We start from the raw sequence: 114,177 nt of genomic DNA, 5'->3' as shown, positions 1-114,177 counted from the left end.
AGGTCGCTATCAGGAGCACGATTCCGATGCCATCCGATTGACCATCCCGGCACCCGCCTTGCGGCTGGTCTGCTGCTGGCGACTTGGAGCGTGGCCTTCATCCAGGCTCATCTGGCGTTTCGACGGACCGACGACGCGAATGCGACCTTTCTCGCGCTTGTCGACAAGGGGAGCATTGGCCCGAAAGCAGCGATGGCGGGCACGCCTTACGCCTGAGCGATCGTGGCGCATCCATCCGACGGTTGCGCCGTATTTCGACCCTCTTGGACCATCGTCCTATAGCGGCATCGGTCGTTGATCCTCTAGAACTCGACTGACGGATATATTTCACCGGATATAACGCTGCTGGAAAGGCGCGGTATTCACCTTGGGAGGATAAGGTGAACGGACAGTCTGCCACTCATCACGCGGATGTCGTTCAGGCAGCCATAGCCACCAGCGATGCGGCGCGCTCGGCGTTGGTCGCCTCGTGGCGACGCTCTCTCACGTTGCATGGTCTTGATCCCGCCGAGCGCAAGTCGCCGCGTCGCCTGACTGAAGGCGAGTTGAGCCAGGCGCGGCAGCGCATGGAGCCATTGCTCCGCGCCGCTGATGCCAGCCTAGACCGGCTTTATCTGGCCGTCGGTGGCATCGGCTGCTGCGTGTTGCTTGCCGATCGCGAAGGCATACCGGTCGAACGCCGCGGTGCTGTCGCGGATGACGACACATTCGACGAATGGGGGCTTTGGACAGGCACCGTATGGAGTGAGGACTCCGAAGGTACCAACGGCATTGGCACCTGTCTGGCCGACCAGCGCGCGCTCACCATTCATCGCGACCAGCACTTCTTCTCGCGCAACACGTTGCTGAGCTGCACCACCGCGCCGATCTACGATCATGAAGGCAATCTGGCGGCCGCGCTCGATATCTCGTCGTGCCGGTCGGACCTGACGGAAGGTTTCGTGAACCTGATCGCCATGGCGGTGGGCGATGCGGCGCGCCGTATCGAGGCCGAGAACTTCCGCCTGGCGTTTTCCAACGCTCGCATCTTGCTGGCGCCGGTAGCCGAGCGCAGCGCCGGTGCCCTGATCGCTGTCGATGAGGACGACCTTGTGATCGGCGCGACGCGCTCGGCGCGCCTGGCGCTGGGCGTCACCCAACAGACACTGGCCAAGGGACTGCCCGCGGCGGACATCGTGGGCCGCTCGGCCGGGGCCGCCGAGGATCTCGACGATGCGGAGCGCGGCGTGATCCAGCGTGCCATTGCGCGCGCCGAAGGCAATGTTTCGGCGGCTGCCACCAGTCTTGGAATTTCACGGGCGACCTTGCATCGCAAGCTCGCTCGCTTTGGCATCCGCCGTCCGCACTGAGCTTTCGGGCTCCAGGCTGTCGCAGATTTGCGACAGTTGGCGACGGCGAATGATGGGCTTGGGCTGACAAACCTCACCACGTCCGCAAAATCCCCTCAGCGACGCGCCGCATCCCGTGGCGCTGCTTCCTGGGAGGAACGCATGAACAAAGTTGAATTTTCGCGCACGGCCAAGGTGCCCTTCGCCAAGCGCTATGACAATTACATCGGCGGCAAATGGGTCGCCCCGCTTTCCGGAAGATATTTCGAGAACATATCGCCGGTGACCGGCCGGCCGCTGGGCGAAGTCGCGCGCTCTGATGCCAAGGACATCGAAGCGGCACTCGACGCCGCGCACAAGGCCAAGGATGCCTGGGGCAAGACGAGCGCAGCCGCACGCGCTTTGATCCTCAATCGCATCGCCGACCGCATGGAGGAAAATCTCGACCTGCTGGCGCTGGCCGAAACCTGGGACAATGGCAAGCCGATCCGCGAAACCACCGCCGCCGACCTGCCGCTGGCCATCGATCATTTCCGATATTTCGCCGGTGCCGTACGCGCCCAGGAAGGCGGTATTTCGGAGATAGACCACGATACCGTCGCTTACCATTTCCATGAACCTCTCGGCGTTGTCGGTCAGATCATTCCCTGGAACTTTCCGCTTCTGATGGCGGTGTGGAAACTTGCCCCTGCGCTTGCCGCCGGCAATTGCGTTGTCATCAAGCCGGCCGAACAGACACCAGCCACGATCATGCTGTGGGCGGACCTCGTTGGGGACCTGCTGCCGGAAGGCGTCCTCAACATCGTCAACGGCTTCGGCCTCGAGGCCGGCAAGCCTCTCGCTTCGTCGAACCGCATCGCCAAGATCGCCTTCACCGGCGAGACCACGACGGGCCGGCTGATCTCGCAATATGCCAGCCAGAATCTCATCCCGGTGACGCTGGAACTCGGCGGCAAGTCGCCCAACATCTTCTTCCAGGACGTGACATCAGAGGATGACGATTTCTTCGACAAGGCGATCGAAGGCTTTGTCATGTTCGCGCTCAACCAAGGCGAAGTCTGCACTTGCCCCAGCCGGGCGCTGGTGCATGAAAAGATCTATGACAAGTTCATGGAACGTGCGCTGAAGCGCGTCGAAGCAATCGTGCAGGGCGACCCGCTCGACCCCGCGACCATGATCGGCGCCCAGGCCTCGAGCGAACAGCTGGAAAAGATCCTGAGCTACTTCGACATTGGCCGCAAGGAAGGCGCAGAGGTGCTGACCGGCGGTGAGCAGAACCACCTGCCGGGCGATCTCGCCGGCGGCTACTACGTCAAGCCGACCGTGTTCAAGGGGCACAACAAGATGCGCGTCTTCCAGGAGGAAATTTTTGGGCCGGTGGTCTCGGTCACGACCTTCAAGGATGACGACGAGGCACTATCCATCGCCAACGACACGCTTTACGGCCTCGGCGCCGGCATCTGGAGCCGCGATGCCAACCGCTGCTATCGCTTTGGCCGCGCCATTCAAGCCGGGCGTGTCTGGACCAATTGCTACCATGCCTATCCGGCGCATGCTGCGTTTGGCGGCTACAAGCAGTCGGGCATCGGACGTGAAAACCACAAGATGATGCTCGACCATTATCAGCAGACCAAGAACATGCTGGTCAGCTACAGCCCAAAGAAGCTTGGGTTCTTCTGACGTCCTCCCAGGGCTACGCATGATCCGGGGCGGCGCCATATCCTCCGGCCGGGTCATGCGTATCGCAAACGGGGCGTGGCGGTTCCGCCGCGCCCCGTTAGTCTGGACAAGGAGAAATGCCATGCTCGACAAGGTCTCGCTTGGGAAAGTTTCAGCCACGCCGGAAGCGACGACATTCCTGGCTGAGATCATCGCCGATCATGGCCCGGTCCTGTTTCATCAGTCGGGGGGCTGCTGTGACGGTTCCTCGCCGATGTGCTACCCGCGAGACGACTTCATTGTCGGTGACAATGATGTGCTTCTGGGCGAGATTGGCGAGACGCCGGTCTATATCAGCGCCTCGCAATATGAGGTGTGGAAACACACCGATCTCATCATCGATGTCGTAGCGGGCAGGGGCGGTATGTTCTCGCTCGACAACGGGCGCGAGCGGCGGTTCCTCACGCGCTCCACGATCTGTGCCGTGCCGTCGGCCTAACCACCCCGACTACGGGGATTGACCGGTTCGCGTGACCGGGGCAGTAAACGACGATGCTCAATCTTCTTCTCGTCGTTGTGGGCGGCGGCATCGGCGCCGGTATACGTCACCTGACAAACTTGGGTGCCCTGCGCCTTGTCGGTCCGAATTTCCCTTGGGGCACGATGGTAATCAACATCGTCGGCTCCTTCGCCATGGGCCTGTTCATCGCAATGCTGGTGCGGCGCGGCGGATCGAGCGAACTTAGGCTGTTCGTGGCCACCGGCATTTTGGGCGGTTTCACCACCTTTTCCGCCTTCTCACTGGATTTCGCGACTTTGTGGGAACGCGGATCGGCACTGCCGGCTCTCGGTTACGCGCTTGCCAGCGTCATTGGGGCGATCATTGCACTGTTTGTGGGTCTTTGGCTCGCAAGAAGCCTGCCTTAGTGCTATTGCCGCGACAATGGCGCCGCGCATCCCTGGGGACGCGCCGGTGGCGCTATGGAAAATTTGATCTTGCGCACGATCCCCTTCGAAAACCGATTCCGTTTTCGTGTCATGCGCCTGAAACGGGTAAAGCGAGACTATGGCAGGCGTTGAACAGATTACAGTGGAGGCCGGCGAAGCGGGCATGCGGCTCGATCGTTGGTTCAAGACCCACTTTCCGGGCCTTGGGTTCGGACACTTGCAAAAGCTGCTGCGCTCCGGTCAGATCCGCGTCGACGGTGGCCGGGTAAAGGCCGATACGCGCGTCGAGCCGGGCCAGGTGGTCCGCGTTCCGCCGCTCGAAGTTGACAAGAAGGGCGAAAGCGCGCTCACCGGCCACTCGATCCGCAATCAGGGCGATGCCGATGTTCTGGCAAAGATGCTGATCCACGAGGATCCGAAGGTCTTCGTCTTCAACAAGCCAGCCGGGCTGGCCGTCCAGGGCGGCTCGGGTGTCACCCGCAATGTCGATGATATGCTGGAAGCCTGGCGCAACCAGAAGGGCGAGAAGCCGCGCCTTGTCCATCGGCTCGATCGCGACACTTCGGGCGTGCTGGTCGTGGCGCGCACCCGGCTCGCCGCGATGAAGCTCGCCGAGGCGTTTCGCGCGCGCGAAACCAAGAAGACCTATTGGGCGCTGGTCAAAGGCGTGCCGCCGAAGCGCGAGGACAAGATCTCGACCTGGCTGATCAAGGAGCCAACGCCCGACGGTGACCGCGTGCGCGTCGCCAAGCATGGTGAAAAGGGCGCCGACCACGCTGTTTCCTATTATCGCATCATCGAGCAAGCCGCACAGACCATGACCTGGCTGGAAATGGAACCCTACACCGGCCGCACGCACCAGCTTCGCGTCCACGCGGCCTACATCGGCTGCCCGATCATCGGTGATCCAAAATATTTCGAGGCCGACACCAACTGGGATTTTCCAGGTGGCATGCAGAACCGCCTGCACCTGCACGCGCGACGCATCGTCATTCCGCATCCCGACAAGGGTTTCATCGATGTCACCGCGCCGATGCCGCCGCATATGCGCCAGAGCTGGAACCTGATCGGCTTCGACGACGCCAGCGCGGAGGAGTGAGCTTGGGCGGCGCCACCGATACAATCGACCGGCGCGACTCGGTCGATATGGCCGCCGCGGCGATCATGGTCGGCCTGACCTTTTCCTGGGGGCTGAACTATGTCGCCGCCAAGATTTCCTATGCCGGCTACGATCCCGTCTTCCTGTCGATTGCGCGGTCGGTAATCGGTGGGTTTTGTGTTGTCCTCTGGTGCCGCTGGCGCGGCATTGCGCTGTTCACGCGCGATGGGACGCTCCTTGCCGGTATTGCCGTCGGCGTGCTCTTCGGCATCGAGTTCCTTTGCCTTTATGTCGGCCTGGAGCATACGACCGTTGCGCGCAACACGTTGCTGGTCAACACGATGCCGTTCTGGATGCTGCTCGGCGGCCACTTCCTGCTTGGCGAGCAGATAACATTGCGCAAATTCCTCGGTCTGCTGCTGGCCTTTGCCGGCCTTGCCGCGGTCTTTTCCGACAAGCTCGGCGGCGGCGGAGACATGCTGTTCGGCGACCTGCTGAGCCTTGGCTCCGGCTTTTTCTGGGCGGCCACGAGCATCCTGATCAAGCGGTCCAGACTGGTCGAGGCGAGCGCCGAAAAGCTCCTGCTCTATCAGCTCGCCGGTGCGGCAATCGTTGGCGTGCTGGTCATGCCATTGGCGGGTTCGCCCATTCGCGATCCCGCTTTGGTGTCGACATTGGCCCTGCTGTTCCAGGCCATCTACATTGTTGCCTTCACCTACGTGCTCTGGTTCTGGCTGTTGCGTCGTTACCCGGCGGCCGGCCTGTCGAGTTTTACCTTCCTGTCGCCGGTTTTCGGTGTGCTGTGCGGGGCCATGTTCTTGAACGAGCCGTTGACCGTGCGCATCTTCCTGGCGCTTGGCCTGATTGCCGCCGGCCTGATCATCGTCAACCGACCGCCGCGCAAAATGACGCCGGTGTAAGAGAGACCTTTATGCGTGATATCCTCAATGACCTCGAGGCAGGAAAGCTGCTCTCCGATCCAGATCCGGTGCGGCGCGCCCAGATTCAGATGAAGACGCCGCTGCCGAAGCGCTTCTACAAGACCGTCTCTGTCGCCCCGATGGACGGCGGCTTTGCTGTGCATCTCGACGGCAAGCCAGTGCGCACGCCCGGCAAGGCGCTGCTCGTATTGCCGAGCGAGCCGGCGGCAAATCTTGTTGCCGATGAATTCAACGCGCAGGACGAGGTCATCAATCCGGTGTCGATGCCGGTGATGCGCCTTGTCAATACCGCGATTGACGGCGTCGCCAGCGACCCGCAGGCGGTGCTGGAGGACATCCTGCGTTTTGCCTCGTCGGATCTGCTTTGCTATCGGGCTGACGCCCCGCAAGGGTTGGTTGACCGGCAGAACCAGCATTGGGATCCGGTCATCGACTGGGCACGCGCAACGCTTGGCGCGCGCTTCAATCTTGCCGAAGGCATCATCCATGTCGAGCAGCCGCGCGAAAGCATCGCCGTACTCGGTGTTCACCTTGCCCAACGTGCCGATCCGCTGCGGCTGGCCGCCATCCATGTCATGACATCGCTGACCGGTTCGGCGCTGCTGGCGCTGGCGGTCGATTTTGGCGAACTCGACGCGGAGGCGGCGTGGGCGGCCGGCCATGTCGACGAGGACTGGCAGGTCGAGCAATGGGGCCAGGATGCGGAGGCCGTTGCGCGGCGTTCGGCGCGCAAACGTGACATGATGGCTGCGGTCGGCCTGCTTGAAGCACTCAAAAGCTGACCGTGATACCGCTCGCTTCCGTTCATCCCGCACTGCACATTAGACCAAAGTCATAATCCCAAAGGCGCTCTGCCGTTGGTGGGAGCTTTCTGTCATTTTTTCCGTGATGGCTGCCTTGAGTCCGCGTTCGGAGGAGAACACGGACATTGGTGTGCGGCATCGAGGACAGACGGGATCTCACGGGAGGAAAACTCATGGCAATCGCATCGACCGCCGGCGGTACAAGCCGCGGCATGACGCGGGAGGAGAAGAAGGTCATCTTCGCTTCTTCGCTCGGCACCGTTTTCGAATGGTACGATTTCTATCTATACGGCTCACTGGCGGTGTTCATTGGGTCGACCTTTTTCAGCCCCACCATTCCCGAAGCGACGCGCAACATCTTCGCGCTGTTGGCCTTCGCCGCCGGATTCCTGGTCCGCCCGTTCGGCGCACTGCTGTTCGGCCGCATCGGCGACCTGGTTGGCCGCAAATACACCTTCCTCGTCACCATGACGATCATGGGCCTGTCGACCTTCCTGGTCGGCTTGTTGCCTGGCTACGCAACCCTGGGCATCGCGGCTCCCGTGATCCTGATCCTCCTGCGCATGCTGCAGGGCCTGGCGCTCGGCGGCGAATATGGCGGCGCGGCCACCTATGTGGCCGAGCACGCCCCCGATGATCGCCGCGGTTTCTACACATCGTGGATCCAGACGACTGCGACGCTCGGTCTGTTCCTGTCGCTGATCGTTATCCTCATCGTGCAGGGATCACTGAGCAAGGAAAGCTACGCCGCCTGGGGTTGGCGCATTCCTTTCATCGTCTCCTTCCTGCTGCTGGCAGTTTCGATCTGGATCCGGCTGTCGCTCTCCGAGTCTCCGACCTTCCAGAAGATGAAGGACGAAGGGAAGGGCTCCAAGGCGCCGCTCTCCGAAGCCTTTGGCCGGTGGAAGAATGCCAAGATCGCGATCCTGGCACTGCTTGGCCTCACCGCCGGTCAGGCCGTGGTCTGGTACAATGGCCAGTTCTACGCACTGTTCTTCCTGCAGAACGTGCTCAAGGTCGAGGCGCAGTCGGTCAACATCATGATCGCCATCGCGCTTGCCATCGGCTCGATCTTCTTCGTCGTGTTCGGCTGGCTCTCCGACAAGATCGGCCGCAAGCCGATCATCATGGCCGGTCTTGCCTTGGCGATCGTCTGCACTTTCCCCTTGTTCAAGGCTCTGACCTGGGCCGCCAATCCCGCACTTGCCAAGGCTCAGCAAAACACGAGGGCAACGGTGACGGCGGCACCGGGCGACTGCAAGTTCCAGTTCAATCCGGTCGGCACCGCCAAGTTCACAACGTCCTGTGACATCGCGACCTCGTTCCTGACCAGGAACTCGGTGCCGTATGACGTTGTGTCGACGGCTGCTGCAGGAACGGCCGCCTCGGTGAAGATCGGTAATGAAACTGTGAATTCCTACGATGCCATCGCCGCTGGCGATCAGGCGAAAGCGAAGGATGCGGCCTTTGCCAAGGCCGTGAACATGTCTCTGCAGGACGGCGGCTACCCGCTGAAGCGCGGCGCGATCAAGGTTCCCGACCAGAAGCTGGAAGCTTTCATTGCCGCCAATCCGGAATTGAAGCTCGATGCCGCTGCGATCCGCGCCGGCGACAAGGCGACGGTTCCGGTCGACCAGGCGGTCGCGGACAAGCTTCTGACCAAGGAGGAAGCGGCAGGCGCGCCCGAAATCAATGTCTACAACATACCGGGTGGCGGCGCCTTCGCCATGTTTGCCGACCCGGCAGCGATCAACTGGCCGATGACCATCGGCATCCTGTTCATCCTGGTCCTGTTCGTGACCATGGTCTACGGTCCGATCGCGGCCATCCTGGTCGAGATGTTCCCGACCCGTATCCGCTATACCGGCATGTCGTTGCCCTATCACATCGGCAATGGCTGGTTCGGCGGATTGCTGCCGGCAACCGTGTTCGCGCTGAGCGCCTACAAGGGCGATATCTACTACGGCCTCTGGTATCCGGTGATCATTGCGGCCATGTCACTCATCATCGGCATGATCTTTGTCAGGGATACGCTCGGAACCGACCTTGATACAAAGCAGTAGGCGAGGTTTCGATGCTCAATAAGAGAGCCCGGCGCGATCGCTCGCGCCGGGCTCTTTTCATTGCGGAGCTCCCGAACAGTCAGCTCCTTTGCGGATTCTCTTCCTCGACTGCCGCCTCGTGGTACCAACCGTCAAAATCGGCTTGCGTGGTGCGCAACGATGCGAGCTCTGCCGCGAATTTGGCCTTTGCGCCTAAATTTAAGGCAGACTTTCGTCCTGCCAGGGGGAACGGCAAAATTGTGGCCGTAGGGCGTGATGCTGTGACTTCCATAATCAATGTCCCTCCTTTTCAAGGAGCCTGTCGATTCATCTTTCCACTAAGATAGGTTCTGCGATTCCTTTAGGCAATATGCCTATGAAAAGATCAGTGTTTGCCTGATTATTGTGCAGATTGTGCCCTTGATCGATCCGGGCGCAAACGTCAGGCGGCCGAGCAAATTTCCAGCTCCAGGGCGACCATTTTGCCGCACCCATTGGCGCAAGAGTGGCACACGATTTGCATTTTATTTATCGGCAGGTCGGCTCGGCCCGGCCATGCGTTGATACCGTCGGTTTGCGGTGTCCAAGCAACGAGAGGCTAGAATGACGAAATACAAGCTCGAGTACATTTGGCTCGACGGTTACACACCGGTCCCCAACCTTCGCGGCAAGACGCAGGTCAAGGAATTCGCTGAATTCCCGACACTCGAGCAACTGCCGCTGTGGGGTTTCGATGGTTCCTCGACCATGCAGGCAGAGGGGCGCAGCTCCGATTGCGTGCTGAAGCCTGTGGCGCTCTATCCCGATCCGGCCCGCGCCAACGGCATTCTGGTAATGTGCGAGGTCATGATGCCCGACGGCGTCACGCCGCATGACTCGAACAGCCGCGCGACCATTCTCGACGACGAGGGCGCCTGGTTCGGCTTCGAGCAGGAATATTTCTTCTACAAGGATGGCCGCCCGCTTGGCTTTCCGGACAGCGGCTATCCCGCGCCGCAGGGCCCGTACTATACCGGCGTCGGCTACAAGAACGTCGGCGATGTCGCGCGCCAGATCGTCGAAGAGCATCTCGATCTCTGCCTCGCCGCCGGCATCAACCATGAAGGCATCAACGCCGAGGTGGCCAAGGGACAGTGGGAATTCCAGATTTTCGGCAAGGGCTCCAAGAAGGCCGCCGACCAGATCTGGATGGCGCGCTATCTGCTTCTGCGTCTGACCGAGAAATATGGCATCGACATCGAATTCCACTGCAAGCCGCTCGGCGACACGGACTGGAACGGCTCGGGCATGCATTGCAACTTCTCGACCAAGTACATGCGCGAAGTCGGCGGCAAGGCCTATTTCGAGGCGCTGATGGCGCAATTCGACAAGAATCTCATGGACCATATCGCGGTCTATGGCCCGGACAACGACAAGCGTCTGACCGGCAAGCACGAAACCGCGCCGTGGAACAAGTTCAGCTACGGCGTAGCAGACCGTGGCGCCTCGATCCGCGTGCCGCACTCCTTCATCAAGAATGACTACAAGGGCTACCTGGAAGACCGTCGTCCGAATTCGCAGGGCGACCCCTACCAGATCGCCTCGCAGGTCCTGAAGACGATTTCGCAGGTTTCGACCGACGCATCGGTTTCCGCCGCTGCCTGATTACTGCCGGCGAGGACGAAGAGTTCCTCGCCGCAGACCCCGATAGTGAAAAGCCTCGGCCGCAACGCCGGGGCTTTTCTTTGGATGCTCGCAAGATGTGGTTCTGCCGGCCGCTTCTAGCCGGGGATGGTGCCGCGCGCCTTTAGTCCCGCCACGACATTTGCATGAGGCAGGGCGGGGGTCCGATTGCCGTCACGGCCGATCATGTCACTGTTGGCGACGAGCGCATTGAGCACTGCCTCCTCGGTCGCCTGTACGACGGCGGCGTAAAGGTCGTCCATCCGTCCCCAGGGGATGAAATCCATGTGGCTGTAGCTCTCCTCGGTGGCTTGGCCCTTGGGAAAACGGCCGTTGAGTGCGTCGGGGTTGGCGGTCGAGAAGGCGAGAAAAATATCACCGGAGAAATGCGAGCCGGTGGTGCCGGTGCGTGCCAAGCCGAGCGGCACGCGTCGGGCCAGGGCCTTGCACTGACCAGGCAGCAGCGGCGCATCGGTGGCGATGACGCCGATGCAGGAGCCGGCGCCCGTCGGCCCGCCCCGGAAATAGGATTCCATCGGATTGTCATCGCTCAACAGGTTGCCGAGCGGCACGCCGGCGATGTTGAGCTCATGGCGCGAGCCGAAATTGGCCTGCAGGAAAACGCCGACCGTGTAGCTGCGGTGGCCGTAGTCAACGATCCGCGAAGCCGTTCCAGAGCCGCCCTTGAAGGCATAGCAGTTCATGCCCGTGCCGCCGCCGACCGAGCCTTCGTCGATGGCGCCGGCCGCCGCCGCATCGATCGCCGCCATGGCATGATCGACTGTGACATGCGAGCCGTTGATGTCGTTGAGATAGCCGTCCCATGTCTCCGCCACGACCGGCAGCAGCCACTGGTTTGCAATGGCGGGCTTGTGGCTCGCCACCCAGTCTATGACGCCGCGATGGCAGGGGCCAACCGCATGGGTGTTGGTGATCAGGATGGGAAGGCTGAGGCTGCCGGCCTCCTCGATCCAGGACGCGCCGGTCATCTCGCCATTGCCGTTGAATGAATGATAGCCGGCGGCGCAGGCCACGCCGACGCCGTCGTGGCCAAGCGGCAGGATGGCCGTCACGCCGGTGCGGACCGGTCCGTGGCCGACGCTTAGCTTCCCGTCCCCCTTGATGATCGTCGAATAGCCGACCAGCACGCCGTTCACGTCGGTGATGGCGTTGGCTGTCCCTGGCATGCCTTGCAGCGGTATGCCAAGCGCGCGGGCCCTTGGCTTGCCGGTTGGCGTCGTGTTGACGGGCGCTCCCAGGTTCATATTCAGTTTTACTCCGTTGATATGATGGCTTCAGCGCAGCCCGCAGCCCGTCGCAAGCTCGGCGTAGCTGGTCAGGATTGCCAGCGCCGAGGCTTGATCGACCGCCGGTACGACGTTCACGAGATGCAGTCCCAATCCGTCCTCAAGCACGACCAGGCTGCGTGCGACCGTTTCGCTGCTTGCCTGAAGTTTGAAGATACCGGTGGCCGCGCCCGCTTCGAGAATGCCGACATAGATCGACACCTGCCGCTCGAACAGCGTGATGTGACGCGCCGCGTAGCTTGCGTCCGACCGTGAATAGGCGCCGAGTTCGAGCAGGAGGCGGCAGAGCTGGTCGTCGGCATCGGTGGGCAGTCCGCTTTCGATCATCGCCTTAAGGCGCGACCGGGGATCGGCGAGCGCCGCGACCGACGCCGCGCGTATCGTGCAGAACCGCTCGACCGCCTTCCTCTGCACATCGTCCAGCAGATCCTTCAAGCCCGGATAGTAGTAGAGCAGCGCGCTGGAACTCATCCCGGCCTCGTTGGCGACGTCGCGCAGCGTGACGTCGGCGAGCCCGCGCCTGGCGATTATCGATTCGGCGGCCGCGACCAAAGTCAGGCGGCGGTCGGTCTGTGTTTTGGGTCGGCCCATTTCTATTTCCTGAATTTAGTTCAATTTAAAGCTGGCGCACAAAAACTTGCAAGCACCGATACCCCATATTCGTTGACGATTTCAATTCGTGCCGGTAGGTTTCGCTGCGGAGGATAATTTTTATCTCATTAAAAAAAGGGGAGGACTATGTCTACAAACGAAGCCACAACCGCGTCCGCCAACAAGGCCGCAACAAGTGCGAAGGGGCTTGATCGAGCCCTTAATGCTCTTGGGACGCTCATGATCGTATTGTCGGCGGTGACGCCGGCATCTTCCGTCTTCATCATCGTTCCTGGTGTCATTGCGCTCGCGGGTACCGGATCATTTCTCAGTTTCGTCATTGCCGCCGTCATCGGGCTGTTCATGGCGTTCGTCTATGCCGAGCTGTCATCGGCCTATCCGATGGCCGGCGGTGAATACACCATGATCGGCCGAACGCTGGGCCGGTTCTGGGGATTTGTCACGCTGGTCCTGGTGTTCGTTTCGATCGTGCTGATCGTCGCTGTCATCGCCCTTGGCGTCGGCACCTACCTTGGCGTCCTCATTCCCAATCTGAGCCCACAGTTGGTCGGCGTCGTGACGATCGCGCTCGCGGGTACCGTCGCGGCAATGCGCATCAAGCTCAACGCCTTCGTCACCGGCATCTTCCTTGGCATTGAAATGCTGGCGCTGCTGATCCTCATGTGGCTGGGCTTCACCCATATCGAGCGGCCGCTTTCCAGCCTGTTCACGACGCCGCAATTGCTCGATCCCACCACCAACGCCCTGGTTCCGGCATCGGCGGGCATCGTGATGGCCGCGACCGCCGTCGCGCTGTTCGCTTACAATGGTTATGGCGCCGCCGCCTATTTCGGCGAAGAGACGCAGGACGCCAAACACAATATCGGCAAGGTCGTGCTGTGGGCTTTGGTCATCACCGTTGCCGCGGAACTCATCCCGCTGACGGCGGTGCTGTTGGGATCGCCGGATCTCGGGGCCTTGCTCGCCGCGCCGCAGAAGATCGAGTACTTCCTCGAGGCGCGTGGTGGTCACGCGCTGACCGTCGTGATCAGCCTCGCCATCGCTATTGCCATCTTCAATGCGGTGATCGCCATCATCCTGCAGGCGGCCCGGCTGCTGTTCAGTTCTGGCCGCGACAGGACCTGGTTCGGTCCCATCAACGCCGCGGTCGCTGCCGTTCACGGCAGCTACGCCTCGCCGTGGATCGCCACCATCGTCGTGTCGATCCTGGCTGCCGTCGCCTGCTTCATCGACATCAACCTGCTGCTGGTCGTCAGTGGCACGTCGCTGGTGGTGATCTATGCCTTGCTGTGCGTGGCGGTCTTCGTCGGCCGCCGCAGCGGCACCACCGATGGCGGGCACTATCGCATGCCGCTGTTCCCGGTTCCGGCCATCCTCGCCTTCCTGGCCCTGATCTATGTCGCCTACCAGAACTATCTCGACGTTGCCTTCGGCCGTCCGAGCCTGATTGCAACAGGCCTGATCATGGTTGTGGCGGCCATCTACTACCTGCTGGTGCTGGCTAGGCGAAAGGACTGGAACCTGCACGGCCCCGACGAACTTGCCGGATAGGACTCAGTCCCTCCTTGGGTCTGTCCGAGCAGGAACCCCGGCTATCGCCGGGGTTCTTTTTGGGTAGCGGCTGGCCAAACAGCCATCCGGAAAACATACCCAGAAAAAGTCAGGTTGATAGAACTGGTGCATGCTCGGACGAACGCGGTTCGCCTTGTCATCATTCTTGGCGCAATATACCCCGAAAACCTAGCAAATCCGCCTGTTTTTGGGGCTTTTGGTGGTGCTGCCCTTCGCACAAGAGGCTGTTTCGGCTCTGAAATCGACGTGCCGATCTCACAGTCCGTCGCGTTGACAGATCTCAACGTAGCGTGCGTATTCGCAGCTCTTGGGGTTACGCCATAGCAGTGTTGTCGAAACGGGGCGGGGGCTTCGTTAACGATAGCATGGCATGGGCGCCGGACGAGCGGACACTGCAGCCTGAGGCAGTGCGCCGCTCGCTCTTGGCTTGTTTTCAGGCCAAAGGCTCCCTTCGGCTGTTCCCCGACCTCTGCGAATGTCCGGCGCCTGACAGAACACAGTCGCTGTGTGCCTGATGCACGATGGCAGCAAAAAGCCCTTGAAAGGCTCAAGAAAAACCTTTCAAGGGCTCTGTTTCAGGCTGACGCTCAGACCGAGTAGTACATGTCGTACTCGACCGGATGCGGGGTCATTTCGAAACGCATCACCTCGGCCATCTTCAGTTCGATGTAGCTGTCGATCTGGTCGTCATCGAACACGCCGCCGGCCTTCAGGAAGCCGCGATCCTTGTCGAGGCTCTGTAGCGCCTCACGCAGCGAGCCGCAGACGGTCGGGATCTTCTTCAGTTCCTTCGGCGGCAGATCGTAGAGATCCTTGTCCATCGGCTGTCCCGGGTGGATCTTGTTCTTGATGCCGTCGAGGCCGGCCATCAGCATCGCGGCGAAAGCGAGGTAAGGGTTCGCGCCCGGATCGGGGAAGCGGACCTCGACGCGCTTGGACTTCGGCGACGAGCCGAACGGAATGCGGCAGGAGGCCGAACGGTTGCGTGCCGAATAGGCCAGCAGCACCGGCGCTTCATAGCCGGGCACCAGCCGCTTGTAGGAGTTGGTCAGCGGGTTGGTGAAGGCGTTGATCGCCTTGGCGTGCTTGATGATGCCGCCGATGTAGAAAAGGCAGCTCTCCGAGAGGCCGGCATACTCATTGCCTGCGAAGGTCGGCTTGCCGCCCTTCCAGATCGACTGGTGCACGTGCATGCCAGAGCCATTGTCGCCGAAGATCGGCTTCGGCATGAAAGTGGCCGTCTTGCCGTACGCATTGGCGACCTGGTGCACGACGTACTTGTAGATCAGCATCTTGTCGGCGTTGCGGACCAGCGTGTCGAACTTGATGCCGAGTTCGTGCTGGGCGGCCGCGACCTCGTGGTGATGCTTTTCAACGCGCACGCCCATTTCCGCGAGCACGGTCAGCATTTCCGAACGCATGTCCTGCGCGGAATCGATCGGCGGCACAGGGAAATAGCCGCCCTTGACGCGCGGCCGGTGGCCGAGGTTGCCGGTCTCGTAGTCGGTGTCGTCGTTGGACGGCAGTTCGGTGGAGTCGAGCTGGAAGCCGGTATTGTAGGGGTCGGCCTTGTACTTGACGTCGTCGAACACGAAGAACTCGGCTTCAGGACCAACATAGATGGTGTCGCCGATGCCTTCGGCCTTCATGTAGGCTTCGGCCTTCTTGGCGGTGCCGCGCGGATCGCGATTGTAGGATTCGCCCGAGACCGGATCGAGGATGTCGCACAGGATGACCATGGTCGACTGGGCGAAGAAGGGATCCATGTGCACGGTGTCGGGATCTGGCATCAGCACCATGTCGGACTCGTTGATGGCCTTCCAGCCGGCAATCGACGAGCCGTCGAACATGACGCCATCGGCGAACATGTCTTCCTCGACTTCGATGACATCCATCGTCACGTGCTGCAGTTTGCCCTTCGGGTCGGTGAAGCGCAGGTCGACGAACTTAACGTCGTTGTCCTTGATCTGCTTCATGATGTCCTTGGCTGTCGTCATGTCATTTTTCCCTGTGTGATGACGCTTTGTAGAGTTGCTCTGAAATCAGAAACGTCAGACGGCGTCCATCCCCGTTTCACCGGTACGGATGCGCACGACCTCCTCGATGTTGGAGACGAAGATCTTGCCGTCGCCGATGCGGCCGGTTTGTGCAGCCTTGCGGATCGCTTCGATCGCGCCTTCGACCGCATCATCGCCGAGCACGACCTCGATTTTTACCTTGGGCAGAAAATCGACGACATATTCGGCACCACGGTAAAGTTCGGTGTGCCCCTTCTGGCGGCCAAAACCCTTGGCTTCCGTCACGGTAATGCCTTGCAGTCCGGCCTCCTGAAGCGCTTCCTTCACTTCGTCCAGCTTGAATGGCTTGATGATCGCTTCGATCTTTTTCATGTAAAAAGTGGCCTCCACTGCCAAAAACGGGTTGTGAATACCCCGCTTGCGCCTGCTTCAAGCACGAACTGTGCCAATTTCAGTCTATTCCAACCGGTAACACGTGATTCCAACGCCACGCCACACCGGGATGCATATTCACGTCATTCGTTGCATCGGTTGCGTCATGTGCACCCAAAACCCATACATTGCCAACAGGCTCGTCCGCACACAAATTAGGCAAAGCGCACACTTTCTGGGCAAATTGGTCGTCGTGAAGGCGCCCCCGATAACTCGTTTGCACGCCTGCGGTCTCTTGATCGTTTGCGTCGAATTGAAAACTGGACAATGCTTGATTGAAGCGCGGACGGCAATCCATGAGCAATGAACTTCTATCTCCGTCAGAGATGGCCGAGGCCGACCGGTTGGCGATCGCCGACGGTCCCTATGATGGCATCGGCCTTATGCGCAATGCCGGCGCCGCGGTTGCGGACGTCGTGCTCGCGCGCTATCCGGCGGCGACGCGTGCACATGTGCTGTGCGGCCCCGGCAACAATGGCGGCGATGGCTACGTCGTGGCGCGGTTGCTGGCGAATAGCGGGGTCGATACGAAGATCTGGGCAAGCGGCAGGCCGAGACCGGGAACCGACGCGGCCTTCGCGGCCGCCGAATGTTCGGTCGAGGCGTTTCCACTATCCGAATTCCACGCCGAGGCCGGTTCGATCGTCGTCGACGCGCTCTATGGGGCAGGGCTGTCCAAGCCATTGTCGGGCGACGCCGCCAGGGCGGTCGATGTTGCGGCGGCCTTGCATCTACCGGTTGTCGCCGTCGATCTGCCTTCCGGAGTCTCTGGCGACAACGGTGACAGCCTTGGCAAGGCGTTTCGCGCAGAAATCACCGTGACGTTCGTGCGCAAGAAGCCCGGCCATTTGCTGTTGCCGGGACGCGAGGCGTGCGGCGAGGTCGTGCTCGCCGATATCGGCGTCGCCGACGATGTGGTCGCTCGCCTTGATGTGCGGACTTTCGAGAACGGACCCTCCTTATGGCGGCATGAATTTCCCGTGCCGGCCATCGACGCCCACAAATACAAACGCGGCCATGCCGGTGTGTTTTCCGGCGGGCCGTCGGCGACAGGCGCGGCAAGGCTGTCGGCGCTTTCAGCAGCCAGAAGCGGTGCAGGCGCCGTGACCGTCCTTTCTCCAGCGGATGCCATGCAGGTCAACGCCGCGCACCTGACATCGGTGATGCTTCGCAAGGTCGACACCGTCGCCGATGTGAGCGAATTCATCGATGAACGCCGGCCATCATCATTCGTTCTCGGCCCGGGTTTCGGCGTCGGTGAAAAGGCGCGCGACTTTGTGCTGGCAATATTGGGCGGCTCGCTGCAGGGCACGGCAGTCGATGGGCTCGTGCTCGACGCCGATGGCATCACGTCCTTCCGGGACACACCCGACCCATTGTTCAACGCCGCTCATCAGCCGAGTGCTCCGGCCTTGGTGATGACCCCGCATGAGGGCGAGTTCGGCCGGCTGTTTCCCGATATTGCCGGGAATAAAAGCCTGTCCAAACTAGCCAAGGCGCGCGCCGCCGCGCACCGCGCCAATGCTGTGGTCGTCTACAAGGGCGCAGACACCGTGATCGCGGCACCTGACGGCAAGGCGGCGATCAATTCCAATGGCGCGCCCTGGCTCGCAACCGCGGGTTCGGGAGATGTGCTGTCGGGCATTATCGCCGGGCTCGTGGCGCAAGGCATGCCGTCTTTTGAAGCGGCTTGCGCCGGCGTCTGGATTCATGCCGAGGCCGGCAGCCGCTTTGGGGCTGGGCTCATCGCCGAGGATTTGCCGTTGGCGTTGGCGCCGGTGCTGCGCGAGATTGTTGAAGGTTGCGGCCGCCGCTGAACGGCATGCCGCTCGCGGCGCGACATGGCATGCCGCCGGTGGCCGCTCAGCCGCCTGGCGGGAGACCCTTCTCCGCGATAAGTCGTGTCAGGGCATCACGCGCTTGCTCTTCGCTGACGCCACGCGTGCCGTGGATTGCGCTTGGCGTCGCGATGGGCGCCTCCAGAAGCTGGACGCCACGGTTGATCGGCCCATCCTTGAAGGCCCAGTTCGGCCTGAATATTATAGCGGACGGGACGTTCAGCGCGGCCGCGGCATGGGCAAGGCCACCATCGACGCCAAGAAACAGCGTTGAAGCCGCGATCTGGCACATGGCGTCGGTGATACGCGATTTAATGGTGAAATCGAAGGCTTGCGGCAGCGCGGCCTTGATGGCGGCGGCGGCGGAATGTTCGCGTGAGGCGCCGGCGATCCAGATCGACCAGCCGCGAAGGGAATAATCCCTGCCGATGGATATGAAGCGCTCGATTGGCCATGTTCGCCGGTCATCGAGGCCGGACGTGTAGAATGTCAGCACCGGCTTTGACACGTCGACATTGTTGCGCTGGCGCCAGTCGGCCATTTGCCCGGGCGGGATAACGAGTTGGGGGGCGGGCCATCCCTCGAGCGGAGCGGGCTCGCTGGCAAGCGTCGCAATCTCGCAAATTTCTTCGTAGAAGCGCAGGTGCTGCCTGCCCAGCGTCAGCATTTGCCTCAGCCAGTCGGCCGGAAAACGGTTGACCAAGCCAAACTGGAACTCGCGCGGATAGCCTATGCGCTCCGGTATGCCGGCCATCCACGGCGCGAGCGCTGCCTTGGTGGCGCTGGTCAGGAGATAGGCGGTCCGATAGTTTTCGGGGCGGAGTTGTTGGGCAAGACGATAGCGGTCCATAAAACCAAGCCGCCTTGGTCTCTTGTCCAGTCCCCAGCCTTTCCTGACACCCGGCATCAGGCTGGCCAGGGGCGCGGCCACGGACGACGTGACCACGTCAATGGGACGATTGGGACATCTCTGGGCAATAAGCTGAATCGCGGAATGGCTGCGCACGAAATCGCCCACCGCCGGAAAGCTGACAACGAGGATGGGGTCCAATACGCGATACCTCTAAGTCGAATATGCCTTGGCGGCGAACAAGCCGCATATCCCTCCAGCGATTCTAGAGCGGGATGTTGTCGTGCTTTTTCCAGGGGTTCTGCATGTCCTTGTTGCGCAGCATTCTAAGCGCACGGGCAACGCGGCGTCGGGTTGAGTGCGGCATGATCACCTCGTCGATATAGCCGCGCTCCGCGGCGACGAAAGGCGACAGGAAACGGTCCTCGTAAGTCTTTGTATGCGCGGCGATCTTCTCCGCGTCGCCGATATCCTTGCGATAGATGATTTCGACCGCGCCCCTGGCACCCATCACCGCGATCTGCGCCGTCGGCCAGGCGTAGTTCATGTCGCCGCGCAGATGCTTTGACGCCATCACGTCGTAGGCGCCGCCATAGGCCTTGCGCGTGATGACCGTGATCTTAGGCACCGTCGCTTCGGCATAGGCGAACAACAGTTTCGCGCCATGCTTGATCAGGCCGCCATATTCCTGCGCCGTGCCGGGCAGGAAGCCGGGAACATCGACGAAGGTCACGATTGGGATCGAGAAACAATCGCAGAAGCGAACGAAGCGCGCCGCCTTGCGGCTGGCATCCGAATCGAGAACTCCGGCCAGCACCATCGGCTGGTTGGCGACGAAGCCGACGGTTCGGCCTTCGACGCGGCCGAACCCGGTGACGATGTTCTTGGCAAAACTCTGCTGGATCTCGAAGAAGTCGCCCTCATCGGCGGTTTTCAGGATCAGTTCCTTGATGTCATAGGGCTTGTTGGCATTGTCGGGGATCAGACGGTCGAGCGACAGGTCGTGATCGGTGACCGACTGGTAGCATTCGATCTCGGGAATCTCCGACGTGTTGGAAGCCGGAAGTAGGTCGATCAGCCGGCGCATCTGCAGCAGCGCCTCGACATCATTGTCGTAGGCCCCATCGGCGATCGACGACTTCGTCGTGTGAACCGAGGCGCCGCCAAGGCTTTCCGCGGTAACGGTTTCGTTGGTGACGGTCTTCACCACGTCAGGCCCGGTGACGAACATGTAGGAGGTGTCGCGCACCATGAAGATGAAGTCGGTCATCGCCGGCGAATAAACGTCACCGCCCGCGCAGGGGCCCATGATGACGGAAATCTGCGGAATGACGCCGGAGGCGAGAACGTTTCGTTGGAAAATCTCGGCATAGCCACCCAGCGCCGCCACGCCTTCCTGGATGCGTGCGCCGCCGGCATCGTAGAGACCGATGATCGGCGCGCGGTTGCGCAGTGCCATCTCCTGCACCTTGATCACCTTCTCCGCGTGGGCCTCCGACAAGGAGCCGCCGAACACGGTAAAATCCTTGGCGAAGACGTAGACGGGGCGGCCATTGATCGTGCCCCAGCCGGTGACGACGCCGTCGCCCGCGATCTTCGTCTTCTCCATGCCGAAATCCGTCGAACGGTGCTCGACATACATGTCGAATTCCTCGAACGATCCTTCGTCGAGAAAGATGTCGATGCGCTCGCGGGCCGTAAGCTTGCCTTTCTTGTGCTGGGCGTCGATTCGGGCCTGGCCGCCCCCGGCGCGGGCCATGTCACGGCGGCGCTCGAGTTCCTTCAGCACGTCCTTCATTGATTGGTCCCCAGGTGGAAAGCTGCATTTCGTGGTAATGATGCCCGCGGGGGAGCGCAAGCGTCGCTTTCACTCCACTTTTGTTGCGCTGCAGCATGGCGCCCCTTGCATTTGGCGGCGAACTGGGCCATATGCGGCGTCATAGGCGCTTGGGCCGGGACTATCCGGCCTTCTCGAAGAATGAGACTGGTTGCGTCTGTTTTCCCTCTTTCCGGTATATCGGCGCCTCTTTCCGATACATCACAAAGTGGCGAAAAAGCCCCGTGGCATGATGCCTGCGGGCACGACAGCGCAGCCGCGCGGACAACACGTCCGCCGCCTTGTCGTTCCATGATAATATGTTCGACGGCAGGTTGCGCCCTGCCGCCATTGATGTTTGCGGCCATGAGCCGCGTGAAAGAAGAAGAATTTTGACCAACGAAAACACAGCGGAACTGAACGGTTTCGCCGCACTTGGAATTACGGGCGCGCTGCTCAAGGCCACCCATGCCGCCGGCTTCAGCGAGCCGAAGCCGATTCAGACGCAGGCTATCCCGCCGCAGCTGGAAGGCCGTGACATTTTCGGTATCGCCCAGACTGGCTCCGGCAAGACCGCGGCGTTCGCGCTGCCGATCCTGTCGAAGATCATCGCGCTTGGCACCAAGCGCCGGCCGAAGACCGCCCGTGCGTTGATCCTGGCGCCGACTCGCGAACTGGCCGTGCAGATCGAAGACACCATCAAGATCCTCGCCAAGGGCCAGCATGTGTCGACCGCGCTTGTGCTGGGCGGTGTCTCGCGCTTCAGCCAGGTCAAGAAGGTTGCTCCCGGCGTTGACATCCTCATCGCCACGCCCGGCCGGTTGACCGATCTGGTACGCGAGGGCGACCTCGTGCTCGCAGACACCAAATGGCTGGTGCTGGACGAAGGCGACCGCATGCTCGACATGGGGTTCATCAACGACGTCAAGCGCATCGCCAAGGCGACCGCGCCTGATCGCCAGACGGCGCTGTTCTCGGCCACCATGCCGGACGAGATCGCGGAACTGGCCAAGGGCCTGCTGAAGAATCCGGTTCGTATCGAGGTGTCGCCGCAAAGCACCGCGGCCGTCGAGATCGTGCAGGGCGTTGTCTTCGCCCGCACCAAGCAGAAGCGTCAGGTGTTGTCGACGATGCTCGCCGACGAGGCCATGAAGTCCGTCATCATCTTTTCGCGCACCAAGCACGGTGCCGACAGGGTGACCAAGGACCTCGAGCGCGACGGCTTCAAGGCTGCCGTCATCCACGGCAACAAGTCGCAGAATGCCCGTCAGAAGGCGCTCAATGATTTCCGTGAAGGCTCGGTGCGCATTCTGGTTGCAACAGACATCGCGGCACGCGGCATCGACGTGCCCGGCATCAGCCATGTCGTGAATTTCGACCTGCCGGATGAAGCGGAAAGCTATGTCCACCGCATCGGCCGTACCGGCCGTAACGGCATGGACGGCATTGCGATCACGCTTTGCGATCCTTCGGAAAACAGCAAGCTTCGCCAGGTCGAGCGCATCATCCGCACCAAGCTGCCGATCGTTGCCGACCATCTCGGCAGCCCCGATCCGCAGCGCAATCCGGCCGAGAAGAACGAGCGCTTCGAGCCCGCCAATGATCGCAACGGCAATGGCCGTCGCGATGGCAGGCGGCCGGGCGGCGAAAACAAGGGCAATGGCTTCGGCAAGAAGCGCTTTGGCGACAAGCCGGCTTTCGCAGGCGAACGCAAGCCGGAAGGCGCCAAGCCGCCCTTCAAGGGCAACAACAAGCGCCGCTTCGGCGGCAAGCGGCCCGCCGCGCGGGCTGCTTGATCAAGCAGCCAAGGTGGGGCCAGCCGATCTGGCCTGACCGCGGGTGACTGAAAAGCAAGGGCGGCTGGAGCGATGCTTCAGCCGCCCTTTGCATGTCCTGGAAGCGTATCCGCAGCGCGGACCTACCTGGCGACAGCCTCGATCCAGACGGCGATCCGTTGCGCCAGGAAAGCGGTGGTGGACGGCGACAGCGCGTCGCCGGCCAGGACGTGGTTGTCGGGATCGCCAGTGCTTTCGATGGGCACCAGCTCATGCGGTCCGCCCCAGCGCCCGGCGATCTCGCGGGTGCGGTCGGGTCGCACCACCTTGTCCAGATCCGAGAAAATGAACAAAGCCGGGATGGTTGCCTTCTCGACCGGCGCGCCATAAGCGAGTTCGGTCAATGCGGCCATCGGCAGCGTGGCAGTGATCGGATATCTGGTGGTCCAGAATTTTTCGTGCAGCGCATTGCGCGGCACGAAACTACGCTCCTTGCCCGCGACGAGTTCGGCGATCTGCTTGCCCCACGGCATGGTCAGGATCTCCGCGCCGGAAGCCTGGACGCCGAAGTTCGGCGAAATGAACGCGATAGCCGCCACACCGTCAGAAGCGCCCGGCTGGGTGGCTGCCCATGCCGCCAGCGAGCCGCCGGTCGAAGTGCTGATGACGATCACCTTGTCGCCGATCGCCCGGCCGATGGCGAGCGCTTCCTCATAATCATTGATCCAGGCGTTGACGCTGCCCTGAGCCATCGCGTCGCCGTCCTCGCCATGGCCGGTGAGGCGGGTATAGAAAAGATTGGCGTCGAGCTGTTCGGCCACCTCGTCCGGCAGTGGGCGGATCTCGCCTTTCGATGCCGAAAACCCGTGGATATAGACGATCGACAGCGGCGTCTTGGCGTGGACCATAGGATCCGCCCAGACGATCTCTTTCTCCAGACCGTCGCGAATGCCAGGCACCGTGGCTTCTTTCCTTGCGATGTAGGCCTGAGGGTCTTCACCGATCGATGATGGATCGAAACGAAGCGTCGTATCGACGGCAACGCGCGGCCCAAGCACGAAGGCCAGTGCAAGGACGGCGGCAAGGCCCAGCACAGCAAGCACGATCCGTCGCCCCATCAGAGACTCCACACAACAACCTCAAACCTATGGCCGCCTTTGCAAACAGGCAACGGGCAGCTTGCCGGCTAAACGGATCGCCATTTCCTTGGTGACGAGGCCTATTGGCTCGGCGGCTTGCGATCGAAATTCAGCGGCCGCGCGTGCCAGTGCGTCGTCGCGTTGATGAACCAACGGCAGAACGGCCGTGGCAGCAGCCCGAGGAATTTCAGCCCCCAGCTCAAGCGACGCGGGAAGGTGACCTCGAAGCCGCCGGACTTGATGCCGCGGGCCATGCGGCGCGAGGCGCGGTTGACCGGCATAAGACCGGGCATCGGCAGCAGGTTCTTTTCGGTGAGCGGCGTGTCGACAAATCCCGGGTTCATCACCTGGATGCGGATGTTCATCTTGTCGAAATCGTATTTCAGCGACTCGGCAAGGATGTTGATCGCGGCCTTTGTCCCGCCGTAGGCGGCCGTGGTTGGCCAGCCGAAATAGGCCGTGACCGAACCGACGAGGACGATGTGGCCGCGTGCGCGCACACGCATATGCTCGATGAGCGGCACCAGGCCATTGATGATACCAAAATAATTGACCTCGAAGGATTTGCGAAAATTGCGGACCGTCAGGTTCTCACCCGGCGTCGCGAGGTAGTTTCCGGCATTGAAGATGGCCAACACGATTGGCCCGAGTTCCCTTTCGATCGCGGCGACGGTTCTCGCCATCCGTGGCTCGTCGGTCACGTCACAGGGATAGGCAACGACGCGACCAGGCATCTGTGCCGTCTCGACTATGAGCGTATCGATGGGGTCCTCGTCGAGCGCGGTCACAGCCACCACGTAACCCTGTGCGGCAAGGTCCTTGGCCAGTGAACGGCCTATCCCGCTGCTGCCGCCGGTGATCCAGGCAACGCCGTCCTTGGGATTGGCCCTATAGAGTGTCATGCTACGCCCTGCAAAACTGATCCGTAGTGCTCTAGCGCATCGTCCCGGAAATCGGAATCGATTTTCCGACAGCTCCATGAATGGCAGCGGTCTGGCGTATTTGGTGCGCTCACGCGGGCGCGCGGCGGCCCAACGGCGGAGAAGCCTCCGAAATGCGAGTGTGCCAGGCAAAATCTTGCCTTGAAACCAAAGCCTCGGGTTTCTAGGGTTTCGCCGCACGCATAAAGGAATCCAAATGCCTCGTTCTGTGATTGACGCGATCGGCAACACGCCTCTCATCCGCCTCAACAAAGCCTCGGAAGAAACCGGCTGCGAAATCCTCGGCAAGGCTGAATTCATGAATCCCGGACAATCGGTCAAGGACCGTGCCGGCCTTTTCATCATCCGTGACGCCGAACAGCGTGGTGTGCTCAAGCCCGGCGGGGTTATCGTCGAGGGCACGGCGGGCAACACCGGCATTGGGCTTACACTCGTTGCCAAGGCGCTTGGCTACCGCACGGTGATCGTCATCCCCGACACCCAGAGCCAGGAGAAGAAGGACACGATCAAGCTGCTCGGCGCCGAACTGATCGAGGTGCCCGCCGTGCCCTACAAGAACCCCAACAACTACGTGAAGCTGTCGGGCCGGCTGGCCGAGCAACTGGCGAAGTCGGAGCCGAATGGGGCCATCTGGGCCAATCAGTTCGACAATGTCGCCAATCGCAATGGCCATATCCGCACAACGGCGGAAGAGATCTGGAACCAGACCGGCGGCAAGGTCGACGGTTTCGTGTCGGCGGTCGGCTCCGGCGGCACGCTGGCCGGAGTTGCCCTCGGGCTCAAAGCCAAAAGCAAGAATGTGAAGATCGCGCTGGCCGATCCGTTGGGTGCCTCGCTCTACAGTTTCTACACCAGCGGCGAATTGAAGTCCGAGGGCAGTTCGATCACGGAAGGCATAGGGCAGGGGCGCATCACCGCAAACCTTGAAGGGTTCACGCCGGACTTCTCGTTCCAGATCCCGGACGAAGACGCTCTGCCGATCGTCTTCGACCTGATCCAGGAGGAAGGCCTCTGTGTCGGCGGGTCGACCGGCATCAACATCGCCGGTGCGATCCGGTTGGCCAAGGAGTTAGGCCCGGGCCATACCATCGTGACCATCCTGTGCGACTACGGCACGCGCTACCAGTCGAAGCTGTTCAACCCGGAGTTCCTGCGTGAAAAGCACCTGCCGGTGCCAGGCTGGATGGAACAGCGTAGCACCATATCGGTGCCGTTCGAGAAGGTCGCGTGATGGCGTACAGGACGGAAGCGCTGTTTCGCGACGACGCCTATCTGCGGACGGCTGAGGCGAAAGTCGTCGCCATCAATGAGCGCGGCGGCATCATCCTCGACCGGACAATCTTCTACGCAACGTCAGGCGGCCAGCCGGGCGACACTGGTTACCTCGAGCGCTCCGATGGCAGCCGTATCGCAATTGCCGCGACCATCACCGGCGAAACCAAGGAAGAGATCATCCATCTGCCGGCACCGGAACAGGCCGTGCCTGATATCGGTGAGCAGGTGAAGCTTGCCATCGACTGGGAGCGCCGGCATCTTCTCATGCGCATGCACGCGGCCTGCCATCTGCTCACCGTCGTCTGTCCGTTTCCGATTACTGGCGCCTCCGTCGCCGAGGACGATAGCCGGGTCGACTTCGACATCCCGGATGTGAGCTACACCAAGGAAGACGTAACGGCCGGGTTGATGGAACTCGTGCGCGCCGACCATCCGATCTTCACCCGGCTGATCAGCGACGAGGAACTGGCCGCCAATCCGGGCCTGGTCAAATCCAAGAATGTCCGGCCGCCGGTTGGCACGGGCAAGATCCGCCTCGTCTGCATTGGCGACAACGCCTCGGTCGACAGCCAGCCTTGCGGCGGCACCCATGTGAAGAGCACCGGCGAAGTCGGCGAGATTCATATCGGCAAGATCGAGAAGAAGGGCCGTGAAAACCGGCGCTTCCGCATCCGCTTTGGTCCGATGCCTGCTGCCTAGACCATGGTCCCGAAACATGGAAACCGGTTTCGGTAAAAGATCATGGTCAAACGGTAAGATAGGCAAGCATCGTCCAGCCTGGCAGGAGACATACAATGGCCGAAGACAGTCCTTTCACAGTCGACGCCGACTGGTTGCAGCAGCGGCTTGGTGAACCTGGTGTGGTGATCGTCGATGCATCCTGGTACCTGCCGGCGCAAAAGCGCGATGCACGGGCCGAATATGACGCAGCGCATATACCCGGCGCGCGCTTCCTCGATCAGGACGCGGTGTCTGAGCCCGATTCTAGCTTGCCACACACGCTGCCGTCGCCAAGGCATTTCGCGCGGTATGTTGGATCGATGGGCGTGTCGGCGGACGATACCATCATTGTCTATGACGGTCCGGGCTTCTTCTCGGCGCCAAGGGCGTGGTGGATGTTCCGGACGATGGGCGTTGTCCAGACGTACATTCTGGACGGCGGCCTTGATGGCTGGCAAGCCGCCGGCCGGCCGGTCACGGCCGAAGTGACCAAGATCGCACCGAGCGTATTCCATGCCGATTTCGACGCCAGTCGCGTCGCCACGCTCGCCGACATGCGCCGGATCGTCGATAGCGGCGAAAGTCAGATCGCCGATGCTCGTGGACCGGGCCGCTTTTCCGGCTCGGAGCCCGAGCCGCGCGCCGGCGTTCGTTCAGGCCATATGCCGGGCGCCCGCAATCTGCCCTATTCGGCGCTTTCGGAAAATGGCAAGCTGCTGCCCGGGGACCGGCTACGCAAGGCGATCGAGGACGCCGGCATCGATCTGTCGAAGCCCGTTGTCACCTCTTGCGGATCGGGCATCACGGCTGCGGTGATCACGCTCGCCCTGGAGTCGCTTGGCCATACGCGGAACAGGCTTTATGACGGCTCATGGACGGAATGGGGCGGGCTCTCCGACACACCCGTGGTCACGGGCAAGGAATGACGGCGATGGAAAACGGAACGCTGGATGATATCGATGTCACGGTGACGTTTCTAGAAATGCACGTGCCTCCGGCCTATTCTCCGCCGGTCCCTTACAATCGCCAGATCGCCCTGCTGAGGACCAAGGACATTCCGCTGCATTTCTATCGCTATCTGATGGATCGCGTGGGCCGGAAATGGCACTGGGTCAACGTGCTCAGGCTGAGCGACGATGAGCTTTCAGCCGGCATCCATCGCGAGGACCGCGACATAAGGGTGCTTTATCTGGATGGCGCGCCGGCTGGCTTCTTCGATCTCAAGCCACATCTACCGGAAGAGGTGGAACTCGCTTATTTCGGCATGATGGAGCATGCGACCGGGCAGGGGATCGGCCGTTGGTTTCTGGGGGCGGCGATCGCCGCCGCTTGGTCATACGGGCCAAAGCGTGTGACGGTCCAGACCTGTACGCTCGATCACCCGGCGGCTCTCCCGCTCTATCAGAAGCTCGGTTTTGCCCCGGTGGCGCAAAAGAAGGAGGTGGTGCACCCACTGCCTTTCCTCGAGCGCTCGGCCAGCGTCATGCGGCCGTGATATTCGGACAAACCTGAACCACCCGTTCATCGGCGCTTCAGGCTGCCTTTGGCATGTTGCCGGCATCAACGATTGGCGATGCCGAAGGAGATAAAGACATGCTGACACGCCGTACACTTGCCGCCGCGCTGATCGCGGCGATTGCCATGCCGAGCCTTGCCGCCGCCCAGGCCACCACGCCTTCGGCCGCGACAATTGAGCGTAAGCTTGAGGCTGCGCCGCGCGTAAAACTGCGGCCGGACGAACGCGTCACCATCCGCGAATTCAAGCGGCGGCCCGACCTGCGGCGCATGGCCCGCTCGATCGACATCCAGTCGATCAATTTCGCCTTCGGCTCGGCAGCCATTTCGCCGTCGCAATACGGCAAGATCGAGAACATAGCCGACGCGCTTCAACGCATCCTGCGCCGCGATCCCGGTGCCCGCGTGCTGATCGAAGGGCATACCGATGCAGTCGGCTCGTTCCAGTCCAACCAGATCCTGTCGGAACAGCGCGCGGCCTCGCTGAAGCGCACGCTGGTGCGTGAGTTCGGCGTGCCTGGCTATGCGCTTGAGACAGTCGGCTATGGCGAAGAATTCCTGCTCGTGCAGACCCAGAACGAGAACTGGCAAAATCGCCGGGTAACGTTGCGCCGGTTCGATGATTTCATCCGATAGCTCGGCACCCTGACGGGGCTTTTCCCGGAACCGCATCGAAGGAGCCCTGCTTGAATGAGCCGGGCTCTTTTCACATCGCTGGCCATTCGAGCTAATGGCCGGAGGGACTGGCGATACGGTCAGAATGGAAGGCGCGGCCCACTGGGTCGGCACGGTGCTGATTCCGGCGATCGCGGCACAGTTTGACATGTGCGGGAGGTCACCGGCTGGTGCGCGGCGCCGACGCGTTGATGGATTGGAAATCGGCTGACGCCCAAAAGCCCTGACGTGCTTGGCGGGAATCGGGTGGGAAGCGTCGTTGGGTGCGCATAATTTCCCGTTCAACGACACCGGAGATTCCAGCATGCCCATCCAGTTCAAAGCCTTGCCGACCTAAGATGTCAGAGCCTTGCAGCACGGCGCACCCGATGCTTACGGCCGTATCCCTGAACGCAATATTTCCGACGGCGACGGCGTGCCCTGCCGCCATTGCCTCAAAAACGTGGAAGCGGGCGAGCCGTATCTCGTCGTGGCCTATCGCCCATTCCCGGACCTCCAGCCCTATGCTGAAACCGGTCCGATCTTCCTGCATGCGCGAGAGTGCGAGCGGGCGGTTGAAGTCGAGTCATTGCCGGAAATCCTCGCAAGCAGCGACTATATCGTGCGCGGTTATGGCAGCAATGACCGCATCGTCTATGGTAGTGGCGGCGTGATCGCGACAGATGCCATCGCGGCCCGGGCTGAGATACTGTTCGAGCGCGATGACATCGCCTACGTCCACGTCCGCTCGGCGCGCAACAATTGCTATCAATGCAGGATCGAGCGCGGTTGAACGAACCAACAGCACCGCCAGCCCACCTTGTCGTATTGCTGTAACACTGAAGCGCTAGATGTTGCGTGTCGATAAGATTTGCCGACCGCGGATGGACCGGCGGTAAGTCTCGACAATCGAGGAAGCGGGGCTTTGGCTCCGCTTTTTTGTTGCTTGCTTCATCCGCACAAAGAAAAAGCCCGTCGGATTGACCGACGGGCTGAGACTGGTTGCCTGGAGGGCTTAGTTGAATTTGTATTTCGCGCCAATCCGGACCGTGTGAAAGGATGGCGTGGATGTGAGAAAATCGTCAGGCGCACCGATTTCTGAAGAAAAATCCTTCTTGGCGAACTGCGAATAGCGGTACTCGAGACCGACCGTCACGTTGTTGGACAAGGCCGTTTCCAGACCGCCGCCAACCGAGAAGCCGCTCGAACCCCATTTGAGGAGGTCGCCAACCGGCGCTGAGGCGTTCAAGTCGAAATGCTGCCAGCTGTAGCCGCCGAGCACATACGCCAAAGTCGATTCGCTGACCTTCTTGCCGACGCGACCCAGCACATCGAAACCGTAATCGGTATCGAGATTTATCGATCCGCCGCCGAGATCCAGCTTCGACGTCATGCCGGAGTAGCGGGCATCGACCATGACGCCTGCAACCCAGCTGCCAAAGTCATGATCGTAGCCGACATTCAATTCGCCGAACACGCCTTCGCCGCCTAGTCCGTTGGCTTTCAGATCGCCGAACGGCGGAACATCGATCTGATGAACGGACGCGCCAGCGCCACCCGAGCCACCGATGTAGAAGCCGGTCCAGTTGTAAGTAGGCGCTTCAAAAGCAGCAGCACCGCCATTCTGGGCGCCAAAACGATAGGCGGCCGCAACCTGGAAAGTATGCCTCGACGTGTCGAGATTGAGGGCGCCGTCCGGCACGTTCAAACCAGCTTCGGACAGCAGATCGTCCTTGGTGCCGAAGCGCGTATAGCGATACTCGGTTTTGATCGTCCAGTTGCTGCTGACAGCTGTTTCCAAGCCGGCACCGAGGAAATAGCCGCTCTGGCTCCAATCGAAGCCAAAACCAGCATTCGTGTCGAGCTTGTACTTCTGCCACGAGTAACCGCCGAGCACATAGCCCAGCGTGTTCGGCGTGAGGAGATAGCCGGCTCGCAGGCCAGCATCGAAGCCGTAAGTCTCTTGGATGGAAGCGTTGAACCCGCCAGCGTCCAGCGTTGTTTCGATGTTGCCGACATGGGCGTCCAGCAGTCCGCCAAGCAGGAAGCGCGGAGAAACCATATAATCGTAGCCAACGGTTGCTTCACCGTAGACACCTTCGCCACCAATTCCGTTCAACGATATTGGTGCAAAATCACTGCCAAGTTCGTGAACATTAGCTCCGGCACCAAGGCCAAAGCCTACATAGACACCGCTCCAATTAAAGCCAGCCGATTCAACAGGTTTAATAATGTCGGCCGCTTGAGCACCAGACACAAGTGCGGCAACCGAGACAGCGCAAAGCAGGATAGATTTCGCAGATGTGCGAAATAGCATAGTCAAACCCCCAATTAACAACCCAGGCGTGTCCTATCGGGAGGTGTATTATTTAGCTATGATAAAATTGCCACAGTTATAGGCAAAGTGCCAATCGATCAGGCTTGTGCACGGAAAAGCAGGCCCCGCCATTCGCCGGCTAAGAAAAAACCCGCCGGAGTGCCCGGCGGGTTTGACAGGAGGAGGCTCGTTCTATCTGGAATCAGGCAGCCAGAACGGCCTTCGGCTCGACCAGTTCATAGCCGAGAGCTTCTGCCACGGCGCGATTCGTGATCTTGCCCTTGTGGACATTGAGCCCATTGCGCAGGTGATGGTCGTCGACCAGTGCCTTCAGGCCCTTGTCGGCCAGTTGCAAACCGTAGTGCAGCGTCGCGTTGTTGAGCGCATGCGCCGAGGTGACGGGTACGGCGCCAGGCATGTTGGCAACGCAGTAATGGATGACGCCATCGACCTCGTAGGTCGGGTCGGCATGGGTGGTCGCGTGCGAGGTTTCGAAGCAGCCGCCCTGGTCGATGGCGACGTCAACGAGTACCGAGCCCTTCTTCATGCCCGAGAGCATTTCGCGTGTGACGAGTTTGGGTGCCGCAGCGCCAGGGATCAGCACGGCACCAACGACGATGTCGGCCGAGAAGCACTCTTCCTCGAGCGCCTCGACGGTCGAGTAGCGGGTGTGCACTCGGCCCGCAAAGAGGTCGTCGAGTTGACGCAGGCGCGGGATCGAGCGGTCGATGATGGTGACGTCGGCGCCAAGACCGGCCGCCATCCTTGCGGCATGCAGGCCGACAACGCCGCCGCCAAGCACGGTGACCTTGCCTGGCAACACGCCGGGCACGCCGCCGAGCAGCACGCCGCGGCCGCCATTGGCCTTCTGCAGTGCCGTTGCGCCGGCCTGAATCGACAGGCGACCGGCGACTTCCGACATCGGCGCGAGCAGCGGCAGGCCGCCGCGATCATCGGTCACCGTTTCGTAGGCGATCGCCGTGACGCCGGAAGCCAGCAAGCCCTTGGTCTGCTCCGGATCCGGAGCCAGGTGAAGATAGGTGTAGAGGATCTGGCCATCGCGGAGCTGAACCCATTCGTTGGGCTGCGGCTCCTTGACCTTGACGATCATGTCCGACTTGGCAAACACGTCGGAGGCAGTCTTGGCGATGGTGGCGCCCGCGGCGCGATAGGCGTTGTCGTCGGCGCCAATGCCGGCGCCAGCGCCGGTCTCGACCAGAACTTCATGGCCGTGGGCGACATATTCCCGAACCGAGCCCGGCGTCAGGCCGACGCGGTATTCGTGGTTCTTGATTTCCCGAGGACAACCGACACGCATTTTCTTCTCCTGATCAGACCCGTTCCGGGCTCGCTCCCTGAATTGGCTGAGTGAACCATGAATCGTAGTGCAAGTGTTTGCGAATGCGCTTGCCCCGGAAGGGGCGCTTCGTTAATCCTTGCGTTCAATCGCTGGATGATCGTAGGAATCGCTAAGAATGCCGCTCGACAGGATCGATATCGCTATTCTTGAGACGTTGCAGAAGGATGGGCGGATCCCGAACGCGGCACTTGCCGAGAAGGTCGGCCTGTCACAATCGGCCTGTTCGCGGCGGCTGGACAATCTGGAGAAGTCCGGAACCATCCGAGGCTATCACGCCCGGCTCTCCAACGCAGCCCTTGGTCACCAGATGACGGCGATCGTCCATATATCGCTGTCTGGCCAGTTCGAAAAGACATTGTCGGATTTCGAGGCGGCGATAAAGCGCTGCCCGAACGTGCTCTCCTGCCACCTGATGTCGGGTGAATACGACTATATCCTTCGCATAGCGGCGAAGGACCTCGTCGACTACGAGCGCATCCACAAGGAGTGGCTGTCGGCCATGCCGCATGTGACGAAGATCAACTCATCCTTTGCGCTGCGCGAGATCGTCGATCGGACGGCCGTGGGCATGAAGCCGGAACTGGCCTAACGCCAAAGGCAGACCCGGACGTCCTTCCCGATATAGCAAGCGCCTGTGCGGCGAAGGTCTCCCCAATCTCCGGGTTCACCGTGAGTCGCGCGAATGTCCGAGTTCCCATAACCGCTCCAAACATCGCCATCCTTGTAGACAACCGCCCAGTAATCGGCGGACATCTCGCCGGCCCCGCTATGCGTATCAGGATAGTCGATACCCGCAAAAACCTGCCGCGGCCCCTGGATGTTAAAATCGCCACCCCTCTCGATTTGATAGGAGCATGTCCCGGATATGCGGGTCTGGCCGTTAATGACAAGCAGGCAGCGGCCCCACTTGTAACCGCTTGGCAAACGATGCTGAGGTTGCGCATGCAAAGAAGAACAGCAAAGCGTGATGGAAAAGGCAGCCGCTATTGTTCGTCGGTTCATCTTGTCGCCCAATCCAGGAGCGACCGTCCAGCGTTGGATCCGCCCAGAGCGCTTGTCGAAAGGGGTCTCCGCAACATGGTCGGCCTAAAGTCATGCCATTATCGACCAAGGCGGATTGTTGTCACGTGACATTTGGCGCTGCTGCGCGGCGGAATTATGGATTTTCGTCCGGAATAGGTACCTAGGTCTCGGTAACAACCCGATCCATCGGAATGTCGTGCGGCTGCGGATAGATGGTGGCAATGCGCTGCAGTTCGTAGCCGACGCCGATGACAAGTGGCTTCAACGGCATTGCGGCCAGCGTGCGGTCGAAAAAGCCGCCGCCATAGCCCAAGCGGTAGTTTGCCGGATCAATGCCGACGATTGGAGAGATGACGATATGCGGCAGCACGGGATCGCCTTCGGCCGGGATCGGAATGTTCCAGATACCTTTTTCCAGCCGGTCGCCCGCTTTGTAGGCGCGGAAAATGAGCGGCTGTCCTTTCTCGATGACAATGGGCAGTGCCGTGCGGCCGCCACGTGCATTGATCGATGCCATCCAGGGCCGCAGGTCTGGTTCGCCTCGAAACGGCCAGTAGAGGCTCACCATGCGGCCCGCGATCTCGCCAATGACAGCATCGAGGCCTTTGGCAATGCGTTGCGACATGGCGGTTCGCGCATCCGCCGGCACTTCGAGACGCGCCACGATCAGTCGCTCGCGCTCGGCCTTGCGCCAGCGCCTGACGTCGACCCAGTCCTTGGCGTCGTCATGATCGTTGGCCATGCCTTGCTCCCGTAGTCTCGTCTCGGAGAGGCTATACCCGGCGTGAGCCGTCCGTAACGTGCATTCACGACATGAGAGGGCGAAACTCCGGGCGGTCCTAATGCAGGGCAGCCCTGCACGCCACGACATTGTTGCGGTGCACAAAGGCCATTACATAAATCTCGGATAAACTGGGGTGAATGAGATGAGTGAAGCCAGTCATCACGTCGTTGTTGTCGGCGCGGGTTTCGGAGGCCTCGAATTCACGCGCGCGCTTGCAGGCGCGCCAGTTCGCATCACCATGATCGACAAGCGCAACCATCATCTTTTCCAGCCCCTGCTGTACCAGGTGGCGACGACGGCGTTGGCCACCTCCGAGATTGCCTGGCCAGTCCGCCATCTTCTGCGCAAACGCAAGGATGTGACGACACTGCTCGCCAACGTCGTGGGAGTCGATCGAGCGGGCAAACTGGTGTTGCTCGATGACGGCAGCGAGGTGGCCTACGATACGCTGCTGCTCGCCACCGGCGCCCGCCATGCCTATTTCGGCCATGATGAGTGGGAACCCTTCGCGCCCGGCCTCAAGACGCTGGAGGACGCCACCACCGTTCGACGGCGTATTCTTCTGGCCTTCGAACAGGCTGAACGCGAGACCGACGCCCAAAAGCGTCAGGCGCTGCTCACGCTTGCCATCGTCGGCGGCGGACCGACCGGTGTTGAACTCGCCGGTACAATCGCCGAACTCGCGCATGAAACGTTGCGTGGCGAATTCCGCAACATCGATACCCGAGACGCCCGCGTGGTGCTTATCGAGGCCGGCGACCGCATCCTCGCCAATTTCGCGCCGGAACTCTCGGATTATGCCCGCAAGGCACTCGAACGGCTTGGCGTGACGGTCGAACTCGGCCAGGCGGTAACACGTTGCGATGCGGAAGGGGTCGTCTTCGGCAAGACGCATCTGCCGGCCAGGACGATCCTGTGGGCAGCGGGGGTCGCGGCTTCGCCCGCCGCCGAGTGGCTTGGAGCGGCGGCGGACCGGGCGGGCAGGGTGCTTGTCGAGCCTGACCTGACGGTGCCCGGCAGCCCGGAGATTTTCGTCATTGGTGACGCGGCGCATGTCCTGCGCCCGGACGGCAGGCTAGTGCCAGGCGTTGCACCCGCCGCCAAGCAGCAAGGCCGCCATGTCGCCACCACCATCAAGGCCCGGCTCGAAGGCGACATAAGCCAAAGGCCATTCCGCTATAGGCACGATGGCGACCTGGCGACGATCGGCAAGCGATCGGCCGCGATTGATCTCGGCTGGATAAAGCTCACCGGCTGGCCGGCCTGGTGGCTGTGGGGCATTGCGCACGTCTATTTCCTGATAGGGTTTCGCAACCGGCTTGCGGTGTCGCTTAGCTGGCTATGGATATATGCGACGGGTCAACGTAGCGCGCGCCTGATCACGCAGGGTGACGACGACAAGGGCTGACTTCGCCTCCTTCGCCGTCTCCCTAGACCTTCATCGGCGCGTCATGTCTTGCTGATCGACTGCGCGTGATTCTTCTTGATGGACTCAAGAGGATTTCGGCGCGAAGCTTTGCTTTGGGCAGGACTTGTCATGTCGAAGAAGGAGAAAACAATGTCCCAACTGCTCCACTCCGTCTCGCGCCGTGGTTTTCTCGCCGGCGCTGCTGCCACAGGAGCGCTGGTCATGCTTCATCCGTTCTCAGCCCGCGCCCAAGGCAACCAGGCGCATCTGCGGATCATGGAAACGACGGACATCCATGTGAATGTGCTGCCCTACGATTATTACGCCGACAAAGCGAACGACACGATGGGGCTGTCGCGCACGGCGTCGCTGATCGACGCGGTGCGCAAGGAAGCCACCAATGCGATGCTGATCGACAATGGCGACCTTCTCCAAGGCAATCCGATGGGCGACTACATCGCCTATGAGAAGGGAATGAAGGAGGGCGACCTTCACCCGATCATGAAGGGCATGAACCTGCTCGGCTACGAATGCTCGACGCTCGGCAACCACGAATTCAATTACGGCCTGTCGTTCATGGACAAGGCGCTTGCCGGCGCCAATTTTCCGTTCGTGTGCGCCAACCTGATCCGCGGCACCACGCTTGCCTCCAACCCGCGCGACGACAAGCTCTACCTCAAGCCCTATGTCATCCTGGAGAAGAAGATCAGGGATGGTTCGGGTGCCGAGCAACCGATCAAGATCGGCGTCATTGGCTTCGTGCCGCCGCAGATCATGGTCTGGGATCTGAAGAACCTCGAAGGCAACGTCAATACGCGCGACATCGTCGAGGCGGCCAGGGCATGGGTGCCGCAGATGAAGGAAGAGGGAGCCGATATCGTGATCGCGCTCTCCCACTCCGGCATCGACGTGAAGCAGGGCGACATGATGGAGAATGCCTCGTTCTTCGTGGCCGGCGTCGACGGCATCGACGCCGTTTTTACCGGCCACCAGCATCTTGTCTTCCCGGGCAAGAAGTATTTTCTGGCGCTCGAGGGCGTCGATACGGAACGAGGCACTCTGCAGGGCAAGCCGGCGGTCATGGGCGGCTTCTGGGGCTCGCATATGGGCCTGATCGACCTGATGCTGGAGCGCGACGGGTCAAAATGGCGGGTCGTCTCGGCGACTTCCGAGGCGCGGCCGATTTTCGAGCGCGTCGACAACAAGAACAAGCCGACGGTCGACGACGACAAGCGCATCATCGCCGCGCTCGAACAGGATCATCAGGCGACGCTTGCCTATGTACGCCGCCCCGTCGGCAAGACATCGGCCCCGCTCTATTCCTATTTCTCGCTGGTCGCCGACGATCCCTCGGTGCAGGTCGTCAGCCAGGCGCAGACCTGGTATCTCAAGGACATCCTCAAGAACACCCAGTGGAAGGATGTGCCGCTGCTGTCGGCGGCGGCACCCTTCAAGGCGGGTGGGCGCAATGGCGCCGACTATTACACCGACGTTCCAGTCGGCGACATCGCCATCAAGAACGTCGCCGACCTCTACCTCTATCCGAACACTGTTCGTGCCGTCGAAATCACGGGAGCGCAGGTCAGGGAGTGGCTGGAAATGTCGGCCGGCATCTTCAACAGGATCGAGCCGGGCAAGAGCGACCAGCCACTCATCAACACTGAATTCCCGTCCTACAACTTCGATGTCATCGATGGCGTCACCTACAGGATCGATTTGTCGCAGCCGCCGAAGTATGACGCCAAGGGCGGCGTGGCGAATGCCGGTTCCAATCGCATTGTTGACCTCATGTTCGACGGCAAACCGATTGATCCCGCACAGAAATTCGTCGTTGCAACCAACAACTACCGGGCCGGCGGTGGTGGCAACTTCCCCGACATCAATGCCTCGAAGATCATCTACGAGGCGCCGGACACGAACCGCGATGTGATCGTTCGCTATATTGTCAGCCAGGGCACGATAAACCCGACGGCGGACGATAACTGGTCATTTGCCCCGCTGCCAGGAACCAGCGTGGTTTTCGAGACCGGCGCCAAGGCGAAGAATTTCATCGCCGAGGTCAAGACGCTGAGGATTGAGCCCGCCGGCGAAGGCGAGGGGGGATTTGCAAGGTATCGTATCCTTCTCTGAGAAACGGCTTGCGAATGCGAGGTGATTTAAATCTACGACGCCCGGCGGCGTGGATTGGTTTGTTCACGCTGTCGATGAGAGCCGCCGCCTTACCGGCCTGCCGCAGCCTGCGTCGGGATTCGTCTTTTTGAGAGCGATGGCGGGGCAAATTCATGTCGGCAGTTCGAGCCGTTCCTGCTCTTTGCGCCACAATGCAAGAAGACGGCCCCAACGGGGCCGTCTGAACGGGCACTAAAACCGACCGGTTAGTTCGCAGGCATGGGTGCCACGGGAACGGTCGTGTCGGGCGAGGTCGGAACCGGTGGCGGCGATGGTTCTGTCGATGTGCCGGGCGCGGCGCTCGGCGCGTTCGGCGAAGTCACTCCCGCGGGGGAACCGATGGCGGAAGTGGGTGTGCTGTCGATGACCTCAGGCGTCGGTGCCTGGCTGGTACTAAGACTTAGAGGATTATCGACGGGTGGCGATATCTCGCGTGCTGCGGCGGCAGCGGATATCCCGGCCATCAGGATTAGCGTAGCGATTACAGATCGTTTCAAGGAAGCCTCCTATGTCAAAGAGGCGCTCAGCGTTGATGTGCTATGTGGCGCGGGCGCCAGTGCGGAAAAACGGCGACCTCGTGACCGCGGTTGCATCACATTCAAATGAGCAGACAGCGATCGGCCAGGTATGGTTGAACCCAGGTTTGGATTCTGGAAAGGTACTTCTGGGAAGGTCTTTGGATACTATGCCTTGTAGATCACCTGGCGGACATCGATGTAGCTGGCGCGAAAGCCAGCCTCGCAATAGTGCAGATAGAATTCCCAGAGTTTCTTGAATCGATCGTCGAAACCCAGCGGGACGATCTTTTCCCAGGATGCCCAGAAGCGGTGGCGCCACTCGGCGAGCGTACGGGCGTAGTCGTCTGGAAACACATGCTCGCGCAGATGGGCGAGGCCATGCTTGGCACCAAGTGCTTTCAGTATGGACGGCGTCGGTAGCATGCCGCCCGGGAAAACATAGCGCTGGATGAAGTCCGGACGGGCCCGATAGGTGTCGTAGGCCTTCTCGTTGATGGTGATGATCTGCAGACCGGCGGTGCCGCCAGGCCGCAGGCAATCCTTCATCTTGCTGAAGAATACCGGCCAGTATTTTTCACCGACGGCTTCGAACATCTCGATCGAGGCTATGCGGTCGTATTTCCCGGTCTCGTCGCGATAGTCCTGCAGCTTGATATCGACCTTGTCGGCGAGCCCTGCCTTCTGGATGCGTGCCTTGGCGAAGTCATGCTGCTCGCGGCTGATCGTCAGCCCTGTCACGCGGCATCCGATCTCGCGTGCGGCGAATTCGGCAAAGCCGCCCCAGCCGCACCCGATCTCCAGCACGTGGTCCTTCGGTCCGATGCCGGTGTCCTTGGCCAGAGCACGATATTTGGCGGCCTGAGCGCTTTCCAGATCATTGGCGCCGCTCGTATAGAGCGCCGAGGAATAGGTCATGCTCGGGTCGAGCCATTCCTTGTAGAAGGCGTTGCCGAGATCGTAGTGCGCCGAGATATTGCGCTTCGAGCCTGTCCGGGTGTTTTCGTTGAACCAGTGGCGGATGCGCTGGACGGCGTTGATCAGCCAGCTGGCGCCGCCCGCTATGCGCTCGCCGGTCTCTGAATTGACCACGAACAGCTCCAGGAAACTCGTCACGTCGGGACTTTCCCAATCGCCGTCCATGTAGGACTCGGCGACGCCGATCGTGCCGCCGGTAAAGGCGCGGCCAGGCAAGCGCCAGTTCTTCAACACCAGTTCCGCATCGGGACCGGGACCCTTGCCGCCAACCAGAACAGCGCGACCATCCGGCATTCTCACCTTCAGCGAACCGCGCGGCAGGTTCATCGCCGCCGACAGCACCATTTTTGCCTTGGCAGGCAAGCCCTTTACGATTTCGGCGAAATTGAACTCATCGAGCCTGATCGCCTCGCCCAACCCAACGCCGGTGTTTTCCCTGTTAGCCATTTCACGTTCCTGGACTTCTGCGGAACCGGCTGTAGTAGCTGCCAAGCTCCTCACTCTCTCGCAGTTCATTCGCCAGGCTCGAACGCCGCTCCCTGGTCCCGGTAACTGATCGATTCGGGAGCGGGCGGGCTCGAACGAAAACGCGCACCCTTTAACCAGAGCTTCAGCGCTTCCCAGTGAATTCCCGCCATAATCTTCCACGTCATCAGCGGGAACTTCAAGAGGCAAGTCGCCAGCTGCGGTGTGCCAAGCGGTCGACCTTCGCCGGCAAAGGTCGCCGACAGCAATGGTTCACCCTTCTCCGTCTCGTGGATACGCAGGCGCACCACCTTTCCGGGGGGCAGTATGTGGAAGTGATAACGGGCTCCCATGTCGATGAAAGGTGAAACGTGGAAGATCTTTGTCCGGGTCTGGCGCACACCGGCAGGGCTGAGGTCGCCGGGTTCGATCGGAGCGACGTAACTGTGTCGCTCTCCGAATGTATTGCGCACGGCATAGATCATGGCGATCAGCGCACCGGCATCGTCGTAGCAGAAATAGACCGAGATTGGATTGAAGACGTAGCCGAGGATGCGCGGATAGGCGAGCAACAGGATCCGGGCGGCAGGCTTGGCAAGTCCGGCGCCGGCAAGCAGCCGGTCGGCGAAGTCGCGCAATGTCTCGCCATCCCGCTCGACATGGTCGCTCTCATGGAATGAGGACAAGCCGCGCCGATTGACCCTCAGCAACCAAGTCATGCCGTTCATCTCGGTCAGGCGGTCGATGTCGACGAGCAGCGAGAAAACCGAATAGACGAAGCGATGACCGAATGGTTTCAATCGCGCATGCATGACGTCGCCAGGATAGAGCACGCCGGCCGCCTGTGGGGGCGGCCCGTTCTCTGTCATCGTCGTTACGCGTTCCCTGGCCATTGTCTCAGCCTAATCCCTATTCGGCCGCGAGTGCGAGTCCCGGCAGGGCATTTTGGGGACGCCACGGAACCGATGCGCCAAGCGCGATCGCCGCGTCGAGCCCAGACCGAAGCCCGTCTTCATGAAAGCCATGGCCTGTCCAGGCGCCAGCGAAATAAGTGCCGCGCACACCCTGGATGTCGTCGAGCCGCGCCTGCGCCGACAGGGCGCGTGCATCATACTGTGGGTGGTCGAAGACCCATTCGCCAAACACCAGTCCTTTCCGAGGCTCGACGACCGGGTTGAGTGAGACGAACAACGGCTTGCTCTCGTCGATGCCCTGCAGGCGATTCATCCAATATGTGACGGAAACCTCGGGTTCGTCACGTTCGCAGGAAGAACGCAGATAGTTCCATGCCGACCAGGCAGCGCGGCGCTTCGGCATCAGGCGAGGATCGCGGTGCAGGATCACGCGGTTCGGGCGGTAAGGAATGGCCGAGAGGATCGATTCCTCGACGCTGGACGCGTCGCCCAGCATGGCAAGCGCCTGGTCGCTGTGGGCGGCGATGATCACATTGTCGAAGCGGTCCGGCGCCTGGTCTCCGGCCCATACAGTGATGCCGAAGGCGTCGCGGACCATGGTCCTGGCCGGCGCTGCCAGCCGCAATCTGGTACCAAGCGGCGCCAGCAGTTTTTCCAGATAGTTCCGCGAGCCACCGCTCACCGTGCGCCACATGGGGCGCTCGCTGTGGATCAGGCGGTGGTTTTCGAAGAAGGAGATAAAACTTGCCGCCGGATAGTCGAGCATCTTGGCGCGGGGAGTCGACCAGATGGCCGCCGCCATCGGCATCAGATAATTGTCGCGAAACACGTTGGAGAAACGCTTTCTCTCCAGATAATCGCCGATGGTCAGGTGGCCGAGCGAACCGCTGTCGCGATCGACAACGCATTCCTTGTTGAAGCGCAGGATCTCACGCAGCATCCAAAGAAAGCCGGGTGAGAAGACATTGCGCTTCTGGGCAAAGATCGTGCGCAGTGTCGAACCGGACCATTCGAGTTTGCCGCCGTCGAGCGACAGGGAAAAACCCATGTCGCTTTCATGCGTGGCCACGCCAAGGTGCGAGAACAACGCCGTAAGGTCCGGGTAGGCGAGTTCATTATAGACGATAAAGCCGGTATCGACCGAGACCGGAGTGCCGTCGTAGTCGATGTCCACCGTGGCCGTGTGCCCTCCAGGCCGGCCCGATGCTTCAAACAAGGTGACATCAGCCGTCGAATTGAGCGCCCACGCTGCCGCGGCGCCGGAGATTCCCGACCCGATAACCGCTATCTTCTTTCTGGCGCCGTCCTGGCCCCGGTTGATAGGCACGATGTTCATCTTGTCCCCTTGCGTCGATTTTCTGGTCCCAGGGCGTTGGCTCGCTCTGTTGCTGGTCAATGAGTTACGGGGCAATCGACGTCGAGTTTCATCCTGACGCCAGACAAAGTGTCTTTCGGCGCGTCGGAAGCCGTCTTGCCATGGCAAGTCCGAGAAAAACGCTTTCGAGAAGATCCTGGGGAGGGCGCTTGCCAATCCGCGAATGGCTATGGATGCGGCCAATCACATACGCTAGCTTTAGCCATGCGTTATGTAATCGTCATTTGCGCCATTACGTTCTTCCTCATCTGGGACGGTCTCTACAATCATGGCCGCTATCTCGACACGACCGTTCGGGAATTGTCGCGCGTCGTGCGCTATGTCACCGGCAAGGCTTGAACGTCCCAGCGGCTCGCCGGCGCGGCATCCTTGCCTGTTGACGAAACAGTTTTGCTGACCCAAAAGACGCCCGCATAGCGATCGGGGAGTCTGGGTTGATCCGGCATATCGTTTTCTTCAGTGCGCGGCGCAAAGATGATGTGGAGGCTGTTCGCAACGGCCTGCTGGCGCTGGGCAAAATCCCTCATTCCAGCCTCTTCGAGGTCACCCTCAACACGAAAGTCGATCCGATGTCGGACGAGATCGATGTGGTTGTCTACGCCGAATTCGAAGATGAGGCGGCGCTTGCCGCTTACAAGGCGCATCCAGTCTACGCCAGGACGACCAGCGAGGTGAAACCACTGCGCGAATTGCGTTATTCCGCCGACGTCGTTGCTCTGACCTGAGCGAAATCCTGCGTCAGTCGGCGCCTTTGCCGGCGCCCCGAGACATAGCCCGATAGCACATGTAGGCCCCGTGGCAGATTGGCGGCGCTTCGCCAGGCTTCCAGTTCGGCCAGCGCGATGCCGAAGCGGCCCTGTGCAAGCGCCTTCATGATACCGCGTATCGTCAGATAGCTGAGGATCGGGCCATAATCGGCCGCCCGATAGTCCGGGCAGCGCGCAACAAGGTTGTCCAGCCCCTCGATATAACCGGCGTGGTCATGTGAGATTGAGTTTACGGTTCGATATTTGAGTACGTCCGTCGCTCCGCCGAAGACGATTCTGTGATCCTTCCCCAGCCGTGCCAGGAATTCCCGATCCTGATGGCGCATCAGGTCGGGATCGTAGCCACCGATCGCTGCAAACGCGCCGCGGCGGACGGTGACGGTCGAATTCGTCAGAGGGATGCAGTGGCTGAGCAGCAGCTGCCGCAGCGTTTCTCCGTCCGGCGTAAACAGCGGCAATTCGTGCAGGCGCTCGCGCCCGTTCGAAACATCGCTAAAGCCATCGATGGTACAGGCGATGTCCGGATGTGCGTCGAAGTGGGCGATCAACCTGCTCATCCGATCCGGACCAAAGGCGTCATCGGAATCGAGAAAGGCGATCAGCGGGGCGGTGGTCAGGGCCGCGCCCTCGTTGCGGGCGCGGTTCGCGCCGGCTCGCACCGGCAAGCGTCGCCAGATCAGTCGCGGGTCGCTGAGCGAGGCCAGATAGTCGGCCGTGCCATCGTCCGAGCCGTCGTCAACGACAGCGAGTTCGATATCCAGCCTGGGGTCGGAAAGAACGGACGCCAAGGTTCTTGGAAGGCTCTCACGACGATTTCTGGCCGGAACGACAACTGCCAGCCTGGGCGCGACCAGGCTGTCACGTTCGATCGGCAACGAGGTTGGAGAGACGGTCACAGGGGAAGCTCATGTTTGGTGGAGTATTGTGGCGCAACGCGGTCAAACACGAATCGATCCTGTAAAGAGTATTTTGATGTGGATGAATTGATCGCAGGAGAATGCAGGTGCCAGTTGGCGCGCCCGAGTCACGCGATGCCGCGCACCCTATCGTCGCCAAGCCTTTGCGTGTAAACTCTTTTTGGGTCTATCCCAAACAGGTGGGTGTGGCGGCTTTCTTTACCCGCATATTCTTGGAAACGCGAAAGCAGACTTCCGCCGCCAACGCGGCTGCCGATGACATCCAGCCGAAAGGGGCCGACCTATTCGGTCTGAACAGAAGATGAATCGGTCATGTCGATGCCGTCCCACTTGGGCGCGTTCCAGACCAGCAGGGCAATCACCGTCATGGAAAGAATCGCCGCTGCGATGAACTAATCCTTCTCATAGGAGTCACGTAGGCCGGTTCTCGACAACGGCAAGCATCCTGCCGCCTTGGGGCCGGGATTCGCACGGTCGCCGGATCAAGCTCTTGAACCCCTTTCCGGAATGATGCACATCGCGCCCATGACCGAAGAAAATGCAGCCAAGCATCCGCTCGACCATCTCGTGCTGCCAACCGTCAGCCTGGATGTGGCGCGAACACGGCTGACTTCACTTGGGTTCGTCGTGGCTCCCAACGGCATCCATCCCTTCGGCACCGAAAACTGCTGCGTCTTCCTTGCCGATGGTACCTATCTCGAACCGCTGGCAGTGGGGAACATGCAGGCCGCGACACTGGCGATCGCGCAAGGCAATGTCTTCGTCGCACGCGACCGCATTTATCGCGATAGGCGCGGCGAGGATGGATTTTCCGCCGTGGTCCTGGGCACGGACAGCGCGGATGCGGATCATGCCCGCTTTGTCGAGGCTGGCGTATCGGGGGGAAATGTACTGAATTTCTCGCGTGCGTTCGTGGACAGGTCCGGCAAGAGCGACATGGCATCGTTCAGGCTCGCTTTCGCGTCCGCCAGCGAGGCGACCGATGCATTCCTGTTCGCCTGTGAGCGGATCAATGCACCGAATACCGATCGCACCGCGCTGCAGGCGCATGCCAATGGTGCGGCCGGCATCTTGGAAGTCGCGGCAGTCAGCGACAGTCCCGCTGAACAGGGCTGTTTGATTTCGATCGCGACCGGCGTCGGCGGGGAAAACTCTTTCAACCTGCCGAACGCGAGATTGACCGTACTGACACCCGCGGAATTCGAAGGCCGCCTTGGTGTGCCGTCCGGCGCGCCGTCAAAGCTGCGCTTCGCCGCAATCGTCTTTTCGGTGCGGAATGTCGAGATTGCCAGGACGCTGCTTGCAGCCAATGGCATCGCACACGACATACGCGGCAGTGACATCGTCGTGCAGCCAGCGCCAGGGCAGGGCGCGGCGTTTATTTTCCGGGAGATCCGATGAGCAAGCCCAATCCGTCCGTAACCGTCGGCAACGTAACTTTCGCCAACAACGCACCGCTCTCGTTGATAGCCGGGCCCTGCCAGTTCGAATCGCGTCAGCATGCCTTCGATATGGCGGGCGCGCTGAAGGAACTGACGGGCAAGCTCGGGATCGGCCTTGTCTACAAGACCAGCTACGACAAGGCCAACCGCACCTCACTGTCGGCGACGCGCGGCGCCGGGATGGAGGCAGCGCTTCCGGTCTTCGACGAACTGCGCAAGGAATTTTCGCTACCTGTCCTGACCGATGTTCACACGGAGGAACAGTGTACGATTGTCGCGCCGCATGTCGACATTCTGCAGATACCGGCCTTTCTCAGCCGCCAAACCGACATGTTGGTCGCCGCCGCCAGGACCGGTAAGGTTATCAATGTGAAGAAAGGCCAGTTCCTCGCTCCTTGGGACATGAAGAACGTCGTCGCCAAGATCACCGGCTCCGGCAATGCCAACGTGCTGACCACCGAGCGCGGCGCGTCCTTCGGTTACAACACGCTGGTATCCGACATGCGCGCTCTGCCGATCATGGCCGAGATCGGCGCGCCGGTGATTTTCGATGCCACGCATTCGGTGCAGCAGCCGGGCGGCCAGGGCGGCTCCTCGGGTGGCGAGCGTCGTTTTGTCGAGACGCTGGCCCGAGCGGCGGTTGCGGTCGGCGTCGCCGGTGTCTTCATCGAGACCCATCAGGATCCCGATAACTCGACCTCTTCCGATGGGCCGAACATGGTACCACTCAAGGATATGCCGGCTTTGCTTGAACGGCTGATGGCGTTCGATCGCATCGCCAAGGGCTGAAACCGCCTGCGCTTGTGGCAATAACACTCCGGTTGTACGCTTGCCTGGCAAATGAGCGTCCTGGCAGGAGAAAAGCCATGTCCGTCGCCCGCGTTACCGAAATCACCTCATCGTCGAAGAAGAGTTTTCAGGAAGCCATCGAGAAGGGAATCGCGCGCGCTTCCAAGACATTGAAGAACGTCGAAGGCGCCTGGATTCAGGATCAGAAGATCGTTGTCGAGGACGGCAAGATCGCCGCCTACAGGGTCAACATGAAGGTCACGTTCATCCTCGCGGAGTGACCGGCGGTCGCCGCAAAACTCGGGAACTTTCGCCGGCGCCCCTCATTGTCAAAGTACCGATCAATGACAAAGAGGAGCACATCATGACAACCCAGACAGGCCACACGGAAGCCATTGCCGCTTCGCGCGTCATCGGTACATCCGTGTACAACACCGAAGGCAAGAGCATCGGCAGCATCGAGGACATCATGCTCGACAAGACGTCGAATGGAATCATGTTCGCGGTAATCGGTTTTGGCGGCTTTCTCGGCATCGGCGAAAAATACCACGCCGTACCATGGTCAAGTCTCGGCTACGACAAGGCCAAGCAAGGCTATGTCGTGCCGTTCTCGAAGGAGCAGTTGGAGGCGGCGCCCGCCTATTCGATCAATGAACTGGCCGGAGCGGATGGCGAGAACGCACGTGATGCGTCCTACGAATACTACAAAGTCACGCCTTACTGGCACTGACGCCTGATCTCGCCAAAGCCCCGTCTCTGGAAGACGGGGCTTTTCCATGGGGCGGGCGATGATGAAGCCGGGGCGGATCATTATCCTGACCTGGGCGTGCACCTCACACGACAGGGCTGGTGTGTTTCAAACCAGCGCTTTACGGATCTTGTCCGCGTCATCAGCGAGAACTTCGGGCTTCTCCATGACGCCGGTATGCGGCTTTAATGCGATGCCTTCGAAGCGTGGGATGACGTGGATGTGGAGATGATAGACAGTCTGCCCCGAAGCCGGCTCGTTGAACTGCAGGATGGTGACGCCATCGGCCTCGAAAGCCTTTCTGACCGCCAGCGCCACTTTTTGAACAGCCTTGAGCAGTGGGCCCAGCGCTGCAGGGTCGGCATCGAGGAGGTTGCGTGACGGCGCCTTGGGGACAACTAGTGTATGCCCAGGCCCTTGCGGCATCACATCCATGAAGGCCACCACGGATTGATCTTCGTAGACGCGGTGCGACGGGATTTCGCCGCGCAGGATCTTGGCAAAGATGTTTTGTGGGTCGTAGGGGGTCTCGGCCATGGCGTGCTCCGGATTGAGGCTCTGCGCCCGGTGTAGCGAAGCCTCCTGTGAGCGGCAAGACGATCAGGCGAGATCGACCGCACCCGCTTCGACAAGAGCGCGATGGAACCGCCGTTTCGGCACCGAAGTTGGGTCGAAATAGACAGCCGGGTCGTTTCTTAGCAAGGCGGCACGGGTGGCGAAGACAGGATCGAGCTGCACCTTGGCGGCCAGCAGCGCGAGCGTCGACAGATAGGTCACGTCGAGTACTGGCGGTGATGGAACATCCAGCGGCAATACGCAGTTGACGGCCTCGACCGCATAGAATGTCTTGTGCAGCGCCGGATCGGAGGGCGCTTTGCCGCTAAGCGGGGCGGTGAAAGACGGCTGATGGTCGCCGAAACGGACGATGATCGCCGGTTTGCCGTCCAGTCTTTCACGAAGGCCCCTGCGGAACGCCTCGTAGGCGTCGACGCTGTCGGCAAGCCGGACGATATATTCGCCAAAATCCGTGTTGCCCGTGGAAGCGGCGGCGCGTTGCCGGAGCTCAGCGCGATGTTCGGCGCCAAATATGCGGTTGCCGTGGCTGCCGTGGTTCATCAGCGTCATGACCGATAGGAAGAACGGCTTATCGTCATTCCGATTTGCCAACAGATCGAGCGCGTGGGAGTAGAGCTGTTCATCATGATGTTCGCGCTCCCAGCGCGCCCTGTCGAAGGGCGCCTGCAGGGCATCCGCAAAACTGATATTCCGCAATCCGAGCGACCGGTAGAAACGCTCGCAATTCAGCAGCTTCGGACCGCTGCAGCTTATCAGGGAAACATCATACCCGATGCCGTTCAGAAAAGATGGCAGTGAGTGATGGATCCGCCCGGGCATGCGATGGAATACGAAGCCGCTGTCACTGCCGAACGACAGCGATGACAGGCCGGTCAGCACTGAAAATTCGGTCTGTATCGTACCGCCGCCGAACACATCGACATGAAGCCGGCCCGAGAGGCCGTCTTGCGGTGCAAAGAAGTTTTCGAACCGGGTTTCGAGTGGCAACCCCAGGCATCTGGGATCAAATGTCGATTCATGCAGGATCAGGATGATGCTGGGCTCTTTTTCACCTTGCGCGCGCTTTTCCTGTGTCGGCGCGAGGAGCGGCAATGCCTCCTGGTCAATGTCTATGAAAACCGGTCGGGGCGAGAGCCCGACTTTGAACCACGAGGCCACAAATGCCGAGAGATGGGCACGATCCCGGGTCAGCACCCGGAAATTAAAGCGTGCCGATCCGCCACTTGACCACAATACCGCGAAGTAAATCAGGGTTGCCGCTCCCAGCAGCTGAACGCGGACCTCGAATGGATTGACCGACTCCTCGATCGCGATTGCAATCACGCAACCCATTGCGAGTACCGCGATCATGGCGGAAGTCGTGGTGACGATCAGACGTGTGTGGTCTGCCAGCAGCCCACGGATGCTGCTTCCGACGAGGTAAAGAAGATCTCCGGCGAGAAGGTTGAAGCTGAGATAGCGATACTTAACCTTGGAAGCGATGCCGATCGTTGCGGTCAACGCCAGCGTCATCCAGAGCGCGGCGCTCTTTTGCGGAATCAGAAGATGGATGATGCTGAAAAGAAAAAAGAATGTTGCAAGGCCCAGATGCCAAGTCGATGGTTTCCGTTCCAACCATGCGATCAGCATGATGCCAAATACAAGCCCAATCAAACCGAGCCATTGGTCGGTTTCCCAAAATGCCAAACTCTGCATATCCCCCGAAGCACCCCGACCTCGCTCCCCGGTCATATATTTAGCCGACTTTATCGGGGTGGTAAACAGGACAGAGCCAAGCAGACTGGGAGCTGCAGGCGCGACATCTAGCCATCGGGGGCGACCTTTTTTCCCCCTGACGGAGGTCACTCTTCGCCGGACGGATCCGATTTGCGAAACGGGGTGTGCTCTTCAAGGTACTCGCCCATGCGTTCCACCTCGCGCCGCTCACGCTTGAGATAGTCGGCCACGGCATTGCGCAATCCGGGGTGCGCGATGTAGTGCGCCGAGTGCATGGTCACCGGCCGGTAGCCACGCGCAAGCTTGTGTTCGCCCTGCGCGCCCGCTTCGACCACCTTCAGCTTGCGGTCGATGGCGAAATCGATCGCCTGATGATAGCAGACCTCGAAATGCAGGAAGGGGTGATCCTCGACACAGCCCCAGTTGCGGCCATAAAGCGCTTCGGAACCGATGAAGTTGATCGCGCCGGCAACGTAGCGGCCATTGCGCCTGGCCATCACCAGCAGGATGTCGTCAGCCATGCGCTCGCCGATCAGCGAGAAGAACTCGCGATTGAGATAGGGGCGCCCCCATTTGCGGCTGCCGGTGTCCATGTAAAAGGCGAAGAAGTCGTCCCAGGCCTTCTCGGTCAGATCCTTGCCAGTCAGCCAGTCGATGGAGATGCCGGGTGCGAGCGCTTCGCGCCGCTCCTTCTTCATGGCCTTGCGCTTGCGCGAGGCAAGCGTGGCGAGGAAGTCGTCGTAGGTTGAAAACCCTTCGTTGAAGAAATGAAACTGCTGATCGGTGCGGTGCAGGAAGCCCGCAGCCTCCAGCGTGGCGACGTCGGACTCCTGCGCGAAGGTGACATGCGCCGAGGAGACGCCGAGCTTTTCCGTTACCGCTTTCAACCCCGCGGCCAGACCTGCCTTGACTGTATTGGTGTCCTCGCCCTTGCTCACCAGCAGGCGAGGGCCGGTCACGGGTGTGAACGGCACCGCGCATTGCAGTTTGGGATAATAACGGCCACCGGCCCGCTCGAACGCATCGGACCAGCCATGATCGAATACGTATTCGCCCTGGCTATGCGATTTCAGATAGCAGGGGGCAGCGCCGAGCAACTTGCCCTGGGTGGTTTCGAGCCTGAGATGATGACCCTGCCAGCCCGTGCGCCGGGTAGCGCAGCCGGAGTCCTCAAGCGCGCTCAAAAAAGCAAATGAAACAAGCGGGTTATAGGCATTGGCTGGATCACCACGCGTGGCGCCGCCGAAACGGTTCCATTCCTCGCGGGTGAAGGCGCCGATACCCGCGGCGACGCGGATCGCATAATCCGCGTTCGCCGTTTGCCCGTCGCCGTCTTCGCCTTGATCCATGAGGCTTATTTAAGCTCCATACGAGCCGCTACAAGTCACGTTTCAGGCAAGCTGGCGTCATGCCACTTTGGCAAGGTCGGGCTCGAACCCTTCGAACGTCATCTGGTCGGCATATTTGACGGTCAGGTCGATCGCGGGCTGGTCATGCACCGTCCAGGTGATCACCGGCATGTTGAGCTTTTCGCGAACAAAGCTGACGAAGGGATTCGGCAGGTCGCCGGCAGCGTAGGACGTGAAGACAATATCATGCGCCAGCATGGCAAAATGGGCCTCGATAAGTCCGGTGTCCTTGCCATAGGCGGTCAATCCGCCGGGAATGCCCGGCGCATGTTTTGGGAAATCGCGGATCAGCCAGTGGTCAAACGACATGATCGCCGCCTTGCCCTCGTAGCGCTTCAGTATCTTGCCGACTCTCGCAACGAGACCTTCATCCCGGCCGGGAATACCCTTCAGTTCGATGACCATAGGCACGCGGCCATCGACCAGGTCGAGTGCTTCCCGCAGCGTCGGCACATGGTCCGCCGTGCCCCCGACCTTGAGCGCCGCCAGTTCAGCGGCTGTGCGTTGCCAGACGAAGCCATCCTGGCCAGTCAGCCTCCGCAGATCATCGTCATGAATGACGACGGGAACGCCGTCCGAAGACAGATGGACATCACACTCGATGGCATAGCCGCGCTCGGCCGCGGCGGCAAAGGCGGTAAGCGTGTTCTCCCAGCGAGTCTTGTTCATGTCATGGAAGCCGCGATGGGCGACGGGCCGGGCGATGAGCCAGGATAGGTCTGTCATGGTTCTTCCCAGGCTCATTCGACTTCGAAGATCGCTTCGATTTCCACTGCGGCATTAAGCGGCAGGGAAGCCGTGCCGACCGCGGAGCGGGCATGCTTGCCGCGCTCGCCGAGCGCCGCGACGAGAAAATCGGAGGCGCCATTGGCAACCAGATGCTGCTCTACAAAATCCGCCGTCGACGCGACAAAGACGGTTATCTTGACCAGCCGCTGGATCTTTTCGAGGTCGCCAAGCGCGGCCTTGGCCTGCGCCAATATGTTGATGGCGCAGTATTTTGCCGCCTCTTTGCCGGTCGCCGTGTCGACGTCGCGGCCAAGCAGGCCGCTGGCCTGGAGCTTGCCGTCCTTGAGCGGCAACTGCCCGGCGGTGAACAGCAGATTGCCTGTCTGGCAGTAGGGCACGTAGTTGGCCGCAGGTGCCGCCGCGACGGGAAGTGTCACGCCCAGATCGCTTAGCCGCTTTTCGATTGTTTCGCTCATGGTATTTCCCTATTGCTTGATCTCGCGGCTTTGGCCGGGGCCGAAATTGCTATTTTTGCCTCGCTTCCGCCACGACTTTTTTTAAGCTGGACCATCTTTCCCCGCGGGCTGCCATCAGCCACGATGATCGGAGCACCTCATGCGCGCAACGCGCCGCCTCGTATTCCCCGCCGTCTTGCTGTCGGCGGCTTTCTCGATGGGGCCCGCTTTCGCCGCACCGGCACTGCAAGCGCATCGTGCCGTCTACGATCTTTCACTGAACAAGGCGTCCGACCGCTCCGGTATCACCGGCATTACCGGCCGCATGGTCTATGAGTTCAACGGCTCGGCTTGTGAAGGCTATACGGTGAAATTTCGTTTCGTGACCCAGATCGTCACCAACGACAACACAAGGCTGACCGACCAGCAGACGACCACCTTCGAGGATGCCGAAGGCAAGACTTTCTCATTCGTGACGAAATCCTTCGTCGACCAGAACCTCGACAAGGAGGTCCGGGGCACCGCGACCAAGGACACGAAAGGACTGAAGGTCGATATCGACAAGCCTGAAAAAAGCAGCCTGGAGCTAGCGGCCACCCAATTTCCGACCCAGCATCTGGTCGAGCTGATCGGAAAGGCGGAGAAAGGCGAGAACTTCTACGAAACCAATTTGTTCGACGGTTCGGAGGATGCCAACAAGGTGATGACCACCACCGTCATCGTCGGCAAGAAGACCGATGCCGACAAGACCGATCCGGAAGCGCCGGCCTTGGCGAAACTCGCAACCGACAAATATTGGCCCGTCGACATCGCCTACTTCGACGATAGCGCCAAGACTGGCGAGGAAGTGCCGGAATACCGCATCAGCTTCAAGCTGCATGAAAACGGCATCACGCGCGATCTGGTCATGGACTATGGCGATTTCTCGATGACCGGGAAGCTGGTGAATCTGTCCTTGTTCGACCAAGCCAAACCCTGCCCGGCGAAATAGTCGAAACCACACGCCTGTCTGATTAACCACGGCGCGGGGTTGCCGTGGCTCATGACTTGAACACGCCGCAATTGCCTCTCACCTTTCTTTCGTATCGCAGATTGTGCGCGATCTCCGAGGGGGAAGCAGGTTGAGCAGGATCGATGTGTTCGTGGCGCCGAGACCCAATACGGCGCTGATCAAGACCATGACGTCCGTCAATCGGATATTCATGTTGCGCGGCGTTCCCGGATTTCGCGACCTGTTGCCGTTCAATCGCCTGGCCGGACTGCGTGGCATCGCCAATGTCCGTCATCTCGATTTCCCCGACGGTGAACAGCGTCGACTGAAAGCCGTCTCTGGGCCGGGCAAGGCGACCTTCATCACGCCCAATCATCCTGAATTCTTCACGGACTGGATGATCGACAAGGAAATCGTGTCGCGGGTCAGCCCGCTCGCCGCATCCTGGGCCACGAATGGCGTCGTCAACGGTCTTGGCCGTATGATGCAGAAGTTCTGGCTGGCCAACAATCTGATCGCGCAGATACCCGGCAACAGCGCCGCGGCCAAGGAACACTCCGTCGAATGGGCGCTAAAGGGCCACGGTGTGTTGCTTCATCCCGAAGGCGGCGTCGGCTGGCACGGTAATTTTGTAGCGCCGCTGTTGCCAGGAGCCGTCGAAATGGGGCTGGAGGCGCTAAAGCGCGGCCGGGAAACGGATCCGCATTTCAAAACCTGGATTGCGCCCGTTGTCTGGAAACTGACCTTCACGAAAGATGTGTACTCGGCGCTGGCGCGGGAATGCAGCTATGTCGAGCGAAGCCTGGGGATCGAGCGCATCGCCGATAAGCTACCGGAGCGCATCCATCATATCTACGCGGTGCTGCTTACGCGTGACGCGTCCGCTTACGACGTCCAGTCTGATCCGAACGCGTTCTACGCCGAACGCCAGCGCGAACTGCTGCTCGAATTGAGACGCCGGCTCGCGAAGGAGATATCCATCGATGCTAATTCCCTTGACCCCTCTGAACTTCTACGCCGGTCGCGCCGCTGGCTGAAGGAAAGCGCGGGTGAAGGGCAGAAACAGGCCCGCAGGCTGATGGAGACAATTCAGCGGCTGCAGCGCGTCGGGCCATGGGCATGGGCCAATCCGCTGACGACGCAGGAGGAGATGGCGGAACATCTGAAACGTATCCGCAACGACTATTGCAAGGGCACGTTGCGCGACACGCTGAACCATTTCGCGCCGCAGCCGGCCGGACCGCGCTGTGCGCATATCCGTGTGCCCGAGCCCCTGGGATTGCATGCTTACGATGGTTCGATCGACGATGCTGTCGTTGAGCTGCGTCGGCGGATGCAGGAAGCCGTGACCGCGATGGTGAGCGAGCTTGAGGCTGCCGGCGGCTTCATTTCCTACCCGAATCCCTTCTATCATTGCTAGTTCATGCGACTGGCCATGCTTTCATCTGGCGAGACGAGGAGTGCGGCAAGCTTCATGGCTGTCTATGTCGACGCGGCGATCTGGAAATGGGCCGGTCATCGCTGGTGTCATCTGATGGCCGACGATACCGACGAGTTGCACCGCTTTGCCTTACAACTCGGCGTCAAGCGCTCATCCTATCAAGGGCCGCCGAAGACATCGGCCCCACACTACGACATAACCGGCTTCGAGCGGGACCGCGCCGTAAGGCTTGGCGCGATCGAATGCAGCCGCGAGGAGATCGTCGAGATCTTCAGGCGGGTGAGGGTACCCAACGGGAAGGGGCGTCGGCCATGACGTTGACCGCATTTCTGGCCTACTGCGCGGCAATCACGCTGGCCGCGGCCACACCAGGTCCGGCAATGTTCGCGGTCATCACCAGCGGCGTATCGCGCGGGTTTGTCCGGGCATTCATGGCGGGAATTGGCGTCGCGGCCGGGGATGCCGTGCTGGTCACCCTGGCGTTGCTCGGACTGGTGGCGCTGGCCCAGACTTTCGAATGGGTTTTTCACCTGCTGAAATATGCTGGCGCCGCCTATCTGGTTTTTCTCGGCGTCAGGATGTGGCGCGCGGCGGCCACTCAATCGGCCGAATCGCGGACATCGCAGGCGAAATTGTCCCGATCGTTTTTTCTTGGCGCCTCCATTGCGCTCGGCAACCCGAAGGCGATCCTGTTTCACGCCTCGATCATGCCGCTGATACTGAACCTCGACACCTTGACCTTCGCCGATGGCCTTGCGGTTGTCGCCGTGGTGATCAGCGTCAATATCCTCACCATGGGCCTATACGCGGCATTGGCGGGGCGGGCATCGAGTTGGTTCAAGACGCCCGGGCGCATGCGGCTGATGAACAGGTTTGCCGGCAGCGCCATGATCGGCACCGGAGCGCTGATTGCCGCACGCTAGGCATCAAAGCGCCGCCCCGCTTGCGTTTGTCGCGCTTCCCCTCTATATGCGCGCTCATTCCACACACGGACTTTGGTGTCTGCCCGGGAGAAATCCGGCTGAGACCTCCGGTGGCGTTAGAGGACATTGTCCAAAAATGCCTGTGTCCGTGGAGGCTAACCGGAAAAGGAACTAAGAATGGCTCTGCCTGATTTCAGCATGCGCCAGCTTTTGGAAGCTGGCATTCACTTCGGCCACCAGACCCACCGCTGGAACCCGAAGATGGCGCCCTACATCTATGGCGCTCGCAACAACATCCACATCATCGACCTGTCGCAGACGGTGCCTTTGCTGCACCAGGCGCTGAAGCAGGTTTCCGACACTGTCGCCAAGGGTGGCCGCGTGCTGTTCGTCGGCACCAAGCGCCAGGCTTCGGACATCGTTGCCGATGCCGCCCAGCGTTCGGCCCAGTACTATGTCAACTCGCGTTGGCTCGGCGGCATGCTGACCAACTGGAAGACGATTTCGAACTCGATCCAGCGCCTGCGCAAGCTCGACGAGATGCTGGCCGGCGAGGCACAGGGCCTCACCAAGAAGGAACGCCTGAACCTCGATCGCGAACGCGAGAAGCTGGACAAGGCGCTCGGCGGCATCAAGGACATGGGTTCGACGCCGGACCTGATGTTCGTGATCGACACCAACAAGGAAGCGATCGCCATCCTCGAGGCGAAGCGTCTCGGCATTCCGGTCGTCGCCATCATCGATTCGAACTGCGATCCGGACAAGATCGACTTCCCGATCCCCGGCAATGATGACGCGGCTCGCGCCATCCAGCTCTATTGCGACCTGATCGCCAAGGCCGCCATCGACGGCATCGCCCGTCAGCAGGGCGCGCTTGGTGTCGACATCGGCGCTTCGGTCGAGGCTCCGGTCGAACCGGCACTTGATCCGGCTCCGTCGGGCGAGGCCCCGCAGGCTTAAACGGAGAGGGCCGGTCCCGGCCTTCATCTTTCTAATATTTTGGCACGCTAAACGGACGCATCATCGAGATTCGGTGGTGCGTCGGTGCATTTAAAACAAAGAGGCGACAATGAGCATTTCGGCTGCACAGGTCAAAGAACTCCGCGACTTGACCGGCGCGGGCATGATGGACTGCAAGGCGGCGTTGACCGAGACCAACGGCAACATGGAAGAGGCCGTCGACTGGCTGCGCAAGAAGGGCATTTCCAAGGCTGACAAGAAGGCCGGCCGCACCGCCGCCGAAGGCCTGATCGGCGTCGACAATGGCGTGCGTGAGGCCGCAGTGGTCGAGGTCAACTCCGAGACCGACTTTGTTGCCCGTAACGCGGCTTTCCAGGAAATCGTCGCCAACGTCGCCAAAGTCGCGCTCGCCTACGGCACGACCGAGGCTGTCGCTGGCGCCAAGTACCCGGGTTCGGACAAGTCGGTTACCGACACCATCAAGGACGCTGTCGGCACGATCGGCGAGAACATGGGCTTCCGCCGCTCGGCCAAGCTCACCGTCGCGCAGGGCGCGGTCGCAACCTATGTGCACAACGCGGTTGCTGATGGTCTCGGCAAGCTCGGCGTTCTGGTTGCCATCGAAACCACCGGCAATGCGCAGGCTGCAAATGCCTTCGCTCGTCAGGTCGCCATGCACGTCGCCGCCACCAATCCCTTGGCGCTGACCGCGGAGCAGATCGATCCGGCGGCGGTCGAGCGCGAGAAGGCGATCTTCGCCGACCAGGCGCGCCAGACCGGCAAGCCGGAAGCGATCATCGAGAAAATGGTCGAAGGCCGTCTGCGCAAGTTCTACGAGGAAGTCGTGCTCTTGAAGCAGGCCTTCGTGCTCAATCCCGACATCACTGTCGAGCAGGCGCTGAAGGATGCCGAGAAGGAAATCGGCGCTCCGGCCAAGATCACCGCCTATCTGCGCTTCGCCCTGGGCGAGGGCATCGAGAAGGAAGAGACCGATTTCGCGGCGGAAGTCGCGGCCGCGGTGAAGAAGTAAGCTCAGCTATCTTCTGGTGAAATTGATCGGCCGGGCGTCCACTGTGACGCCCGGCCGATTTCGTTTGCGGTGTCGATGGACGCCCCGGGCTTGGGCGCCATCGCGGCCCGGCGTTGGAAGTAAAGCAACAACCCGGTTCCCCGATCACCGTTCGCGGCAGGATCTGGAAGAGGCGACCGGCAGCGAAATCCGCGCGGACCAGCGGCTCGAACACATGGGCGAGCCCCACCCCTGCCAGTGCAAGGTCCATTGCCGCGAGCGACCCCCCCGTGACGATTGCGGTGCCGCGCGTCTCGACCACCACTAACGCTTTCGTTCTAGGTAGGCCCGGCGGTACAGTGAGCCGTAACGAACCAGCCGGTAGCCGATGCAATTGTGGTTCGCCGAGCGCCGACAGCTTCGTCTCGGTGCCGTTGCCGGCGACAAGCCCTCCGGCTATGCGTCCCGAGTTGTGGTCGAAGGCGAAGCCACCGGCATCGGCGGCAGTTGCTCAAGGAAGCCAGGAATTTTGCACAGGGGCGCGGCGTGACATCGCCGCGCCCTTCGTGTATCGGGTCAACCCGTCATGACAGCACCGCCCGGCGAAGCGGAGCAGTTTTCGCCTCCAGATTTGCCGCCCACATGCGAGGAACCAGATGACGGCGAAGCCCCTCTACCGACGTGTCTTGTTGAAAGCGTCGGGCGAAGCACTTATGGGCGAACAGCATTTCGGGATCGACGTGTCGGTTGTCGATCGCATCGCATCCGATATCGCCGAGGCCCGCGCATTGGGTATCGAGGTCGGAGTCGTCATCGGTGGTGGTAACATCTTTCGCGGCGTGGCGGTTGCCTCCAAGGGGGGAGACCGGGTGACCGGCGACCACATGGGCATGCTGGCTACCGTCATCAACTCGCTGGCATTGCGCACCTCGCTGAACAAGATCGGCGTCGACGCCGTGGTGCTTTCCGCGATCGCCATGCCCGAGCTTTGCGAGAGCTTTTCGCAGCGGCAGGCCACCGCCTACATGAACCAGGGCAAGGTCGTTATCTTTGCCGGCGGCACGGGCAACCCGTTCTTCACCACTGATTCGGCAGCGGCACTTCGCGCCGCGGAAATCGGCGCCGACGCCCTGTTCAAGGGCACTCAGGTCGATGGTGTCTATTCGGCCGACCCCAAGAAAGATCCCGATGCGACGCGTTTCGAGCGCATCAGCCATGCGGAAGTCATAAAACGCGGGCTTTCCATCATGGATACAGCAGCGATTGCACTTGCGCGCGAAAACAACATTCCGATAATCGTCTATTCAATCCACGAAAAAGGTGGTTTTGGCGATATTCTGAGGGGTGGCGGCCGCTGTACGGTCGTCGCGGACAGTTGATCCGGAGCGGATTGCGAAAAGGCGGGACCGGTTTCGCAACGATGCTTGAACACGGGGTTCTCCCCTGAAGCAGTGAACCCGGGACAGCCGGGTCGAGGAGACTATGATGAGTGGTGAGTACGAAGACCTCAAGCGGCGCATGGATGGGGCGATCGCCGCTTTCAAGCACGACCTTGCTTCGCTGCGGACCGGCCGCGCGTCGAGCAACCTGCTCGATGCCATCCAGGTGCAGGCCTACGGCACATCGATGCCCATCAACCAGGTGGCCAACGTCTCGGTGCCTGAGCCGCGCATGATTTCGGTGTCGGTGTGGGACAAGTCGATGGTCAGCGCCGTGGACCGCGCCATCCGCGAATCCAATCTCGGCTTCAATCCGATCGTCGACGGCACGAATCTAAGGATTCCGCTTCCCGAGCTCAATGAGCAGCGCCGCAAGGAACTGGTCAAGATCTCGCACGGCTATGCCGAGAACGCCCGTGTCGCCGTGCGCCATGTGCGCCGCGACGGCATGGATTTCTTGAAGAAGGCGGAGAAGGACGGCGATATCAGCGAGGACGATCAGCGCAAGCGGTCGGACCAGGTCCAGAAACTCACTGACGAGACGATCAGCAATATCGACCATCTGCTTTCCGATAAGGAAGCTGAAATCATGCAGGTTTAGGGTCCGGCCGTCGGCTGGCCCGAAAGCGAAGATATGGCAACGCCCGCGCATGTCGCGATCATCATGGATGGAAATGGACGCTGGGCCAAGGCGCGCGGCCTGCCGCGGCTTGCCGGGCATCGCGCCGGCGTCGAGGCGCTGCGCAAGGCGGTGCGGGCAGCGCCTGGCCTCGGCATATCCTTCCTGACGGTTTACGCTTTTTCGTCCGAGAACTGGTCGCGGCCGAAGTCCGAAGTCAGCGACCTGATGGGCCTGCTGAAGCTCTTCATCCGCCGTGATCTCGCCGAGCTGCATCAGAGCGGCGTGCGGGTGCGGATCATCGGTGACAGGGCAGGGCTGCAGGCCGACATCAGGGGGCTTCTCGAAGAGGCCGAATCGCTGACGCTTCGCAACACTTCGCTGACCCTGGTCATCGCCTTCAACTATGGCGGGCGCGACGAGATCGTACGTGCCGCCCGCAAGCTCGCACAGGCAGCCGCGCGCGGCGAAATCGACAGCGAGGCGATCACGGCCGAGAGCTTTGCCGGCGCTCTCGACACGCAAGGCATTCCCGATCCGGAACTGGTTATCCGCACCAGCGGGGAGCTACGGCTTTCGAACTTCCTTCTTTGGCAGGCTGCCTACAGCGAACTCGTCTTCCTGCCTTGCTACTGGCCCGATTTCAGCCGCGAGAACCTGGTGGAGGCCTTGCGGGAATTTGCCGGCCGCGAACGCCGCTTCGGCGGATTGGAGCCGCGGGACGTTGCGTCGCGACCGGCCGCCGGATGAGCAATCTTCGGCTTCGTGTCATTTCGGCGGTGGTGCTCGCCATCGTCGCGCTTGGCCTGACCTGGCTTGGCGGTCTGCCGTTCCGACTGCTTTCCGCTGCGATTTCTGCCGTGATCTTCTACGAATGGACGCGCATGTCCCGCCCATCTGGGGTGAATGGGCTGGGTCTCCTGCCGGAAGCGCTGGTCCTGGTCTTCGTCGGCGCCCTGATCTTTGCCCTGCCTGCATCCTTGATGCTCTCACTCGTCGCGGTTCTGGTCGCCGTCACAGCTGTCGCATCAAGGGCGCGAAACGCCGGGCAATGGGATGTGTCCGGCCTTGCCTACGCGACTGTCGCCGGCCTTTGCCTGGCGCTGCTGCGCGACGACGACCATTCGGGTCTCGTGGCGATCCTGTTCCTCTTCGCGGTCGTCTGGGCGACCGACATTTTTGCTTATTTCGTCGGACGCGCGGTCGGCGGCCCGAAGCTGGCGCCATCGATTTCGCCCGGCAAGACGCGCAGCGGCGCTGTTGGCGGCGCTGCCGGCGGCGTCATCGCGGGGCTCATACTGGCCGCCGTCGCCGGTGCCAGCAACTTGGCGCTGCTTGGCCTTGTGGCGCTTGTGCTTTCGATCGTGGCGCAGGCCGGCGATCTATTCGAATCATGGGTCAAGCGCCGGCACGGCTGCAAGGATTCAGGCACCCTCATACCAGGCCATGGCGGCGTCATGGACCGGGTCGACGGGCTTGTCGCGGCGGCGTTCGCCCTATACGTCATTGGCTGGATTTCGGCCACCGCCGAGCATCCTGCACACGGGCTGTTTCCGGCTTGATCGATACCGTTCCAAGATTAGGCGCACAAGCGTCATGGATTCGCCTCGATTGATGTGACAGTCGCGGCGCGGCCTGCGCTGCGGAAGAATTTGAGGGGATGACTTGAACGAGGTTCTTCACGCGGTTTTCAGCACGGAGGGGTTTCTCCTCGGCACGCTCGTGCCCTTCCTGTTTGTTTTGACGGTCGTGGTGTTCGTCCATGAGATGGGCCACTATCTCGTCGGCCGCTGGTGCGGCATTGGCGTGAAAGCCTTTTCGATAGGCTTCGGCCCCGAGATATTCGGTTTCAATGACCGTCATGGCACGCGATGGAAGCTTTGTGCCATCCCGCTCGGCGGCTACGTCAAATTCGTAGGCGACATGACGGCCACGTCGAGCCAGCCGAGTTCCGATGAGATCGAGGCGCTGTCCGACGAAGAGCGCAAGGTGGCGTTCCATACACAGCCGATCTGGAAGCGCGCGGCGACCGTGGTCGCCGGTCCGCTGTTCAATTTCCTCCTGACCATCGTGGTTTTCGCCGTGCTGTTCGCGGCCTACGGCCGCTATGTCTCGGAGCCCATGGTGGCCGAGGTCACGGCGGATAGTCCGGCCGCGAAGGCCGGAATTCTTCCCGGCGACCGATTCGTCAGCGTCGACGGAAGCAAGGTCGAGACCTTCGCCGACGTTCAGCGTCTGGTTTCAGGGCGCGCCGGTGATTCGATCACCTTCGTCATGCTGCGCGATGGCAAGGACGTCACCGTGACGGCGACGCCACGGCTGATGGAGCAGGACGACGCGCTGGGCAACAAGGTCAAGCTTGCCGTGATCGGCGTCGTCAACAACAAGGAACTCGGGCAACCCCGGCTGGTCACCTACAGCCCCGCCGGGGCGCTGACGGCGGCGGTCGAGGAAACCGGCCACATCATACAGCGCACGGGCCAGTTCCTGCAGCGTTTCGTCGTCGGGCGGGAAGACAAATGCCAGCTTGGCGGTCCGGTGAAGATCGCCGACATGGCAGGCAAGGCGGCAAAGCTCGGCTTCGAATGGCTCGTGCAACTGGTCGCGCTGCTCTCTGTCGGCATAGGTATTTTAAACCTTTTGCCGATTCCCCCCCTCGACGGCGGCCATCTCTTGTTCTACGGCGTGGAGGCGGTCATACGACGGCCGGTGTCGGAGCGGATGATGGAAATGGCCTATCGGGCCGGCATGATTCTCGTGCTGTGCTTCATGGGGTTCGTTTTCTGGAACGATCTGTTTGGGTGCTGAAATCATGAAGAAATTTGGCTTTGACACAGCCGATGTTGAGACGCCGTTTACCATGCGTGGGGATATGCGTGACGCGAAAGCCACGCAACAGGGTTAAGTAAATACAAATTAACCAGAAGCCTTGCGTGTAGGGAAAATCCGGTTAATACGGTAGGGGAAATGACCGCACGTCCGGTTTTCTCGCCGTGGGGACTTCGAGAAAAAGGTTATAAAGCCCGATGAAGGCAGCATCCAAGTTTCTGAGCGCCGCGTCCGCGGTTGCCATGTCAGCGGCCCTGGTCGTGCCTGGCGCGCTCACTGTTCAGTTTGTTGCCACATCCGCCGCGGAAGCGGCTGTTGTCAGCAGGGTTGAGGTCAGCGGCAATCAGCGCATCGACGCCGAGACCATCCGCAACTACATCACGATCAAGCCGGGCAAGCCGTTCTCCAGCGCCGATATCGACGCAGCGGTGAAGGCTCTCTTCGGCACCGGGCTGTTCTCAGACGTGCAGATCAACCAGGTAGGTTCGACTCTGGTCATCAAGGTTGCCGAGTATCAGGTCGTCAACCAGGTCCTGTTCCAGGGCAACAAGAAGATCAAGGACAACGCGCTTCAGGCCGCCGTGCAGATGAAGTCGCGCGGCACGTTCTCGCAGGCGACCCTTGATTCCGACGTGGAGGCGATCAAGACCGCCTACAAGCGCATTGGCCGCGACGATGCTACCGTGACGACGCAAGTCATGCAGCTCGGCGACAACCGCGTGAATGTTGTTTTCAAAATCAACGAAGGCGACCGTACCCAGATCGCCGCGATCAATTTCGTCGGCAACAGCGCCTATTCGAGCCGCCGCCTGTCGGACGTGATCAACACCAAGCGCTCGACCTGGCTTTCCTTCGTGTTGCGTGATGACGTCTATGACGAAGACAAGCTGCGCGCCGACCAGGAGCTGCTGCGCCGCTTCTACTACAATCATGGCTATGCCGATTTCCAGGTCGTCTCGGCGGTAGGTGAGCTCGACAGCGCGACCAACAAGTACACGGTCACAATCACCGTGCAGGAAGGCGACCGCTACAATTTCGGCGACATCAGTGTCGAAAGCACGATCCCGGAAGTCGACGGCAAGGCGCTGCAGTCGGTGGTCGAGACGCAGAAGGGCGATGTATACAACGCCAAGAAGGTCGAGGACTCGATCATCGCGCTGACCGAAAAGGTCGCGGGTTCGGGTTATGCCTTCGCCCAGGTGACGCCGCGCGGCGATCGCAACTTCGAAAACCACACCATCTCGGTTGTCTACACGATCGACCAGGGCACCAAGGCCTATGTCGAGCGCATCGAAATCCGGGGCAACGATCGTACGCGCGATTACGTCATTCGCCGCGAGTTCGACGTCAGCGAAGGCGATGCCTTCAACCAGGTTCTGATCCAGCGTGCGAAGAAGCGCCTTGAGGCCCTTGGCTACTTTGAGAAGGTCGACATCTCGACGGTGCCGGGCTCGCAGCCCGATCAGGTCGTGCTCGTCGTCGACGTCGTCGAAAAGTCGACCGGCGAATTCTCGGTGGGCGCGGGCTATTCGACCGGTGGCGACACGCCCGGCCCGACCGTCGAAGGTTCGATCACCGAGCGCAACTTCCTCGGCCGTGGCCAGTTCATCAAGATCTCCGCGGGCGGCGGCAAGAACTCGCGCGACTACGGTCTGTCGTTCACGGAGCCATATTTCCTCGGACGCCGCATCGCTGCCGGTTTCGATATTTACCAGCAGACCCGGAACTATACCAACTACAACGCGGTGACGACCGGTGCGACGGTGCGTTTCGGACTGCCGATCACCAACAGCATCACGACGCAGTTGGCGTATAACATTGCGCAGGAAAAATACTCGTACGCCGATGGGTGTCTGAACTCGAGTGGCCAATACGTACCTGGTGATCCGTGCACCATCTCTGCGGCGATCATTCAGGGTATTAATGAGAGCCCGTGGCTCAAGTCTTCGGTCAGTCTCGGTCTTGTCTACAACACGATCGACGACATGAAGCTCCCGCATGATGGCCTTTATGCAAACAGTTCCGTTGAAGTGGCCGGGCTTGGCGGCGACGCCAAGTTTGTCAAGTTGACTGCGCGCGGTAGCATTTACCACACGCTTTCCGAGCAACTGGACGTAGTGGGCCTGCTTTCGGGCGGAGCTGGATATGTCGAGGGCTATAGCAACGGCGGCTTGCGCATCTTCGATCAGTTCCAGAGCAGCGATCGTATGATTCGTGGTTTTGCTTACGGTGGCATTGGCCCTGCGGATGCTGCTACAGGCGACCATCTCGGCGGTACGACATACTTCAATGCATCGGCGGAAGCGCAGTTCCCGATGCCTGTCATTCCGGAAAGCTTTGGTCTGCGTGGCGCGGTCTTTGCTGATGCTGCGTCGCTCTATGGTAGCAAGATCAATCTGGCAGGGCTTAATCAGGTTTCGGTGGGTTCGGAAATCCGTGCTTCGGTTGGTGTCGGTCTGATGTGGGCATCGCCGTTTGGCCCGATCCGCATCGACTATGCGATCCCGATCAAGAAGCAGCCGACCGACGACGTGCAGGAATTCAACTTCGGCATAGCGACCCGTTTCTGATCAGCGGGCAAGAGTGCTTCCGGACCGTTTGGGTCCGGAAGAAAGTGTCCCGACCTAGCTGGATATAGCTTCTGGAATGACCGATCCGGTGTTCTTCGCGCCCTCACGCCGGTATACGGCGGGCGAAGTCGCGAATCTGACCGGCTCCGTGCTTGTCGATTCCGGCCACTCTAATATTGTGATCGAGGCTTTGGCGCCCGCGAGCGAAGGCGGGAAGAATGCGCTCGTCTTCGTCGACGGCAGGCGCAACATAGCGCTGATGCCGTCCCTGCGCGCCGCGGCGGTCCTGTGCCCAGCCGAATTGGCGGGCAAGGCCCCAGCTGGCATTGCTGTTCTCACCCATCCGCGCCCGCAGCAGGCTTTTGCGTTTGTTGGGCGTCTGCTTTTCCCGACAGCCGCGACGCCGGGCCCGATGACCAGCGAAACCGGCGTTTCGCCACACGCGCATGTCGATCCAACTGCCCATGTCGAGGCCGGTGCGATCATCGAGGCTGGGGCGGTCGTTGGACCTCGAGCCTCCATCGGCAGAGGTACCGTCATCGCTCCCAACGCCGTGATAGGTCCATCCTGCCAGATCGGCCGCGACGGCTATGTCGGCCCTGGCGCCAGCATCCAGTATGCGCTGATCGGCAATCGCGTGATCATCCATGGTGGGGCGAGGATCGGTCAGGATGGTTTTGGCTTCGTTGCCGGCGCCAAGGGGCCTGAACGGGTCCCCCAGATTGGCCGTGTGATCATCCAGGACGATGTTGAGATCGGTTCGAACAGCACGGTCGATCGCGGTGCGATGTCCGATACCGTGATCGGCCAGGGCAGCAAGATCGACAATCTGGTGCAGATCGCCCATAACGTCCGCATTGGTCGCAACTGCATCGTGGCTGGGCTTTCAGGTATCTCGGGCTCCGTGACCGTTGGTGACAACGTCACCATGGGCGGCGGTGTCGGCCTTGCGGATCACTTGACCATCGGGACAGGCGCCAAACTTGCCGCAAGAAGCGGGTTCATGAGCAATGTTCCCGCTGGCGAGATTTGGGGAGGCTATCCCGCGCAACCGATGGCGGAAGCCATGCGGGAAATAGCCGCGCTACGGAAACTGGCCAGAACGCGCAAACAGGGTGACGGGGGCAATGGCTGACATAGTGGCGGGAACGACGCTCGAGGCGGTCGACATAATGGGGCTGATGAAGCTCCTGCCGCACCGGTATCCGTTCCTGATGATAGACCGTATCATCGACATCGACGGCGATGAATCCGCCATCGGCATCAAGAACGTGACCATAAACGAGCCGCATTTCCAAGGTCATTTTCCAGGCCAGCCGGTAATGCCAGGCGTGCTGATTGTCGAGGCCATGGCGCAGACGGCAGGCGCCATCTGCATCCGCAGCCTTGGAACAGAAACGCCGTCCCTGGTCTATCTGATGACCGTCGACAACGCCAAGTTCCGCAAACCGGTCGTTCCCGGCGACCAGTTGAAAATCCATGTGAAGAAAATCAAGAAACGCGGCAACCTCCTCAAATTCGCCTGCGAAGCTCTCGTCAACGGCACCAAGGCCGCCGAAGCTGAAATCTCGGCGATGATGGTGACGAGCGACTGACGATCGAAATGCTTATGAAAATCCAGACATTCATCCATCCTTCCTCGGTCGTCGAGGCTGGTGCTCAAATCGGCGAGGGCGCCCGCATCGGGCCGTTCTGCCACATCGGCGCGGACGCGGTTATCGGCGACGGCGTCGAACTGGTCAGCCATGTCTCGGTCATGGGCGCGACCACCATCGGCGCCGGCACCAAGGTCTACCCCATGGCGATTCTGGGCGCTCCGCCGCAGAACACCAAGCACAAGGGCGGTCGCACCACGCTTGTCATCGGCAACAATTGCACGATCCGCGAGGGCGTCACCATGCATCTTGGCACGGATTCCAGCCGTGGCGAGACGACGGTCGGAGACAATGGCAATTTCCTCGCCTATGCCCACATCGCCCATGATTGCGTCGTCGGCAACAACGCCACATTTGCCAATGGCGCCACTTTGGGCGGCCACTGCGAGGTCGGCAACAATGTCTATATTGGCGGCCTGACCGCCGTTCATCAGTTCGTGCGCGTCGGCGACAATGCCTTCCTCGGCGGTTGCTCGGCGATCGTGGGCGATGTCATTCCTTACGCCATAGCGGTGGGTAATCGCGCCAGCCTGCGCGGATTGAACATCATCGGGTTGAAGCGCTCCGGCCTGCCGCGTTCCGAGATCCATCTGCTGCGCAAGGCATACCGGACGATCTTCGACCGCAGCCGCACCGTCGGTGAGAACATTGAATTCGCCAAGGCTGAATTCGGCTCGTCCCCGACAGCCATGAAGATCATCGATTTCATCTCCAGCCGCGGCAAGCGGCACTACGCCGTGCCGTCGCTCAAGGGTGGCGATGGCGACGATGCCGATGACGAAGACTAAGGTCGCCGGAACGGGTCTTGAACTCGCGCCCGGCGACAAGGTCGGTATCATTGCCGGTGGCGGCAGCCTCCCGGTCGAGGTCGCTGCAGGTCTCGCAGGGCAGGGACACCCACCCTTCGTCATCCTTATGGAAGGCGAGGTCGATCGCGAGAGCGAGTTCCGCCCCTATGAGCAGGAAAGCCTTGCGCTTGAGGATGTCGGCTCTCTTGTACCCCTGCTGAAACGCCATGGGATCACTCATCTGGTTCTTGCCGGCGAGATCAAGCGCAGGCCGAGGCTTATCAATCTGCGGCCGAGCCTCGGTCTGGTCGCCGTGATTCCGTTGGTTGTCATGGCGCTGGCACGCGGTGACGACGGCCTGTTGAAGATCTTGGCGCGAGGTCTTGAGGCGCGCGGAATCAAGGTTGTGGGCGCCCATGAAATCATACCGGACCTTGTCGCCACCGATGGCGAGTTGACGAAGAGTGTGCCGTCGAAATCGGATTGGCGTGACATAGAAGCCGGCCGGGCGGCGGCAAAGGCCATCGGCGCGCTGGATATCGGTCAGGCCGCTGTCGCGGTTGGCGGCCGTGTGATCGCGCTGGAGGGTATCGAGGGCACCGCTGGTCTCCTCCTTCGCGCGAAGGAACTGCGGAGCCATGGCCGTATCGCCGGAAAGAGCCGGGGTGTTCTGGTGAAATGTGCGAAACCCGGCCAGGAGCTGCGCGCGGACCTGCCTTCAATCGGTCCACAGACAGTCGACGCCGCGCACGCGGCCGGACTGGCCGGCATTGCCGTCGAGGCGGGGCATTCGCTGGTTCTCGACGGCCCTGCAACGATTGCGCGCGCCAACGCGCTTGGCTTGTTCATCATAGGCTTGCCTGCGGCGGAGCTGGCACATGAAAGCTGATAGGCCCTTGAAGATCGCCATCGTGGCCGGTGAAGAATCCGGTGACGTTCTGGGCGCCGATATCATACAGGCCCTGAAACGCATGACCGGGCGCGAGGTGCAACTCGCCGGCATAGGCGGCCGGCACCTGCAAGCGCTCGGACTGACGCCATTGTTCGAAGGGTCGGAAATCGCGCTGATGGGGCTCAGCGCCGTCGTGCGCGATCTGCCCCGCCTGATGCGGCGGATCAGCCAGACGGCAAGCGCGGTTGTCGCGGACCAGCCCGACTGCCTCATTACCATCGACAGCCCGGATTTTTCACTGCGCGTGGCGAGGAAGGTCCGCGCGGCCAATCCGTCGATCCCTATCGTCCACTATGTCTGTCCAAGCGTCTGGGCCTGGCGGCCGGGCAGGGCAACGGCGATGAAGCCCTATGTCGATCACATCCTTTGCATCCTTCCTTTCGAAGTGAAGGAACTCAGCCGTCTGAACGGCCCGCCCGGCACCTATGTCGGGCATCGCCTTGCACATGACCCGGGTGTGCTGGGCGCTGCCCGGGCGCAAAGCCTGCCGCGCGACCTGTCGGGGGATGGTGTCAAGACACTGCTGGTGCTGCCGGGCTCGCGGCGCGGCGAGGTGAGCCGGCTTATCGGTCCGTTCGGCGAAACCGTCTCGGCACTGCGCGCGCGCGGACACCGCTTGCGTCTGCTGCTGCCGACGGTGCCGCATGTCGCCGATCTGGTCAGGACCTCGGTCGCGCGCTGGGATGAAAAGCCTGAGATCATTCTTGATCCCGAACGCAAATGGCAGGCCTTCGGCAAGGCGGATGCGGCGCTGATCGCATCGGGAACCGTGTCGCTGGAACTGGCCTTGTCCGGAGTGCCGATGATTTCGTGCTACCGGCTGGATCCGGTCATGCGCGTGGTCCAGAAAATGGTCACCGTATGGAGCGCCGCCTTGCCCAACCTGATCGCCGATAAGGCAGTCGTGCCGGAGCACTACAACCAGTATGTGCGGCCGCGTTATCTGGCGCGGCAGCTTGAGAGCCTGTTTTCAGATACGGCCTATCGTACATGGCAGAAGGACGGATTTGCCGAGGTTGCCAGGCGCATGGCGACAGACAGGCCGTCCGGCGAGATCGCGGCGGGTGTTGTGCTTCGCTGTATGAAAAAGGCGCCCTGACAGGCGCCTTTTTCAATTCGAAATGCCTGGATCAGCGCTTGGCGATCGGCACGTAATCGCGCTCCGGCGCACCGGTGTAGAGCTGGCGCGGGCGGCCGATCTTCTGGCGCGGATCCTCGATCATCTCTTTCCACTGCGCGATCCAGCCGACGGTGCGGGCGACCGCGAAAAGCACGGTGAACATGGTGGTGGGGAAGCCCAGCGCCTTCAGCGTGATACCGGAATAGAAATCGACGTTCGGGTAGAGCTTCTTCTCGATGAAGTAGGGATCGGTCAGCGCGATCTTTTCCAGTTCCATCGCGATGTCGAGCAGCGGATCATCCTTGATGCCGAGCTCGCCCAGAACCTCATGCGCGGTCTTCTGCATGATTTTCGCGCGAGGATCATAGTTCTTGTAGACGCGGTGGCCAAAGCCCATCAGGCGGAACGGGTCGTTCTTGTCCTTGGCGCGGGCGATGAACTCCGGGATGTGATCGACATGGCCGATCTCGCCCAGCATGTTCAGCGCTGCTTCATTGGCGCCGCCATGGGCCGGCCCCCACAGGCAGGCGATGCCGGCGGCAATGCAGGCGAAGGGATTGGCGCCAGAGGAACCAGCAAGACGAACGGTCGAGGTCGAGGCATTCTGCTCGTGATCGGCATGCAGGATGAAGATGCGTTCCATGGCGCGCGCCAGCACCGGATTGATCTTGTATTCCTCGCAAGGCACGGCAAAGCACATATGCAGGAAGTTGGCGGCGAAGTTCAGCTCGTTCTTCGGGTAAATGAAGGGCTGGCCGATATGGTACTTGTAGGCCATGGCCGCGATCGTCGGCATCTTGGCGATCAGCCGCATCGACGCCACCATGCGCTGGTAAGGGTCCGAAATGTCGGTGGAGTCATGGTAGAAGGCCGATAGCGCGCCGACCACGCCGCACATCACAGCCATGGGATGCGCGTCACGGCGGAAGCCGGTGAAGAAGCGCGACATCTGTTCATGCACCATGGTGTGGCGCGTCACGCGGTAATCGAAATCGTCCTTCTGCGCCTTGGTCGGCAACTCGCCGTAGAGCAGGAGGTAGCAGACTTCGAGGAAGTCGCCGTGTTCGGCCAACTGGTCGATCGGATAGCCGCGATGCAGCAGGATCCCGGCGTCGCCGTCGATGAAGGTGATTTCGGACTCGCAGCTTGCCGTTGAGGTGAAGCCGGGGTCATAGGTAAAGGCGCCGGTGGTGCTGTAGAGCGTGGCGATGTCGATGACATCCGGTCCGACCGAGCCGCTTCGCACCTTGAATTCGTGAGTTTGGCCAGCGAATTCCAGCTTTGCCGTAGCCTCCTGGGTCTTGCCGCCAAATTCCAGTTTTGTCGCAGCTTCGGTCATTGCAAACTCCTTCTTGTTTCCTCATGCCGGCAAGGGCAAATTCTGCAAAGCGACACGTCGAAATCACCGGAATGCGCATATTCGCCACCGCATTTTGGGGGTGCGTGCCAGATTGGGCCAAGGCCTAATGTTGCACTGCGAAACGCGCCTTTCAATGCCAATCTTCTTGGGCCAGATCGCTCCTAATCGATTTGATCCGCTATCCGTGCCAGGCTTTCCTCGCGCCCCAGCACAGCAAGCACGTCGAACACACCGGGCGAGGTGCTTTTGCCGGTCAATGCGGCGCGCAACGGCTGGGCCACGGCGCCGAGTTTGTGGCCGCCGGCCAGCGCATAGTCCCGAATCGCGGCCTCCGCCGTGGCGGCCGTCCAGTCGCCTGAAAGCGCGTTCAAAGCTTCGTGAGCGCCCCGCAAAACCTTGCGGGCGTCGTCGGTGAGCACCAAAGCGGCCTTGTCGTCGAGCGGCAGGGGGCGTGTGGCAAACAGGAAGGCCGCGCCATCGACCAGTTCGACCAACGTCTTGGCGCGCTCCTTCAGACCGGGAAGCGCCGCCAGCAACTGCGCCTTGTTCTTGTCGTCGAGGCGGGCGGCCATCTCCGGTCCACCCTCCAGGTAGGGCAGAGTGGCGATGAAGATATCGAAGAGTTGGGCATCGGCCATGCGGCGCATGTGCGCGCCGTTGATCGCCTCGAGTTTGGCGAAGTCGAAGCGTGCGGCGCCCTTGTTCACGTCGCCGATGTCGAACCACGAGATCATGTCCTTGATCGACATGATCTCGTCATCGCCGTGGCTCCAGCCGAGCCGCGCCAGATAGTTGAGAAGAGCCTCGGGCAGATAACCCATGGCGCGATAAGCCTCGACGCCGAGCGCGCCATGCCGCTTGGACAATTTGGCGCCGTCGGCGCCATGGATCAGCGGAATGTGCGACATCGACGGCACGTCCCAGCCCATGGCCCTGTAGATCACGGTCTGGCGGGCGGCATTGGTCAGGTGATCATCACCACGGATGATGTGGGTGACGCCCATGTCATGGTCATCGACGACGACGGCATGCATGTAGGTAGGGTTGCCGTCCGAACGCAGGATGATGAAGTCGTCGAGATCCTTGTTGGGGAAGCGTACCTCGCCCTGGACACGGTCGTGCACCACCGTCTCGCCCTCTGTCGGCGCCTTGATGCGGATCGCACCTTTGACCCCGGCGGGTGCTTCTGACGCGTCGCGGTCGCGCCACTGGCCGTTGTAACGCGGCGGCAGGCCCTTGGCGCGCGCCGCCTCGCGCATCGCCTCCAGTTCGGCTGGCGTCTCGTAGCTATAATAGGCCTTGCCCATGCGCACGAGCTCTTCGGCCACTTCGCGATGGCGCGGCGCTCGCTCGAACTGCGAGATTGCATCGCCGTCCCACGAAAGGCCGAGCCAGGTGAGCCCGTCTAGGATAGCCGCGGTTGCCGCGTCGCTGGAGCGTTCGCGGTCGGTATCCTCGATGCGCAGCACCATCGTGCCGCCGGTGTGCTTGGCATAGAGCCAGTTGAACAGTGCGGTGCGCGCCCCGCCTATATGCAGGTAGCCAGTGGGCGAGGGGGCAAAACGGGTGACGACCTTGTCGGACATGGGACTCTCGGAAGGCGTGTGAGGCGTGTGTGGGTTCGCGGGCTTTCGCGCGTTGCGCGTTCATGTAGCATAGGAGGTCGAGGGCGCAAGGGGCAGACCCGATGGCTGGAGGAAGCCGGGGTACGGACGAGAGCGAGGATGCCGTCACCGGCGTCAGCGAATGGTCCCTGTTTGCGCCTGCCGTCGCCGTTCCGAGCGTGCCGGTTGCGCGACCTCCCTCACGTCCCGATGACAATCATCCGCCTCCCGCAATGCCAACGCGAAATCCGGTGCCGGGGACCGGTGCCGTCGCACGTCTGCATCGGCAAATTGGCCGCCTTTCGCTGCCGGTTTTGCGCGATAGCGTGGTTTCGGCAACCAATCTGGAGCTTGATCGCGGCGTAGGCTTTCTCCTGGTTCCTGTGTTCCTGGCATTGGGCGTGATCGGGTACTTCTCATTGGCGGAGGAACCCGGTTTTTCGAAAATAGTCGCCGTTGCGCTCCTCGCTGCATCATGCGCACTCTTCTCGCGGTCGCACCGCAAAACCCATCTGTGTTTCATGGTGGGGCTGCTGTGCGCGCTGGGCGTATTGGCTGCCAAGGTCGAAACATGGCGCGCCGGGACGCGAATCCTCGGCTCCGAAATCTCGACGCGGCTGACCGGCCGCATCGTCTCGCTGGATCTGATGCCGAATGGCCGTGTCCGCCTGACGATTGATGTCCTCTCGACGGCAAGGCCAACGCTGCGCTATGCGCCCGAACGGGTCCGCCTGTCGGCGCGAAAAATACCCCCCGACATGACCGCCGGTTCCCAGATCGCCGGCTATGTGCGGCTGTTGCCACCCACTGGTCCGGTACGGCCGGACAGTTATGATTTTTCCTTTGACAGCTATTTCGCCGGCATTGGCGCCAGCGGCTTCTTCCTTAGCAATCCGACCGTTGTTCCTTCCGACGGCATGCCGCTCGAGGCCCGTGTTTCGTCATCGATCGAAAATGCGCGCGAAACCATCGCCGACCATATCCGTGCCAGCATCGGCGGGGCGGAAGGCGAGATCGCGGCGGCGCTTATCGTCGGTGTTCGCGCCGGGATTCCCGAAGAGATCAACGAGACGATGCGGCGTACCGGGATCTATCACGTCATCTCTATTTCGGGACTGCACATGGCGCTGGTCGCCGGTACGATCATGCTGCTGCTGCGTGGCTCATTCGCGCTGTTTCCGGATTTCTCCTCGCGTCGCCCGGTGAAGAAATATGCCGCGGCGGCCGCGCTTGTCTCGATTGCCGCCTATCTTGTGATTTCCGGCGTCGTGGTTGCGGCCGAGCGAAGCTTCATCATGCTTTCGGTCATGCTTGTCGCCGTGCTGTTCGATCGGGCGGCACTGACCATACGCAATCTGGCGATCTCCGCTATTGCCGTTATCGCCATCTCGCCGCATGAGGTGGTCGGCCCAAGCTTCCAGATGTCCTTTGCCGCGACCGCCGCCCTGGTCGGTGCGTATGCCGGCTGGTCCGACTACCGCTCGCGCAAGGCCAGCACGCCGCCGCCGCGACGGTCACTGCCCGTCTTCCTCACGCGAAAACTGCTGCTGGCTACCGGCGGCCTTGCCATGACGTCCATCATCGCCGGCAGCGCAACGGCACTCTTCGCGATCTGGCATTTCCAGCGCGTGTCACCACTGAGCCTGTTCGCCAATCTGGCCATCATGCCGATTGTATCGGCGATCGTCATGCCCTTTGCCGTCTTCAGCGCGCTGGCAATGCCGTTCGGCGCCGATGGGCCGTTTCTCTATGTCATGGGCAAGGGACTAACGGCCATGATCGCGCTGTCGGCGTGGTTCTCCGAGCGTTCGCCGATCGACGCCGTCGGGCTGATTTCGCTACAGTCGGTCCTGCTTGTTACGATCGCCCTTGTCATCGCAACCATGGCGACAACCTGGCTGCGGCTGGTGTCGCTGCCGTTCGCGCTTGCTGGCCTGCTGACGATTTCCGATACGCCCGCACCGGATGTGTTGATTTCGGAAGATGCACGCCTAGTGGCGTTGCCGATCGGCGGCGGCGAACTCGCCGTCAGCCGGGCACGCCCCAATGAATTCACGGTCGACAATTGGAAACGTGCGCTGAAGTCCGAGACCATTATCAAGCCGGAGACCCTCGGCTCAAGCGATCAACAATTCGACATCGCCGATGCCGCCGAACTGCCACCGGGAGCGCCTTTCTATTGCGGTGACGACCTGTGCGTTGCCCGACACCCATCCGGCGCGATCGTTGCGTATGCCGAGGATCGCAAGAAAGCGTGGAAAGCCTGCCGTTTTGCCGATCTGATCGTCGTCAACGACGCGAGGGCCTACGACCCATGCCACAATCCCATCGTTCTCGTCGTCACCAAACGACAGCTCGCTCGCACTGGAAGCGCCGCTGTCTTCTTCGACCCCCAATCAGCCGTTTCACGACCGACAATAAGCTTCGCGATCGACAGACCGTACCGGCCTTGGCACCAGCAAAGAAAATTCTCACGCGAGGCAAGGGGGCTACCGCCCTACGTCAAGCCCGACAAACCCGTTGCCGTGCCGGCTCAATAACGGCGGATCAGCCCGACAAGCTTACCTTGCACCTTTACGCGGTCTGGTCCGAAGATGCGCGTTTCGTAAGCCGGATTGGCGGCCTCGAGAGCGATGGAGGCACCCTTGCGGCGAAAACGCTTCAGCGTCGCTTCTTCCTCATCGACCAACGCCACGACGATCTCGCCGGGGCTGGCGGTGTCGGCGTTTCGGATGATGACCGTGTCGCCGTCGAAGATCCCGGCCTCGATCATCGAGTCGCCCTTGACCTCGAGCGCATAGTGATCGCCGCCCGTGATCATGTCCGGCGGCACCGAGATGGAATGGGTCTGGTGCTGGATGGCATCGATCGGCACACCCGCGGCAATGCGGCCCATCACCGGGATGGAAATCGCCGAGACGGCGTCGTCGTCATTGCCGGCAGCGGGTTGGCGCGAGGGGGCAGCCGGCTTGATCTGCCGACCCAAGCTGCCCTGGATGACGCTCGGCGAAAACTTGCGGGCAGCGTTGAGGCCAGGTGCGATGGAATCGGGAAGACGCAGCACTTCCAGCGCGCGCGCCCTGTTGGGCAGGCGGCGAATGAAGCCACGCTCCTCAAGGGCCGTGATCAGCCTATGAATTCCGGACTTGGAAGCGAGGTCGAGCGCCTCCTTCATTTCGTCGAACGAGGGTGGAATGCCGCTTTCCTTCAGCCTTTCATGGATGAACATCAGCAGTTCATGTTGCTTGCGCGTCAGCATGGCGGCCCCCAGGGGTTTCGAAGATGGATCTGAAACCGGAATCAGAAAAACAAACCCAGAACAAACACTATCTGTTCCATTTGTGTTCCGCAACCGTTTAAAGTTTAGTGAATATGTTCAGACTGCGGAAACCATATGCTTCTCGCCCATGCAGGCGCGGCTACGTACGCGTAGTTCAAGATCCGAAGTTACCGGATTGAATCCATAACATTTTTTCATCTTCCCAGACGATTGCGAAGGTTTGGCAAGCTTGGCTGTCTTGCATGTTAAACCGTGCGCAATCCGGATGGATGCGGGACTTTGTCTTGCCTATCCGTGAACGAAACGAAACCAAAACGCCAACCTGATGGTTGACGGCGGCGTGTTCGCGTCAAGCTGGCGGGATTTCTCTCGCTTGTGCCTGGGAGCAACCGGCTGGCCAGCCGGTCCCGGGGCGGAAGCGATCCGGTCTGGCGTTGGACTATGCGGCGGTGTTGATATCATCCACCGACCGCTTTCGAGCTGCCGGCGCGCGCTGTGTATTTGTTCGCCGCGCTGTCCTCGCTGTGGACATAGACATGCAGCGTGTAGCCGATATGGGCGGTCATCAGCGCCTTTGCCCGCTCGACGTCGCGATCAAGCGCCGCCTCCATGATTGCAGTGTGGTGTTCGATCGCAATCGCTTCGCGCAGCGCGTCCATGGCCTTTTCGTAGCCATCCTTGAGGCCGGCGGCGGCCCGCAATGTCGGCGCCAGTCCGAGAAAGCGATGATGCCGGCGTAGTTGATCCGCGATGGTCGAGCGGAACCGCAACAGCCAACTCGATGTAGCGGCGCTGAGAAGTGCCGCGTGGAAGGCCTCATGGTTCTCGTCCCATATGTCGACCGCCGCGTCCGAGGGATCGTCGACGGCGGTCTTGCAGCGCGATAGCCGGTAATGTGCGGTAACCACGGCGTCTTCCCACATGCTGCCGCCTTTCTCGATCGATTCCAGGAACAGGGGAATCTCAACAACCATTCTTGCGCGTGCCAGGTCCTCAAGCTCGGCCCGAGACACGGGAGCGACGGCAAAGCCGCGATTGCTGATGGCTGTGACCAGGCGTTCGGCCTCCAGGCGGGACAGCGCTTCGCGCAGTGGCGTCCAGCCGACACCATAGATGCCGCGCAGCGCGCTCAGCTTGAGCGGTGCGCCAGGCATAAGGCGGGTGGTGAGTATGTCTCGCCGCAGCAGTTGATAGGCCGCCTCCGTTTTCGTGGAGTTCTTCTGGTCCTGCATCGCGATCCGTCCGCTATCTGAGTTCTAGAAATTATATATGATGCGAATGCATGGCAAGAATTATATATAATGTTTGACATGGCTGGAGCGACTGACCATGATCGCCGCGGTTGCCGTCCTTTAAGCGGCGCTAATCAAATCTGGGAGGAAATGATGTTGAAGTCGAAATCCGCTTGGCTGTCGGGATTGATCACGGCCGGCGCGCTCGCAGTCAGCCTCGGCGCTGCTGTCGCCGATCCGATCAAGATCGGCATTGCCAATTTCGGCGAGCATCCGCAGCTGAACGCAGCCATTGCCGGTTTCAAGAAGGCGCTTGCCGCGGACGGTTTCGTCGAGGGCAAGGATGTCGTCTACACCGAAAGCCACACCAATTTCGATGCCTCTCTGGTTCCGCAGATGATTGCCAAGCTGCAGGCGGATCAGCCGAAGCTCATGTATACCATCACCACGCCGGTCTCGCAGATCGCCAAGAAGGCGCTTGCAGGTTCGGGCATTCCGATCGTCTTCGCGGCGGTGACCGATCCGGTCGCGGCCAAGCTCGTTCCGTCCTGGGATTCGGGCGACGAAGGCATGACCGGCGCGACCGACCTCCAGGATGTCGCCGCGGTCATGGCTTTCACCAAGAAGCTGCTTCCGAATGCCAAGCGTTTCGGCGTGCCTTACAATCCGGGCGAGGCGAACGACGTCGCGCTGCTTGAAAAGATCAAGGCGGCGGCACCCGCTGCCGGGTTCGAAGTCGTCGAGGTCGGCATCGACAACGTCAACGATATCCAGCAGCGCATCGCCTCGCTGGCGGGCAAGGCCGACGTGATCTACGGGCCCACCTCGAACCTCATCCAGCCGGCGATCGCGGCTGTCTCGGCGGCGGCGCGCCAGGCTGGTATCCCCGTGGTCAACGCGGACGACAATGCCGTGCGCGGCGGCGTCGTGCCGGCCAGCTTCGCGGTCAACTACGAACAGGTTGGCGTCAATGCTGGCAACATCGCGGCGGAAATCCTCAAGGGCAAGGACCCGAAGACGATCCCGCCTTCGCGCCCGGCCTACAAAGACCACGCGGCGCTGATCTCCAAAAAGGCGATGGCGGCGTTTGGCATCGAAATCCCGGCTTCGCTGGCGGATTGCGGCTGCATCGTCGACTGACATCCTGCGTCATCAAGCAGGTGGCGGCACCTTGAAGGGCCGCCACCGTTTTTCGGGAGGGTCTGATGCTCGAGATACGATCCGCACGCAAGGTTTTCTACAGGGGCCAGGCCGATGAGAAGGTGGCGCTCGATGGCCTCGACCTGTCGCTTGCCACCGGCGATTTCGGTGTCGTCATCGGTTCGAACGGGGCTGGCAAGACCAGCATGCTCAATGCCATTTCTGGCGCCCTTGTCCTCGATTCCGGCAGGATCCTGATCAATGGCGCCGATGTGACCGACATGCCGGTGCACAAGCGCGCCACCAAATTGGCACGTGTTTTCCAGGATCCGATGCGCGGCACCGCTGCCAGCATGACGGTGGCGGAAAACATGCTGCTGGCCGACCTGCGCAGCCACAAACGCACCTTGCGGCAGGGGCTGAACCCCACGCGGCTCGCATCCTACAAGGAGCGTCTCTCGATACTGGGCCTCGGCCTTGAAAATCGGCTGGATACTCGGGTCGACCTCCTCTCTGGCGGGCAGCGACAGTCGCTGTCGCTGATCATGGCTGTCGGCGGTTCGCCGGATCTGCTGTTGCTTGATGAACATACGGCGGCACTCGACCCGCGCACCGCGGAGATCGTCATGCAGGCTACGGTGCGTGCCGTTAATGCCCTGAAGCTCACCACCCTGATGGTGACCCACAACATGCAGCACGCAGTGGACTATGGCAGCCGTGTGATCATGCTCGACGCTGGCCGGGTCCTTCTCGAAGTGGCCGGCGAGGCGAAAGCCAGGGTCACGGTGGCCGACCTCATCGGCCATTTCTCGGTCAAGACCGACCGCATGTTGCTGGCGAGCTGATCATCATGGGTTTTGTTCAGGAAATTCTGACGAGCTTCGTCTCGATCATCCCCGTCACCCTGGCGCAAAGCCTGTTGCTGGCGTTCGTCGTGCTTGGCATCATGATCCCGTTTCGCATGCTGAATTTTCCCGACCTGACCAGCGAAGGCGCGTTTCCGCTGGGTGGTTGCGTCTGCGGCGTGCTTCTTGCAGCCGGCGCATCGCCGCTGATAGCCATCGCCGTCGCGCTTGCCATGGGTTTCGTCGCGGGATGCTGCACGGCTTTCATCCATCTGCGCTTTCGCATCCACACGCTGCTTGCGGGCATCCTGATGATGACGATGCTCTACAGCATCAACCTGCGCGTCATGGGCAAGTCCAACCTCTCCGTCTTCGGTTCGCCCACCGTATTCGACTGGGTGCCGTTCGCACGGCCAGGTTTTCCCGTCAGCAAGATCGTTGTCGCCGGCCTGATCGCGCTGGCTGTCTTCCTGCTGCTCAACATGTTCTTCAAGACCGAGAAAGGCACCGCCGTCCGCGCGGTCGGAGCCAATCCCGACATGGCCGAAGCGCAAGGCATCAATGTCTGGGCCGCCACCATCGGCGGTGTCGGACTGGCGAGCGCGTTCTCGGCGACCAGCGGTGCGCTGATGGTGCAATCGCAAGGCTTTGCCGACGTCAATATGGGTCTGGGCATCCTCATCAATGGCCTTGCCGCCCTGATGATCGGCGAAGCCATCATCGGCAAGCAGACGGTGCGGCGCCAATTGCTGGCGCCCTTCGTCGGAGCGATCGTCTACTACCAGCTGGTGTCGTTCTGCCTTGCCGCGGGAATGCCGCCACCGGATCTCAAGCTTGCCACAGGCCTGTTCGTGCTTGCCATGCTGGCACTCCCGAGCCTGAAGCGCGGGCGCGGGCGCGGGCCCGCGCTCGCGCGGGAAACCATTCGCGAATAACCAAGGACTGACTGATCATGAGTGCAATTCCCGATCTCGCCGCGATCGAGGCGATGGATGCGGCCGATCCGCTGCGTTCGATGCGCGAGCGCTTCATCCTGCCGAAGGATGTGATCTATCTCGACGGTAATTCGCTGGGGGCTGCGTCGCACGCCGTTTTCGACGAGCTTCAGAAGGCTTCCACGCAGGAATGGGCCCAGGACCTTATTCGGGCCTGGAACACGGCCGGATGGTTCGACATGCCGACCACGCTCGGTGACCAGCTCGGCCGCCTGATCGGTGCCGCCGCCGGCCAGACGGTGGTCTGCGACACGACGTCGATCAACATCTACAAGGTGTTGCATGCGGCGTTGGCGATGCGGCCGGACCGGTCGGTCATCGTCGCCGAAGGAGACAGTTTTCCGACCGATCTCTATATGGCCGAAGGCGTTGCCTCGACCCGGCCCGGTGCGGTGCTGCGCCTCGAAGGCGTCGACGGGCCAACCATCGAGGAACTGATCGACGAACGCGTCGCCGTCATCCTGGTCAACCACGTCAACTACAAATCGGGTGAACTGCGCGACATGGTGGCGCTGACGCGCCTGGCACATGAAGCCGGCGCGCTGATCGTCTGGGACCTGTGCCACACCGCCGGCGCCTTGCCGGTCGAACTCGACCGGGCCAAGGCCGATTTCGCGGTCGGTTGCAGCTACAAATATCTGAATGGCGGTCCGGGCGCGCCTGCATTCATCTATGCCGCCGCGCGGCACCTTGGAGATGTTAGCCAGCCGCTGAGCGGCTGGTGGGGGCATGCGCGGCCCTTTGCCTTTGAGCGTGGCTATGTGGCAGGAACCGGCATTCGCCGGTTCCTGTGCGGCACGCAGCCGATCCTGTCGATGCGGGCGCTGAAAGGCGCGCTTGATATCTGGGATGACGTCGACATGGCGGCTTTGCGCATGAAGAGCATCGCGCTGACCGACCTCTTCATCCACCTTGTAGAGGCGAAATGCGGTGCCTTCGGCCTGACGCTGGAGAGTACCCGCGATGGGAACAGGCGCGGCAGCCAGGTGTCGTTCCTTCACGACCATGGCTATCAGGTCATGCGGGCGCTGATCGAGCGTGGCGTGATCGGTGACTTCCGCGCGCCGTCGACCATCCGCTTTGGCTTCACGCCGCTCTATGTCAGCTACAAGGATGTGTGGCAGGCAGTCGAGGTGCTGGAAGACATCCTGCGTACAGGCAGTTGGCAAGACCCACGTTTCGCCACCAAGGAAGCCGTCACCTGATGCGACGTTGCAGCCTCGCTTGGCATGGCGCGGCTGCTCACCGCTCGGCCCGTTACTCGAATGGGCGTTCAGTCATAGCCTGGTGCGAACATTCCAGAGCTCGGGAAACAGGACGACTTCCAGCATCTTCTTGAGGTAGGAGGCGCCGGAGGTGCCGCCGGTGCCGCGCTTCATTCCGATGATGCGCTCGACCGTGGTGACATGGTTGAAGCGCCAGCGCCGGAAATAGTCCTCGAAGTCGACCAGTTTTTCCGCCAGCTCGTAGAACATCCAGTATCGCCGCGGATCGCGATAGACGGCCTGCCATGCGACCAGGACCTCTTCATTCTCGGTGCGTGTTTTGCGCCAGTCTGTGCGCTTGGCGTCAGCGCCGATCTCGAACCCGTTTCGGCCCAGCAATAGGATTGCTTCGTCGTAGAGCGACGGGACGGCGAGAATTGCCTCGAGCTTTCCGGTGAGGTCCGCCCGATGCTTGTGGAGGCCGAGCATGGCGAGGTTGCGGTTGCCGGCCATGAATTCGATGGCGCGGTATTGCCAGGACTGGAAACCGGAGGACTGGCCGAGCGAATCGCGGAATTCGGTATATTCGCTGGGTGTCATTGTCCGCAGCACATCCCAGGCATTGTTCAACTGCTCGAAGATGCGCGCGACGCGCGACAGCATCTTGAAGCTCGGCTCAAGGCGGTCGGCGCGAATCGAGCGGATGGCGGCGCCGATCTCGTGAAGAGCGAGCTTCATCCACAGCTCCGAGGTCTGATGCTGGATGATGAACAGCATCTCGTCATGCGCGGTCGAGAGTGGAGCTTGGGCGTCGAGAATGTTCTCCAGATGCAGATAGTCGCTGTAGGACATCCGTTCCTTGAACGACATCTCAGCGCCTTCGGACGAAGGATCGTATGGCTCGCTCAATGGGTTTGCTCCGTGCGCAGCCGAAAACGCTGGATCTTGCCGGTCTGGGTCTTGGGCAGGGCGGCGATGAATTTTATCGATCGCGGATACTTGTAGGGGGCGATTGTCGCCTTGACGTGATCCTGCAGTCGCTTGATCGTCATGGCGTCCGCCGCAACGCCTTGTACAAGCACGACATGCGCTTCGACGATCTGGCCGCGCTCGGTGTCATCGGCGCCGATCACCGCGCATTCCGCAACATCCGCGTGCGACAATAGCGCCGCCTCGACCTCGGGACCGGCGATGTTATAGCCGGCGCTGACGATCATGTCGTCGGAGCGCGCTGCGAAATGGAAGAAACCATCCTCGTCCTGCGTAAAGGTGTCGCCGGTGAGGTTCCAGCCATCTCGGACATATTCCTCTTGCCTGGCATCGGCCATGTAGCGGCAGCCGGTCGGCCCACGTACGGCCAGCCTGCCGATCGCGCCGCGCGGCAGTTCGTTCATTTCGTCGTCGACGATGCGCGCCTCGTAGCCGGCGACTGGCTTGCCGGTGGAGGCAGCTTTCATGTCGCCAAAGCGGTTCGAGATGAAGATGTGCAGCATTTCCGTGGCGCCGATGCCGTCGAGGATCGGTTTTCCGGTCTTTTGCGTCCACTCTTCGAAGACGGGTGCCGGCAATGTTTCGCCTGCCGAAACGGCGACGCGCAGCGACGATAGATCGGCGCCTTCATCCATGGCCTTTAGCATCGCGCGGTAGGCGGTCGGCGCGGTGAAGGAGACCGTCGCCTTATAGGTCTCGATGATGTGGATCATGTTGGGCGGTGTCGCCTGTTCGAGCAACGTGGCCGCCGCGCCGAAGCGCAACGGAAAGATGGCGAGCCCGCCAAGTCCGAAGGTGAAGGCAAGCGGCGGCGAACCGACGAAGACATCGTCCGGCGTCACCTGGAGAATCTCGCGCGCATAGGCGTCGGCGATGATCAGGAGATCACGGTGAAAATGCATCGTCGCCTTCGGCACGCCGGTCGTGCCCGAGGTGAAGCCGAGAAGGGCGACGTCGTCGCGGCCAGTGTTGACGGCGGTGAAGGTCACCGGCTTGTCCAGGGCGGCGCGATCGAGTTCCGCATCATGGTTGGCGGTGCCGTCGAAGCCGATGACCTGTTCGAGGAAGGCGCTGTCCTTGGCGCAAGCCGTCATCTCATCCATCAGCCTGGTGTCGCAAAGCGCGATCGTGATTTCCGCCTTGTCGACGATCTTGGCGAGTTCGCCGGCGCGCAGCATCGGCATGGTGTTGACGACCACGGCGCCCACCTTGGTCGCAGCGAGCCAACAGGCGACCATTGCGGGGTTGTTTGCCGAGCGGATCAGCACGCGGTTGCCCGGCTTGACGCCATAGTTCTCGACCAGCGCGTGGGCCAGCCGGTTCGTCCAGTCGGACAGCTCCTTGTAGGTGCGGCGGCGGCCGTTGCCGATCAGCGCCGTATGGTCGCCGAGGCCCTTTTCAACCAGCCTGTCCGTCAATTCCACGCCAGCGTTGAGGTGTTCGGGATAGTCGAAGCCGTCAAGCAGGAAGTCCGGCCACTGCCCCGGCGGAGGAAGGTTGTCCCTCGTAAAGGTGTCGATATGCGCTGATGGCCCAAGCATTTCGCGACATTCCCCTGTTGTGGCCGCGGCACGCTTTGCCCGGCTCTGTTCTGTGCCTACTGCTTTAGGTCGAAGGTCCGTCACGGCGACCCTGGGCCGGCGCGCGAAGCCATTGGCACAGCCATGGCTGAACGAAGGTATGCGGGTCTATTGGACGGCACAGTGAGATCTCCCGTTCTCGACTGAACATGGTGCAGCATGGCACCTGCCGAAATTTGTTTCAAGCCTAAAGGTTTTTGTCCCTAAGCATTGACGTCATCGGTTTCGGTGCTCATTGCTACGAAACTGAACGATGCGCTTTTGGGGGAGGGTGCCGGTGCTCGAACAACACATCACCGATTGGGACAATGCCTATGCCAACGGCGCGAACATCGCCGCAAGCGACCGCTGGCCGGCGGAATGGGTGGAGCCCGCGCGAGCGTTTCGCGATCAGCTTTCAGCGGAGGGCAGGGCGCGGCTCGACATCGCCTACGGCAACGGGACGCGTAACCGGCTCGATCTGTTCCTTCCTGCAGCGAGCCCCGAAGGGCTGGTCGTTTTCGTCCATGGCGGCTACTGGAAAGCCTTCGACAAGAGTTTCTGGTCACATCTCGCCGTCGGCGCTGTCAGCCATGGTTATGCCGTCGCGATGCCCTCCTACACGCTTTGCCCGGATATACGCATCGCCGGCATCGCAAGGGAAGTCGGTGCGGCGATCAGCAAGGCCGCGGAGCTTGTCGAAGGGCCCTTGATGCTGACAGGCCATTCCGCTGGTGGTCACCTCGTCAGCCGGATGGTGACCGCAACGACACCATTGGCGGCAGCCGTGGCAAGACGCATCCGCCATGTCGTATCGATCTCGGGTGTGCACGATCTGCGCCCGCTGATGCGAACCGACATGAACGCTGGACTCAATCTCGACGAGGCCGAAGCGCTGGCCGAAAGCCCAGCGCTGTTGCGTCCCATGGATGGTGCGCGCATCACCTGCTGGGTCGGCGGCGGCGAGCGCGCCGAATTCCTGCGCCAGAGCGCCTTGCTGGCCAACATCTGGACCGGCCTTGGCGCCAAGACCGCCGCGGTCGTAGAGCCGGATCGACATCATTTCAGCATTGTCGACGGCCTTGCCGATCCACAGCATGCGCTCACGCGAACCCTGGTCGCCGAATAAGCGTGGCTCTCCTTTCAGCCGCGTTATCAGTGGCTTGTCGTGCTTTGCTTACCGAAGCATTAGAACGCTGCAGGGGCTGCCCGCGGCCGACGCGGGAGCAAACGGCGCCCTCACGATAAGCCCGTTGGCGTCGGCCAGCGTTCTCAGCATCGAGGAATCCTGGATGCCGAAAGGCGTAGCCACGAGGCCGTCAGCGTCTTCCTTGACGATGGCTCGTACATAATCCTGCCTGAGATCGTTGGCCTGCATCGGGGCGCTCAGCCGAGCCTCGCGCACATCCTGCCGATAGCCGCGGCCGCCGAGCCGCGCCAGCAACGGTTTCAGGAACAACTGCGAGCAGACGAGGCTCGCCACCGGATTGCCGGGCAGCCCGATGCAACGGATATTGCCCATGCGTCCGAACATCAACGGCTTGCCGGGCCGCATGGCGATCTTCCAGAAATCGAGCGTCATGCCTTCGCCGGTCAGCACGTCATGGATCAGGTCGTGGTCACCGACCGAGGCGCCGCCCAGCGTAACGACGACGTCCGCGCCTGCTTCGACCGCCTTTTTCAACAGGGCGGCTATGGCCTCCTTCTTGTCGGCGGCGATACCGAGATCGACCACGCGTGCGCCGACCGACTGGGCAGCCGCGGCAACGCCGTAGGCATTGGACGAAATGATCTGGTCGGGGCCAAGCTCGCTGCCCGGCGGCAGCAATTCATCGCCCGTGGCGATGATGGCGACAAGCGGCCGCTTGAACACATTGACGAAGGGATGGTTGGCGGACGCGGCCAGCGACAACGCCGCCGGATCGAGAAGGCGGCCTTTTTCAAGCAGGATATCGCCTTTCGAGAAGTCGAGCCCGATGCGGCGGATGTTGCGCCCCTCGGCCGTAGGCTCGGTCACTTCGATGACGCCGCCGCCGAGAGCGCGGACGTTCTCCTGGATGACGATGGTGTCGGCGCCTTCGGGCAGCGGCGCGCCTGTGAAGATGCGCACGGCCTGTGCCTTGCCGACAGCACCATCAAATCCGCGTCCGGCCGGCGCCATGCCGATCACCGAAAGGCGTGCCGGCACGGATGCCACGTCGGCGGCGCGCGTGGCGTAGCCGTCCATGGCCGATGCATCGAAAGGCGGCTGGGTGCGCAGCGCGATGACTGGTTCCGCCAGCACGCGCTCGACTGCGTCCATAAGACCAACGGCTTCATGGCCCGAGGGCTGCGCGCCGTCCAGCAGGCGTTCAAGCGCGTCCGCGACCGGAACCAGCGCCATCTACTCGGCCGCCCTGTAGTCGCCGGACTTCCCGCCGCTCTTTTCGATCAGCCGGATGCCGGAGATCACCATGGCGCGGTCGACCGCCTTGGCCATGTCATAGATGGTCAGGCATGCAACCGAGGCCGCGGTCAAAGCTTCCATCTCGACGCCGGTCTTGCCGGTGACGCGCGCGAGCGCCGTGACGCGCAGTCCGGGCAGCTTCGGGTCCGGCTCGATGTCGACGGATACCTTGGTCAGGAGCAATGGGTGGCAGAGCGGGATCAGCTCATGCGCCTTCTTGGCGGCCATGATACCGGCTATTCGCGCCGTACCCAGCACGTCACCCTTCTTGGCGTCGCCTGCCAAAATCATTTCCAGCGTCTCGGGCAACATCGAGACAAAGCCTTCGGCGATCGCCGTGCGCGTTGTCTCGGCCTTGTCGCCGACATCGACCATGTTGGCCTCGCCCCGTGCGCCAAGATGGGTGAGGGCAGCCTTCATTATCAGATCGCCTCGGCCGACGCCTTGCCCGTCAGAAGCAGACGGGTCGCCGTGCTGACATCCCTTTGCCGCATCAGGCTCTCGCCAACGAGAAAGGTGCCGATGCCTCTTTTCTCCATTCTGAGGCAGTCGTCATGCGTGAAAATGCCGCTCTCGCTGACCAGCAACCGGCCACCCGGCACCATCGGCGCCAGCCGCTCCGAGGTCTCAAGGCTGGTCTCGAACGTCCTCAGATTACGGTTGTTGATGCCGATCAGTTGCGATGACAGTTTCAACGCGCGGTCTGTCTCGGCCTCGTCATGCACCTCGATCAGTGCGTCCATGCCAAGTTCGAATGCTGTCGCCTCAAGCTCGCTCGCCAAGGCGTCATCGACGCTGGCCATGATGATCAGGATGGCATCCGCGCCCCAGGCGCGAGCTTCGTACACTTGGTAGGGATCGAACAGGAAATCCTTGCGCAGCGCGGGCAGGGCGACAGCAGCCCTGGCACTGGTCAGAAATTCCGGCGCGCCCTGGAAGGACGGCGCGTCGGTCAACACGGAAAGACAGGCGGCGCCGCCCGCCTCATAGGCCCGCGCCAACGATGGTGGATCGAAATCGGCACGGATCAGCCCTTTGGAGGGACTAGCCTTCTTGATCTCGGCGATCAGGGCGAAGTTACCCGATCTGTGCTTTGCCTCGAGCGCAGCAAGAAAGCCGCGCGGCGCGGCGGCGTCCTTCGCCCGTGCCTTCATCTCAGCCAACGGTATCTTTGCTTTTGCCGCCGCGATCTCGTCGCGCTTGTAGGCTTCGATCTTGCGCAGGATGTCGGACATTCTTCTAACCGTTCGAAATCGCGATCAGCCTGTCGAGCACGGCAAGCGACCGGCCGCTGTCGATGGCTTGCGAAGCAGCCGCAATGCCGTCGGCAAGCGTGGTTGCCTTGCCTGCCACCACAAGTCCGGCGCCGGCATTCATCAGTACGGTATCGCGATAGGCGCCAGCGGCACCGCCCAGCATCTCACGCAACGCATTGGCATTGTACGCCGCGTCGCCACCGCGCAGTTCATCCTTGGTATGACGCTTCAGCCCGACGGCTTCCGGGGTCAATGTGAAGCTCCGGATCTCGCCGCCAACCAGCTCGGCCACATGCGTTTCTCCGGTCGTGGTGATCTCGTCATAGCCGTCACCGTGGACGACCCAGACATGACCGGCGCCCAACGCCTTCAGCGTCTCGGCCACGGGCATGATCCATTCGGGCAGGAACACGCCAACCATCTGCCTGCTGACGCTGGCCGGATTGGAGAGCGGTCCAAGCAGATTGAAGATGGTGCGCGTCCCGAGTTCAACCCGGGTTGGACCGACATGCTTCATTGCCGGATGATGCGCCGGTGCGAACATGAAGCCGACGCCTGCCTCGTGAATGCAGCGGCTGATCGCTTCGGGCGCAAGGTCTATCTTGACGCCGAGCGCGATCAGAACGTCGGCGGAACCGGTCAGCGAGGACAGGCCGCGGTTGCCGTGCTTGGCCACCGGCACGCCGCTGGCGGCAATGACGAAGGAGGATGCGGTGGAGATGTTGACGCTGTGCGAATTGTCGCCGCCGGTGCCGACGATATCGATGGCGCCGTCAGGCGCTTCGACGCGCAGCATCTTGGCGCGCATGGTCGCGACGGCGCCGGAAATCTCGCTCACCGTCTCGCCGCGTACGCGCAACGCCATCAGGAAGCCGCCGATCTGGCCGGGTGTGGCGTCGCCCGACATGATGATGTCGAAGGCCTCGCGCGCTTCCTCGAAGGACAGCGCGGTCCCGGTGGCGACCTTGGCGATATGGGTCTTCAGTGCGCTCATCTTGTCAGGGCTTGCGCAACAGCGGCTTGATCGATGCGCACGTCATACTGCGTCTGCAACTGCGCCACCAATTGATCGAGGAGGTCATCCGACATGCCGGCGGTGAAAGTCTTCTGTACATCTTCCGGGACCGAGCTGGCATCCGCACCGGCAGGCTCGAACACCTCGGCCACCTTGTACAGGATCTGGCCATCGCCCGTGGGCGAGGGGATCAGTCCGGTGCCTCCATCGCCGACGCCGAACATCGCGGCCGCCCCCGCCTTGCCGAAATCGACATCATCGGCATCGCGTTTCACACCGCGCTTGGTCTGCTTTTCGAGCTTGAGCTCGCCCGCAATCACATCGAGCGTGGTGCCTGCCTTCAGGCGCTTCTCGAGTTCGTCGGCCTTGGCCGCGAGGCGCTTGGTGGTTTCAGCTGCCGTCCAGTCGGACACCACCTTCTGGCGCACTTCATCAAGCGTGCGGTCGCGAGCAGGTGTGATCGAATCAAGTTCGTAGAAGACGAAGCCATTGTCGGCCGTCGTCATCGCCTCGTTCTCCGTATGCGGTTCGGCTGCAAACACTGCCTTGATCAGGTCGGGGGATTCCGGCAGGTCCTTCACGATCGTCCCGTCCGGCCTCAAGCCCGTACGATCGATTGCATCGATGGTAACGACCTTGAGCTTCAGCTTGGCGGCTGCATCGGCAAGCGAGCTGCCCGCCGCGCGGGCGTCTTCATAACTATCGTGCACATCCAGCAGGACGCGGCTTCCTTCGCCCAGGGCAATGTCCTTTCGAATCTGGTCGGAGACTTCCGCCAGAGGCTTCGTCACTTCCGGCTTGATCTCCGTGACACGCAAAAGCACGGCACCGAAGGCGCCCTGTACCACGGGGCTGACTTCATTGACGTTGAGCGCGAAGGCGGCATCGGCAACCGCCTTGTCGGCGATCTTGTCCTTGGCGAGCGTCCCAAGGAGCGTATCAGCCGGCGTCTTGCCTTCAGCCGTGACGATCTTGTCGAAAGTGGCGCCGGCCTTGAGCGAATCGAATGCCGCCTTGGCAGCCTCGGGGCTCTTGAACACCAACTGCTCGATGGTGCGCTGTTCCGGCGTGGTATAGCGGGCCTTGTTCTTGTTGTAGTCCTCGCTGACCTGGGCGTCGGTCACGGAACTCACATCCATGATATCGACCGGTTCGAGCCGCACATAAGAGAACTTGCGGTACTCGGGCGCCGCGTAGGCTTTCTTGTTTGCCTCGAAATAGGTGGAAAGGACGCTGTCTGACGGCGCCTGTATCGGCTCGACCAAGGCCTTTGGCAGGGTCACATAGTCGATTGTGCGGTCTTCGCCACGATAGAGCGCGACCGCCTTCAGGAATGTGTCCGGCGTCTTGAGCCCGTCGGAAACTGCTTCGACGATCTGCTGGCGCACCGCAACCTGGGCGCGGTTCTTCAGGTAATCCTCCGGCCGCATGCCGACCTGGCGCAGCATGTATTCGAATGTTTTCCTGTCAAACGTGCCGCCAGGGCCCTTGAATGCAGGATCTTCGCGCGTCAGTTCGGCAAGCCGGTCCTTGGAAAGACCGAGACCGAGCTTGCGGGCCTGCTCGTCGAGAACAGCACCCGACACCAGCTGCGCCAGCACCTGGTTGTCGATGCCAAGGGCCTTCGCCTGTTCCTGGGTGATGCGCTGGCCGAATTGCTGCGACATCACGTTCAGTTGGCGATCGTAGGCCAGGCGGTATTCGTTGATGGACACCTTGGTGCCTCCGGCGGTAATCACCGAGTCATGCCCGGCGAAGCCGCCCATCAGCCGCCCGGAAATGCCCCAGGCGAGGAAACTGACCACAAGCAGCGAAAGCAGCGTCTTCGCGACCCAGGTTCCCGCCGCGTTTCTCAAGATACCAAGCATGGTTACTTCCGATTTATGCGCATTTTCGCATGCGCCGAGTCTGAAACAAGCGCAATAGCGCCCTTCCGGCCCACTGTCGATTGCTTTGTGGCTTGATTTTGGTAGTGAGGGCCAGAGCCGAATATTGCCCGGAGAAACAAACCCATGACGCCAGGAATCCGCCCGTTGATCGCCGGCAACTGGAAAATGAACGGTACCAGCGCCTCCCTCAACGAACTCAGGATGATCGGCAACGGCTTCATGAGTGGACTGGACGCGGATACCGAAGCGCTGGTCTGCGTCCCCGCGACCCTGCTTGCGCATGCCGCGGAGATCCTCTCGCGCACACCCGTGCGGGCGGGCGGCGAGGATTGCCACCCTAAGGAAAGCGGCGCCTATACAGGCTGCATTTCGGCCGAGATGCTGAAGGACGCTGGGGCGAGCCACGTCATTGTCGGACATTCCGAATGTCGCGAACAGTGCGGCGACGACGATGCCATGGTCCATGCCAAGGCATCGGCAGCATGGCGCGCCGGGCTTGTAGCAATCGTTTGCATCGGCGAGACCAAGGCTGAAAGGGAGACGGGCGCAACGCTCGACATATTGTCCCGGCAGGTCGACGGTTCCGTGCCGCCAAATGCAACGGCCACCAACACAGTCGTCGCCTATGAGCCTGTGTGGGCGATCGGGACCGGGCTGACGCCGACCGCCGCCGATGTTGCCGAAGCGCACGCGCATATACGCGAAAGACTGACGGAGAAGCTTGGGGCTGCCGCGGCCAAGATCCGGATACTCTACGGTGGTTCGGTCAAGCCATCCAACGCCGCCGAACTGCTCGGCGTGAAAAACGTCGATGGCGCGCTGGTCGGCGGCGCCAGTCTGAAAGCTGCGGACTTTCTCGCAATCGCGGAAGCGTATCGCAGTATCTGAAGCGTGCTACCGGCCTCGAACGAGGCCGCGCCGCGGCACAAGTCGTTGCAAAGCACGTATTGCTTCCCATATTCGGCCCACGGGCTTGGAAATGCCGTTAAAGCATTGTATTGAGCCGCCTCCAAATCACCGGCCTTGTCCATGACTGGGCAAGGCCTTGCCAGGATAAACTATGCAAACCGTACTGATCGTCGTTCACCTCATGGTTGTGCTCGCCCTTGTTGGTGTAGTGCTGCTGCAACGCTCCGAAGGCGGCGGCCTTGGCATCGGCGGCGGCTCGGGCTTCATGACCGCACGCGGCGCCGCCAATGCGCTGACGCGGGCGACGGCGATCCTGGCGGCCGCTTTCTTCGTCACGTCGCTGACGCTTTCCGTCGTCGCTCGATACGGCGAGAAGCCGATCGACATCCTCGACCGCGTGCCGTCCGCTCCGGCAACCTCGGACAATGCGGGCAAGGGCGTGCTCAACCAGTTGCCCGGCACCACCACGCCGACACCGCCTTCGGGCACGCCAGCGCCGGCGACGCCTGCCAAGCCGGTGCCGCCCTCGGGTAACGACGCGACGACGACACCTCCGGCAACCGCGCCTTCGACGCCGCCGGCGGCGGGTTCGACGACGCAACCGGCCACGAATGGCGTCACTTCGCCGGTTACGCCTCAGGTCCCCAACCAGTAAGCCGGCCTCATGCCGCGACCTGTTGTCGATTGATCACAGTCGCGGCAAATGCCGCGCTATCACGAAGATTCGACCTTGTGCAGCGCACCAGTGCGCTTGAGAGGCCGCCGTTTAATCGACTATAGATTGCAGGCGGCATTTTCGGCGTCCTTGGGGGGCGCCGGGCGACGCCGTGGGCAACAAGCATAGAACGATCGGATCTTCGCCATGCAGCTTCGCAGCTTCATTTTCCTGGGATTTTGCGCCGCACTCGGCCTGAGTTCCGCAGCCTTCGCCGGCACGCCGGTAAACATGGCCGTATCGCCGTCGGTCGAGAGGACCGATGTGATCAACGTCGCCGTCAAGAGTGACGCGGCGCAACTGAGGCTTCTTAAAAAGAAGAAGAACCCGACGTCCGAGGACCTAGCCCAGATCAGCAAGCTCGAGGCCAAGATAGCGGCCGACAAGGAAGCCGCTCAGGCCAAGGCGCTCGAGGCCAGGAAGTTGGCGATGCGTGAGGCGGCCAAGGCCAGGGCTGACGCCGAACGCCAGGCTTTCCTTGCAAAGAAGGGCAAGCCAACTGCGACAGAGGTGGTTGCCGATGCCAAGCCATCCAAGAAAACAGTCAAGATCATCGAGCAGGCTGAGCCGGTCGCACCGATCGCGCCCATCCAGTCGGCCGAGCCGATTCCCGCGGAAGCCATGAATGTCGCACTGACCGGCAACAACGGCGAATTGCGCAGCGAAGTGTCCGGGCAGCAGCAGCAGAGCACCGGTCTCTTTGCCGGGTTGTTCGGCGGCACGTCATCCTCTTCCTCCTCGATTGCGTATCTCCCCGAGACGCGCGCTCTGGACGCTGCGCTTGCCAAGAAGGAAGCGAAGAGACAGTTCAAGGTCAAGCCGGAGTTCGTCCCCCAGGATGTAACGTTCACCGGCTATGAGGCAGGCACCATCGTCATCGACACAAGCGCGCGCCGTCTCTATCTCGTCGAATCCTCGACCACTGCTCGCCGCTACGCCATCGCGGTCGGCCGTGAAGGCTTGCAGTTCAAGGGTACCGTCGCCGTCGGCGACAAGCAGGAATGGCCGCGCTGGATCCCGACGCTCGACATGCAGAAGCGCGAGCCCAGTCACTACGGGCGCTTCAAGGACGGTATGCCTGGCGGTGGTGAGAATCCGCTTGGTGCGCGCGCCATCTATCTTTACGACGGCAAGAAGGACACCCATCTGCGCATTCACAGCACCATTGCGCCGCAGTCGATCGGAACCAGCGCGTCCAATGGCTGCTTTCGCATGATCAACGAGCACGTGATGGACCTCTACAGCCGCGTTAAGGTCGGCACCAAGGTCGTCATCATCTGACGCCTTCGACAATATTGCCGAAAGGGCCGGCTTTCGCCGGCCCTTTTGTTTTGACTTGGCCCTGCGGGGCACCATGCCTTCTTGGGAAAAAGACCTTGCGGCGGTTTTTTCTCTGGCGGAATCAATTCGGCCGCGTTAAGCGATGACTCCCATGGCGCGATATGTATTCATCACAGGCGGCGTGGTTTCCTCACTTGGAAAAGGCATAGCCGCAGCGGCCCTCGGGGCTCTCTTGCAGGCGCGAGGCTATCGCGCACGCATCAAAAAACTCGATCCCTATCTGAATGTCGATCCCGGAACGATGTCGCCGTATCAGCACGGCGAGGTCTTTGTCACCGATGACGGGGCCGAGACCGATCTCGATCTTGGTCACTACGAGCGTTTCACCGGCCGTTCTGCCAACCAGCAAGACAACATCACCACCGGGCGTATCTACAAGAACATCATCGAGCGCGAGCGGCGCGGCGACTATCTCGGCGCTACCGTGCAGGTCATCCCCCACGTGACCGACGAGATCAAGAACTTCGTCCTCAACGGCAATGACGACTACGACTTCGTGCTTTGCGAGATCGGCGGCACGGTCGGCGACATCGAGGCGATGCCGTTTCTCGAGGCAATTCGTCAGCTCGGCAACGACCTGCCGCGCAACAATGCCGTCTATGTGCATCTGACGCTGATGCCCTACATTCCCACCGCCGGCGAACTGAAGACCAAGCCGACCCAGCATTCCGTCAAGGAACTGCGCGGCATCGGCATCGCGCCGGACATTCTGCTGGTCCGCGCCGACCGGCCTATCCCGAAGGAAGAACGGCGAAAGCTGTCGCTGTTCTGCAATGTCCGGGAAAGCGCCGTCATCCAGGCGCTGGATGTGCCGCACATCTATGACGTGCCGATGGCCTACCATAATGAAGGGCTGGATTCGGAAGTGCTTGCCGCCTTCGGGATCGAGCCGGCGCCGAAGCCGCGCATGGATCCATGGCAAGCGGTTTCCAACCGCATCCACAATCCGGAAGGCGAAGTGACCATCGCCGTGGTCGGCAAATACACCGGGCTCAAGGATGCTTACAAATCGCTGATCGAGGCACTGTCGCATGGCGGACTAGCCAATCGGGTCAAGGTCAAGCTCGACTGGATCGAGAGCGAGATCTTCGAAAAGGAAGACCCGACGCCCTGGCTTGAAAAAGTGCATGGCATCCTTGTCCCTGGCGGCTTTGGCGAGCGCGGCTCGGAAGGCAAGATCCTGGCGGCGAAATTCGCGCGTGAACGCAAGGTGCCGTATTTCGGCATCTGCTTCGGCATGCAGATGGCCTGCATCGAAGCAGCGCGCTCACTGGCTGGTGTCGAGCATGCTTCGTCGACCGAATTCGGTCCGACCAAGGAGCCCGTCGTTGGCCTGATGACCGAATGGCTGAAGGGCAACATGCTGGAGAAGCGCCGCGCAACCGGCGACCTCGGTGGCACGATGCGGCTCGGTGCCTATGAAGCCGACCTCGCCAAGGGATCGAAGATCGCCGAGATCTATGGCGATACCCGCATCTCCGAGCGCCACCGGCATCGCTACGAGGTCAATGTCGACTACAAGCAGCAACTTGAGGATTGCGGCCTGGTCTTTGCCGGCATGTCGCCTGACGGCGTGCTGCCGGAGACGGTCGAATATCCGGATCATCCGTGGTTTATCGGTGTGCAGTATCACCCGGAACTGAAAAGCCGGCCGCTTGATCCCCATCCGCTGTTTGCCAGCTTCATCGAGGCCGCCGTGGAGCAGTCCCGGCTGGTCTAGGCAAGCCCATCGGTTCAACTGATGCAGACCTACGTCGCGCTCCTCTACAGCATCATCCTGGGCGAGGGGCGCAGGGTCGTCATGTCCGATCTCAAGGTCATGGCGGAAGGTCTTGGCCTGAAGAATCCGCGTACGCTCGTCGCCACGGGCAACCTTGTCTTCGATACCGACGAGACCGCGATCGCCGCGCTGGAACCGCGGCTGGAGACGGCTTTCGAAAGGACGTTCGGACGGCACGTGGATATCGTCGTGCGCGATGCGGCTGGCTGGCGGATGCTGGCGGCGGGAAATCCATTTCCGATCGAATCGCAAGCCGCGGGAGATCAGGTCGCCGTGCGGGTCATGCGTGCGCCCGTTCCTGCCGGATCGCTCCAAGCTCTCGGTGCCAGTCTTGGCCCCGGCGAAAGAATGCAGGCTGTCGGCGGCGACATCTGGATTTTCTTTTCACGCCAGACGCCGAATTCCCGGCTTCTGGCGGCCATAAGCCACAAACGTCTGGGTGTAGGGACTTCCCGCAACTGGAACACGGTTCGCCGGCTGGCCGACATGGTCGGAGCGTAGAAAGCGGGGCGGCATGGCGCCGCCCCGAAACTGCCTGTCAGGCCTTGGCTGTCCTGGCGCCAGCGCCCAGGGCCGCGGTGCGCAGCACGTAGTAGATGACGCCGGCAATGGCGACGCCGAAGAACCAGCCATAGACACCCCACCAGGATGGCAGCAGACTGGTGAAGTTGGGCAGGATCGACGAGAAGACCGCGCCAATGCCCGCCGCGATGAAGGCATTGACGTGCCAACCGGCCTGGAAGCGGAATTCGCCGTCTTCCCGGTAGAGTGCGTCGACGTCTACCTCGCCCCTCCGGATCAGGTAGTAGTCGACCATCATGACCCCGAAGATCGGCCCCATCGTCGCGCCGATGATATTGACGAAGGAGGCGGCGCTGCCTTCCCATGGCGCGAAGGGATAGAGCACCAGGGCAATTACGGCCGCGATATAGCCGCCCTTCTTGAAGTCGATCTGACGGGGAAAGACGTTGGAAAAGTCGAAGGCCGGCGACACGAAATTTGCCACCACATTGATGCCGAGCGTAGCCACGGCGAAGGTCAGGGCCGCAAGCGCCGCCAGGAACCAGCTGTCGAATTTCGCCGAGATCTGGTCGGGATGTAGCAGCACTTCGTGATAGACGTCGAAGGCGGCGATCGTGGTGACGCCCGCGACCAGCGAAAACAGGATGAGGTTGATCGGCAGGCCCCAGATGTTGCCCTTGCGCAGCGACGCCTTGTCGGGCGCATAGCGGGCGAAGTCGCAGAAGTTGAGATAGAGCGCTGAAAAGTAAGTCACCCAGATCGCCGCGACCGCAAACAGCGACGTCCACGATCCCGGTGTGCCAGGCACGCCGGCATCCTTCGTCTTTTCAAGCAGCACGTCCATCGGAATGTCGCTGGTCAGGGCAAACCTTCCAGACTTGAAGCAGAGATAAACAGCGAGCAGCAGCATCATCACCCAGACGGCGGGTCCCGCCCAGTCCTGGAAGCGGCGCACCGTTTCCATGCCTTTCTGGATGATCAGGAGTTGCAACGCCCAGATGATCACGAAACAGATCACTTCCAGGCCCGAATGGCCAAGGAAATGCGTCGATTTGTTGAAGTCGTCGAACCATTGCAGGCGGGTCAGCAGCGCCACGATCGCGCCCGAGGCCGCCGCCGTTTGCGCCCCATACCAGAAGCAGGCGACGATGGCGCGCACCAGTGCTGGCACGTTTGCGCCCCAGATGCCGAAGGACGCGCGGGCAAGCACAGGGTAGGGCACCCCGGTCTTCACGCCAGCGTAACCGACCATGTTCATCAGCGCGTAGATGATCAGTGAACCGATGCCGATGGCGATGATGAAATTGACGAAGCCACCGCAGAACAGGAAGAGACTGGCAGCCAGATAGTAGCCCCAGAGGCTGTGGACGTCAGACGTCCAGACATTGAAGATCGAGAATGGGCCCCAGTTTCGAACCTTCGCCGGAGCGAGATCCTCGTTGTACAGGCCGGGTGATGCGCCTTGTATTGTCATCGCGATGTCCTCCCCTTTTTGCCCCACGCGCCCTCACGCGTTGGTCGCGCAGGTTAGGCCTGACGCCGGGGAAGCGGCAACGGAGTGATTTGCCGGCTTTGACCTAAAAGATATTCAATGAGAATCGCTGTTATCGGCTGCCCCCGTTGCGGGGCGCTGATTCTCCATTTCCAATGGTTCGCGCTATTTCCGCGACCGTCCGTATTTTTTTAGACAGCCGCAACTTTTTCAGGAACCAACTGGCCTGTTGTGAGTTTGTTAACGTTCGATCGTAATGCGATCGACCGGGAGGAAATCATGGATCGCTTGCATTTCTTTACGCCGGTGCGGATCACGCGCGGGCAAGGGCATCCCTTGGAAGAAGTCGATGGCGTAGCAGAAGCAATGGTATTTCTGCGGAAATGGCCGATTGGACGACGTGGGCCGGTGTATCAGTGTGCGCTCAATTGCTGTTCCGCGGCTTTGTCAGGCCAGATGTCGCCCGAGGAAGCGAGGAAGGCTTTCACGGGTTTTGCCCGGATCACCCGCTTGCTGGACGATGAGTCGGCAATGCCGATGAGCAGCGAAGGCGTGGGGCACGTGTACGCCCTGAGGCGTTAGCCTGATCTCGAGTGCAATTCAACGTCCGCGCCCGTGGTGGGCGGACTGACCGCTATCCGCGGGCCACGTCGGCGTTAGCGTTTTTAATCCAAAGCGGCTCCGGCGATCCTCTTCTTTTGCCGGAACTGGCGTTCCGCCTAAGCGATGGCCATCACCCGCTTGTGGTCTGCGACTTCTGAGAGCAGCCAATCCTGAAACAAGCCGGTGCCCGGCTTGTTTCCGATGCTGCGACGCTGATGCAGGTAGATGCCGGCCGGATAGGTATGGCGAGCGCTGAACGGCGCTACAAGTTTGCCTTGGTCGAGAAGATCCTGGGCCATCATCGTGTCGGCAAGCGCGATGCCGGCGCCATTGATCGCCTCGCGCATGATGAGCGTGCAATCATCCAGTGTTGTGCTGGACTTGGGCGTCGTGTCCGAAACTCCCTCCTGCTCCAGCCAGCGCCTCCATCTCATGCTCTCACATTCATGGATGAGGTGGTGATGGACCAGATCGGCGGGCGATCGCAGCGGCACCGGCCCCTCTAGCAGCGAGGGCGCGCAGACCGGCGTCAGAACCAGCGGGATCAGCAGCGTCAAGGCTGGGCCGGCCTTGTAGACGAACTCGTCGACGATGGCCAAGTCGAAGTTGGCGCGCTTGCCCGATGTCGAGATCTCCAGATCGACGGACGGGTGCAGTCGCCGAAAATTCGGCAACCGGTCCGCCAGCCAGAGGTTCAGAACAGCCGGGACGCACAAGACCCTCACACGTTGGGCTCTGCTGTGGCGGGGGCCATCGGAGAGGCTGACATCATCGGTCGCACGCCAGATAGCCTCGAACGCCTCCGAGAGGCTGCGCGCATAGTAGGAGCCTCTGGTAGTCGGCGTTATCTGGCGAAAGCCACGCTCGAACAGATCCTGGCCGAGATTCCTTTCAAGCGCGCGGATATGGCGGCTGATAGCCGATGGAGTCAGATGCAGCTCTTCCGCTGCATCCTTGATACTGCCGAGACGTGCCGCGGCTTCGAAAGCGCGCATCCCATTGAGTGAAGGTAAGGCCATTGGACGATCATGAATTGTCAGTTGAGTTTTTGTCAATCGATATGGACAAAATTGGCGTTTGAACGCGTGCTCAGTCGAGGATACCGAAAAGGCAAGAGCAACTAAGTCGTCAAAAGAAAACGACTATTTGGGGATTCCGGCATCATTTCACCGGCGGCGGAGATCGGCTTGACCGGTTCCGCCGGTGGCGGGCGGAGCTTGGCCGCGTGACAGCAAAACGTGCCACCAGCCGCCGTTTCAGACGGTTTCACCACAACAGGAGAGAACAGCCGCTTATGCCTCAATCGCCAGTGCCGGTCTTCGAAGCGGCTGACGAGATTTCCGCGGAAGCCTCGGTCGTCGTGATCCTGCAAACTGCCCAAGACGGCTTTGGCCCTCGGGCAGCGGCACTGGACGCCGAAATGGGCGGAATTCTGTCGCGGGCGTGCTCCGAGCCAGCCGCCCTGGCCGAATCCGGCGCCTGCATCGATCTGATCGCCCCGAAGGCGGTGTCAGCCAGGCGCGTGATCGTTCTTGCCTTGGGCAAAGCTGAAGCCGTAACCGCCCTTTCCTTGGCGCGCGCCGGCGGTTTGCTGGCCGCACATCTGGAGAGCAAAGGGGAATGTTCGGCCACTGTCGTGCTTGACCCCATCGCCGGTGTTGACCTCCCCGGCGCGGAAGTCCTGGCGCGCGTGGCACTTGGAATGCGGCTGCGACGCTATCGGTTCGACATGCGCAACCAGCGGCAGGGCGCGGGAGCGGACCGCACCCTGCGGGTGCAATTGGTTGGAGCAGGCAGCGCGGATGTGTCCGCGACGTTGGTCCGCATCAATGCCATCGCCGATGGCGTCGAGTATGCGCGCACGTTGATCAACCTGCCGCCGAACCATCTTCACCCCGACAATTTCCACGATCATCTGGAGCCGCTGCGCGAAGCCGGCATCGACGTCGAAATGCTGGACGCAGCGCAACTGAAAGAACTCGGCATGAATGCGCTGCTCGCCGTGGGTTCGGGCTCGGCGCGACCGCCAAGGGTCGCCATCTTGCACTATCGCGGCAAGGGTGCGCCGGCCCAGCCGCTCGCTTTCGTCGGCAAGGGCGTCTGTTTTGATTCCGGTGGCCTGTGCATCAAGGGCGGCGCTCAGATGTTCGACATGAAGGCCGACATGGGCGGCGCGGCCGCGGTCGTTGGCCTGATGATAGCGCTTGCCCGACAGGGCAGCCCGATCCATGCCGTCGGCGTGCTCGGCATCGCCGAGAACATGCCGTCCGGCAACGCGCTCAAGCCGCGCGACATCATCACGACGGCCTCGGGACAGACCGTGGAAGTGTTCGATACGGATGCGGAAGGTCGCCTGCTTCTGGCCGACTGCCTCCATTACACAGCCACGCGCTTCAATCCTTCGGTGATCGTCGACCTGGCTACGCTGACCTATTCGGTGACACGCGGACTCGGATCGATATTCGCCGGCCTTTTCAGTACCGACGATGCCATTGCATCGCAGATGATCGCGGCCGGAGAAGCGGTCGGCGAGCGGTTCTGGCGGCTGCCGCTCGACCGGGCCTACGATGAAGGGCTGCAATCGCCATTCGCCGACCTCCGGCATCATGCCAAGGATATGGAAGATGGCGACGCTCCCTATGCCGCGGCCTTCCTGCGCCATTTCACGCAAGACCGCCCCTGGGTGCATCTCGACATCGCCAGCAAGGAACTGACAGACACCGACCGGCCGCTGGCCAGGCAAGGCGCAACGGCATTCGGCGTGCAGATGCTGGAAGAATGGGTGCAGGCCAGCCGCAGGGTGAACTAAGCGGCTTGCCTCTAGGACAACGACGAGATGCCTTCAAACGCGCAGGGAATTGGGATGTCGACCGAGATTATCGCCAGGGAAGGGCGCGCGGCCTTCGACAGCTACGAAACGTGGTATCGGATCAGCGGCGAACTCGATTCCGGCAAAGCCCCGGTGGTAATCCTGCATGGCGGTCCGGGCGTCGCCCACAACTATGTCGATGCCTATAAGCTTCTTGCGCTGAGAGATCGCGCTGTCATCCACTACGACCAGTTGGGGTGCGGCAATTCCACATTGTTGCCCGAAAAGGGCGCTGACTTCTGGACACCCCGGCTTTTCATCGAAGAGCTTGAAAACCTCGTCGACCATCTCGGCATCCGCGCGGGCTTCCATGTCCTCGGCCAGAGCTGGGGCGGCATGCTGGGCGCCGAATATGCGGTAACGCGGCCAAGAGGTCTGAAGTCGCTGACCATCGCCAACTCACCGGCTTCCATGAAGCTCTGGGTCGAAGAGGCCAACCGGTTGCGCGCTGACCTGCCAAAAGATGTGCAGGAAACGCTGAGCCGTCATGAACAGGCCGGCACGACGGACGATGCGGCTTACCAGCAGGCAACGATGGTGTTCTACGAGCGGCATGTTTGCCGGGTCGTGCCGTTCCCGCCCGAAGTGACCGAGAGTTTCGCCCAGGTTGCCCGCAATCCGACTGTCTACAATGTGATGAACGGGCCCAACGAATTCCACGTCATCGGCACGCTGAAGACCTGGAGCATCATCGACCGCCTGCCTGCCATCGATGTTCCCACACTGATCATCTCCGGACGCCACGACGAGGCCACGCCCGCGACCGTGCAGCCCTACAAGGACGGCATCAGGGGATCGCGCTGGGAGATATTCGAGCATTCCAGCCACATGCCGCATGTCGAAGAGCAGGATGCGTGCATGCGGGTGGTGGGAGACTTCCTGGACCGCAACGACAACTGAGAAAAGGGGATCAAGCATGAAGAAACTGTTCTTGGCGGCGTCGGCCGCCGCATTGCTGGCCGGCACATGGCTGGCTCCGGCGCAGGCCGAATATCTCAAGGAACACCGCGGCGGCACCATTCGCCTGCTGGCCCGCTCTGCCGCCGGAACGCTTGATCCGCATATCAACTACACCGACCAGGGTTGGCAATTGTACCAGCCGGTCTATGACGGCCTGGTTGCCTTCCGCAAAGCCGAGGGCATGGACGGCTTCACCATCGTCCCCGATCTCGCCGAGGCGTTGCCGAAGGTCAGCAATGACGGCAAGACCTTCACCTTCAAGCTGCGCAAAGGCATCAAGTTCTCAAACGGCCAGGACCTCGGCGTGAAGGACGTCGTTGCCTCCTTCCAGCGCATCTTCAAGGTTTCCGGCCCGACCTCCGGCACCTTCTACGCCGGCATCGTCGGTGCCGACAAATGCCTGGCCGACACCAAGAGCTGCACGCTTGAAGGCGGCGTTGTCGGTGACGAGGCGGCCGGCACGGTCACCATCAACATCACCAAGCCGGATGCCGAGATCCTCTACAAGCTTGCCTTGCCGCATGCCGTGGTCCTGCCGGCGGACACGGCCGCGGAGGACATGGGGTCGACGCCCATTCCCAGCACCGGCCCCTACATGATCTCCACTTTCGATCCCAACAAGGGCATGACGGTCTCGCGCAACCCGAATTTCAAGCAATGGAGCGAGGAAGCCCAGCCGGACGGCTATCCGGATGTCGTCCAATATGATTTCGGCCTGTCCGAGGAGGCTGCCGTCACGGCGATCCAGAACGGCGAGGCAGACTGGATGTTCGACGCGCTGCCCAGCGACCGCCTGGGTGAACTTGGCAGCAAGTTCATGGACCAGCTGCACATCTCGCCGCTTTCGGCGTGGTGGTACGCACCGCTGAACACCCGTCTAGCTCCGTTCGACAACGAAAAGGCCCGCCAGGCTGTTGCCTATGCCATCGACCGCAACACGCTGGTAAAGCTGTTTGGCGGCAAGGTGCTGGCCTCCCCGGTCTGCCAGGTCCTGCCTCCGGACTTCCCTGGTCATGAGGACTACTGCCCCTACACCAAGAACCCCGGTGCCAAGTGGTCGGCGCCTGATCTGGAAAAGGCAAAACAGCTCGTCGAGGAGTCGGGCACCAAGGGCCAGAAGGTGACCATCATTGTCGAGGACACCGCCGTATCGCGGTCTATCGGCGTCTATCTGCAGAGCGTTCTAACCAGCATTGGCTATGCCGCGGACGTAAAGCCGATCTCCGCCAACATCCAGTTCACCTACATCCAGAACTCCAACAACAAGGTGCAGATGTCCGTTACCCAGTGGTACAAGGACTATCCCGCCGCATCGGACTTCCTGAATATTCTGTTCAGCTGCGCATCCTACCGCGAGGGCTCGGACGCTTCGATCAACATAGCCGGCTTCTGCGACAAGGAGATCGACGCCAAGATGCAGAAGGCGTTGGACCTTGGCGTGACCGATCAGAAGGCAGCCGACAAGATCTGGGCTGAAATTGACAGGCAGGTCACGGACAAGGCGCCGGCTGTCGGCCTCTTCACGCCGAAGCGGCTCGACTTCGTCAGCAAGCGCCTGGGCAATTTCAAGTTCAACCGGCAGTTCAACTGGATGATCACCCAGTCCTGGGTGCAGTAAGGAACCGGGGAGGGCACGCCCGTGTCGAACGAAGCTGTTGCCATTGCCGTCCCACGCAGGACGCGGGGGCCTTGGGCCGTCGCGTTTGCGAGGTTGGCGAGGAACAGGGCCGCCATGGCGTCCCTGGGTGTGTTCCTCCTCATTGCCGTTGCCTGTCTCAGCGCGCCTCTCTATGCGCATTGGGCGGGCGTGGACCCATTCGCCTCGACACTCGACGCCGTCATACAGATCGACGGCGCCGATGTTCCGGTGATGGAACAGTCGACGGAAGGGCTTGGTCTGGGCTACACGCCGCTCGGCCCGACCTGGCGGCTTGGCAACTACTTCCTCGGCGCCGACAGTCAGGGCCGCGATGTCATGGCAAGGATGCTCTATGGCGGGCTCAGTTCACTGCTGATCTCCGCGGCGGCCACCATTTTCACCTTGCTCATCGGCACGGCGGCGGGACTTATCGCCGGCTACTTCGGCGGCATTACCGATACGGTTCTGTCGCGCCTGCTGGATGTGCTGTGGGCATTTCCGATCTACCTATTGGCGATTTCGCTTTCCATTGTCACCATCGCGCAGGGCATCGCGATCGGACCCATCGAGATCGAGTCAGGCAGTCTTTGGCTGCCGGTCATCATCATCGGCATCGTTTATGTGCCCTATGTGGCGCGTCCGATACGCGGGCAGGTCCTGTCACTGCGCAACAGCGAGTTCGTTCTGGCCGCGATCAACCTGGGTGTACCGGGATCGCGGATCCTGTGGCGCGATATCCTGCCCAACATCACCACCACGCTTATCGTCTTCGTGCCGCTGATGATGGCGCTGAACATGCTGACGGAATCGGCGCTCTCCTTCCTCTCGATCGGCGTCCAACCGCCGGCGGCGAGCTGGGGCACAATCATCCAGGACGGGCAGGCACTGCTTTACACACGGCCACTTGTGGCCTTGGCGCCCGGGCTGGCGATCGCCATCTCCGTCATGGCGCTCAATGTCTTTGGCGACGGCCTGCGCGATGCGCTCGACCCACGCTCCAAGGTCCGGCTGGGGCGCGACTGATGATTTACGCAATCCTGCGCCGTTTCGGTCAGATGCTGTTCGTGATGTTCGGCATCTCGGTCATCGTCTTCCTGATCTTCTTCGCGACGCCGGGCGCCGATCCAGCGGCGCGCATCGCCGGCCGCAACGCATCGCCCGAGGTGCTGGAAGCCGTGCGTCACAGCTTCGGCTTCGACCGGCCCCTCTACGTCCAATATGTGAAGATGATGGAGAAGATCTTCGTCACCGGCGATCTGACCTCCTTCGTGAATCGCGGCTGGAAGGTGGTGCCGGCGGTGCTGGATTCGATTCCGGTCACGCTTTCTCTGGTGTTCGGGGCGGCGATCCTCTGGGTGGTGGTGTCCATCATCATCGGCATTGTCGCCGCCGCCACCCGCGACAGCTGGCTGGATCGGCTTCTGATGGCGCTGGGATTGCTTGGCATTTCCATGCCGGTCTACTGGCTGGGCGAAGTGATGAACCTGATCACCCAGAGCCGCTATCACGACAGCTGGGCGTTCTCCTGGGTGCCGCCGCTCGGCTACAAGAATTTCTCGGACGATCCCAAGGGCTGGTTCCTGACCCTGGTCATTCCGTGGATCACGCTGGCCATTCTCTATATCGGCATCTACGGGCGCGTCCTGCGCGCGGCGATCATCGAATCCCTACAGGAGGACTATATCCGCACGGCCCGCGCCAAGGGCCTGTCGGAGACCCGCATCCTGCTGCGCCATGCGCTGCGCACGTCGCTCATTGCCTTCATCACGCTGTTCGGCCTGGATTTTGGCGCGCTGGTGGGTGGTTCCGCCCTGCTGACGGAGGTTGTGTTCGGGCTGCACGGCATCGGCAAGCTCACCTATGACGCGCTGCAGAACCTCGATCTGCCGATGATCATGGCGACTGTGATGTACGCTTCCATGTTCGTGGTCATCGCCAACGCTGTCGTCGATTTCATCTATATCCTTCTCGATCCGCGCCTGAGGACATCATGATACTGTCGGTGCGCGATCTCAGAGTGTCCTTCCGCACTGACGATGGCCTTGTGCGCGCCATCGATGGCGTTTCCTTCGACCTCGAAGAGGGCGAGATCCTTGGCGTCGTCGGCGAATCCGGCTCCGGCAAGACCGTCTCGCTGCTGGCGGTGATGGGCCTTATCACCGATCCCAACGCCGTCATCGAAGGCTCGATCCGCTACAAGGACCGCGAGCTGGTGGGATTGCCCGCGCGCGAGCTCCGGCGCCTTCGCGGCAACGAGATCGCGATGATCTTCCAGGACCCGATGACAGCGCTGACGCCGGTCTACACGATTGGCTGGCAGATCGCCGAACAGATCCGCGCGCATCGCAACATCAGCAAATCCAAGGCGATGGAGCGCGTCGAAGAATTGCTGGCGGAGGTGAATTTCCCCAACCCGCACGAGGCGATGTCGCGCTACCCGCACCAGCTTTCCGGGGGTATGCGCCAGCGGGCGGTGATTGCCATGGCGCTGTCGTGCAATCCGACCCTGCTGGTGGCGGACGAGCCGACCACCGCGCTCGATGTCACGGTGCAGGCCGGCATTCTCGACCTCGTGCGCAAGCTGCGCGCGACCTACAATTCGGCGGTGATCTTCATCACGCATGACATGGGCGTGGTCTCCGAACTCGCCGACCGGGTGATGGTCATGTATGCGGGCCGTGTGGTGGAGCGCGGCAGCCGCACGGAACTGTTTTCAGATCCGCGACACCCCTATACGCGGGCGCTGCTTGGCTCGATCCCGCCGCTGACCGGCGAAAAACCGCGCCGCCTGCCGGCCATTCCCGGTTCGCCGCCGTCGCTGTTGCGATTGCCGCAAGGCTGCGCCTTCGGCCCGCGTTGCCCTGTTCGTTACGAGCCCTGTGCGACCGGCAAGCCCGACCTTGGCGCCGGCACGCACGCCGCGGCGTGTTTCCGTGTGGCACAGGCATGAGCGGACCGATGATCGACAAAGACCAGCCAATCCTCGAAACGCGTTCGCTCGGCAAGCGCTTCTCGATCGGCTCGCGGTTTTCCGCGGAGGGCAAGCGAACGGTACATGCGGTCGACGATGTTTCGCTGTCAGTAAAGCGCGGCGAGACGGTCGGCCTGGTCGGCGAATCCGGATGTGGCAAGTCGACCCTGGCGCGCTGCCTGGTGAGGCTCTACGACATCACCGACGGTGAACTCCTCTTCGAAGGCCACGACATAACCTCGAAGTCGCTCTCCGAACTCAGGCCGCTCCGGCGGCGTCTGCAGATGGTGTTCCAGGATCCGTCGGCCTCGCTCAATCCTCGCCGGCGCGTCGGCGACCTAGTGGCCGAGCCGCTTCGCATCCATGGCAAGCTGTCGTCGCGCGAGATCACGAGTCGGGTCGCGGAGCTTTTCGACCTCGTCGGGCTGCTGCCGGACCATGTCATGCGCTATCCGCACGAATTCTCCGGCGGGCAGCGCCAGCGTGTCGGCATCGCGCGGGCCATCGCGCTCAATCCTGATCTGGTCGTGCTGGATGAGCCCGTCTCGGCGCTCGACGTGTCGGTACAGGCGCAGATCGTCAACCTGCTTGCCGACCTCCAGGAGAAGCTGAACCTCACCTACATCTTCATCGCCCACGACCTGTCGGTGGTGCGCCAGGTCTCGACCCGCATCGCCGTCATGTATCTCGGCTCGATTGTGGAGGAAGGTCCTGCGGAAGAGGTGTTTGCAACGCCCGCCCACCCCTACAGCCAAGCGTTGATCTCGGCGGTTCCCATTGTGGAGACAACACCCAGCGGGACGCGCAAGCGCATCATCCTGACCGGCGACGTGCCGAGCCCGCTCAAGCCGCCAGCCGGCTGCCGTTTCCATCCGAGATGCCCGATCGCGGCGGATCGATGCCGCACCGAGCGTCCTGAGGTGAGAGAGTATCGACCCGGTCGCAAAGTGGCCTGTCATTTTCCGACGGTCTAGATGTCAAGCCTCAACAGGTTGTCCACGGTTTGAGCGAGGCAGCTGATCGGCGGCTTTGAACCGAGGCTGCCATGTGGCCTATGCCAATTGTACATGTGGGTCCAGATCGGAAGTTCTTGGGCTCGCCGATCCGAGGTCTCATAGGCGCGTGCGTAAGCCCATTCCCTCAGAGCGGTCTGAATGAAGCGTTCGGCCTTTCCGTTGGTCTTTGGCGTGTATGGACATCACCGGCGATCGCTATCGGCGGCCTCGTGCACATGGACCGGGCCGAGGATTTCGTGCTGAAAAAGCCTTGGCATGAGGCGTATTCGCGCAAATCACTGGCCCTCCACAGCGGCGGCATGAATGGCAAGGCCACGCTAGCGACGAAGGAGATGGGCGAGGACATCCTCAATCGCCTCCTGCCGGTGCTGGTCGACAAGCTGAGGGCCATCGTCGCCGAGAAATGTGCATAGACGCGTGCGGCCGAGCGCTATCAGCGCGAGCGCGTAACAGATCGCTTCGGCAACCGCAGTTCGGCCGGGCACAAGGAGGGCGGTGCTCCTCACACGCCGCCCATCCCTATATTCAGGCTCTGGTTACCCGCCGCCTTGGTGATGGGCTCTTTTCAGGGAGGTTGACAATCTCTTTGTCAGCTGGCGATGAATGGCATCGCTGGGCTTGCATCCTTCGGCTGTTCGCCGAGGGCAAAGACAGCGCTCGCCTCGCTGACGATCGAGACATGGTCCTTTGCAGCTGCTCCAGCGGTTGCGCCGTCGCCGCGCAAGATCGCGGTGACGATGGCGTCATGCTCCTGCCAGGATTTGGCCAGGCGGCCGGCAAGCCTGAACTGCGCGCGACGGAAGGGGGCGAGGCGACTGCGCGTGGTCGCGGTCAACTCGTAAATGTGGGTGCTATGGGCGCCGCGATAGAGCCTGCTGTGGAACTCGGTGTTGAAGTATTCATAGTCTTCCTCGGCGCCCAGTCGCACCAGCCGGGCCGAGTCCTGATGCTCGACCTCAAGCGCGCGGCGCTCGCCGCCGGTCATGCGCTCAGCGCAGAAGCGGGCGCAAATTCCTTCCAGTTCGGCCATGCTCTCGAACATCGAGGCGAGATGCTCCTGGGTCACCACGGCGACGATCGCGCCCCGGTTGGGTCGTCTTTCGACAAGGCCCATGGCGCTGAGCTGGCCGAGCGCCTCGCGCACCGGCGTGCGTGACACCTCGAAGCGAGCGGCGAGCGAAGCTTCGTCGAGCTTTTCGCCGGGGCGCAGCACGCCGGTGACGATGCGGTCGCCGATCGCCCGCACCATCTGATCGGCGGTCGTTCCCGACCGGATCAAGCCGCGCTTTGCCGACACGTCTTCCTCCAGTCGCTGTTCGCATTCCAAGGGTGAACCGGGCGGACAAAGGTCCGCGCTCGACTCGGGCTCCCACCCTCTATGCCTGTATTTTAATCTGCATGTCAAACTGGCTGTTTTCAAGGCAAAAAGTGCATGCAAATGCACGTGACTTGTGCAGTGCGAAAACATTCTGTGATTGATTTCATTGGAGAAATCAGGATTTCAGAGTTGGCACGGTGATTGCATACACTTTCTTATCGAGGCGTTAACCGGCTTCCTGAGGGGCCCTATAAGAGGAGCATCAACATGACTGATCGTTTCATGCTTAGCCGCCGCCAGTTGCTCAAGACCACCGCCGCCGGGGCGGCGCTCGGCCTTGCTTCGGCGTCGTTTCCCGTCTCCCGAGCCTTTGCCGCCACGGCCACCGTCGGCTTCATCTATGTCGGGCCGAAGGATGACTACGGCTACAACCAGGCGCATGCCGAGGGCGCGGCGACGCTGAAGGGCATCGAGGGGATCACCGTCGTCGAGGAGGAGAACGTGCCGGAGACGGTCGACGTCCAGAAGACGATGGAATCGATGATCAATCTCGACGGCGCCTCGCTGATCTTCCCGACCTCGTTCGGCTATTTCGACCCCCACATGCTGGCCATGTGCAAGAAATTCCCTGACGTGCAGTTCCGCCATTGCGGCGGCATGTGGGACAAGACCAAGCACCCGATGAACGCCGGTTCCTATTTTGGCTATATCGGCATGGGCCAGTATCTGAATGGCGTCGTTGCCGGCCACACTTCGAAGACCAAGAAACTGGGCTTCGTCGCGGCCAAGCCCATCCCGCAGGTGCTGCTCAACATCAACTCCTTCCTGCTCGGCGCGCGCTCGGTCGATCCAGCCATCACCTGCCAGGTCATCTTCACCGGCGAATGGTCGCTGGCGGTCAAGGAGGCGGAAGCAACCAACGCGCTGGTCGATCAGGGCGTCGATGTCATCACCTGCCATGTCGACAGCCCGAAAGTGGTGGTCGAGACGGCTGCCGGGCGCGGGGCTTTCGTCTGCGGCTACCATGCCAACCAGAGTCCGTTGGCGCCGGAAAAATATCTCACCGGCGCCGAGTGGAACTGGGCAAAGGTCTACAAGATGTTCGTCGACGACCTGATGGCCGGCACGCCGCTGCCGAATTTCACGCGTGGCGGCCTGGCCGATGGCTTTGTCAAGATGAGCCCGCTCGGTCCCGCTGTCGGCGACCCGGCGCGCAAGCAGTTCGACGCCACGCTGGCCGAGATGATGAAGGGCGGCTTCGCCGTCATCAAAGGCCCGCTGAAGAGCAACAAGGGGGTCGTCGTGGCCACCGCGGGCCAGGCTTTCCCGGAGACCGCGATCGAACTCGAGAGCATGGACTACCTGGTCGACGGGGTCGTCGGCTCTACCGCCTGATCTTGAGGAGAGCGCGGCGATGGTGGACACGGTGACAAGCGCCGGCATGCCGGCACTGTTCGGCGCCAGGGGGTATCCCCCGGCGCTGGAATGGATCGCGCGCAGGGCGGAAGCCTTCGTCATTCCGCTGGCGGCGCTGATCGTCGGCATGGCGCTGTTCAGCCTGTTCATAGCGCTGGTCGGCAAGTCGCCGATCCTGCTTTTCGAGACCATGTGGCGGGGCGGCTTCGGCTCTTGGTTCTCGGTGCAGAACTCGCTGTCGCGGGCCACGCCCTTGCTGCTGGCGGCACTCTGCGTGGCGCTGCCGGCGCGGCTCGGTCTCGTCGTCATCGGCGGCGAGGGCGCGATCGTTCTGGGCGGCGTCGGCGCCGCGGCGATCGGCGTGGCGCTGAGCGGCGCGCCATCCTTTATCGTCATTCTTGCCATGGGCGTGGCGGGCATGGCCGCCGGCGGCGTCTGGATCGGCGTCGTCGGCGCGCTGCGCCACTACCGGGCTGTCAATGAAACCATCTCCAGCTTGCTGATGGCCTACATCGCCATCGCGCTGATGAACCAACTGGTGGAAGGGCCGCTGCGCGACCCGGCCTCGCTCAACAAACCGTCGACGCAGCCGCTGGCGGAAATATACCGCATCGGCAACATTCCAGGCATGGACGTGCATTGGGGGCTGGTCGTCGGCGTCGTCGCCTGCATTTTCTCCTGGGTGCTCATCGAAAAGACCCGCTGGGGTTTTGCCGCGCGTATCGCGGGCGGCAATGTGCGGGCGGCCCAGGTCCAGGGGCTTGCGGTCGGGCAGTTGATCGTCGGCTTCACGGCGCTCGCCGGCGGCTTCGCCGGGCTTGCCGGCATGCTGGAAGTCGCCGCCGTGCAAGGCAGCGCCAACGCTTCGCTCGCCGCCGGTTACGGTTACACCGGCATTCTTGTCGCCTTCCTTGCCCGCCACAACCCGCTGGCCATCATCCCGGTCGCCATCCTGCTCGGGGGCATCGACGCCTCGGGCGGACTGATCCAGCGCCGCATGGACCTGCCTGACGCCACCGTGCTGGTGCTGCAGGGGATGATCTTCATCGTCATCCTGTTCAGCGAAACCTTCTACGGCCGCTTCAAGGCCTTCAATCCCGATCTCTGGAAGAGGGCCTCCTGATGGACGCGACCGAGATCGGCCTCTGGGGCGTGCCGCTGGCCATACTGGGCGGGGCCATCCGTGTCTCGACGCCGTTCATCTTCGTCTCGCTGGGCGAGGCGATCACCGAGCGTTCCGGGCGCATCAATCTAGGGCTCGAAGGCACGTTGGTCTTCGGCGCCATGACCGCCTATGCGGTGGCGGTGATGACCAACTCGCCTTGGCTCGGCCTGCTGGCCGCGGCCTTCGCCGGCCTGTGCTTTGGCCTGTTCCATGGCTGGATCTGCAAATTCCCGAAAGTCAACGACATCGCCATCGGCATCGCGCTGATGCTGTTCGGCTCCGGGCTCGCCTTCTTCTTCGGCAAGCCGTTCATCAAGCCCAAGGCGCCCAATTTGCCGGCCATTCCCTTCGGCGGCTGGTCGGACATTCCGCAGGTTCAGGCGGCGCTCGACGTCAACGTGCTGTTTCTCATCGGGGCCGTGCTTTCGGTCATCCTGTGGTGGGCGTTCCGCAACACCCGCGCCGGCCTCATCGTGCGCGTCGTCGGCGACAGTTCGGACGCGGCGCGCGCCATGGGGCTCAATCCTGATACGGTGCGGCTGCTGGCCACCGGCGTCGGCGGCGCGCTGGCCGGCATCGGCGGCGCCTATCTGTCGCTCTATTATCCCGGCAGCTGGACCGAGCGTATCTCGTCGGGCCAGGGCCTGATGGCGGTGGCGCTGGTCATCTTCGCGCGCTGGAACCCGCTGGGCTGCTTTGCCGCCGCGCTGCTGTTCGGCGGGGCAGGGGCGCTCGGTCCGGCGCTGCAATCGGTTGGCGTCACGCAGGGCTACTACCTGTTCTACGCCGCCCCCTACATCCTCACCCTCATCATCATGATTGCTACCTCGTCGCCGACGCGCTCGCTAGCGGGCGCGCCGGGCGAACTGTCCATCACCAAATGACTGGAGTTTTGCCCATGAACGCCAGAGCCGAAATCACCCAGCACACGATCGACGCCGAGCCTTATCCTTGGCCCTACAATGGCGATCTGCGGCCCACCAACACGGCGCTGATCATCATCGACATGCAGACCGATTTCTGCGGGCCGGGCGGCTATGTCGACCATATGGGCTATGATCTGTCGCTGGTGCGCGCGCCGATCGAGCCGATCAAGTCGGTGCTGTCAGCCATGCGGGCCAAGGGCTACACCATCATCCACACGCGCGAGGGGCATCGTCCCGATCTCGCCGACCTGCCGGCCAACAAGCGCTGGCGCTCGCGCCGCATCAATGCCGGCATCGGCGATGCCGGTCCGTGCGGGCGCATCCTGGTGCGCGGCGAGCCAGGCTGGGACATCATCCCCGACCTCTATCCGATCGAGGGCGAGCCGATCATCGACAAGCCGGGCAAAGGCTCATTCTGCGCCACCGACCTGGAGCTGATCCTGAACCAGCGCGGCATCCAGAACATCGTGCTCACCGGCATCACCACGGATGTCTGCGTGCACACCACCATGCGCGAGGCCAACGACCGCGGCTACGAGTGCATCATGCTGGAGGATTGCTGCGGGGCGACCGATTACGGAAATCATCTGGCGGCGATCAAGATGATCAAGATGCAGGGCGGCGTTTTCGGCACGGTATCGAATTCGAAGGCGCTCGTCGCGCAACTGCCATGAGGTGTGTCACGAGGGGTTTCATGAGGGGGGCGCGATGAGCGATAGCATCAGGAAAGCGGTCGGCGTCGAGACCATCGGCATGACCATGCGCTTCGGCGGCTTCACGGCGCTGGACGGCGTGTCGGTGAAGGTGCCGGCAGGGTCCTTCCACGCGCTGCTCGGCGAGAATGGCGCCGGCAAGTCGACCCTGGTCAAATGCATGATGGGTTTTTATCACCCGACCTCCGGCGACATCGTGGTCGACGGGCGCGAGGTGAAGATCGCCAGTCCAAGGGATGCCTCGGCGCTTGGCCTCGGCATGGTCTACCAGCATTTCACGCTGGTGCCGTCGCTGACGGGGGCGGAGAACCTCGTCATTTCGCGCGAAAAGGTGCCGGGTATCATCGACTGGCGCAAGGAGCGCGCCGACCTTGCCGTGTTCATGGAGCGCATGCCATTCAAGCTGCCGCTCGACGTCAAGGTTGCGGAGCTCGCGGCCGGCGAAAAACAGAAGCTCGAAATCATCAAGCAACTCTATCTTGGCCGCTCCTTCCTGGTGCTGGATGAACCGACCTCGGTGCTGACGCCGGGCGAGGCGCAGGAGGTGCTGGGGCTGGTGCGCGACATGACGAAGGCGGGTGACCTGACCGTCCTGATGATCTCGCACAAGTTCCATGAGGTCACGGCCTTCGCCGACGATGTCAGCGTGCTGCGCAAGGGCAAGCTCATGGGCACTGGCCGCGTCGCCGATCTCGATCACAAGGCGATGGCGGCGATGATGATCGGCGATCAGCCGATCGCGGCGCTCGACAGCCGCGCCGCACCCAGGGCCGATTCCGAGATCGTGTTGAAGGTCAAATCGCTGAAGGCGCCTGACCGCACCGGGCTGAAGTCGATCAACATCGCCGATCTCGGCGTGCGATCGGGCGAGATCGTCGGCATCGCCGGCATTTCCGGCAATGGCCAGAAGGAGTTCCTGGAAGTGCTGGCCGGGCAGCGACCGCGCGACGCAGGCGAGGTGCTGGTGCGCGGCGAGGCCTATGCCGCGACGAGGGCCGAGGCGCGCGCGCTGCATGTCCGGCTCATTCCCGAGGAGCCGCTGAAGAATGCCTGCGCGCCGAAAATGACGGTGGCCGAGAACATCTCCTTCCGAACCTTCGACATCGACGGCGACGGCAAACCGATAAGCTGGATCAGCGCCGGCGCGATCCGGGCGTTCAGCGCCAGGCTGGTAGAGCAATTCAAGGTCAAGACCGCCTCGCTCTCGTCACCCATCGCCTCGCTGTCGGGCGGCAATGTGCAGCGCGCGGTGCTGGCGCGCGAACTGACCGGCGAGGTGGATCTGCTGATCGTCTCCAACCCGTGCTTCGGCCTCGACTTCTCGGCCGTGGCCGAAATCCGTGCGCGCATCATGAAAGCGCGCAATGCCGGGGCGGCCGTGCTTCTGATGTCCGAAGACCTCGACGAATTGCTGGAACTGTCCGACCGCATCTTTGTCATGTCGGACGGCGCGCTGGTCTATGAGACGCCGATCGCCGGGGCGAGCGTGCAAACCATCGGCGAGCATATGGCGGGGCATCACTGATGGCCGAAATCGATGCGCGGCCGTTTGTCTTCGCGTTCAAGCCGGAGTCCATGGCGCTGGTCGTTATCGACATGCAGCGCGACTTCGCCGAGCCCGGCGGTTTCGGCGCCAGCCTAGGCAACGATGTCAGCCGGATCACCGCCATCGTGCCGACGGTGAAGAAATTGATCGAGGGCTTCCGCGCCGCCGGCCTGCCGGTCATCCATACGATGGAGTGCCACAAAGCTGATCTCTCGGACCTGCCGCCGGCAAAGCGCAACCGCGGCAATCCATCGATCCGCATCGGCGATGTCGGCCCAATGGGTCGCGTGCTGATCGTCGGCGAGCCGGGCACGGCGATCCTCGACGAACTGGCGCCGCTGCCGGGCGAAATTGTCGTCGAG

General features: G+C 61.6%; 106 protein-coding genes and 1 pseudogene (1 of these 107 running past the window's edge). 71 read left to right on the top strand and 36 right to left on the bottom strand.

The features are described 5' to 3' along the window. Positions 1–380: 380 nt before the first annotated feature. The 8 genes from ACO07C_RS05180 to ACO07C_RS05145 all read left to right on the top strand — a co-directional run bounded on the left by ACO07C_RS05180 (position 381) and on the right by ACO07C_RS05145 (position 8,841). Entirely contained in the window at positions 381–1,349 is a 969-nt protein-coding gene (locus tag ACO07C_RS05180) for a helix-turn-helix domain-containing protein (protein ID WP_421913156.1), read from the top strand. A gap of 141 nt (positions 1,350–1,490) precedes the next feature. Next, positions 1,491–3,008 (top strand): aldehyde dehydrogenase, encoded by a 1,518-nt coding sequence (gene adh, locus ACO07C_RS05175; protein WP_421913155.1) that lies wholly within the window; start codon positions 1,491–1,493, stop codon positions 3,006–3,008. A 121-nt stretch (positions 3,009–3,129) separates the two neighbouring features. Then, the gene (locus tag ACO07C_RS05170) at positions 3,130–3,486 is read left to right on the top strand and encodes a DUF779 domain-containing protein (protein WP_421913154.1); all 357 of its coding nucleotides are present in this window, start codon (positions 3,130–3,132) and stop codon (positions 3,484–3,486) included. Positions 3,487–3,539: 53 nt separating this feature from the next. Continuing rightward, positions 3,540–3,914 carry a fluoride efflux transporter CrcB gene (crcB, locus tag ACO07C_RS05165; RefSeq protein ID WP_421913153.1) on the top strand — a complete coding sequence of 125 codons (375 nt, stop codon included), beginning with the start codon at positions 3,540–3,542 and terminating at the stop codon, positions 3,912–3,914. A gap of 139 nt (positions 3,915–4,053) precedes the next feature. After that, positions 4,054–5,034 (top strand): RluA family pseudouridine synthase, encoded by a 981-nt coding sequence (locus ACO07C_RS05160; RefSeq protein ID WP_421913152.1) that lies wholly within the window; start codon positions 4,054–4,056, stop codon positions 5,032–5,034. Between the two features lie 47 nt (positions 5,035–5,081). Then, the gene (locus ACO07C_RS05155; protein ID WP_421917441.1) at positions 5,082–5,954 is read left to right on the top strand and encodes a DMT family transporter; all 873 of its coding nucleotides are present in this window, start codon (positions 5,082–5,084) and stop codon (positions 5,952–5,954) included. A gap of 11 nt (positions 5,955–5,965) precedes the next feature. After that, complete coding sequence (locus ACO07C_RS05150) at positions 5,966–6,757, top strand: ATP12 family chaperone protein (protein WP_421913151.1); 792 nt, start codon at positions 5,966–5,968, stop codon at positions 6,755–6,757. A gap of 194 nt (positions 6,758–6,951) precedes the next feature. Further along, on the top strand, positions 6,952–8,841 hold the full coding sequence (locus tag ACO07C_RS05145) for an MFS transporter (protein WP_421913150.1): 1,890 nt from the start codon (positions 6,952–6,954) through the stop codon (positions 8,839–8,841). A 79-nt stretch (positions 8,842–8,920) separates the two neighbouring features. On the opposite strand, the gene ACO07C_RS05140 is transcribed toward ACO07C_RS05145, so the two are convergent. Next, positions 8,921–9,112, bottom strand: a complete 192-nt coding sequence (locus tag ACO07C_RS05140) for a DUF2735 domain-containing protein (protein WP_421913149.1) — start codon at positions 9,110–9,112, stop codon at positions 8,921–8,923. Between the two features lie 311 nt (positions 9,113–9,423). On the opposite strand from ACO07C_RS05140, the gene ACO07C_RS05135 reads away from it, so the two are divergent. Further along, on the top strand, positions 9,424–10,464 hold the full coding sequence (locus ACO07C_RS05135) for a glutamine synthetase beta-grasp domain-containing protein (RefSeq protein WP_421913148.1): 1,041 nt from the start codon (positions 9,424–9,426) through the stop codon (positions 10,462–10,464). Positions 10,465–10,580: 116 nt separating this feature from the next. On the opposite strand, the gene ACO07C_RS05130 is transcribed toward ACO07C_RS05135, so the two are convergent. Together ACO07C_RS05130 and ACO07C_RS05125 are read right to left on the bottom strand one after the other, a co-directional pair. Further along, complete coding sequence (locus ACO07C_RS05130; protein ID WP_421913147.1) at positions 10,581–11,747, bottom strand: P1 family peptidase; 1,167 nt, start codon at positions 11,745–11,747, stop codon at positions 10,581–10,583. A gap of 30 nt (positions 11,748–11,777) precedes the next feature. Beyond that, on the bottom strand, positions 11,778–12,380 hold the full coding sequence (locus ACO07C_RS05125) for a TetR/AcrR family transcriptional regulator (protein ID WP_421913146.1): 603 nt from the start codon (positions 12,378–12,380) through the stop codon (positions 11,778–11,780). Between the two features lie 147 nt (positions 12,381–12,527). On the opposite strand from ACO07C_RS05125, the gene ACO07C_RS05120 reads away from it, so the two are divergent. Next, positions 12,528–13,952: an APC family permease gene (locus ACO07C_RS05120; RefSeq protein ID WP_421913145.1), complete on the top strand. Its 1,425-nt coding sequence runs from the start codon at positions 12,528–12,530 to the stop codon at positions 13,950–13,952. 608 nt (positions 13,953–14,560) lie between these two features. Here the strand turns inward: ACO07C_RS05120 and glnA are convergent. Both glnA and ACO07C_RS05110 read right to left on the bottom strand, forming a co-directional pair. After that, a complete protein-coding gene (gene glnA / locus ACO07C_RS05115) occupies positions 14,561–15,970 on the bottom strand; it encodes a type I glutamate--ammonia ligase (RefSeq protein WP_421913144.1) in 1,410 nt (469 codons plus the stop codon). 54 nt (positions 15,971–16,024) lie between these two features. After that, positions 16,025–16,363 (bottom strand): P-II family nitrogen regulator, encoded by a 339-nt coding sequence (locus ACO07C_RS05110; RefSeq protein ID WP_006205430.1) that lies wholly within the window; start codon positions 16,361–16,363, stop codon positions 16,025–16,027. Positions 16,364–16,719: 356 nt separating this feature from the next. Here ACO07C_RS05110 and ACO07C_RS05105 point away from each other — a divergent pair, with 356 nt between their 5' ends. Next, positions 16,720–18,240, top strand: coding sequence for an NAD(P)H-hydrate dehydratase (locus ACO07C_RS05105; protein WP_421913143.1), 1,521 nt, complete (start codon positions 16,720–16,722; stop codon positions 18,238–18,240). 46 nt (positions 18,241–18,286) lie between these two features. Here the strand turns inward: ACO07C_RS05105 and waaF are convergent, their stop codons facing one another. Both waaF and ACO07C_RS05095 read right to left on the bottom strand, forming a co-directional pair. Next, positions 18,287–19,312, bottom strand: a complete 1,026-nt coding sequence (gene waaF, locus ACO07C_RS05100; RefSeq protein ID WP_421913142.1) for a lipopolysaccharide heptosyltransferase II — start codon at positions 19,310–19,312, stop codon at positions 18,287–18,289. Between the two features lie 64 nt (positions 19,313–19,376). Continuing rightward, complete coding sequence (locus ACO07C_RS05095) at positions 19,377–20,909, bottom strand: acyl-CoA carboxylase subunit beta (protein WP_421913141.1); 1,533 nt, start codon at positions 20,907–20,909, stop codon at positions 19,377–19,379. A gap of 410 nt (positions 20,910–21,319) precedes the next feature. Here ACO07C_RS05095 and ACO07C_RS05090 point away from each other — a divergent pair, with 410 nt between their 5' ends. Continuing rightward, a complete protein-coding gene (locus ACO07C_RS05090) occupies positions 21,320–22,723 on the top strand; it encodes a DEAD/DEAH box helicase (RefSeq protein WP_354458965.1) in 1,404 nt (467 codons plus the stop codon). 122 nt (positions 22,724–22,845) lie between these two features. Here ACO07C_RS05090 and ACO07C_RS05085 read toward each other — a convergent pair whose 3' ends face one another. Beyond that, positions 22,846–23,820 carry an alpha/beta hydrolase gene (locus ACO07C_RS05085; RefSeq protein WP_421913140.1) on the bottom strand — a complete coding sequence of 325 codons (975 nt, stop codon included), beginning with the start codon at positions 23,818–23,820 and terminating at the stop codon, positions 22,846–22,848. A gap of 101 nt (positions 23,821–23,921) precedes the next feature. Continuing rightward, positions 23,922–24,743, bottom strand: a complete 822-nt coding sequence (locus ACO07C_RS05080; RefSeq protein WP_421913139.1) for an SDR family oxidoreductase — start codon at positions 24,741–24,743, stop codon at positions 23,922–23,924. 235 nt (positions 24,744–24,978) lie between these two features. On the opposite strand from ACO07C_RS05080, the gene ACO07C_RS05075 reads away from it, so the two are divergent. The 6 genes from ACO07C_RS05075 (at position 24,979) to ACO07C_RS05050 (ending at position 29,739) form a co-directional block, all read left to right on the top strand. Then, positions 24,979–26,013 carry a cysteine synthase A gene (locus ACO07C_RS05075; RefSeq protein ID WP_421913138.1) on the top strand — a complete coding sequence of 345 codons (1,035 nt, stop codon included), beginning with the start codon at positions 24,979–24,981 and terminating at the stop codon, positions 26,011–26,013. After that, positions 26,013–26,756 (top strand): alanyl-tRNA editing protein, encoded by a 744-nt coding sequence (locus tag ACO07C_RS05070; RefSeq protein WP_421913137.1) that lies wholly within the window; start codon positions 26,013–26,015, stop codon positions 26,754–26,756. The genes ACO07C_RS05075 and ACO07C_RS05070 overlap by 1 nt, the downstream gene beginning before the upstream one ends. Before the next feature lie 95 nt (positions 26,757–26,851). Further along, positions 26,852–27,703, top strand: coding sequence for a 3-mercaptopyruvate sulfurtransferase (gene sseA, locus ACO07C_RS05065; protein ID WP_421913136.1), 852 nt, complete (start codon positions 26,852–26,854; stop codon positions 27,701–27,703). A 5-nt stretch (positions 27,704–27,708) separates the two neighbouring features. Further along, entirely contained in the window at positions 27,709–28,272 is a 564-nt protein-coding gene (locus tag ACO07C_RS05060; RefSeq protein WP_421913135.1) for a GNAT family N-acetyltransferase, read from the top strand. A 98-nt stretch (positions 28,273–28,370) separates the two neighbouring features. Continuing rightward, positions 28,371–28,928, top strand: a complete 558-nt coding sequence (locus tag ACO07C_RS05055; RefSeq protein ID WP_421913134.1) for an OmpA family protein — start codon at positions 28,371–28,373, stop codon at positions 28,926–28,928. Between the two features lie 388 nt (positions 28,929–29,316). After that, entirely contained in the window at positions 29,317–29,739 is a 423-nt protein-coding gene (locus tag ACO07C_RS05050; RefSeq protein WP_421913133.1) for a DUF1203 domain-containing protein, read from the top strand. A 222-nt stretch (positions 29,740–29,961) separates the two neighbouring features. Here the strand turns inward: ACO07C_RS05050 and ACO07C_RS05045 are convergent, their stop codons facing one another. After that, a complete protein-coding gene (locus ACO07C_RS05045) occupies positions 29,962–31,263 on the bottom strand; it encodes an outer membrane protein (protein WP_421913132.1) in 1,302 nt (433 codons plus the stop codon). 202 nt (positions 31,264–31,465) lie between these two features. Further along, entirely contained in the window at positions 31,466–32,581 is a 1,116-nt protein-coding gene (ald, locus tag ACO07C_RS05040; RefSeq protein ID WP_421913131.1) for an alanine dehydrogenase, read from the bottom strand. 157 nt (positions 32,582–32,738) lie between these two features. On the opposite strand from ald, the gene ACO07C_RS05035 reads away from it, so the two are divergent. Continuing rightward, a complete protein-coding gene (locus ACO07C_RS05035) occupies positions 32,739–33,212 on the top strand; it encodes an Lrp/AsnC family transcriptional regulator (RefSeq protein ID WP_023675099.1) in 474 nt (157 codons plus the stop codon). Positions 33,213–33,806: 594 nt separating this feature from the next. Here the strand turns inward: ACO07C_RS05035 and ACO07C_RS05030 are convergent. Next, positions 33,807–34,388 carry a 5-formyltetrahydrofolate cyclo-ligase gene (locus tag ACO07C_RS05030; RefSeq protein WP_421913130.1) on the bottom strand — a complete coding sequence of 194 codons (582 nt, stop codon included), beginning with the start codon at positions 34,386–34,388 and terminating at the stop codon, positions 33,807–33,809. Between the two features lie 184 nt (positions 34,389–34,572). Between ACO07C_RS05030 and ACO07C_RS05025 the strand changes: the two genes are divergently transcribed. The 3 genes from ACO07C_RS05025 to ACO07C_RS05015 all read left to right on the top strand — a co-directional run bounded on the left by ACO07C_RS05025 (position 34,573) and on the right by ACO07C_RS05015 (position 38,613). Then, a complete protein-coding gene (locus tag ACO07C_RS05025) occupies positions 34,573–35,838 on the top strand; it encodes an NAD(P)/FAD-dependent oxidoreductase (RefSeq protein WP_421913129.1) in 1,266 nt (421 codons plus the stop codon). Between the two features lie 150 nt (positions 35,839–35,988). Then, on the top strand, positions 35,989–37,968 hold the full coding sequence (locus ACO07C_RS05020) for a bifunctional 2',3'-cyclic-nucleotide 2'-phosphodiesterase/3'-nucleotidase (RefSeq protein ID WP_421913128.1): 1,980 nt from the start codon (positions 35,989–35,991) through the stop codon (positions 37,966–37,968). Between the two features lie 279 nt (positions 37,969–38,247). Next, on the top strand, positions 38,248–38,613 hold the full coding sequence (locus tag ACO07C_RS05015) for a hypothetical protein (RefSeq protein ID WP_421913127.1): 366 nt from the start codon (positions 38,248–38,250) through the stop codon (positions 38,611–38,613). 77 nt (positions 38,614–38,690) lie between these two features. Here the strand turns inward: ACO07C_RS05015 and ACO07C_RS05010 are convergent, their stop codons facing one another. The 3 genes from ACO07C_RS05010 to ACO07C_RS05000 all read right to left on the bottom strand — a co-directional run bounded on the left by ACO07C_RS05010 (position 38,691) and on the right by ACO07C_RS05000 (position 42,215). Next, positions 38,691–39,947 (bottom strand): class I SAM-dependent methyltransferase, encoded by a 1,257-nt coding sequence (locus ACO07C_RS05010; protein ID WP_421913126.1) that lies wholly within the window; start codon positions 39,945–39,947, stop codon positions 38,691–38,693. Between the two features lie 65 nt (positions 39,948–40,012). Continuing rightward, positions 40,013–40,858, bottom strand: a complete 846-nt coding sequence (locus tag ACO07C_RS05005; RefSeq protein WP_421913125.1) for a DUF1365 domain-containing protein — start codon at positions 40,856–40,858, stop codon at positions 40,013–40,015. 16 nt (positions 40,859–40,874) lie between these two features. Further along, entirely contained in the window at positions 40,875–42,215 is a 1,341-nt protein-coding gene (locus tag ACO07C_RS05000; RefSeq protein ID WP_421913124.1) for an NAD(P)/FAD-dependent oxidoreductase, read from the bottom strand. 243 nt (positions 42,216–42,458) lie between these two features. Here ACO07C_RS05000 and ACO07C_RS04995 point away from each other — a divergent pair, with 243 nt between their 5' ends. Continuing rightward, positions 42,459–42,593 carry a hypothetical protein gene (locus tag ACO07C_RS04995; RefSeq protein WP_421913123.1) on the top strand — a complete coding sequence of 45 codons (135 nt, stop codon included), beginning with the start codon at positions 42,459–42,461 and terminating at the stop codon, positions 42,591–42,593. Between the two features lie 95 nt (positions 42,594–42,688). Beyond that, positions 42,689–42,979 (top strand): Dabb family protein, encoded by a 291-nt coding sequence (locus ACO07C_RS04990; protein ID WP_421913122.1) that lies wholly within the window; start codon positions 42,689–42,691, stop codon positions 42,977–42,979. Here the strand turns inward: ACO07C_RS04990 and ACO07C_RS04985 are convergent. Continuing rightward, positions 42,949–43,917 carry a glycosyltransferase family 2 protein gene (locus tag ACO07C_RS04985; RefSeq protein ID WP_421913121.1) on the bottom strand — a complete coding sequence of 323 codons (969 nt, stop codon included), beginning with the start codon at positions 43,915–43,917 and terminating at the stop codon, positions 42,949–42,951. The two genes, ACO07C_RS04990 and ACO07C_RS04985, sit on opposite strands and share 31 nt — an antisense overlap. 546 nt (positions 43,918–44,463) lie before the next feature. Here ACO07C_RS04985 and ACO07C_RS04980 point away from each other — a divergent pair. From ACO07C_RS04980 to ACO07C_RS04965, 4 genes are all read left to right on the top strand, one after another. Further along, positions 44,464–45,339 (top strand): VOC family protein, encoded by an 876-nt coding sequence (locus ACO07C_RS04980; RefSeq protein WP_421913120.1) that lies wholly within the window; start codon positions 44,464–44,466, stop codon positions 45,337–45,339. After that, complete coding sequence (gene kdsA / locus ACO07C_RS04975) at positions 45,336–46,169, top strand: 3-deoxy-8-phosphooctulonate synthase (RefSeq protein WP_421913119.1); 834 nt, start codon at positions 45,336–45,338, stop codon at positions 46,167–46,169. Before ACO07C_RS04980 ends, kdsA begins: the two co-directional genes overlap by 4 nt. A 77-nt stretch (positions 46,170–46,246) precedes the next feature. Continuing rightward, entirely contained in the window at positions 46,247–46,450 is a 204-nt protein-coding gene (locus tag ACO07C_RS04970) for a dodecin family protein (RefSeq protein WP_354458942.1), read from the top strand. Positions 46,451–46,533: 83 nt separating this feature from the next. Continuing rightward, the gene (locus ACO07C_RS04965) at positions 46,534–46,899 is read left to right on the top strand and encodes a PRC-barrel domain-containing protein (RefSeq protein WP_421913118.1); all 366 of its coding nucleotides are present in this window, start codon (positions 46,534–46,536) and stop codon (positions 46,897–46,899) included. A 126-nt stretch (positions 46,900–47,025) separates the two neighbouring features. On the opposite strand, the gene ACO07C_RS04960 is transcribed toward ACO07C_RS04965, so the two are convergent. From ACO07C_RS04960 to ACO07C_RS04940, 5 genes are all read right to left on the bottom strand, one after another. Next, positions 47,026–47,454: an HIT family protein gene (locus tag ACO07C_RS04960; protein WP_421913117.1), complete on the bottom strand. Its 429-nt coding sequence runs from the start codon at positions 47,452–47,454 to the stop codon at positions 47,026–47,028. Between the two features lie 63 nt (positions 47,455–47,517). Beyond that, a complete protein-coding gene (locus tag ACO07C_RS04955; RefSeq protein WP_421913116.1) occupies positions 47,518–49,179 on the bottom strand; it encodes a sulfatase-like hydrolase/transferase in 1,662 nt (553 codons plus the stop codon). Positions 49,180–49,334: 155 nt separating this feature from the next. Next, complete coding sequence (locus ACO07C_RS04950; protein ID WP_421913115.1) at positions 49,335–50,558, bottom strand: GNAT family N-acetyltransferase; 1,224 nt, start codon at positions 50,556–50,558, stop codon at positions 49,335–49,337. Positions 50,559–50,615: 57 nt separating this feature from the next. Then, positions 50,616–51,344 (bottom strand): glycerophosphodiester phosphodiesterase, encoded by a 729-nt coding sequence (locus ACO07C_RS04945; protein ID WP_421913114.1) that lies wholly within the window; start codon positions 51,342–51,344, stop codon positions 50,616–50,618. A gap of 14 nt (positions 51,345–51,358) precedes the next feature. Next, positions 51,359–51,823 (bottom strand): RidA family protein, encoded by a 465-nt coding sequence (locus ACO07C_RS04940; RefSeq protein ID WP_421913113.1) that lies wholly within the window; start codon positions 51,821–51,823, stop codon positions 51,359–51,361. A 139-nt stretch (positions 51,824–51,962) separates the two neighbouring features. Between ACO07C_RS04940 and ACO07C_RS04935 the strand changes: the two genes are divergently transcribed. The 17 genes from ACO07C_RS04935 to lpxB all read left to right on the top strand — a co-directional run bounded on the left by ACO07C_RS04935 (position 51,963) and on the right by lpxB (position 69,077). Continuing rightward, positions 51,963–52,793, top strand: coding sequence for a cell envelope integrity EipB family protein (locus ACO07C_RS04935; RefSeq protein ID WP_421913112.1), 831 nt, complete (start codon positions 51,963–51,965; stop codon positions 52,791–52,793). Between the two features lie 211 nt (positions 52,794–53,004). Continuing rightward, entirely contained in the window at positions 53,005–54,213 is a 1,209-nt protein-coding gene (locus ACO07C_RS04930) for a hypothetical protein (RefSeq protein WP_421913111.1), read from the top strand. Between the two features lie 54 nt (positions 54,214–54,267). Continuing rightward, positions 54,268–54,549 carry a DUF4031 domain-containing protein gene (locus tag ACO07C_RS04925; protein ID WP_421917440.1) on the top strand — a complete coding sequence of 94 codons (282 nt, stop codon included), beginning with the start codon at positions 54,268–54,270 and terminating at the stop codon, positions 54,547–54,549. Further along, the gene (locus tag ACO07C_RS04920) at positions 54,546–55,157 is read left to right on the top strand and encodes a LysE family translocator (RefSeq protein ID WP_421913110.1); all 612 of its coding nucleotides are present in this window, start codon (positions 54,546–54,548) and stop codon (positions 55,155–55,157) included. Before ACO07C_RS04925 ends, ACO07C_RS04920 begins: the two co-directional genes overlap by 4 nt. 177 nt (positions 55,158–55,334) lie before the next feature. Then, on the top strand, positions 55,335–56,117 hold the full coding sequence (gene rpsB / locus ACO07C_RS04915; RefSeq protein ID WP_421913109.1) for a 30S ribosomal protein S2: 783 nt from the start codon (positions 55,335–55,337) through the stop codon (positions 56,115–56,117). Positions 56,118–56,226: 109 nt separating this feature from the next. Then, the gene (gene tsf / locus ACO07C_RS04910) at positions 56,227–57,147 is read left to right on the top strand and encodes a translation elongation factor Ts (protein WP_421913108.1); all 921 of its coding nucleotides are present in this window, start codon (positions 56,227–56,229) and stop codon (positions 57,145–57,147) included. A gap of 635 nt (positions 57,148–57,782) precedes the next feature. Next, positions 57,783–58,505: a UMP kinase gene (gene pyrH, locus ACO07C_RS04905; RefSeq protein WP_421913107.1), complete on the top strand. Its 723-nt coding sequence runs from the start codon at positions 57,783–57,785 to the stop codon at positions 58,503–58,505. A gap of 106 nt (positions 58,506–58,611) precedes the next feature. Next, the gene (gene frr / locus ACO07C_RS04900) at positions 58,612–59,166 is read left to right on the top strand and encodes a ribosome recycling factor (protein WP_227347201.1); all 555 of its coding nucleotides are present in this window, start codon (positions 58,612–58,614) and stop codon (positions 59,164–59,166) included. Between the two features lie 33 nt (positions 59,167–59,199). Then, complete coding sequence (locus tag ACO07C_RS04895) at positions 59,200–59,934, top strand: isoprenyl transferase (RefSeq protein ID WP_421913106.1); 735 nt, start codon at positions 59,200–59,202, stop codon at positions 59,932–59,934. Beyond that, positions 59,931–60,746 carry a phosphatidate cytidylyltransferase gene (locus tag ACO07C_RS04890; RefSeq protein WP_421913105.1) on the top strand — a complete coding sequence of 272 codons (816 nt, stop codon included), beginning with the start codon at positions 59,931–59,933 and terminating at the stop codon, positions 60,744–60,746. The genes ACO07C_RS04895 and ACO07C_RS04890 overlap by 4 nt, the downstream gene beginning before the upstream one ends. A gap of 103 nt (positions 60,747–60,849) precedes the next feature. Further along, on the top strand, positions 60,850–61,992 hold the full coding sequence (rseP, locus tag ACO07C_RS04885; protein ID WP_421913104.1) for an RIP metalloprotease RseP: 1,143 nt from the start codon (positions 60,850–60,852) through the stop codon (positions 61,990–61,992). A gap of 218 nt (positions 61,993–62,210) precedes the next feature. After that, a complete protein-coding gene (bamA, locus tag ACO07C_RS04880; RefSeq protein WP_421913103.1) occupies positions 62,211–64,583 on the top strand; it encodes an outer membrane protein assembly factor BamA in 2,373 nt (790 codons plus the stop codon). A gap of 76 nt (positions 64,584–64,659) precedes the next feature. Next, positions 64,660–65,718, top strand: a complete 1,059-nt coding sequence (lpxD, locus tag ACO07C_RS04875; RefSeq protein WP_421913102.1) for a UDP-3-O-(3-hydroxymyristoyl)glucosamine N-acyltransferase — start codon at positions 64,660–64,662, stop codon at positions 65,716–65,718. Then, a complete protein-coding gene (gene fabZ / locus ACO07C_RS04870) occupies positions 65,711–66,178 on the top strand; it encodes a 3-hydroxyacyl-ACP dehydratase FabZ (protein ID WP_421913101.1) in 468 nt (155 codons plus the stop codon). Before lpxD ends, fabZ begins: the two co-directional genes overlap by 8 nt. Positions 66,179–66,192: 14 nt before the next feature. Next, positions 66,193–67,026 carry an acyl-ACP--UDP-N-acetylglucosamine O-acyltransferase gene (gene lpxA, locus ACO07C_RS04865; protein ID WP_421913100.1) on the top strand — a complete coding sequence of 278 codons (834 nt, stop codon included), beginning with the start codon at positions 66,193–66,195 and terminating at the stop codon, positions 67,024–67,026. Beyond that, positions 67,013–67,915 carry an LpxI family protein gene (locus tag ACO07C_RS04860; protein ID WP_421913099.1) on the top strand — a complete coding sequence of 301 codons (903 nt, stop codon included), beginning with the start codon at positions 67,013–67,015 and terminating at the stop codon, positions 67,913–67,915. The genes lpxA and ACO07C_RS04860 overlap by 14 nt, the downstream gene beginning before the upstream one ends. Further along, on the top strand, positions 67,905–69,077 hold the full coding sequence (lpxB, locus tag ACO07C_RS04855) for a lipid-A-disaccharide synthase (protein WP_421913098.1): 1,173 nt from the start codon (positions 67,905–67,907) through the stop codon (positions 69,075–69,077). Before ACO07C_RS04860 ends, lpxB begins: the two co-directional genes overlap by 11 nt. 31 nt (positions 69,078–69,108) lie before the next feature. On the opposite strand, the gene gltA is transcribed toward lpxB, so the two are convergent. Together gltA and gltX are read right to left on the bottom strand one after the other, a co-directional pair. Further along, positions 69,109–70,437, bottom strand: a complete 1,329-nt coding sequence (gene gltA, locus ACO07C_RS04850; RefSeq protein WP_421913097.1) for a citrate synthase — start codon at positions 70,435–70,437, stop codon at positions 69,109–69,111. 182 nt (positions 70,438–70,619) lie between these two features. Further along, on the bottom strand, positions 70,620–72,044 hold the full coding sequence (gltX, locus tag ACO07C_RS04845; protein ID WP_421913096.1) for a glutamate--tRNA ligase: 1,425 nt from the start codon (positions 72,042–72,044) through the stop codon (positions 70,620–70,622). Positions 72,045–72,145: 101 nt separating this feature from the next. On the opposite strand from gltX, the gene ACO07C_RS04840 reads away from it, so the two are divergent. Beyond that, positions 72,146–74,602 (top strand): ComEC/Rec2 family competence protein, encoded by a 2,457-nt coding sequence (locus ACO07C_RS04840; protein ID WP_421913095.1) that lies wholly within the window; start codon positions 72,146–72,148, stop codon positions 74,600–74,602. Here ACO07C_RS04840 and lexA read toward each other — a convergent pair. After that, entirely contained in the window at positions 74,596–75,321 is a 726-nt protein-coding gene (gene lexA, locus ACO07C_RS04835) for a transcriptional repressor LexA (RefSeq protein WP_421913094.1), read from the bottom strand. The two genes, ACO07C_RS04840 and lexA, sit on opposite strands and share 7 nt — an antisense overlap. Before the next feature lie 479 nt (positions 75,322–75,800). Continuing rightward, positions 75,801–76,574 (bottom strand): GntR family transcriptional regulator, encoded by a 774-nt coding sequence (locus ACO07C_RS04830; RefSeq protein WP_421913093.1) that lies wholly within the window; start codon positions 76,572–76,574, stop codon positions 75,801–75,803. Positions 76,575–76,727: 153 nt separating this feature from the next. Here ACO07C_RS04830 and ACO07C_RS04825 point away from each other — a divergent pair, with 153 nt between their 5' ends. The 4 genes from ACO07C_RS04825 (at position 76,728) to kynU (ending at position 80,759) form a co-directional block, all read left to right on the top strand. Next, on the top strand, positions 76,728–77,714 hold the full coding sequence (locus ACO07C_RS04825; protein ID WP_421913092.1) for an ABC transporter substrate-binding protein: 987 nt from the start codon (positions 76,728–76,730) through the stop codon (positions 77,712–77,714). 65 nt (positions 77,715–77,779) lie between these two features. Next, the gene (locus ACO07C_RS04820) at positions 77,780–78,559 is read left to right on the top strand and encodes an ABC transporter ATP-binding protein (protein ID WP_421913091.1); all 780 of its coding nucleotides are present in this window, start codon (positions 77,780–77,782) and stop codon (positions 78,557–78,559) included. A gap of 5 nt (positions 78,560–78,564) precedes the next feature. Further along, on the top strand, positions 78,565–79,494 hold the full coding sequence (locus tag ACO07C_RS04815; protein WP_421913090.1) for an ABC transporter permease: 930 nt from the start codon (positions 78,565–78,567) through the stop codon (positions 79,492–79,494). A gap of 17 nt (positions 79,495–79,511) precedes the next feature. Next, positions 79,512–80,759: a kynureninase gene (gene kynU / locus ACO07C_RS04810; protein ID WP_421913089.1), complete on the top strand. Its 1,248-nt coding sequence runs from the start codon at positions 79,512–79,514 to the stop codon at positions 80,757–80,759. 72 nt (positions 80,760–80,831) lie between these two features. Here the strand turns inward: kynU and kynA are convergent, their stop codons facing one another. Both kynA and ACO07C_RS04800 read right to left on the bottom strand, forming a co-directional pair. Further along, positions 80,832–81,668, bottom strand: coding sequence for a tryptophan 2,3-dioxygenase (kynA, locus tag ACO07C_RS04805; RefSeq protein WP_421913088.1), 837 nt, complete (start codon positions 81,666–81,668; stop codon positions 80,832–80,834). Further along, positions 81,665–83,290: an AMP-binding protein gene (locus tag ACO07C_RS04800; RefSeq protein ID WP_421913087.1), complete on the bottom strand. Its 1,626-nt coding sequence runs from the start codon at positions 83,288–83,290 to the stop codon at positions 81,665–81,667. Before ACO07C_RS04800 ends, kynA begins: the two co-directional genes overlap by 4 nt. 292 nt (positions 83,291–83,582) lie before the next feature. Between ACO07C_RS04800 and ACO07C_RS04795 the strand changes: the two genes are divergently transcribed. After that, positions 83,583–84,437 carry an alpha/beta hydrolase gene (locus ACO07C_RS04795; protein WP_421913086.1) on the top strand — a complete coding sequence of 285 codons (855 nt, stop codon included), beginning with the start codon at positions 83,583–83,585 and terminating at the stop codon, positions 84,435–84,437. Between the two features lie 48 nt (positions 84,438–84,485). Here the strand turns inward: ACO07C_RS04795 and glp are convergent, their stop codons facing one another. The 5 genes from glp to ACO07C_RS04770 are packed head-to-tail and all read right to left on the bottom strand — an operon-like array spanning position 84,486 to position 89,893. Beyond that, a complete protein-coding gene (gene glp / locus ACO07C_RS04790) occupies positions 84,486–85,691 on the bottom strand; it encodes a gephyrin-like molybdotransferase Glp (protein ID WP_421913085.1) in 1,206 nt (401 codons plus the stop codon). After that, positions 85,692–86,174: a cyclic pyranopterin monophosphate synthase MoaC gene (gene moaC / locus ACO07C_RS04785; RefSeq protein ID WP_421913084.1), complete on the bottom strand. Its 483-nt coding sequence runs from the start codon at positions 86,172–86,174 to the stop codon at positions 85,692–85,694. A gap of 2 nt (positions 86,175–86,176) precedes the next feature. Next, the gene (trpC, locus tag ACO07C_RS04780; protein WP_421913082.1) at positions 86,177–86,989 is read right to left on the bottom strand and encodes an indole-3-glycerol phosphate synthase TrpC; all 813 of its coding nucleotides are present in this window, start codon (positions 86,987–86,989) and stop codon (positions 86,177–86,179) included. 4 nt (positions 86,990–86,993) lie between these two features. After that, on the bottom strand, positions 86,994–88,004 hold the full coding sequence (gene trpD / locus ACO07C_RS04775; RefSeq protein WP_421913080.1) for an anthranilate phosphoribosyltransferase: 1,011 nt from the start codon (positions 88,002–88,004) through the stop codon (positions 86,994–86,996). Beyond that, positions 88,001–89,893, bottom strand: coding sequence for a SurA N-terminal domain-containing protein (locus ACO07C_RS04770; protein WP_421913079.1), 1,893 nt, complete (start codon positions 89,891–89,893; stop codon positions 88,001–88,003). The genes trpD and ACO07C_RS04770 overlap by 4 nt, the downstream gene beginning before the upstream one ends. 144 nt (positions 89,894–90,037) lie before the next feature. Between ACO07C_RS04770 and tpiA the strand changes: the two genes are divergently transcribed. The 5 genes from tpiA (at position 90,038) to ACO07C_RS04745 (ending at position 95,160) form a co-directional block, all read left to right on the top strand. After that, the gene (gene tpiA, locus ACO07C_RS04765; protein ID WP_421913078.1) at positions 90,038–90,802 is read left to right on the top strand and encodes a triose-phosphate isomerase; all 765 of its coding nucleotides are present in this window, start codon (positions 90,038–90,040) and stop codon (positions 90,800–90,802) included. 172 nt (positions 90,803–90,974) lie between these two features. Beyond that, a complete protein-coding gene (gene secG, locus ACO07C_RS04760) occupies positions 90,975–91,478 on the top strand; it encodes a preprotein translocase subunit SecG (RefSeq protein WP_421913077.1) in 504 nt (167 codons plus the stop codon). Positions 91,479–91,685: 207 nt separating this feature from the next. Beyond that, positions 91,686–92,819 carry a L,D-transpeptidase family protein gene (locus tag ACO07C_RS04755; protein WP_421913076.1) on the top strand — a complete coding sequence of 378 codons (1,134 nt, stop codon included), beginning with the start codon at positions 91,686–91,688 and terminating at the stop codon, positions 92,817–92,819. A gap of 142 nt (positions 92,820–92,961) precedes the next feature. Beyond that, a complete protein-coding gene (locus tag ACO07C_RS04750) occupies positions 92,962–94,599 on the top strand; it encodes a CTP synthase (RefSeq protein ID WP_421913075.1) in 1,638 nt (545 codons plus the stop codon). 21 nt (positions 94,600–94,620) lie between these two features. After that, positions 94,621–95,160, top strand: coding sequence for a DUF1697 domain-containing protein (locus ACO07C_RS04745; protein WP_421913074.1), 540 nt, complete (start codon positions 94,621–94,623; stop codon positions 95,158–95,160). A gap of 37 nt (positions 95,161–95,197) precedes the next feature. Here ACO07C_RS04745 and ACO07C_RS04740 read toward each other — a convergent pair whose 3' ends face one another. After that, complete coding sequence (locus ACO07C_RS04740; RefSeq protein WP_421913073.1) at positions 95,198–96,655, bottom strand: NCS1 family nucleobase:cation symporter-1; 1,458 nt, start codon at positions 96,653–96,655, stop codon at positions 95,198–95,200. Between the two features lie 297 nt (positions 96,656–96,952). On the opposite strand from ACO07C_RS04740, the gene ACO07C_RS04735 reads away from it, so the two are divergent. Beyond that, positions 96,953–97,255 carry a DUF982 domain-containing protein gene (locus ACO07C_RS04735; RefSeq protein ID WP_421913072.1) on the top strand — a complete coding sequence of 101 codons (303 nt, stop codon included), beginning with the start codon at positions 96,953–96,955 and terminating at the stop codon, positions 97,253–97,255. 137 nt (positions 97,256–97,392) lie between these two features. Here ACO07C_RS04735 and ACO07C_RS04730 read toward each other — a convergent pair whose 3' ends face one another. Further along, the gene (locus ACO07C_RS04730; protein ID WP_421913071.1) at positions 97,393–98,331 is read right to left on the bottom strand and encodes a LysR family transcriptional regulator; all 939 of its coding nucleotides are present in this window, start codon (positions 98,329–98,331) and stop codon (positions 97,393–97,395) included. A gap of 239 nt (positions 98,332–98,570) precedes the next feature. Here ACO07C_RS04730 and ACO07C_RS04725 point away from each other — a divergent pair, with 239 nt between their 5' ends. From ACO07C_RS04725 to ACO07C_RS04695, 7 genes are read left to right on the top strand one after another with little or no spacing between them, the layout of a single operon-like run. Beyond that, complete coding sequence (locus tag ACO07C_RS04725; RefSeq protein WP_421913070.1) at positions 98,571–100,085, top strand: leucyl aminopeptidase; 1,515 nt, start codon at positions 98,571–98,573, stop codon at positions 100,083–100,085. Positions 100,086–100,139: 54 nt separating this feature from the next. Continuing rightward, complete coding sequence (locus ACO07C_RS04720; protein WP_421913069.1) at positions 100,140–101,045, top strand: proline iminopeptidase-family hydrolase; 906 nt, start codon at positions 100,140–100,142, stop codon at positions 101,043–101,045. Between the two features lie 16 nt (positions 101,046–101,061). Beyond that, positions 101,062–102,723: an ABC transporter substrate-binding protein gene (locus ACO07C_RS04715; RefSeq protein WP_421913068.1), complete on the top strand. Its 1,662-nt coding sequence runs from the start codon at positions 101,062–101,064 to the stop codon at positions 102,721–102,723. Positions 102,724–102,744: 21 nt separating this feature from the next. Further along, on the top strand, positions 102,745–103,767 hold the full coding sequence (locus ACO07C_RS04710; protein ID WP_421913067.1) for an ABC transporter permease: 1,023 nt from the start codon (positions 102,745–102,747) through the stop codon (positions 103,765–103,767). Further along, positions 103,767–104,738, top strand: coding sequence for an ABC transporter permease (locus tag ACO07C_RS04705; RefSeq protein WP_421913066.1), 972 nt, complete (start codon positions 103,767–103,769; stop codon positions 104,736–104,738). Before ACO07C_RS04710 ends, ACO07C_RS04705 begins: the two co-directional genes overlap by 1 nt. Beyond that, complete coding sequence (locus ACO07C_RS04700) at positions 104,735–105,694, top strand: ABC transporter ATP-binding protein (RefSeq protein WP_421913065.1); 960 nt, start codon at positions 104,735–104,737, stop codon at positions 105,692–105,694. The genes ACO07C_RS04705 and ACO07C_RS04700 overlap by 4 nt, the downstream gene beginning before the upstream one ends. Before the next feature lie 8 nt (positions 105,695–105,702). Further along, positions 105,703–106,689, top strand: coding sequence for an ABC transporter ATP-binding protein (locus ACO07C_RS04695; RefSeq protein WP_421913064.1), 987 nt, complete (start codon positions 105,703–105,705; stop codon positions 106,687–106,689). Here the strand turns inward: ACO07C_RS04695 and ACO07C_RS04690 are convergent. Next, positions 106,686–106,910 (bottom strand): annotated as a pseudogene (locus tag ACO07C_RS04690) (integrase core domain-containing protein); the annotation flags it as partial. The gene ACO07C_RS04695 and the pseudogene ACO07C_RS04690 overlap by 4 nt on opposite strands. Here ACO07C_RS04690 and ACO07C_RS04685 point away from each other — a divergent pair. After that, on the top strand, positions 106,806–107,144 hold the full coding sequence (locus ACO07C_RS04685; protein WP_421913063.1) for a hypothetical protein: 339 nt from the start codon (positions 106,806–106,808) through the stop codon (positions 107,142–107,144). The pseudogene ACO07C_RS04690 and the gene ACO07C_RS04685 sit on opposite strands and share 105 nt — an antisense overlap. Before the next feature lie 176 nt (positions 107,145–107,320). Here ACO07C_RS04685 and ACO07C_RS04680 read toward each other — a convergent pair whose 3' ends face one another. Continuing rightward, complete coding sequence (locus ACO07C_RS04680) at positions 107,321–107,980, bottom strand: GntR family transcriptional regulator (RefSeq protein ID WP_421917439.1); 660 nt, start codon at positions 107,978–107,980, stop codon at positions 107,321–107,323. Between the two features lie 336 nt (positions 107,981–108,316). On the opposite strand from ACO07C_RS04680, the gene ACO07C_RS04675 reads away from it, so the two are divergent. The 6 genes in view from ACO07C_RS04675 to ACO07C_RS04650 are tightly spaced (at most 34 nt apart) and all read left to right on the top strand, a layout consistent with a single transcriptional unit that may run on beyond the window. Further along, the gene (locus tag ACO07C_RS04675; RefSeq protein WP_421913062.1) at positions 108,317–109,444 is read left to right on the top strand and encodes a BMP family ABC transporter substrate-binding protein; all 1,128 of its coding nucleotides are present in this window, start codon (positions 108,317–108,319) and stop codon (positions 109,442–109,444) included. Between the two features lie 19 nt (positions 109,445–109,463). Beyond that, complete coding sequence (locus ACO07C_RS04670; RefSeq protein WP_421913061.1) at positions 109,464–110,588, top strand: ABC transporter permease; 1,125 nt, start codon at positions 109,464–109,466, stop codon at positions 110,586–110,588. Continuing rightward, positions 110,588–111,514 carry an ABC transporter permease gene (locus tag ACO07C_RS04665; RefSeq protein ID WP_258581780.1) on the top strand — a complete coding sequence of 309 codons (927 nt, stop codon included), beginning with the start codon at positions 110,588–110,590 and terminating at the stop codon, positions 111,512–111,514. Before ACO07C_RS04670 ends, ACO07C_RS04665 begins: the two co-directional genes overlap by 1 nt. Positions 111,515–111,528: 14 nt before the next feature. Then, the gene (locus tag ACO07C_RS04660; RefSeq protein WP_421913060.1) at positions 111,529–112,230 is read left to right on the top strand and encodes a cysteine hydrolase family protein; all 702 of its coding nucleotides are present in this window, start codon (positions 111,529–111,531) and stop codon (positions 112,228–112,230) included. A gap of 34 nt (positions 112,231–112,264) precedes the next feature. Continuing rightward, a complete protein-coding gene (locus tag ACO07C_RS04655; protein ID WP_421913059.1) occupies positions 112,265–113,794 on the top strand; it encodes an ABC transporter ATP-binding protein in 1,530 nt (509 codons plus the stop codon). Continuing rightward, positions 113,794–114,177 carry the 5' portion of a cysteine hydrolase family protein gene (locus ACO07C_RS04650; RefSeq protein ID WP_421913058.1) on the top strand. Its footprint extends 285 nt past the window's final position, so only the first 384 of its 669 coding nucleotides appear in the window; it begins with the start codon at positions 113,794–113,796; its stop codon lies off the right edge, out of view. Before ACO07C_RS04655 ends, ACO07C_RS04650 begins: the two co-directional genes overlap by 1 nt.

This window comes from Mesorhizobium sp. (assembly GCF_965229135.1).
Taxonomy (GTDB): Bacteria; Pseudomonadota; Alphaproteobacteria; order Rhizobiales; family Rhizobiaceae; genus Mesorhizobium.
Note: the sequence above shows the minus strand (reverse complement) of the source record. Positions and strands in the feature narration are given on the sequence as shown.

Excerpts from the sequence above, each read along its gene's own strand:
- ACO07C_RS04700 (WP_421913065.1), top strand. The coding sequence starts at position 104,735 with ATGATACTGTCGGTGCGCGATCTCAGAGTGTCCTTCCGCACTGACGAT.
- ACO07C_RS05145 (WP_421913150.1), top strand. The coding sequence starts at position 6,952 with ATGGCAATCGCATCGACCGCCGGCGGTACAAGCCGCGGCATGACGCGG.
- ACO07C_RS05105 (WP_421913143.1), top strand. The coding sequence starts at position 16,720 with ATGAGCAATGAACTTCTATCTCCGTCAGAGATGGCCGAGGCCGACCGG.
- ACO07C_RS04740 (WP_421913073.1), bottom strand. The coding sequence starts at position 96,655 with ATGACAATACAAGGCGCATCACCCGGCCTGTACAACGAGGATCTCGCT.
- ACO07C_RS05005 (WP_421913125.1), bottom strand. The coding sequence starts at position 40,858 with ATGGCCAGGGAACGCGTAACGACGATGACAGAGAACGGGCCGCCCCCA.
- ACO07C_RS05045 (WP_421913132.1), bottom strand. The coding sequence starts at position 31,263 with ATGCTATTTCGCACATCTGCGAAATCTATCCTGCTTTGCGCTGTCTCG.
- ACO07C_RS04840 (WP_421913095.1), top strand. The coding sequence starts at position 72,146 with ATGGCTGGAGGAAGCCGGGGTACGGACGAGAGCGAGGATGCCGTCACC.
- ACO07C_RS05160 (WP_421913152.1), top strand. The coding sequence starts at position 4,054 with ATGGCAGGCGTTGAACAGATTACAGTGGAGGCCGGCGAAGCGGGCATG.
- tsf (WP_421913108.1), top strand. The coding sequence starts at position 56,227 with ATGAGCATTTCGGCTGCACAGGTCAAAGAACTCCGCGACTTGACCGGC.
- ACO07C_RS05075 (WP_421913138.1), top strand. The coding sequence starts at position 24,979 with ATGCCTCGTTCTGTGATTGACGCGATCGGCAACACGCCTCTCATCCGC.
- ACO07C_RS05035 (WP_023675099.1), top strand. The coding sequence starts at position 32,739 with ATGCCGCTCGACAGGATCGATATCGCTATTCTTGAGACGTTGCAGAAG.
- ACO07C_RS05125 (WP_421913146.1), bottom strand. The coding sequence starts at position 12,380 with ATGGGCCGACCCAAAACACAGACCGACCGCCGCCTGACTTTGGTCGCG.
- crcB (WP_421913153.1), top strand. The coding sequence starts at position 3,540 with ATGCTCAATCTTCTTCTCGTCGTTGTGGGCGGCGGCATCGGCGCCGGT.
- ACO07C_RS04655 (WP_421913059.1), top strand. The coding sequence starts at position 112,265 with ATGAGCGATAGCATCAGGAAAGCGGTCGGCGTCGAGACCATCGGCATG.
- ACO07C_RS04725 (WP_421913070.1), top strand. The coding sequence starts at position 98,571 with ATGCCTCAATCGCCAGTGCCGGTCTTCGAAGCGGCTGACGAGATTTCC.
- ACO07C_RS05020 (WP_421913128.1), top strand. The coding sequence starts at position 35,989 with ATGTCCCAACTGCTCCACTCCGTCTCGCGCCGTGGTTTTCTCGCCGGC.
- ACO07C_RS04860 (WP_421913099.1), top strand. The coding sequence starts at position 67,013 with ATGACGAAGACTAAGGTCGCCGGAACGGGTCTTGAACTCGCGCCCGGC.
- ACO07C_RS04935 (WP_421913112.1), top strand. The coding sequence starts at position 51,963 with ATGCGCGCAACGCGCCGCCTCGTATTCCCCGCCGTCTTGCTGTCGGCG.
- ACO07C_RS04815 (WP_421913090.1), top strand. The coding sequence starts at position 78,565 with ATGGGTTTTGTTCAGGAAATTCTGACGAGCTTCGTCTCGATCATCCCC.
- ACO07C_RS05030 (WP_421913130.1), bottom strand. The coding sequence starts at position 34,388 with ATGGCCAACGATCATGACGACGCCAAGGACTGGGTCGACGTCAGGCGC.
- ACO07C_RS05025 (WP_421913129.1), top strand. The coding sequence starts at position 34,573 with ATGAGTGAAGCCAGTCATCACGTCGTTGTTGTCGGCGCGGGTTTCGGA.
- ACO07C_RS04675 (WP_421913062.1), top strand. The coding sequence starts at position 108,317 with ATGACTGATCGTTTCATGCTTAGCCGCCGCCAGTTGCTCAAGACCACC.
- kdsA (WP_421913119.1), top strand. The coding sequence starts at position 45,336 with ATGAGCAAGCCCAATCCGTCCGTAACCGTCGGCAACGTAACTTTCGCC.
- ACO07C_RS05110 (WP_006205430.1), bottom strand. The coding sequence starts at position 16,363 with ATGAAAAAGATCGAAGCGATCATCAAGCCATTCAAGCTGGACGAAGTG.
- ACO07C_RS04920 (WP_421913110.1), top strand. The coding sequence starts at position 54,546 with ATGACGTTGACCGCATTTCTGGCCTACTGCGCGGCAATCACGCTGGCC.
- lexA (WP_421913094.1), bottom strand. The coding sequence starts at position 75,321 with ATGCTGACGCGCAAGCAACATGAACTGCTGATGTTCATCCATGAAAGG.
- secG (WP_421913077.1), top strand. The coding sequence starts at position 90,975 with ATGCAAACCGTACTGATCGTCGTTCACCTCATGGTTGTGCTCGCCCTT.
- ACO07C_RS05095 (WP_421913141.1), bottom strand. The coding sequence starts at position 20,909 with ATGAAGGACGTGCTGAAGGAACTCGAGCGCCGCCGTGACATGGCCCGC.
- pyrH (WP_421913107.1), top strand. The coding sequence starts at position 57,783 with ATGACGGCGAAGCCCCTCTACCGACGTGTCTTGTTGAAAGCGTCGGGC.
- ACO07C_RS04735 (WP_421913072.1), top strand. The coding sequence starts at position 96,953 with ATGGATCGCTTGCATTTCTTTACGCCGGTGCGGATCACGCGCGGGCAA.
- ACO07C_RS04825 (WP_421913092.1), top strand. The coding sequence starts at position 76,728 with ATGTTGAAGTCGAAATCCGCTTGGCTGTCGGGATTGATCACGGCCGGC.
- ACO07C_RS04895 (WP_421913106.1), top strand. The coding sequence starts at position 59,200 with ATGGCAACGCCCGCGCATGTCGCGATCATCATGGATGGAAATGGACGC.
- ACO07C_RS04980 (WP_421913120.1), top strand. The coding sequence starts at position 44,464 with ATGACCGAAGAAAATGCAGCCAAGCATCCGCTCGACCATCTCGTGCTG.
- ald (WP_421913131.1), bottom strand. The coding sequence starts at position 32,581 with ATGCGTGTCGGTTGTCCTCGGGAAATCAAGAACCACGAATACCGCGTC.
- ACO07C_RS05150 (WP_421913151.1), top strand. The coding sequence starts at position 5,966 with ATGCGTGATATCCTCAATGACCTCGAGGCAGGAAAGCTGCTCTCCGAT.
- ACO07C_RS04940 (WP_421913113.1), bottom strand. The coding sequence starts at position 51,823 with ATGAGCGAAACAATCGAAAAGCGGCTAAGCGATCTGGGCGTGACACTT.
- bamA (WP_421913103.1), top strand. The coding sequence starts at position 62,211 with ATGAAGGCAGCATCCAAGTTTCTGAGCGCCGCGTCCGCGGTTGCCATG.
- ACO07C_RS04665 (WP_258581780.1), top strand. The coding sequence starts at position 110,588 with ATGGACGCGACCGAGATCGGCCTCTGGGGCGTGCCGCTGGCCATACTG.
- kynU (WP_421913089.1), top strand. The coding sequence starts at position 79,512 with ATGAGTGCAATTCCCGATCTCGCCGCGATCGAGGCGATGGATGCGGCC.
- ACO07C_RS04660 (WP_421913060.1), top strand. The coding sequence starts at position 111,529 with ATGAACGCCAGAGCCGAAATCACCCAGCACACGATCGACGCCGAGCCT.
- ACO07C_RS04960 (WP_421913117.1), bottom strand. The coding sequence starts at position 47,454 with ATGGCCGAGACCCCCTACGACCCACAAAACATCTTTGCCAAGATCCTG.
- glnA (WP_421913144.1), bottom strand. The coding sequence starts at position 15,970 with ATGACGACAGCCAAGGACATCATGAAGCAGATCAAGGACAACGACGTT.
- rpsB (WP_421913109.1), top strand. The coding sequence starts at position 55,335 with ATGGCTCTGCCTGATTTCAGCATGCGCCAGCTTTTGGAAGCTGGCATT.
- ACO07C_RS05155 (WP_421917441.1), top strand. The coding sequence starts at position 5,082 with ATGGCCGCCGCGGCGATCATGGTCGGCCTGACCTTTTCCTGGGGGCTG.
- ACO07C_RS04795 (WP_421913086.1), top strand. The coding sequence starts at position 83,583 with ATGCGCTTTTGGGGGAGGGTGCCGGTGCTCGAACAACACATCACCGAT.
- ACO07C_RS04820 (WP_421913091.1), top strand. The coding sequence starts at position 77,780 with ATGCTCGAGATACGATCCGCACGCAAGGTTTTCTACAGGGGCCAGGCC.
- ACO07C_RS04695 (WP_421913064.1), top strand. The coding sequence starts at position 105,703 with ATGATCGACAAAGACCAGCCAATCCTCGAAACGCGTTCGCTCGGCAAG.
- ACO07C_RS04705 (WP_421913066.1), top strand. The coding sequence starts at position 103,767 with ATGATTTACGCAATCCTGCGCCGTTTCGGTCAGATGCTGTTCGTGATG.
- ACO07C_RS04800 (WP_421913087.1), bottom strand. The coding sequence starts at position 83,290 with ATGCTTGGGCCATCAGCGCATATCGACACCTTTACGAGGGACAACCTT.
- adh (WP_421913155.1), top strand. The coding sequence starts at position 1,491 with ATGAACAAAGTTGAATTTTCGCGCACGGCCAAGGTGCCCTTCGCCAAG.
- trpD (WP_421913080.1), bottom strand. The coding sequence starts at position 88,004 with ATGAGCGCACTGAAGACCCATATCGCCAAGGTCGCCACCGGGACCGCG.
- gltX (WP_421913096.1), bottom strand. The coding sequence starts at position 72,044 with ATGTCCGACAAGGTCGTCACCCGTTTTGCCCCCTCGCCCACTGGCTAC.
- lpxA (WP_421913100.1), top strand. The coding sequence starts at position 66,193 with ATGAAAATCCAGACATTCATCCATCCTTCCTCGGTCGTCGAGGCTGGT.
- ACO07C_RS05010 (WP_421913126.1), bottom strand. The coding sequence starts at position 39,947 with ATGGCTAACAGGGAAAACACCGGCGTTGGGTTGGGCGAGGCGATCAGG.
- ACO07C_RS05120 (WP_421913145.1), top strand. The coding sequence starts at position 12,528 with ATGTCTACAAACGAAGCCACAACCGCGTCCGCCAACAAGGCCGCAACA.
- ACO07C_RS05085 (WP_421913140.1), bottom strand. The coding sequence starts at position 23,820 with ATGGGGCGACGGATCGTGCTTGCTGTGCTGGGCCTTGCCGCCGTCCTT.
- ACO07C_RS05170 (WP_421913154.1), top strand. The coding sequence starts at position 3,130 with ATGCTCGACAAGGTCTCGCTTGGGAAAGTTTCAGCCACGCCGGAAGCG.
- ACO07C_RS04930 (WP_421913111.1), top strand. The coding sequence starts at position 53,005 with ATGTTGCGCGGCGTTCCCGGATTTCGCGACCTGTTGCCGTTCAATCGC.
- ACO07C_RS04925 (WP_421917440.1), top strand. The coding sequence starts at position 54,268 with ATGGCTGTCTATGTCGACGCGGCGATCTGGAAATGGGCCGGTCATCGC.
- ACO07C_RS05055 (WP_421913134.1), top strand. The coding sequence starts at position 28,371 with ATGCTGACACGCCGTACACTTGCCGCCGCGCTGATCGCGGCGATTGCC.
- ACO07C_RS05080 (WP_421913139.1), bottom strand. The coding sequence starts at position 24,743 with ATGACACTCTATAGGGCCAATCCCAAGGACGGCGTTGCCTGGATCACC.
- tpiA (WP_421913078.1), top strand. The coding sequence starts at position 90,038 with ATGACGCCAGGAATCCGCCCGTTGATCGCCGGCAACTGGAAAATGAAC.
- ACO07C_RS04680 (WP_421917439.1), bottom strand. The coding sequence starts at position 107,980 with ATGGTGCGGGCGATCGGCGACCGCATCGTCACCGGCGTGCTGCGCCCC.
- ACO07C_RS04995 (WP_421913123.1), top strand. The coding sequence starts at position 42,459 with ATGCGTTATGTAATCGTCATTTGCGCCATTACGTTCTTCCTCATCTGG.
- ACO07C_RS04750 (WP_421913075.1), top strand. The coding sequence starts at position 92,962 with ATGACTCCCATGGCGCGATATGTATTCATCACAGGCGGCGTGGTTTCC.
- ACO07C_RS04720 (WP_421913069.1), top strand. The coding sequence starts at position 100,140 with ATGTCGACCGAGATTATCGCCAGGGAAGGGCGCGCGGCCTTCGACAGC.
- sseA (WP_421913136.1), top strand. The coding sequence starts at position 26,852 with ATGGCCGAAGACAGTCCTTTCACAGTCGACGCCGACTGGTTGCAGCAG.
- ACO07C_RS05130 (WP_421913147.1), bottom strand. The coding sequence starts at position 11,747 with ATGAACCTGGGAGCGCCCGTCAACACGACGCCAACCGGCAAGCCAAGG.
- ACO07C_RS04770 (WP_421913079.1), bottom strand. The coding sequence starts at position 89,893 with ATGCTTGGTATCTTGAGAAACGCGGCGGGAACCTGGGTCGCGAAGACG.
- ACO07C_RS04755 (WP_421913076.1), top strand. The coding sequence starts at position 91,686 with ATGCAGCTTCGCAGCTTCATTTTCCTGGGATTTTGCGCCGCACTCGGC.
- ACO07C_RS04945 (WP_421913114.1), bottom strand. The coding sequence starts at position 51,344 with ATGACAGACCTATCCTGGCTCATCGCCCGGCCCGTCGCCCATCGCGGC.
- ACO07C_RS04965 (WP_421913118.1), top strand. The coding sequence starts at position 46,534 with ATGACAACCCAGACAGGCCACACGGAAGCCATTGCCGCTTCGCGCGTC.
- gltA (WP_421913097.1), bottom strand. The coding sequence starts at position 70,437 with ATGACCGAAGCTGCGACAAAACTGGAATTTGGCGGCAAGACCCAGGAG.
- ACO07C_RS04670 (WP_421913061.1), top strand. The coding sequence starts at position 109,464 with ATGGTGGACACGGTGACAAGCGCCGGCATGCCGGCACTGTTCGGCGCC.
- frr (WP_227347201.1), top strand. The coding sequence starts at position 58,612 with ATGAGTGGTGAGTACGAAGACCTCAAGCGGCGCATGGATGGGGCGATC.
- ACO07C_RS05135 (WP_421913148.1), top strand. The coding sequence starts at position 9,424 with ATGACGAAATACAAGCTCGAGTACATTTGGCTCGACGGTTACACACCG.
- glp (WP_421913085.1), bottom strand. The coding sequence starts at position 85,691 with ATGGCGCTGGTTCCGGTCGCGGACGCGCTTGAACGCCTGCTGGACGGC.
- ACO07C_RS05060 (WP_421913135.1), top strand. The coding sequence starts at position 27,709 with ATGGAAAACGGAACGCTGGATGATATCGATGTCACGGTGACGTTTCTA.
- ACO07C_RS04715 (WP_421913068.1), top strand. The coding sequence starts at position 101,062 with ATGAAGAAACTGTTCTTGGCGGCGTCGGCCGCCGCATTGCTGGCCGGC.
- ACO07C_RS04830 (WP_421913093.1), bottom strand. The coding sequence starts at position 76,574 with ATGCAGGACCAGAAGAACTCCACGAAAACGGAGGCGGCCTATCAACTG.
- lpxB (WP_421913098.1), top strand. The coding sequence starts at position 67,905 with ATGAAAGCTGATAGGCCCTTGAAGATCGCCATCGTGGCCGGTGAAGAA.
- moaC (WP_421913084.1), bottom strand. The coding sequence starts at position 86,174 with ATGAAGGCTGCCCTCACCCATCTTGGCGCACGGGGCGAGGCCAACATG.
- ACO07C_RS05000 (WP_421913124.1), bottom strand. The coding sequence starts at position 42,215 with ATGAACATCGTGCCTATCAACCGGGGCCAGGACGGCGCCAGAAAGAAG.
- lpxD (WP_421913102.1), top strand. The coding sequence starts at position 64,660 with ATGACCGATCCGGTGTTCTTCGCGCCCTCACGCCGGTATACGGCGGGC.
- ACO07C_RS05070 (WP_421913137.1), top strand. The coding sequence starts at position 26,013 with ATGGCGTACAGGACGGAAGCGCTGTTTCGCGACGACGCCTATCTGCGG.
- ACO07C_RS04950 (WP_421913115.1), bottom strand. The coding sequence starts at position 50,558 with ATGGATCAAGGCGAAGACGGCGACGGGCAAACGGCGAACGCGGATTAT.
- trpC (WP_421913082.1), bottom strand. The coding sequence starts at position 86,989 with ATGTCCGACATCCTGCGCAAGATCGAAGCCTACAAGCGCGACGAGATC.
- ACO07C_RS05140 (WP_421913149.1), bottom strand. The coding sequence starts at position 9,112 with ATGGAAGTCACAGCATCACGCCCTACGGCCACAATTTTGCCGTTCCCC.
- ACO07C_RS04890 (WP_421913105.1), top strand. The coding sequence starts at position 59,931 with ATGAGCAATCTTCGGCTTCGTGTCATTTCGGCGGTGGTGCTCGCCATC.
- ACO07C_RS04970 (WP_354458942.1), top strand. The coding sequence starts at position 46,247 with ATGTCCGTCGCCCGCGTTACCGAAATCACCTCATCGTCGAAGAAGAGT.
- fabZ (WP_421913101.1), top strand. The coding sequence starts at position 65,711 with ATGGCTGACATAGTGGCGGGAACGACGCTCGAGGCGGTCGACATAATG.
- ACO07C_RS04745 (WP_421913074.1), top strand. The coding sequence starts at position 94,621 with ATGCAGACCTACGTCGCGCTCCTCTACAGCATCATCCTGGGCGAGGGG.